The 105,776-nt window shown below is 62.2% G+C and carries 124 protein-coding genes, 1 tRNA gene and 1 riboswitch (1 of these 126 cut by a window edge); of the genes, 52 read left to right on the top strand and 73 right to left on the bottom strand.

Going from position 1 to position 105,776, the window contains the following annotated elements:
- The 3 genes from ABI546_RS23130 to ABI546_RS23120 all read left to right on the top strand — a co-directional run.
- Window positions 1-206, top strand: a 206-nt coding sequence (locus tag ABI546_RS23130; RefSeq protein ID WP_348050658.1) for a hypothetical protein, incomplete at its 5' end; no start/stop codon positions are given.
- Window positions 207-255: 49 nt separating this feature from the next.
- A complete protein-coding gene (locus tag ABI546_RS23125; RefSeq protein ID WP_348050656.1) occupies window positions 256-432 on the top strand; it encodes a hypothetical protein in 177 nt (58 codons plus the stop codon).
- 14 nt (window positions 433-446) lie between these two features.
- Entirely contained in the window at window positions 447-734 is a 288-nt protein-coding gene (locus tag ABI546_RS23120) for a hypothetical protein (protein ID WP_348050654.1), read from the top strand.
- A gap of 297 nt (window positions 735-1,031) precedes the next feature.
- Here the strand turns inward: ABI546_RS23120 and ABI546_RS23115 are convergent, their stop codons facing one another.
- The 3 genes from ABI546_RS23115 to ABI546_RS23105 form a co-directional block, all read right to left on the bottom strand.
- Window positions 1,032-2,195, bottom strand: coding sequence for a DSD1 family PLP-dependent enzyme (locus ABI546_RS23115; RefSeq protein WP_348050651.1), 1,164 nt, complete (start codon window positions 2,193-2,195; stop codon window positions 1,032-1,034).
- 61 nt (window positions 2,196-2,256) lie between these two features.
- Window positions 2,257-3,240, bottom strand: coding sequence for an ornithine cyclodeaminase family protein (locus ABI546_RS23110; RefSeq protein WP_348050649.1), 984 nt, complete (start codon window positions 3,238-3,240; stop codon window positions 2,257-2,259).
- Window positions 3,241-3,290: 50 nt separating this feature from the next.
- The gene (locus tag ABI546_RS23105) at window positions 3,291-4,004 is read right to left on the bottom strand and encodes a PAS domain-containing protein (RefSeq protein WP_348050647.1); all 714 of its coding nucleotides are present in this window, start codon (window positions 4,002-4,004) and stop codon (window positions 3,291-3,293) included.
- A 142-nt stretch (window positions 4,005-4,146) separates the two neighbouring features.
- Between ABI546_RS23105 and ABI546_RS23100 the strand changes: the two genes are divergently transcribed.
- Window positions 4,147-5,637 (top strand): MFS transporter, encoded by a 1,491-nt coding sequence (locus ABI546_RS23100; protein WP_348050645.1) that lies wholly within the window; start codon window positions 4,147-4,149, stop codon window positions 5,635-5,637.
- Window positions 5,638-5,895: 258 nt separating this feature from the next.
- Window positions 5,896-7,251: a DEAD/DEAH box helicase gene (locus ABI546_RS23095; RefSeq protein WP_348050643.1), complete on the top strand. Its 1,356-nt coding sequence runs from the start codon at window positions 5,896-5,898 to the stop codon at window positions 7,249-7,251.
- A gap of 202 nt (window positions 7,252-7,453) precedes the next feature.
- Here the strand turns inward: ABI546_RS23095 and ABI546_RS23090 are convergent, their stop codons facing one another.
- From ABI546_RS23090 to ABI546_RS23040, 11 genes are all read right to left on the bottom strand, one after another.
- Window positions 7,454-9,166 carry a hypothetical protein gene (locus tag ABI546_RS23090; protein WP_348050641.1) on the bottom strand — a complete coding sequence of 571 codons (1,713 nt, stop codon included), beginning with the start codon at window positions 9,164-9,166 and terminating at the stop codon, window positions 7,454-7,456.
- Between the two features lie 80 nt (window positions 9,167-9,246).
- Entirely contained in the window at window positions 9,247-9,588 is a 342-nt protein-coding gene (locus ABI546_RS23085) for a DUF1801 domain-containing protein (RefSeq protein ID WP_348050686.1), read from the bottom strand.
- Window positions 9,589-9,703: 115 nt separating this feature from the next.
- Window positions 9,704-10,189, bottom strand: a complete 486-nt coding sequence (locus ABI546_RS23080) for a DUF1801 domain-containing protein (protein ID WP_348050639.1) — start codon at window positions 10,187-10,189, stop codon at window positions 9,704-9,706.
- A gap of 33 nt (window positions 10,190-10,222) precedes the next feature.
- Window positions 10,223-10,651 (bottom strand): SRPBCC domain-containing protein, encoded by a 429-nt coding sequence (locus ABI546_RS23075; protein ID WP_348050637.1) that lies wholly within the window; start codon window positions 10,649-10,651, stop codon window positions 10,223-10,225.
- Window positions 10,648-10,983 carry a metalloregulator ArsR/SmtB family transcription factor gene (locus ABI546_RS23070; RefSeq protein ID WP_348050635.1) on the bottom strand — a complete coding sequence of 112 codons (336 nt, stop codon included), beginning with the start codon at window positions 10,981-10,983 and terminating at the stop codon, window positions 10,648-10,650. Before ABI546_RS23070 ends, ABI546_RS23075 begins: the two co-directional genes overlap by 4 nt.
- A gap of 134 nt (window positions 10,984-11,117) precedes the next feature.
- A complete protein-coding gene (locus tag ABI546_RS23065; protein ID WP_348050633.1) occupies window positions 11,118-11,771 on the bottom strand; it encodes a hypothetical protein in 654 nt (217 codons plus the stop codon).
- Window positions 11,772-11,794: 23 nt separating this feature from the next.
- The gene (locus ABI546_RS23060; RefSeq protein ID WP_348050631.1) at window positions 11,795-12,145 is read right to left on the bottom strand and encodes a hypothetical protein; all 351 of its coding nucleotides are present in this window, start codon (window positions 12,143-12,145) and stop codon (window positions 11,795-11,797) included.
- A gap of 34 nt (window positions 12,146-12,179) precedes the next feature.
- Entirely contained in the window at window positions 12,180-12,740 is a 561-nt protein-coding gene (locus ABI546_RS23055) for a hypothetical protein (RefSeq protein ID WP_348050629.1), read from the bottom strand.
- Window positions 12,741-12,794: 54 nt separating this feature from the next.
- Entirely contained in the window at window positions 12,795-13,190 is a 396-nt protein-coding gene (locus tag ABI546_RS23050; RefSeq protein WP_348050627.1) for a type II toxin-antitoxin system PemK/MazF family toxin, read from the bottom strand.
- 4 nt (window positions 13,191-13,194) lie between these two features.
- Window positions 13,195-13,671 (bottom strand): DUF4262 domain-containing protein, encoded by a 477-nt coding sequence (locus ABI546_RS23045; RefSeq protein ID WP_348050625.1) that lies wholly within the window; start codon window positions 13,669-13,671, stop codon window positions 13,195-13,197.
- A 57-nt stretch (window positions 13,672-13,728) separates the two neighbouring features.
- On the bottom strand, window positions 13,729-14,052 hold the full coding sequence (locus ABI546_RS23040) for a DUF6172 family protein (RefSeq protein ID WP_348050623.1): 324 nt from the start codon (window positions 14,050-14,052) through the stop codon (window positions 13,729-13,731).
- 201 nt (window positions 14,053-14,253) lie between these two features.
- On the opposite strand from ABI546_RS23040, the gene ABI546_RS23035 reads away from it, so the two are divergent.
- Window positions 14,254-14,775 carry an N-acetyltransferase family protein gene (locus ABI546_RS23035; RefSeq protein ID WP_348050621.1) on the top strand — a complete coding sequence of 174 codons (522 nt, stop codon included), beginning with the start codon at window positions 14,254-14,256 and terminating at the stop codon, window positions 14,773-14,775.
- Here the strand turns inward: ABI546_RS23035 and ABI546_RS23030 are convergent.
- The 4 genes from ABI546_RS23030 to ABI546_RS23015 form a co-directional block, all read right to left on the bottom strand.
- Complete coding sequence (locus ABI546_RS23030) at window positions 14,772-15,332, bottom strand: thioredoxin domain-containing protein (RefSeq protein ID WP_348050619.1); 561 nt, start codon at window positions 15,330-15,332, stop codon at window positions 14,772-14,774. The genes ABI546_RS23035 and ABI546_RS23030 overlap by 4 nt on opposite strands.
- Before the next feature lie 154 nt (window positions 15,333-15,486).
- Complete coding sequence (locus tag ABI546_RS23025; protein ID WP_348050617.1) at window positions 15,487-15,735, bottom strand: hypothetical protein; 249 nt, start codon at window positions 15,733-15,735, stop codon at window positions 15,487-15,489.
- Entirely contained in the window at window positions 15,722-16,087 is a 366-nt protein-coding gene (locus tag ABI546_RS23020; RefSeq protein WP_348050615.1) for a hypothetical protein, read from the bottom strand. Before ABI546_RS23020 ends, ABI546_RS23025 begins: the two co-directional genes overlap by 14 nt.
- A gap of 383 nt (window positions 16,088-16,470) precedes the next feature.
- Entirely contained in the window at window positions 16,471-17,376 is a 906-nt protein-coding gene (locus ABI546_RS23015; RefSeq protein WP_348050613.1) for a LysR family transcriptional regulator, read from the bottom strand.
- A gap of 203 nt (window positions 17,377-17,579) precedes the next feature.
- On the opposite strand from ABI546_RS23015, the gene ABI546_RS23010 reads away from it, so the two are divergent.
- The 3 genes from ABI546_RS23010 (at window position 17,580) to ABI546_RS23000 (ending at window position 20,871) form a co-directional block, all read left to right on the top strand.
- A complete protein-coding gene (locus tag ABI546_RS23010; RefSeq protein WP_348050684.1) occupies window positions 17,580-18,527 on the top strand; it encodes a hydroxymethylglutaryl-CoA lyase in 948 nt (315 codons plus the stop codon).
- A gap of 25 nt (window positions 18,528-18,552) precedes the next feature.
- A complete protein-coding gene (locus ABI546_RS23005) occupies window positions 18,553-19,767 on the top strand; it encodes a CaiB/BaiF CoA-transferase family protein (protein WP_348050611.1) in 1,215 nt (404 codons plus the stop codon).
- Window positions 19,768-19,842: 75 nt separating this feature from the next.
- Window positions 19,843-20,871 (top strand): tripartite tricarboxylate transporter substrate binding protein, encoded by a 1,029-nt coding sequence (locus tag ABI546_RS23000; protein WP_348050609.1) that lies wholly within the window; start codon window positions 19,843-19,845, stop codon window positions 20,869-20,871.
- Between the two features lie 175 nt (window positions 20,872-21,046).
- Here ABI546_RS23000 and ABI546_RS22995 read toward each other — a convergent pair whose 3' ends face one another.
- Both ABI546_RS22995 and ABI546_RS22990 read right to left on the bottom strand, forming a co-directional pair.
- The gene (locus tag ABI546_RS22995; protein WP_348050607.1) at window positions 21,047-21,262 is read right to left on the bottom strand and encodes a molybdopterin-binding protein; all 216 of its coding nucleotides are present in this window, start codon (window positions 21,260-21,262) and stop codon (window positions 21,047-21,049) included.
- Window positions 21,263-21,402: 140 nt separating this feature from the next.
- Window positions 21,403-22,443 (bottom strand): sulfate ABC transporter substrate-binding protein, encoded by a 1,041-nt coding sequence (locus tag ABI546_RS22990; RefSeq protein WP_348050605.1) that lies wholly within the window; start codon window positions 22,441-22,443, stop codon window positions 21,403-21,405.
- A 154-nt stretch (window positions 22,444-22,597) separates the two neighbouring features.
- On the opposite strand from ABI546_RS22990, the gene ABI546_RS22985 reads away from it, so the two are divergent.
- On the top strand, window positions 22,598-22,870 hold the full coding sequence (locus ABI546_RS22985; protein WP_348050603.1) for an oxidative damage protection protein: 273 nt from the start codon (window positions 22,598-22,600) through the stop codon (window positions 22,868-22,870).
- A 140-nt stretch (window positions 22,871-23,010) separates the two neighbouring features.
- On the top strand, window positions 23,011-24,945 hold the full coding sequence (mnmC, locus tag ABI546_RS22980) for an FAD-dependent 5-carboxymethylaminomethyl-2-thiouridine(34) oxidoreductase MnmC (RefSeq protein WP_348050601.1): 1,935 nt from the start codon (window positions 23,011-23,013) through the stop codon (window positions 24,943-24,945).
- Between the two features lie 98 nt (window positions 24,946-25,043).
- On the opposite strand, the gene ABI546_RS22975 is transcribed toward mnmC, so the two are convergent.
- Complete coding sequence (locus tag ABI546_RS22975) at window positions 25,044-25,748, bottom strand: response regulator (RefSeq protein ID WP_348050599.1); 705 nt, start codon at window positions 25,746-25,748, stop codon at window positions 25,044-25,046.
- A gap of 225 nt (window positions 25,749-25,973) precedes the next feature.
- Entirely contained in the window at window positions 25,974-27,185 is a 1,212-nt protein-coding gene (locus ABI546_RS22970; protein WP_348050682.1) for an ABC transporter substrate-binding protein, read from the bottom strand.
- A 264-nt stretch (window positions 27,186-27,449) separates the two neighbouring features.
- Here ABI546_RS22970 and ABI546_RS22965 point away from each other — a divergent pair, with 264 nt between their 5' ends.
- From ABI546_RS22965 to ABI546_RS22925, 9 genes are all read left to right on the top strand, one after another.
- Window positions 27,450-28,241 carry a sulfite exporter TauE/SafE family protein gene (locus ABI546_RS22965; RefSeq protein WP_348050597.1) on the top strand — a complete coding sequence of 264 codons (792 nt, stop codon included), beginning with the start codon at window positions 27,450-27,452 and terminating at the stop codon, window positions 28,239-28,241.
- Between the two features lie 46 nt (window positions 28,242-28,287).
- Window positions 28,288-30,099 carry a nitrite/sulfite reductase gene (locus tag ABI546_RS22960; RefSeq protein WP_348050595.1) on the top strand — a complete coding sequence of 604 codons (1,812 nt, stop codon included), beginning with the start codon at window positions 28,288-28,290 and terminating at the stop codon, window positions 30,097-30,099.
- Window positions 30,100-30,118: 19 nt separating this feature from the next.
- Window positions 30,119-30,508: a DUF934 domain-containing protein gene (locus ABI546_RS22955; RefSeq protein WP_348050593.1), complete on the top strand. Its 390-nt coding sequence runs from the start codon at window positions 30,119-30,121 to the stop codon at window positions 30,506-30,508.
- Between the two features lie 6 nt (window positions 30,509-30,514).
- Entirely contained in the window at window positions 30,515-31,345 is an 831-nt protein-coding gene (locus ABI546_RS22950; RefSeq protein ID WP_348050591.1) for a phosphoadenylyl-sulfate reductase, read from the top strand.
- A complete protein-coding gene (gene cysD, locus ABI546_RS22945) occupies window positions 31,342-32,274 on the top strand; it encodes a sulfate adenylyltransferase subunit CysD (RefSeq protein WP_348050589.1) in 933 nt (310 codons plus the stop codon). The genes ABI546_RS22950 and cysD overlap by 4 nt, the downstream gene beginning before the upstream one ends.
- A gap of 114 nt (window positions 32,275-32,388) precedes the next feature.
- Window positions 32,389-33,714 carry a GTP-binding protein gene (locus ABI546_RS22940; protein WP_348050587.1) on the top strand — a complete coding sequence of 442 codons (1,326 nt, stop codon included), beginning with the start codon at window positions 32,389-32,391 and terminating at the stop codon, window positions 33,712-33,714.
- A gap of 87 nt (window positions 33,715-33,801) precedes the next feature.
- The gene (fdxA, locus tag ABI546_RS22935; RefSeq protein ID WP_348050585.1) at window positions 33,802-34,131 is read left to right on the top strand and encodes a ferredoxin FdxA; all 330 of its coding nucleotides are present in this window, start codon (window positions 33,802-33,804) and stop codon (window positions 34,129-34,131) included.
- Window positions 34,132-34,193: 62 nt separating this feature from the next.
- A complete protein-coding gene (locus tag ABI546_RS22930) occupies window positions 34,194-35,231 on the top strand; it encodes an NAD(P)/FAD-dependent oxidoreductase (protein ID WP_348050583.1) in 1,038 nt (345 codons plus the stop codon).
- A 124-nt stretch (window positions 35,232-35,355) separates the two neighbouring features.
- Window positions 35,356-35,468, top strand: a riboswitch (TPP riboswitch).
- Between the two features lie 50 nt (window positions 35,469-35,518).
- Window positions 35,519-36,835: a cytosine permease gene (locus ABI546_RS22925; protein WP_348050581.1), complete on the top strand. Its 1,317-nt coding sequence runs from the start codon at window positions 35,519-35,521 to the stop codon at window positions 36,833-36,835.
- On the opposite strand, the gene thiD is transcribed toward ABI546_RS22925, so the two are convergent.
- From thiD to ABI546_RS22910, 3 genes are all read right to left on the bottom strand, one after another.
- On the bottom strand, window positions 36,819-37,664 hold the full coding sequence (gene thiD, locus ABI546_RS22920; protein WP_348050579.1) for a bifunctional hydroxymethylpyrimidine kinase/phosphomethylpyrimidine kinase: 846 nt from the start codon (window positions 37,662-37,664) through the stop codon (window positions 36,819-36,821). The two genes, ABI546_RS22925 and thiD, sit on opposite strands and share 17 nt — an antisense overlap.
- A gap of 63 nt (window positions 37,665-37,727) precedes the next feature.
- Window positions 37,728-38,249: a DUF4124 domain-containing protein gene (locus ABI546_RS22915; protein ID WP_348050680.1), complete on the bottom strand. Its 522-nt coding sequence runs from the start codon at window positions 38,247-38,249 to the stop codon at window positions 37,728-37,730.
- A 387-nt stretch (window positions 38,250-38,636) separates the two neighbouring features.
- Complete coding sequence (locus ABI546_RS22910; protein WP_348050577.1) at window positions 38,637-39,005, bottom strand: hypothetical protein; 369 nt, start codon at window positions 39,003-39,005, stop codon at window positions 38,637-38,639.
- A gap of 58 nt (window positions 39,006-39,063) precedes the next feature.
- On the opposite strand from ABI546_RS22910, the gene ABI546_RS22905 reads away from it, so the two are divergent.
- Window positions 39,064-39,795: an SOS response-associated peptidase family protein gene (locus tag ABI546_RS22905; protein ID WP_348050575.1), complete on the top strand. Its 732-nt coding sequence runs from the start codon at window positions 39,064-39,066 to the stop codon at window positions 39,793-39,795.
- 66 nt (window positions 39,796-39,861) lie between these two features.
- Complete coding sequence (locus tag ABI546_RS22900) at window positions 39,862-40,158, top strand: hypothetical protein (protein WP_348050573.1); 297 nt, start codon at window positions 39,862-39,864, stop codon at window positions 40,156-40,158.
- A 55-nt stretch (window positions 40,159-40,213) separates the two neighbouring features.
- Here the strand turns inward: ABI546_RS22900 and ABI546_RS22895 are convergent, their stop codons facing one another.
- From ABI546_RS22895 to ABI546_RS22685, 43 genes are all read right to left on the bottom strand, one after another.
- On the bottom strand, window positions 40,214-40,516 hold the full coding sequence (locus ABI546_RS22895) for a hypothetical protein (protein WP_348050571.1): 303 nt from the start codon (window positions 40,514-40,516) through the stop codon (window positions 40,214-40,216).
- Complete coding sequence (locus ABI546_RS22890; RefSeq protein WP_348050569.1) at window positions 40,513-40,860, bottom strand: hypothetical protein; 348 nt, start codon at window positions 40,858-40,860, stop codon at window positions 40,513-40,515. The genes ABI546_RS22895 and ABI546_RS22890 overlap by 4 nt, the downstream gene beginning before the upstream one ends.
- Window positions 40,857-41,432: a glycoside hydrolase family 19 protein gene (locus tag ABI546_RS22885; RefSeq protein ID WP_348050567.1), complete on the bottom strand. Its 576-nt coding sequence runs from the start codon at window positions 41,430-41,432 to the stop codon at window positions 40,857-40,859. The genes ABI546_RS22890 and ABI546_RS22885 overlap by 4 nt, the downstream gene beginning before the upstream one ends.
- Window positions 41,429-41,887 (bottom strand): hypothetical protein, encoded by a 459-nt coding sequence (locus tag ABI546_RS22880; RefSeq protein WP_348050565.1) that lies wholly within the window; start codon window positions 41,885-41,887, stop codon window positions 41,429-41,431. The genes ABI546_RS22885 and ABI546_RS22880 overlap by 4 nt, the downstream gene beginning before the upstream one ends.
- A complete protein-coding gene (locus tag ABI546_RS22875; RefSeq protein WP_348050564.1) occupies window positions 41,884-42,375 on the bottom strand; it encodes a hypothetical protein in 492 nt (163 codons plus the stop codon). Before ABI546_RS22875 ends, ABI546_RS22880 begins: the two co-directional genes overlap by 4 nt.
- A gap of 19 nt (window positions 42,376-42,394) precedes the next feature.
- Complete coding sequence (locus ABI546_RS22870; RefSeq protein ID WP_348050562.1) at window positions 42,395-42,988, bottom strand: hypothetical protein; 594 nt, start codon at window positions 42,986-42,988, stop codon at window positions 42,395-42,397.
- A 162-nt stretch (window positions 42,989-43,150) separates the two neighbouring features.
- Complete coding sequence (locus tag ABI546_RS22865; RefSeq protein ID WP_348050560.1) at window positions 43,151-52,381, bottom strand: PLxRFG domain-containing protein; 9,231 nt, start codon at window positions 52,379-52,381, stop codon at window positions 43,151-43,153.
- A 2-nt stretch (window positions 52,382-52,383) separates the two neighbouring features.
- Window positions 52,384-54,111 (bottom strand): hypothetical protein, encoded by a 1,728-nt coding sequence (locus tag ABI546_RS22860; RefSeq protein WP_348050558.1) that lies wholly within the window; start codon window positions 54,109-54,111, stop codon window positions 52,384-52,386.
- Between the two features lie 75 nt (window positions 54,112-54,186).
- Window positions 54,187-55,182: a hypothetical protein gene (locus tag ABI546_RS22855; RefSeq protein WP_348050556.1), complete on the bottom strand. Its 996-nt coding sequence runs from the start codon at window positions 55,180-55,182 to the stop codon at window positions 54,187-54,189.
- A 14-nt stretch (window positions 55,183-55,196) separates the two neighbouring features.
- Complete coding sequence (locus tag ABI546_RS22850) at window positions 55,197-56,942, bottom strand: hypothetical protein (RefSeq protein ID WP_348050554.1); 1,746 nt, start codon at window positions 56,940-56,942, stop codon at window positions 55,197-55,199.
- Window positions 56,929-57,552 (bottom strand): hypothetical protein, encoded by a 624-nt coding sequence (locus tag ABI546_RS22845; protein ID WP_348050552.1) that lies wholly within the window; start codon window positions 57,550-57,552, stop codon window positions 56,929-56,931. The genes ABI546_RS22850 and ABI546_RS22845 overlap by 14 nt, the downstream gene beginning before the upstream one ends.
- Complete coding sequence (locus ABI546_RS22840) at window positions 57,552-59,396, bottom strand: hypothetical protein (protein WP_348050550.1); 1,845 nt, start codon at window positions 59,394-59,396, stop codon at window positions 57,552-57,554. The genes ABI546_RS22845 and ABI546_RS22840 overlap by 1 nt, the downstream gene beginning before the upstream one ends.
- 64 nt (window positions 59,397-59,460) lie before the next feature.
- The gene (locus tag ABI546_RS22835) at window positions 59,461-59,904 is read right to left on the bottom strand and encodes a hypothetical protein (RefSeq protein ID WP_348050548.1); all 444 of its coding nucleotides are present in this window, start codon (window positions 59,902-59,904) and stop codon (window positions 59,461-59,463) included.
- Between the two features lie 9 nt (window positions 59,905-59,913).
- Window positions 59,914-60,414, bottom strand: a complete 501-nt coding sequence (locus tag ABI546_RS22830) for a hypothetical protein (protein ID WP_348050546.1) — start codon at window positions 60,412-60,414, stop codon at window positions 59,914-59,916.
- Window positions 60,411-61,676, bottom strand: coding sequence for a hypothetical protein (locus ABI546_RS22825; protein WP_348050544.1), 1,266 nt, complete (start codon window positions 61,674-61,676; stop codon window positions 60,411-60,413). The genes ABI546_RS22830 and ABI546_RS22825 overlap by 4 nt, the downstream gene beginning before the upstream one ends.
- The gene (locus ABI546_RS22820) at window positions 61,676-62,350 is read right to left on the bottom strand and encodes a hypothetical protein (RefSeq protein ID WP_348050542.1); all 675 of its coding nucleotides are present in this window, start codon (window positions 62,348-62,350) and stop codon (window positions 61,676-61,678) included. Before ABI546_RS22820 ends, ABI546_RS22825 begins: the two co-directional genes overlap by 1 nt.
- Window positions 62,347-63,150, bottom strand: coding sequence for a RyR domain-containing protein (locus ABI546_RS22815; protein WP_348050540.1), 804 nt, complete (start codon window positions 63,148-63,150; stop codon window positions 62,347-62,349). Before ABI546_RS22815 ends, ABI546_RS22820 begins: the two co-directional genes overlap by 4 nt.
- 63 nt (window positions 63,151-63,213) lie before the next feature.
- Window positions 63,214-63,696: a hypothetical protein gene (locus tag ABI546_RS22810; protein ID WP_348050538.1), complete on the bottom strand. Its 483-nt coding sequence runs from the start codon at window positions 63,694-63,696 to the stop codon at window positions 63,214-63,216.
- A gap of 68 nt (window positions 63,697-63,764) precedes the next feature.
- Window positions 63,765-65,042, bottom strand: a complete 1,278-nt coding sequence (locus ABI546_RS22805; RefSeq protein WP_348050536.1) for a N4-gp56 family major capsid protein — start codon at window positions 65,040-65,042, stop codon at window positions 63,765-63,767.
- Window positions 65,043-65,096: 54 nt separating this feature from the next.
- Window positions 65,097-66,191 (bottom strand): hypothetical protein, encoded by a 1,095-nt coding sequence (locus ABI546_RS22800; RefSeq protein ID WP_348050534.1) that lies wholly within the window; start codon window positions 66,189-66,191, stop codon window positions 65,097-65,099.
- Window positions 66,192-66,316: 125 nt separating this feature from the next.
- A complete protein-coding gene (locus ABI546_RS22795) occupies window positions 66,317-66,640 on the bottom strand; it encodes a hypothetical protein (protein ID WP_348050532.1) in 324 nt (107 codons plus the stop codon).
- A 13-nt stretch (window positions 66,641-66,653) separates the two neighbouring features.
- A complete protein-coding gene (locus ABI546_RS22790) occupies window positions 66,654-68,927 on the bottom strand; it encodes a hypothetical protein (RefSeq protein ID WP_348050530.1) in 2,274 nt (757 codons plus the stop codon).
- A 9-nt stretch (window positions 68,928-68,936) separates the two neighbouring features.
- Window positions 68,937-70,508 (bottom strand): terminase, encoded by a 1,572-nt coding sequence (locus ABI546_RS22785; protein ID WP_348050528.1) that lies wholly within the window; start codon window positions 70,506-70,508, stop codon window positions 68,937-68,939.
- Entirely contained in the window at window positions 70,505-71,203 is a 699-nt protein-coding gene (locus tag ABI546_RS22780; RefSeq protein ID WP_348050526.1) for a hypothetical protein, read from the bottom strand. The genes ABI546_RS22785 and ABI546_RS22780 overlap by 4 nt, the downstream gene beginning before the upstream one ends.
- Window positions 71,204-71,375: 172 nt before the next feature.
- A complete protein-coding gene (locus ABI546_RS22775) occupies window positions 71,376-71,654 on the bottom strand; it encodes a hypothetical protein (protein WP_348050524.1) in 279 nt (92 codons plus the stop codon).
- Window positions 71,655-71,758: 104 nt separating this feature from the next.
- Window positions 71,759-72,022 (bottom strand): hypothetical protein, encoded by a 264-nt coding sequence (locus ABI546_RS22770; protein WP_348050522.1) that lies wholly within the window; start codon window positions 72,020-72,022, stop codon window positions 71,759-71,761.
- A complete protein-coding gene (locus ABI546_RS22765) occupies window positions 72,019-72,432 on the bottom strand; it encodes a hypothetical protein (RefSeq protein ID WP_348050520.1) in 414 nt (137 codons plus the stop codon). The genes ABI546_RS22770 and ABI546_RS22765 overlap by 4 nt, the downstream gene beginning before the upstream one ends.
- On the bottom strand, window positions 72,425-72,718 hold the full coding sequence (locus ABI546_RS22760; RefSeq protein WP_348050518.1) for a hypothetical protein: 294 nt from the start codon (window positions 72,716-72,718) through the stop codon (window positions 72,425-72,427). Before ABI546_RS22760 ends, ABI546_RS22765 begins: the two co-directional genes overlap by 8 nt.
- Window positions 72,715-73,047: a hypothetical protein gene (locus ABI546_RS22755; RefSeq protein ID WP_348050516.1), complete on the bottom strand. Its 333-nt coding sequence runs from the start codon at window positions 73,045-73,047 to the stop codon at window positions 72,715-72,717. Before ABI546_RS22755 ends, ABI546_RS22760 begins: the two co-directional genes overlap by 4 nt.
- Before the next feature lie 195 nt (window positions 73,048-73,242).
- The gene (locus ABI546_RS22750; RefSeq protein WP_348050514.1) at window positions 73,243-73,809 is read right to left on the bottom strand and encodes a Gp49 family protein; all 567 of its coding nucleotides are present in this window, start codon (window positions 73,807-73,809) and stop codon (window positions 73,243-73,245) included.
- A 45-nt stretch (window positions 73,810-73,854) separates the two neighbouring features.
- Window positions 73,855-74,277: a hypothetical protein gene (locus ABI546_RS22745; protein WP_348050512.1), complete on the bottom strand. Its 423-nt coding sequence runs from the start codon at window positions 74,275-74,277 to the stop codon at window positions 73,855-73,857.
- A 148-nt stretch (window positions 74,278-74,425) separates the two neighbouring features.
- Window positions 74,426-74,686, bottom strand: coding sequence for a hypothetical protein (locus ABI546_RS22740; RefSeq protein ID WP_348050510.1), 261 nt, complete (start codon window positions 74,684-74,686; stop codon window positions 74,426-74,428).
- Window positions 74,683-75,510 (bottom strand): MmcB family DNA repair protein, encoded by an 828-nt coding sequence (locus ABI546_RS22735; RefSeq protein WP_348050508.1) that lies wholly within the window; start codon window positions 75,508-75,510, stop codon window positions 74,683-74,685. The genes ABI546_RS22740 and ABI546_RS22735 overlap by 4 nt, the downstream gene beginning before the upstream one ends.
- Entirely contained in the window at window positions 75,507-75,791 is a 285-nt protein-coding gene (locus ABI546_RS22730; RefSeq protein WP_348050506.1) for a hypothetical protein, read from the bottom strand. The genes ABI546_RS22735 and ABI546_RS22730 overlap by 4 nt, the downstream gene beginning before the upstream one ends.
- The gene (locus ABI546_RS22725; protein WP_348050504.1) at window positions 75,788-76,309 is read right to left on the bottom strand and encodes a RusA family crossover junction endodeoxyribonuclease; all 522 of its coding nucleotides are present in this window, start codon (window positions 76,307-76,309) and stop codon (window positions 75,788-75,790) included. Before ABI546_RS22725 ends, ABI546_RS22730 begins: the two co-directional genes overlap by 4 nt.
- A complete protein-coding gene (locus tag ABI546_RS22720) occupies window positions 76,306-76,515 on the bottom strand; it encodes a hypothetical protein (protein WP_348050503.1) in 210 nt (69 codons plus the stop codon). The genes ABI546_RS22725 and ABI546_RS22720 overlap by 4 nt, the downstream gene beginning before the upstream one ends.
- Window positions 76,512-77,015, bottom strand: a complete 504-nt coding sequence (locus ABI546_RS22715) for a hypothetical protein (RefSeq protein WP_348050502.1) — start codon at window positions 77,013-77,015, stop codon at window positions 76,512-76,514. Before ABI546_RS22715 ends, ABI546_RS22720 begins: the two co-directional genes overlap by 4 nt.
- Window positions 77,012-77,539: a hypothetical protein gene (locus tag ABI546_RS22710; RefSeq protein ID WP_348050501.1), complete on the bottom strand. Its 528-nt coding sequence runs from the start codon at window positions 77,537-77,539 to the stop codon at window positions 77,012-77,014. The genes ABI546_RS22715 and ABI546_RS22710 overlap by 4 nt, the downstream gene beginning before the upstream one ends.
- Before the next feature lie 3 nt (window positions 77,540-77,542).
- Window positions 77,543-78,520 (bottom strand): DUF1376 domain-containing protein, encoded by a 978-nt coding sequence (locus tag ABI546_RS22705; protein ID WP_348050499.1) that lies wholly within the window; start codon window positions 78,518-78,520, stop codon window positions 77,543-77,545.
- 133 nt (window positions 78,521-78,653) lie between these two features.
- The gene (locus ABI546_RS22700) at window positions 78,654-81,176 is read right to left on the bottom strand and encodes a DNA methyltransferase (protein WP_348050498.1); all 2,523 of its coding nucleotides are present in this window, start codon (window positions 81,174-81,176) and stop codon (window positions 78,654-78,656) included.
- A complete protein-coding gene (locus ABI546_RS22695; RefSeq protein ID WP_348050496.1) occupies window positions 81,173-81,688 on the bottom strand; it encodes a hypothetical protein in 516 nt (171 codons plus the stop codon). The genes ABI546_RS22700 and ABI546_RS22695 overlap by 4 nt, the downstream gene beginning before the upstream one ends.
- 138 nt (window positions 81,689-81,826) lie before the next feature.
- The gene (locus tag ABI546_RS22690; RefSeq protein ID WP_348050494.1) at window positions 81,827-82,012 is read right to left on the bottom strand and encodes a hypothetical protein; all 186 of its coding nucleotides are present in this window, start codon (window positions 82,010-82,012) and stop codon (window positions 81,827-81,829) included.
- Complete coding sequence (locus ABI546_RS22685) at window positions 82,013-82,327, bottom strand: hypothetical protein (protein ID WP_348050492.1); 315 nt, start codon at window positions 82,325-82,327, stop codon at window positions 82,013-82,015. It lies immediately after the preceding gene.
- Window positions 82,328-82,364: 37 nt separating this feature from the next.
- Between ABI546_RS22685 and ABI546_RS22680 the strand changes: the two genes are divergently transcribed.
- The 16 genes from ABI546_RS22680 (at window position 82,365) to ABI546_RS22605 (ending at window position 93,694) form a co-directional block, all read left to right on the top strand.
- Window positions 82,365-82,739, top strand: a complete 375-nt coding sequence (locus ABI546_RS22680) for a hypothetical protein (protein WP_348050490.1) — start codon at window positions 82,365-82,367, stop codon at window positions 82,737-82,739.
- A gap of 89 nt (window positions 82,740-82,828) precedes the next feature.
- A complete protein-coding gene (locus tag ABI546_RS22675) occupies window positions 82,829-83,335 on the top strand; it encodes a hypothetical protein (RefSeq protein WP_348050488.1) in 507 nt (168 codons plus the stop codon).
- A gap of 9 nt (window positions 83,336-83,344) precedes the next feature.
- Window positions 83,345-83,677 carry a hypothetical protein gene (locus ABI546_RS22670; RefSeq protein ID WP_348050487.1) on the top strand — a complete coding sequence of 111 codons (333 nt, stop codon included), beginning with the start codon at window positions 83,345-83,347 and terminating at the stop codon, window positions 83,675-83,677.
- 448 nt (window positions 83,678-84,125) lie between these two features.
- Window positions 84,126-84,560 carry a hypothetical protein gene (locus ABI546_RS22665; protein ID WP_348050486.1) on the top strand — a complete coding sequence of 145 codons (435 nt, stop codon included), beginning with the start codon at window positions 84,126-84,128 and terminating at the stop codon, window positions 84,558-84,560.
- Complete coding sequence (locus ABI546_RS22660) at window positions 84,557-84,868, top strand: hypothetical protein (protein ID WP_348050485.1); 312 nt, start codon at window positions 84,557-84,559, stop codon at window positions 84,866-84,868. The genes ABI546_RS22665 and ABI546_RS22660 overlap by 4 nt, the downstream gene beginning before the upstream one ends.
- Entirely contained in the window at window positions 84,865-85,257 is a 393-nt protein-coding gene (locus tag ABI546_RS22655; RefSeq protein WP_348050483.1) for a hypothetical protein, read from the top strand. The genes ABI546_RS22660 and ABI546_RS22655 overlap by 4 nt, the downstream gene beginning before the upstream one ends.
- The gene (locus ABI546_RS22650) at window positions 85,254-85,577 is read left to right on the top strand and encodes a hypothetical protein (RefSeq protein WP_348050481.1); all 324 of its coding nucleotides are present in this window, start codon (window positions 85,254-85,256) and stop codon (window positions 85,575-85,577) included. Before ABI546_RS22655 ends, ABI546_RS22650 begins: the two co-directional genes overlap by 4 nt.
- On the top strand, window positions 85,574-85,732 hold the full coding sequence (locus ABI546_RS22645; RefSeq protein WP_348050479.1) for a hypothetical protein: 159 nt from the start codon (window positions 85,574-85,576) through the stop codon (window positions 85,730-85,732). The genes ABI546_RS22650 and ABI546_RS22645 overlap by 4 nt, the downstream gene beginning before the upstream one ends.
- 112 nt (window positions 85,733-85,844) lie before the next feature.
- Window positions 85,845-86,087: a hypothetical protein gene (locus ABI546_RS22640; protein ID WP_348050477.1), complete on the top strand. Its 243-nt coding sequence runs from the start codon at window positions 85,845-85,847 to the stop codon at window positions 86,085-86,087.
- A complete protein-coding gene (locus ABI546_RS22635) occupies window positions 86,080-86,901 on the top strand; it encodes a PD-(D/E)XK nuclease family protein (protein WP_348050475.1) in 822 nt (273 codons plus the stop codon). Before ABI546_RS22640 ends, ABI546_RS22635 begins: the two co-directional genes overlap by 8 nt.
- A 16-nt stretch (window positions 86,902-86,917) precedes the next feature.
- Window positions 86,918-88,162, top strand: coding sequence for a hypothetical protein (locus ABI546_RS22630; RefSeq protein ID WP_348050473.1), 1,245 nt, complete (start codon window positions 86,918-86,920; stop codon window positions 88,160-88,162).
- Window positions 88,163-88,164: 2 nt separating this feature from the next.
- On the top strand, window positions 88,165-89,907 hold the full coding sequence (locus ABI546_RS22625) for an ATP-binding protein (protein ID WP_348050471.1): 1,743 nt from the start codon (window positions 88,165-88,167) through the stop codon (window positions 89,905-89,907).
- A 63-nt stretch (window positions 89,908-89,970) separates the two neighbouring features.
- On the top strand, window positions 89,971-90,654 hold the full coding sequence (locus ABI546_RS22620) for a 3'-5' exonuclease (protein WP_348050469.1): 684 nt from the start codon (window positions 89,971-89,973) through the stop codon (window positions 90,652-90,654).
- A gap of 34 nt (window positions 90,655-90,688) precedes the next feature.
- On the top strand, window positions 90,689-91,408 hold the full coding sequence (locus tag ABI546_RS22615) for a hypothetical protein (RefSeq protein ID WP_348050467.1): 720 nt from the start codon (window positions 90,689-90,691) through the stop codon (window positions 91,406-91,408).
- Window positions 91,409-91,415: 7 nt separating this feature from the next.
- Entirely contained in the window at window positions 91,416-91,700 is a 285-nt protein-coding gene (locus tag ABI546_RS22610; RefSeq protein ID WP_348050465.1) for a hypothetical protein, read from the top strand.
- Complete coding sequence (locus ABI546_RS22605) at window positions 91,697-93,694, top strand: DNA cytosine methyltransferase (protein ID WP_348050463.1); 1,998 nt, start codon at window positions 91,697-91,699, stop codon at window positions 93,692-93,694. The genes ABI546_RS22610 and ABI546_RS22605 overlap by 4 nt, the downstream gene beginning before the upstream one ends.
- Window positions 93,695-93,705: 11 nt before the next feature.
- Here the strand turns inward: ABI546_RS22605 and ABI546_RS22600 are convergent, their stop codons facing one another.
- On the bottom strand, window positions 93,706-94,248 hold the full coding sequence (locus ABI546_RS22600) for a hypothetical protein (RefSeq protein WP_348050461.1): 543 nt from the start codon (window positions 94,246-94,248) through the stop codon (window positions 93,706-93,708).
- A gap of 12 nt (window positions 94,249-94,260) precedes the next feature.
- Window positions 94,261-94,563 (bottom strand): hypothetical protein, encoded by a 303-nt coding sequence (locus tag ABI546_RS22595; protein ID WP_348050459.1) that lies wholly within the window; start codon window positions 94,561-94,563, stop codon window positions 94,261-94,263.
- A 29-nt stretch (window positions 94,564-94,592) separates the two neighbouring features.
- Here ABI546_RS22595 and ABI546_RS22590 point away from each other — a divergent pair, with 29 nt between their 5' ends.
- The 11 genes from ABI546_RS22590 to ABI546_RS22540 all read left to right on the top strand — a co-directional run bounded on the left by ABI546_RS22590 (window position 94,593) and on the right by ABI546_RS22540 (window position 101,327).
- On the top strand, window positions 94,593-95,621 hold the full coding sequence (locus ABI546_RS22590) for a phage Gp37/Gp68 family protein (protein ID WP_348050457.1): 1,029 nt from the start codon (window positions 94,593-94,595) through the stop codon (window positions 95,619-95,621).
- Window positions 95,618-96,733, top strand: coding sequence for an ATP-dependent RecD-like DNA helicase (locus tag ABI546_RS22585; protein WP_348050455.1), 1,116 nt, complete (start codon window positions 95,618-95,620; stop codon window positions 96,731-96,733). The genes ABI546_RS22590 and ABI546_RS22585 overlap by 4 nt, the downstream gene beginning before the upstream one ends.
- A 115-nt stretch (window positions 96,734-96,848) precedes the next feature.
- A complete protein-coding gene (locus ABI546_RS22580) occupies window positions 96,849-97,058 on the top strand; it encodes a hypothetical protein (RefSeq protein WP_348050453.1) in 210 nt (69 codons plus the stop codon).
- Complete coding sequence (locus ABI546_RS22575) at window positions 97,055-97,693, top strand: hypothetical protein (RefSeq protein ID WP_348050451.1); 639 nt, start codon at window positions 97,055-97,057, stop codon at window positions 97,691-97,693. Before ABI546_RS22580 ends, ABI546_RS22575 begins: the two co-directional genes overlap by 4 nt.
- The gene (locus ABI546_RS22570) at window positions 97,690-98,478 is read left to right on the top strand and encodes a hypothetical protein (RefSeq protein ID WP_348050449.1); all 789 of its coding nucleotides are present in this window, start codon (window positions 97,690-97,692) and stop codon (window positions 98,476-98,478) included. The genes ABI546_RS22575 and ABI546_RS22570 overlap by 4 nt, the downstream gene beginning before the upstream one ends.
- 2 nt (window positions 98,479-98,480) lie before the next feature.
- The gene (locus ABI546_RS22565; RefSeq protein WP_348050447.1) at window positions 98,481-98,762 is read left to right on the top strand and encodes an ASCH domain-containing protein; all 282 of its coding nucleotides are present in this window, start codon (window positions 98,481-98,483) and stop codon (window positions 98,760-98,762) included.
- Window positions 98,759-99,067: a hypothetical protein gene (locus ABI546_RS22560; RefSeq protein WP_348050445.1), complete on the top strand. Its 309-nt coding sequence runs from the start codon at window positions 98,759-98,761 to the stop codon at window positions 99,065-99,067. Before ABI546_RS22565 ends, ABI546_RS22560 begins: the two co-directional genes overlap by 4 nt.
- Complete coding sequence (locus ABI546_RS22555; RefSeq protein WP_348050443.1) at window positions 99,064-99,291, top strand: hypothetical protein; 228 nt, start codon at window positions 99,064-99,066, stop codon at window positions 99,289-99,291. Before ABI546_RS22560 ends, ABI546_RS22555 begins: the two co-directional genes overlap by 4 nt.
- Complete coding sequence (locus ABI546_RS22550; RefSeq protein ID WP_348050441.1) at window positions 99,291-99,560, top strand: hypothetical protein; 270 nt, start codon at window positions 99,291-99,293, stop codon at window positions 99,558-99,560. Before ABI546_RS22555 ends, ABI546_RS22550 begins: the two co-directional genes overlap by 1 nt.
- Window positions 99,561-99,570: 10 nt before the next feature.
- Window positions 99,571-100,734, top strand: coding sequence for a tyrosine-type recombinase/integrase (locus tag ABI546_RS22545; protein ID WP_348050439.1), 1,164 nt, complete (start codon window positions 99,571-99,573; stop codon window positions 100,732-100,734).
- Window positions 100,734-101,327, top strand: coding sequence for a hypothetical protein (locus ABI546_RS22540; protein WP_348050437.1), 594 nt, complete (start codon window positions 100,734-100,736; stop codon window positions 101,325-101,327). Before ABI546_RS22545 ends, ABI546_RS22540 begins: the two co-directional genes overlap by 1 nt.
- A 98-nt stretch (window positions 101,328-101,425) precedes the next feature.
- On the opposite strand, the gene ABI546_RS22535 is transcribed toward ABI546_RS22540, so the two are convergent.
- Window positions 101,426-101,501, bottom strand: a tRNA-Asn gene (locus ABI546_RS22535).
- A gap of 298 nt (window positions 101,502-101,799) precedes the next feature.
- Between ABI546_RS22535 and aat the strand changes: the two genes are divergently transcribed.
- From aat to ABI546_RS22520, 3 genes are read left to right on the top strand one after another with little or no spacing between them, the layout of a single operon-like run.
- Complete coding sequence (aat, locus tag ABI546_RS22530) at window positions 101,800-102,576, top strand: leucyl/phenylalanyl-tRNA--protein transferase (protein ID WP_348050435.1); 777 nt, start codon at window positions 101,800-101,802, stop codon at window positions 102,574-102,576.
- Window positions 102,573-103,343 carry an arginyltransferase gene (locus ABI546_RS22525; protein ID WP_348050433.1) on the top strand — a complete coding sequence of 257 codons (771 nt, stop codon included), beginning with the start codon at window positions 102,573-102,575 and terminating at the stop codon, window positions 103,341-103,343. Before aat ends, ABI546_RS22525 begins: the two co-directional genes overlap by 4 nt.
- 36 nt (window positions 103,344-103,379) lie before the next feature.
- Complete coding sequence (locus tag ABI546_RS22520) at window positions 103,380-104,159, top strand: IclR family transcriptional regulator (RefSeq protein WP_348050431.1); 780 nt, start codon at window positions 103,380-103,382, stop codon at window positions 104,157-104,159.
- Between the two features lie 74 nt (window positions 104,160-104,233).
- On the opposite strand, the gene pbpG is transcribed toward ABI546_RS22520, so the two are convergent.
- Together pbpG and ABI546_RS22510 are read right to left on the bottom strand one after the other, a co-directional pair.
- Window positions 104,234-105,298, bottom strand: coding sequence for a D-alanyl-D-alanine endopeptidase (gene pbpG, locus ABI546_RS22515; RefSeq protein WP_348050429.1), 1,065 nt, complete (start codon window positions 105,296-105,298; stop codon window positions 104,234-104,236).
- A gap of 204 nt (window positions 105,299-105,502) precedes the next feature.
- A protein-coding gene (locus ABI546_RS22510) for a 2-isopropylmalate synthase (protein WP_348050427.1) crosses the window boundary here: on the bottom strand, window positions 105,503-105,776 show its 3' end. It continues 1,265 nt past the right edge of the window; 274 of the gene's 1,539 nt are visible here — the last part of the coding sequence; the start codon falls outside the window, past its right edge; it ends in the stop codon at window positions 105,503-105,505.

Here is a 105,776-nt window from a genome sequence, read left to right as displayed (position 1 = left end):
AAAATGCCTGTGTGTACGGTGTGCGCGTGTCGGGGGCAACAATCTTTAGCTATGTTGGTGGGGATCCTCTTTCGTATTCCGATCCGATGGGGTTGCAGGTGGCGCCCACTCCGTGGGGGCCGGTGCCACTGCCTCCGCCCGTCACGCCGATTCCAAATACGCCTTTGCCAGATTTGTTAAAACCAAGTCCGCTTTTGCCTACGTGAAATTGGGACGGGATAACTTGGCCTGATTGGATGGGAAGGGAGAAACCCCGTGACGATGGCGATAGCAAGCCAAAATTTTGCAAGCTTATTTCGGGTTTCCGCCTTGGGGATGCACCGGATTGCCGACACAAACTGCAATGCACATACCAATGCTCTGATGGAGCAGTTATTACGAGGGTTATCAACCACAAAGTATCCAATTGCCCGGATTATTTTGCTGACCTGAGATAAGGTGCTGGAATGCCAATTTCAATAACTCCTGCTGCCATGGCTCACTTGGAGAAAATGATCGCCGATGTGGCGCTCAAAGATCCGGTCGTTCTGATCGGCAAGAGCGAATCCCTCGCAGGTGACTGTTTAGGTTGGTACGTCGGTCTCGATGAGCGTCAAAATTTCTCAAATTCAAGTCTTGAGACGGTAGGTGGATTGACTGTCTTTGTTGACCCGCTATGGAGTCGCGAGTTAAACGCAAGCTCGCTGGAAATGCAAGCAAATCAGTTTGTTATCGTACCGAAGACAAGCACCTGAATCCGTGACCTCAGCACCCCGGCTAGCAGTATTGGTGTGAATTTTCGCGCTTGTTTGATCCGTCTTTCTATCGAGCGCTGACCCGCGTAGGCGTCGCCAAGGCCTCGAAGATTGGGCGTATTCGGAGGTGGTCACCGGATCAACCGATGAGTGGAAAGACGGGTCAATCTCGCACGGAAATCCACAGATGTGGAGGATTGCCGTCAAAACTGGCCCGTATGACCATTTCTAGTCGGTATTGATCACGCCCTAGGCAGACTTCCTAAGCCCCTTTTTAATAGCAAATAAAAACGCGAATCACCAGCCGTGCAAGCGGCTCCAGGTTGCCAGCTCGCCGCTTTCGGCCAGCGCGTGGTAGTGCGGGTACTGCGCACCGGTCGCGCAGGCGTGGTTGGGCAAAATGCGCAACTGCATTCCAATGGGAAAGCGGGCGGCGATGTCTGTGTCGGGTGCGCCCTCTCGCGAGAGGATGCCGTGCTCCTGGTTGGCGCCGCTGATCACATAGCCTGGCAACACCTTGCCGTCGGTGCTGCACACCTGACCGTAACCGAAGTCATGCCGCTGCTTTTGTGTGCCGCGGTCACGGCTCATGGCCATCCAGCCGGCATCCACAATCGCCCAGCCTTTGTCGGCCTGGTGACCAATCACCGTGGTCAACACGCTGAGCGCGATGTCGTCGGTGGCGCACACGCCGATGTTGTGCATCACCAGATCAAAGAAAACGTAGACGCCGGCGCGAACTTCGGTGACACCCTGAAGCTGTGTGGCCGACAACGCCGTGGGCGTAGAGCCCACACTGACCACGGGGCACGGAAAACCCACCGCACGCACCCGCTCAGCAGCCTCCACGCAGGCAGCGCGCTCCTGCTCGGCCATGGCCGTCAGCGCTTCAGGCGTGTTCAGGTCGTAGCTGGAGCCCGCATGCGTCATCACGCCGCCCAGTTTCATGCCGCCCTCACGCAGCGTGCGCGCCACCTCCAGCAAGGCGGCTTCGCCGGGCTTGATGCCGGAACGGTGGCCGTCGCTGTCGATTTCGATCCAGACCTCGAAAGCTTCGCCGTGCTCACGGCCAAAAGCGGCGATGGCTGCGGCCGAAGCCACGCTGTCGGTGATGATTTTCAGGTCGCACCCCTGGCGGCGCAAAGCCAGCGCTTGCGGCAGCTTGGTGGCCACCATGCCAACCGCATAAAGAATGTCGCCAAACCCATCGGCGTAAAACTGCGCGGCTTCCTTGAGTGTTGACACCGTGATGCCTTGCGCGCCGGCAACCCGCTGCGCCTGGGCTACCGGGGTGCACTTGCTGGTTTTGACATGCGGGCGAAAGCGCACGCCGAGCGCATTCATGCGCGCCTGCATGCGGGCGATGTTGCGCGCCATGCGCGGCAGGTCAATCAGTGCGGCGGGGGTTTCGAGGGTGGCCAGGGAACTGAGCCCGGTAGCGGCCGATGGAGTGGCTAGCAAGGTGGTCTCCGCGTGGTGTGGGGGATGAAGGAACGAAGGAATGAAGGGTCAGGGAAAAGTGTCACCAGGGCCAGGCAATGCTCTGGCCCTTGCCCGCAAGGCGTGCGCGCTGCTCCAGCAGCCTGGCAACGGTCAGGTCTTGCAAGGCGATGCCGGTCATGTCGAACACGGTGATGTCACTGGCGCCGCGCGCAAAGGCCGCCTTGCCAGACAGCACATGGCCGATTTCGGTGCAGGCGGTGTCGGGCGCCCACTGCAGCTCGCCAATGCTGCGCGATTGCGCGGCATCGTCCACAAACACGCGCGCTTTGGCGAGCAGGCCTTCGGTCAGCTCGCGCTTGCCTTTGGTGTCGGTGCCCACGGCATTGACATGGGTGCCGGGCTGAACCGCAGCCAGGTCAAACAGCGGGCCCTTGCCGGTGGTGGCCGCAATCACCACATCGCTTTGCGCCACGGCGGCATTCACGTCTGCCGCATGCGAGATGGCGCACGGGCTACCGGCAAACAGGGCCTCAAACGCTGGTTTGGGCTGGCCGTTGGCCGTGGCGTAAAACACTTGGCGCAGGCCGGGCAACAAACGAATCGCATAACGCAGCTGGACCTGTGCCTGCACGCCGGTGCCAAAAACGCACGCCGTGCGGCTCTCAGGCCGCGCCAAATGCAGGCCCAGGCCGCCGGCAGCGCCGGTGCGCTCGGTGGTCACGGCGTTGCCGTCGATCACGCAGACAGGCCGGCCGGTAGCGGGGTCGAGCAGCATGATGGTGGCCTGGTGCGCATCAGCGCCGCGCGCGGGGTTGCCGGGCCAGAAACCCGCCGCCTTGAAGCCCAGCAGCGCCTGCGCGCCTACGTCACCTGACTTGATGCCGAAGACGCCGCCCGTGGCCAGCCTTTCACGCACCAGGGAAAACACACGGCCCTCGCCCTGGCTGTGCAGCACAAAAGCCTCTCGTGTGGCGGCCAGCACCTCGTCGGGTTGCAACAGCGCGGCGACGTCGTCCCGGCTCAGCAGCAACAGCGTGGCGTGTTCAGTGGGGTTTTCAGTCATGTGCTTGTTTGGTTGGATTGGGTCCGGCGTGACGTGATGGGGGCGTGGTGCTATTTGGCATAGCTGTACACCGCCGCGCGCGACACGCCCAGATGCAGCGCCGTGATTTCCATGGCGCGGCGAATGTCCATGCAGCCGGCGTCTTTGAGTTCCTTGAGTAGCGCGCGGCGCTCATCGGCCTTGAGCGAGCGCGGCGTGGTGGCCAGCCGGGCCGCGAACTGGTCAATGCGCGCGCGAATGACGTCGGCCCCCGCCGGGTCGAGCGACTCGGTCACGGCCGCGCCGGTGTCGATGGAGCTGAACTGCCCCAGCGCGTTCTGCAGGCTGCGAAACAGCGTGAGGTCCACGTTCATGCACAGCGCCGCAATGTAGCGGCCGCTGGAGTCGCGAATGCCCACCGAGGTGCTCTTGGCCTGGCGGCCGTCGGCAAACTGGTTGGCGTAGTTGGAGATCACCTGCTGGTAACTCGGATCGGCAATGCGGGCCAGGCCCAGCTCGGTGGTTGGGTCACCCACACGCCGGCCCGACAGGTTGTTATGAATGGCCAGGATGGAGTGCTTGGGGTCCAGCAAATCATGCAGCACCACTTCGCAAAACGGCGCAAAAGTTTCGCTCAGGCCCTGGGCAACGTACTGCAGCTGCTCCAGCAGGCCGGCCTGCTCGGGCGTACGTTTCACGGGCTTTTTGGCGGTGGAGCGGGCGCTTGAAGGAGACAACGCGGCGGATGACGGCTGCGTGGAGGGGCGGGAGTTAGGCTTGCTCATCTGGAAATATTATCCAGATATAGACAAATTGTCAATTCATCTACAAACCGCAACAGACACGCCTGGGGCTTAGCCGCTAAGCTCCGGCAAGGCCTACTTCCCAGGGCCGCTAAGCCCCTCAAGAACACCAAAAGGACACGCCATGCCCGGCAGCTCACACGCACCCTGCGATGACGGGGTCATTCATTCACAGCGCGGCGAACTGCCTGCCGCCGCCGGCGCCCACGGAAAACGCAAGGGCTTTGCCCTTGCCGCCACGGTGCTGGGCTCGTCCATGGCCTTCATTGACGGTTCGGTCGTCAACATTGCCCTGCCCGCCATCCAGCACGACCTGGCGGGCAATTCGCCGACGGGCCTGGCCGACATGCAGTGGGTGATCAACGCGTATTTGCTGATGCTCGGCTCACTGGTGCTGGTGGGCGGCTCATTGGGCGACAGGTTTGGCCGCCGCAAAATCTTCATCCTCGGCATTGCGATCTTTACTGCCGCGTCAGTGGCCTGCGGCTTTGCGCCAGGCCCGCTGGCGCTGATTGCCGCGCGCGCCGTTCAGGGCGTGGGCGCCGCGCTGCTCGTGCCAGCCAGCCTGGCCATCATCGGCAATGTGTTTGAGGGCGAAGCGCGCGGCAAGGCCATAGGCACCTGGGCCGCGTGGGCGGCCATTACCGGTGCGGCCGGCCCGGTGGTCGGGGGCTGGCTGGTCGATGCCGTGTCGTGGCGGGCGATCTTCTTTTTGAACCTGCCCATGGCCGCGGCCACGGTGTGGCTGGCGCTGTTTGCCGTGCCCGACAGCCGTGACCCCGACGCACCGCAGCAGCTTGACTGGCTGGGCGTGCTGCTGGTGGCCGGCGGCCTGGGCGCCCTCACCTACGGCCTCACGCTGGCGCCCGAGCGCGGCTGGCAGGCGGCCAGCGTGCTGGGGCCGGCGGTTCTGGGCGTGGCCTTGCTGGTGGCCTTTGTCTACAGCCAGGCGCGCACGCGCGCACCCATGATGCCGTTGGGCCTTTTTGCCTCGCGTGACTTTGTGGGCACCAATTTGCTGACGCTGCTGCTGTACTTCGCGCTCAGCGGCGCGCTGTTCTTTTTGCCCTTTGTGCTGATTGGCGCGTTTAAATACTCTGCCACCGCCGCCGGGGCTACGCTGCTCCCGCTGTCTTTGCTGCTCGGGTTTTTGTCGCCCGCCACGGCCAAGCTCACGGGCCGCTTCGGCGCACGGCGCATGCTGATCGCCGGCCCGGCCGTGGCAGCCGCGGGCTTCGCCCTGCTGGCGCTGCCCGGCGTGGGCTGGTCTTACTGGGCGGGGTTCTTTCCCGCCATGGTGGTGCTGGGCCTGGGCATGACGATTGCCGTGGCGCCGCTGACCACCACGGTGATGAACGCGGTGCCGTCCACGCATTCCGGCGTTGCCTCGGGCATCAACAACGCCGTTGCCCGCGTGGCCGGCCTGCTGGCCGTAGCGGTGCTGGGCGTGGTGTTTGCGGCCAGCCTGGGCGGCCCGGTGCAATCGGCCTCACCCGACGTACTGATTGCCGCGTTTCGCTGGGTGGTGCTGGGCTGCGTGCTATGCGCCCTGGGTGCATCAGCCTGCGCACTGCTGTTTCTGGAGGCGGCGCAGCAGCCAGCCCGAAAAACTTAAGAGAAAAGTGCCTGCAGCCCGCTCAGGACCAGCGCAAGCAGCTATATTTTTGATAGCGCAAGCGTAAAGTGGCCGTTGCAGAAAATCACATGGAAGCGGCCCCCTACGGCACTGCCACCGGCAGCACGGCGTAAAAAGAAGCCCGAGGCTTAAACTTGCGGCTTCGGGCGGCAGCGCACCGCACCCTACGCCGCGCACGACATTGCGTGCCCTTACTCGTTCCAGATTCCTCTTCCAGATTCTTCTTAGATCCTCCCCATGCCCTTTAGCTCTCTTGGTTTTACGCCCTCACTTTTGCCGCTGCTACTGCGCGCCCTCGAAGAAAAAGGCTACACCGCACCCACCCCCATCCAGTCCGCCGCCATTCCGGCCATTTTGGAAGGGCGTGATGTGCTGGGCTCAGCCCAAACGGGCTCAGGCAAGACCGCGGCTTTCTCGCTGCCGCTGCTGCATCAGCTGGCCAATGCACCCGCCGACACCGCCGGCCAGCACCGTCCCGTGCGCGCGCTCATCCTTGTGCCCACGCGCGAACTCGCTGCGCAGGTCGGTGAGGCCATCGTGGGTTTTGCCAAATACCTGCCGCAGCGCAGCGCCGGGCCGCCCCAAGCAAGCTCGGCCCCCTCGGGGGGCAGCGCAGTACACGCAGTGACAAGCGTGGGGGCCCACAAGCCTCTCAAAGTTGCCATCGTGTTCGGCGGTGTCTCTATCAACCCGCAGATGATGAATTTGCGCGGCGGCGCAGACATCGTGGTCGCCACGCCCGGCCGCCTGCTCGACCTGATCGATCACAACGCCCTGACGCTGACCAACACCAGCACGCTGGTCCTGGACGAAGCCGACCGCCTGCTCGACCTGGGTTTTGGCGAAGAGCTGAACCGCATCCTGGCCCTGCTGCCCGCCAAACGCCAAACGCTTTTCTTCTCAGCCACCTTCCCACCGGCCATTGAAGCGCTGGCGTCCAGCCTGCTGCGCAACCCGCTGCGCGTGGAAGTCGCGCCCGCAGAGCAAGCCATACCCGACATCACCCAACGCGCCATCGAAGTCGACGCACCCCGCCGCACCCAGCTGCTGCGCCACCTGGTGCAGACCGAAAAGTGGGACCGCGTCCTCGTCTTCGTCGCCACCAAACACGCCGCCGAAATCGTGGCCGACAAGCTGCGCAAAGTAGAGATTGAAGCAGAGCCCTTCCACGGCGAACTCAGCCAAGGCAAACGCACCCAAGTGCTGCAAGACTTCAAGATCAAGGCCGTACAAGTCGTGGTGGCCACCGACGTTGCCGCCCGCGGCATCGACATCGCGCAAATGCCGGTGGTGGTGAACTACGACCTGCCCCGCTCAGCGACTGACTACACCCACCGCATAGGCCGCACCGGCCGCGCGGGGGAATCAGGGTTGGCGGTGAGTTTTGTGAGTGCTGCCACTGAGGCGCATTTCAAGCTGATTGAAAAGCGCCAGGGTATCAAGGTGCCGCGTGAGCAGGTGGTGAGGTTTGAGCCTGTGGAGACAGTGCCGGTGAATGTGATGGACCCGGCGGGCACTGGTGGGGTCAAGGGGAAGCGGCCTAGCAAGAAGGATAAGTTGCGGGCGGCGGGTTCTAGAGCTATGTCGAAATAGGGCCTAAGCTATTGTTTTCATTGACGAATATTTCCGTCGTATCAACAGGGCCGTTTGCCATTTTGTGGGGTTGGCGCGCAAATCGTGAGTATTCACACGGCTGCAGGTGGGTCGAACCTGCATTGCCAAACGCATGGCGCCAGCCCAAAGGCTGAGCGTACCAGAGGCGAAGGCGCTGCTGCGCCGGCCCACAGCGCCGGTCTCAGATGTCGCCACGCGGGCTCCAGCCAACGCCTGTGCGCGCGTGCGCGGCGGCCTCGGGCGAGATCGACTCCAGGAAGGGCAGCATGGCCTCGAAGGTTTCCTTACAGACGGTCTTGCGGTAAATCTCATCGTCGGACTGGCTGTAGCCGCAGGACTTGATCACAGTTTTCAAGGCACGCCCCGCATCCTCGGGGAACAGAGGTGCCCGCTGGGTGAACTGCTCCCGAAACAGGGCGTGGTACTTGCGGAACAAGCCCTCGTGGTGAATGTAAGCGGCGATGCGCCCTAGCTGATGCAGGGCCACGGCAGGTTCTTGTGAAAGCAATCTCTGGACGAAGGGTTCCAGGCACATCTCGAAAGTGCGTACGAGCCGATGGTCCGGTGCTGCAGCAATGCGGCGGTTGCGCATGCTGCCTTGCTTGTCCTCCAGGACCTCTAGCGACCGGCTCATCTCCCAGACAGTATGGCCAACAGTGGAAAACAGATCGTCTCGGTCCCGTTCGCGGTCGCGTTCCATCAATTGCACGCGATCCAACTCCAGCGTGACCCATTCGTCGAAGAGTGTGTGCGCCTCTTTCGCCGCAGCGGGATCGGTCGTCTCCCCGTAGAACGCGACTTGCGCGACCACGCGCAGGCGGCGATCGAGTTCGCGTTCGGGCAGTCGGCGCACCAGTTCCAACGCTCGTGCGGGCAGGGTGGCCCAGTAGGCGTCCGCGGGGTTGCCGTACCAGAGCAACTGGTGGATGGATTGCAGCACCTCGTCGTCGGGGATGCCCACATCGGGCGCGATCCAATCCGCTAGCAGTCGGCAAGACGCGTCCATCACCCGCTCAAGCACTGCCGCCGGCTCGCCCGTGAGCTTGGAGCGCTGGAACGACGAATACTGGATCGATTCGCGCAGCAGCACCGCCGCGAACGAAGACCGGTGCAGCCGCAGGGCCCGGGCCAGCTGGTAGGCGAGTTCCGGTGCCTCGTGCAAGTCCAGCGTGCTGAAGCCACTCGCCTTGCCCTGGCGCGCCTTCTGTTCGTCGACGATGTGCAGGGCCGCCTGCATGTCCTCCTGCGCCAACTCCAGCAGCAGTGGCCAGCATTGCTTGCGCAGATGATTGGTGCCGTCAGGCAGTGCGTAGTTCTTGGGTTCGTAGTTTCGATCAATGCAGCGCATGGCGGCATCCATGCGATGGCGCGCCGAGACCCGTGGGCTCGCCATGCAGCTCGTCGTCAAGGCCGCCAGGCGATCCTGGAGTGACCTCTTGGCCCAGGACACCCCTACCTGAAGCGGCAACACGCGCAGGAAGTCCACGACCCCCACCAGTACATCTTCGTTCCCCGGCTGCACGGATGAGCGCAGGAACGCGATGCAACGCCACTGCGACCAGGCGCCAATGCGGTTCTCCACGGCGTTGATGGCACGCCCGACCATCGCCATAGTCTGAATCCACGCGACGAGCAGTGGGTGCGGTTTGGGGCCAGGCATCCACTGGTAGCGCAGCTCGAAGGAGGCTCCCACGCAGGTTGCGAAGATGTTGGGTTGGGCGATCAGCCGGTGCCAGTGCGACTCGTACCAGTCGGCGAGGGCGAGCAGGCAATACTGTTCCGGCTCCGTGCAGAGTGCGAACAGCCGGTCGCGTTTCTCAGCGAACTGGCGGCGCTCGTTCTCGTTGGCGATGGAACGGGGGATGAACGCCTGCTTTGGGAGAAGGGTGGGCATGCGTCGATTTTGCCGCATGCTCGCCGACCGAGACGATGCGAACCGGGAGCCGGCCATCACATCGGGCGTCTAGCCGAGAGTTATGACTTATTCAACACCGCAGCCGCATGCACCAGCGCCTTCAACGCCTTCTCATCAACCTTGTCCCCCTCATGAAAATCAATGGCACGCCGGACATTGCCTTCGAGGCTGGAGTTGAACAGGACTGAAGGGTCTTCCACCTTCGCGCCCTTGGGGAAGGTCATCTTCACGGCGCTATTGTAAGTCTCGCCGGTGCAGATGATGCCGTCGTGCGACCACACCGGAACGCTCCACTTCCATTCTTCGACCACTTCCGGCACCGCCTGCTTGATGAGCGCTCGAAGCCGGGCGAGCATCTCGCCGCGCCAGTCATTCAGGTTTGCGATTTTTTCATCGATCAGCTGAGAGGCAGGAACGCCGCTTTCTTTTGAATCGGTCTTGGCTTTGGTGGCCTTGACTGTTTTGGTCGCGGTTGTCTTGGTCACGGTTGTTGTCCCTTCTTCGTGTTGTTGCGGCTCACATCCGCTCACCGGGTAATTCGCTGGCCTGCTTCACCCAGGCGGTGAACTGGGCTTCGTCGATCTGCTCATCCTCACGAATGTGCAGGTAACGCGTGTCCTGGCTCTTGGATTCAACGGGCGGCACGGGGCGCAGCGAAGTGCCGCGAAAGAATGCCACTTTGACGTATTTGGCGAAGCAATGGAAGCTGAGGAACCAGCCCTGGCCCTGACCCTCACCTCCTCCATTGACGCCGTAGAACGGCGAGTTCCATTTGACGGCCTTGTGCACGCCGGGCACGGTGCGCACGATGAGCGCATCAAGGCGTCGCCCGACATCGTGCTTCCAGCCCGGCATGGCTGCGATATAGGCCTGAACGGAGGCGTCGCCCTCGCCCTTCGCGATCTGCGGGTTTTCGCCTGACAGGAGTGCCCGCTTGATGGCTTTCTCCGTCGTGCCGGGCGTCTTGGGTGTTGCGGGCGTCTTTTTTGCCATGGCGTTCATATCGGGACCTCGCTTTGAGGGCGCAGGCAGACGTCAGTCCGCCTGTACCAAAACTTCCTCCAGCTTGGCAAAGAACTGTTGCCAGCCGTGTTTGGCGCCTTGGTAGGCCTGTTCTTGGTCTGGCTTGAAGCCTGACTGCTCCATGCGCAGGTGCGTCCCTGTGCCCGCGGGGCTCAGCGTCCAGGTGACGGTGCTCTCAAGGCCGTAGGCTGCCCATGTGTAAGACAGCGTTGTGTTTGGCTCGACCACCAGCACCTGGCACTCTACGGAGCCCCAGTCTGCGCTCAGGTTGAAGCGGTGGTCAACGGTGGGCTTGAAGTCGTTCTTCATGAGCCACTCTTCAATCAGGTGCGGCTGCGTGAGTGCGCGCCAGATTTTTTCGGGTGCGTAAGGTATTTCGCGTTCGACAACGACAGAGCGCGTTTCGATTTCGGTTGCGGTATTGGCAGAAGTGTTTGTCATTGGTCCATCCTTTTTAAAAGTGATTCAAGATCGTCGATGCGGTCGTTCCAGAAAGCGCCGTAAAAGCTCACCCAATCGCGCAGGGCCGAAAGCGCCAGCGGCTGAGCGCTGTAATGCGTCTCGCGCCCCTCGGGCCTGTCGTTTACCAGCCCCGCTTGCTTGAGAACGCGCAGGTGCTTTGACACCGCCGGCTGCGACACACCCGCGCGGTCAGTCAAGGCACGTACGGTTTGCGCCCCGTCGCGAGCCAGGCGCTCAAAGATCGCCCGGCGTGTCGGGTCGGACAAAGCTTTGAAAACCTCGTTGGAAACTTCGTTTGCGGCTGCTTGCATGTCTAAATCATAACCCGATGGTTATTGATTCGTCAACCCAGGCAATAATTAGCTATTAAATCGATAGCTAATTACCCATGCGTTTATTGGACTGGAGGCCAATTTGACCGACAAATTCAGCTGACGCACGAGGGTCACTCTTCGCGCTGCTGCCTGTATTTCTTGGCCGCGTAAAACGCCGCCCCGACAAACACTGAGAGCGCCACAAACCACGCAGTGCCCCGCAAGGAGGTAAACCAGAGCGAAAAAGACACCAGCACAAGCGCAAGGGCGCAGCCGGCGGCGGCTGCCCACCACCTCCACGACCAGGAGCGCGCGCCGACATACACACACAGCGAGCTGAGGAGCAACACGGGGCCCGCGAACCTTGCCCACCCTGCAGCCCAGGGGACAGATTCCATCCGGACTTCTGTTCGGCCGAGGCTGATGACCATTACCTCCCCCGTAGAAAACGCGTAGAAGATTCCGCTGAACAAGGAGATCAGCACCGGGATGAACACGACAGCCGCCGCACCCAGGGCGGCTGAGGCCCCAAACCGCACTGAAGCGTCCGGCCCTCGTGCCACGAACTGCAGGGGGTCTTCCTGCAAATAAGCCTCCGACAGAAAAACCAGCCCGCGAGGATGTACGTCAAGGACAACACCCCGCCCTTGCGCTCCAAGGTCTTTCGTACGCCCGGCTTTTAGCGCCACCTCCAGGACTGTTGCAGCCAGGGTGCCGCCTTCGGTGAGCACCTTGTCTCCATCACGAACCGGTGATCCGTCGGAATAGGTCAGCGGGTGTGCCATTCAGGGTGTCCGGATAAAGCAGGTCAAAGCATGCGCTTGATGGACTGCGCCGCGCTCACAATCGTCGGCATGCCGAGCACCAGGCACAGCACCAGCGGGGCCGCAAGCCCCGCCAGCAGGCAAGCGCGCGTCCTCGGGCCGATCAGCAAGCCGACTCCGCTGGTAAACGCGGCCGCTGCGAGGACGGCCAGTGAAAGAAGCCATACGCGCACAAGGGCCTCGGCGCGGGGAGAAAAGAGGAAGAGCGCCCCATTGATCCACTCACGCGTGTCGGAGATGAAATTCCTCGCGTACCACTCACCTGCGCCCCACCCTGCCCCCGCCAGCACCAGCAACGAAAACCCTGCAATGACCCACCATGAACAATGTTTCATAAAGCTCCAGTGGAGAACTCACGCATCGAAGAGTTCAGGCATCTCGTTGCACCGCTTCGCGCTGCCTTTTGGCTCGCAGAACACGAAACCGCCAGCGTACAAGGCCGATGGCGTAGCTGATGTAGTAACCCGCCAGCAGCCCAAAGACAGCGAGCGTGAGCGGGCTACGTGCGAAGTCGCCCATTCCGTGCTGCACCGTCGGTTCTGCGGCATAGATTTCGAACAGGCGATAGGCGATGCGCGCGACGAACAGCAACGAAAGCGCGATGCCCAGGTGAGCGTTGGGCGTGTAGAACAGGCCTTGGGGTGTCGGTTCAAATTGCGTCTTGCCCAGCCCGAAGATACCAAGCAACACGCCAAGGCCGAGGCCGCCAGCCAGCCACCAGAGCCGCTCGGGATGTTCGTGTGCGGCGAAGCAAAGCAAAACCAGCAGAACAGGAAAGATGGCCAGCGTGATCCAGGGACGGACCTTGGACAGGCGCTGGCGCCCGACCATGCGGCGAAAGCGCGCGTAAACGCGCCACGTAATCAAGGGGAGAAGCACCAGCAATGTGATGGTGGAGGAACTCGGCGCTTGCATGATGTTGCCCTTCAAGTAGCGAACAATGAGCCCAGGCGGCAGAAACTACCTGACACCGCGCCTCTGGGACTATCGACGGAGAAACGATGCCTGCAAAAAGCGCATCCCCGCGAGTATCTGCTGAACCCGCTCATTCGACACGCTCCCGATGTGTTCGCCCAGCCGCGTCTTGTAGACAGACGAGACCTGCGACACCACAACCGCACTCTGCTTTTCCAGACCGCCCTCGCCGGGCTCCAGCAAGACATTGCCCGGCTCCGTGGCGCGGTTCAGGTTGGAGGTGAGCGCGCAAACAACCACGGTGCTGATGCGCGAGCGGTTGAACAGGTCGTCTTGCACAACGACATGGGGATGCGGGGAACCGGGGATGGCGCCGCGTGAGAGGTCGGCTTCAATCCAGAACACGTCGCCTTGCCGGATGGTGTCGGGGAAAGGGCCTCGCGGGGCTTTCGGGTCTCTGTCCATGGGGTCAGGAAGCTCTTTCGTACTGGCCAAGCACTGGTTGCTTGGCACGAAACTCCTGCGAAGCTTCCGGATGCCAAGGAAAAAGACCTGTGCGCGAAGGCCATACAACCTGCTCAACCGGAAAACTGTCTCCGTCGTAATACCAGCGAGCGAACCCGAAATGCTCCGGATACGCTGATAGCGGCACGGTCACAAAGACGCATGAATGGCCTTCAAGCAGCATGTCTGTTGCTTCGCCCAGGTTGATGGCCGTTCCATTCGCGGTGGCATTGGCCACGATGGTGAGGACCGCATGGGCGATCTCTTCAGGCAAACCGTAGATCAGCAGTTCGGGGTGCCCGTATGTTTGAAATAAACCAACGGTGTAGCTGAACGCTTCGTGTTCGTCGTCACCAAAGACCTGCATGCAGTGCCATCCGAACTCGCGAATGTTATCCAGCAGTTTTTGCTCACCGGCATCGGTGGCGGTTGTTTTGGGCATTTTCGTAAGAGACCAAGACAAAGGATGTCAAAACCGGTGCAGTCATTGCGCCAGTTTTTATTCCCCGTCGAACTCGTCGTCCATCGCGTCATTCTTCGGCCGCGCCACCTTCACGCCACCCTTGGCCAGCACTTCGACATAAAACTGCTCGCCGCCGTCTTTGACGATTTCGTCAATCGACTTGATGAGGTCGGCCACGGGCACTTCGCTGGCGGTGGCTTCGCTGGCGCCTGACTTGCAATCGAAGTCCCAGTAGTCGACTTCTTTGGGCAAGGCTTTGGCGCGTTCGCGTTTCATGTATTTGCGGATGTCGTGCTTGGCGGCTTCGAGCAGGCGCTCGCGGTTTTTGCCTTCGATCTTGAGCTGGAATGTTTTTTTCATGATGAGTTGGGTCTAGGAGTGAGTAGCGCGTTACTGCCGCGGTGTAATACCGATTATCGGGCCGTACCGACAAGGGCCTGCACAGCGGCGGGTGAAGCTGCCCACGCAGGCCACAATGACGCGGTACGGCGTTTGCTTGTGTTCGCTTGTCGTCACGCCAGCTTAATAGACAAATCACCTGCCCTCAAAGGATTCCGCCTCATGCATCCCGTTCTCTGCACCGAAGAGCGCCACGCCAGCCAGATCCTCGCCATCTTCAACGAGGCCATCGCCAACTCCACCGCGCTGTATGACTACAAGCCGCGCACGCCGGAAAGCATGGTGACCTGGTTTGCCACCAAGCGGGCTAACAACTTTCCGGTGATCGGGCTGGAAGATCACGAGGGCAGGCTGCTGGGCTTTGCGAGCTACGGCACGTTCCGCGCGTTCCCGGCGTACAAGTACACGGTCGAGCACTCGGTCTATATTGAAAAAAGCAGCCGCGGCCAGGGACTGGGACGCAAGCTGCTGGAGGCGATTGTGGCCAAGGCGGAAGCGCAAGGCATGCACGTATTGGTCGGTGCGATTGACCTGGACAACAGCGCGAGCATCGAACTGCACAAGCGCCTGGGGTTCGAGCACTGCGGCACAATCAAACAGGCGGCTTTCAAATTCGGCCGCTGGCTGGACCTGGCGTTTTTGCAGAAGACGCTGGCGACGCCGCTGCAGCCGGTGGATGGCTAAGAACTCTGCAGCGCCTTGTCGACAGCTTCATGCAAATGCTGCAGGCCAAACGACACATCACAAAACACACCGTTGACGTAAAACGCTGGCGTTGAGCGCACACCCAGGTGGCGGCCGCTTTGCATGTGCTCCTGCACGCGCTGCAGGTAGACGTGGTCGCTCATTTCGTTCTGGTAGCGGGCCATGTCCAGGCCGACCTGCGTGGCGTAGTCCAGCAGGTGCTTGTCTTTCAGGTGCTGCTGGTGGGTAAACAGCAGCTCGTACATGGGCCAGAACTTTCCTTGTGCACCGGCGGCTTCTGCGGCCTCGGCGGCGAGCTCGGCATGGGGGTGCACCTCGCGCAGCGGAAAGTGCCTGAAGACAAAACGCAGCTGGCGCCCGAAGTGCGGCAGCATCACCTTCAGGGCGGTGTAGGCCTGAAAGCAGGACGGGCATTCGAAGTCGCCGTATTCCACGACCGTGACCGGGGCCGACGCCGGGCCATGAATATGGTCGATGGCGTCGTCGGGTTCAAGGAATGGATCGGACTGGGGAGACGAAACGGACGGGGCGGCCATGAAATCACCTTTCAGCTGTGCATTCAGACGTTGAGAAAGTCGTCAGCACAGTATGCGCCCGGGTGTGCGCCGTGATCAAGGAGCCGTATGGCCCCATCGGGGCCGTGGGTAGCGGGTAGAGAGAGTGGAGGCCAGCGGCTGCCGGCCTCGCACTTCAGCCCTGGCTGGCGGCGTTTTCGAGGGCTTCGTCGAGTGCCTTGCAGGAAGGCGAACACACGGCCTGGGACTTGCCAAGGACCTTGCGGGTGCCCATCAGGGAGCGGGCACGGTGCTTGCCGCACATGAAACACGACATCGTGGCAGCGCCAAATGAGGTGGTGGCAGCAAACGGTGAGCCCGACACCTTGGACTTGTAGCGCAGGCCGTCAGCGAGTACGGCGGTTTTGGCGTCAGCTCTTGCCATGGTTGGGGTCTTCCTTCAGTTGGGGGTTGATGGGTTTCATGGCCTTTTCAATGGCCTCTTTGGCCTTCAGCTCAGCAGCGAGCGAGGCGTCCAGTGCAGACCGGCACAGGCCGGCGTACTGGTAATTGACGTTTTCATACAGTTCAGCGGCTGCCGGATGGGTGTCCAGCAAGGCGCCGAGTGCGATCCCCGGCTCGACGTCGCCCAGCTCATCCAGCAAATGCAGTACCACGGAGCGGTATTGCTCGGGCCCGACCGGCACAGCACTGTGCTCCAACCGTTCCAGCAGCTCTGCCAGTACGTGCGTGACCGTGAGGTCGGTTTTATGAGGATGGGGTTGGGTAGCGTTCATGCAGTGAATTTGGGGCTTCCTTCCCCTAAATCAAGCACTTTGCGGACCAGGGGACCGCCTTTTGGCGGGTGCCGGCCCCGTTTGGGGCCAGCCTGGATCAGCCCTGGGCGCTATATTTTTTATAGCTGTCGGCGCTTGTCTGCTATGGGTTGGAGGCCTATTTTACCTCTAAACCAGAGGGTTGTAAGCTTTCCCCCGGCTTCCTGAGGCCATTTGGCATGCCGCCAAGTGTTACAAAACGTCCTCACAGGCCATTCTTATAAATCAAATCGGGCGGCAGCCCAATCACACCGTGCGCGAGCAGCTCCTTATTTGATAGCAGCCGCCCTGCTACCTGGAGCTGCCTGGGTAATAAGCCCGCAGAAAAGTCCCGCAGGAGCGCCTCAGTCTGGTTGCCCCTCGGCGGCCAAATGGCTCACCAGCAGCTTGGCTGCGGCCGACAAAGCCGCCTCGTCCCGAAAGCAGATGGCAAAGCGGCGCTGGGCCCACGGCTCCGCCAGCGCAAGCACGCGCAGGCCGAAGGTGGCGGCATAGGGCTCGGCCACCTCGCGCGGCACCACGCTGATGGCGAGGTTGGCCCGCACCACCCGCAGCGCGGCTTCAAAATTGGAAACGATGACGCGGTGCAGGATGGCCTTGCCCTGCAGCGCGGCGGCCCGCTGCAGCATGACCTGCACGGCGCTGGTGACCGGCAGGCTGACGTGTTCGTAGTCCAGCGTTTGTTCGAGCCGCAAGGTCTCATGCACGGCGAGCGGGTGCGAAGGGTGGGTGACGATGGCGAGGTGGTCGGTGCGGTAGCTGCGCGACTGCAGGCCGCTTAAATCGGCGGCGTCCCAGCAGATGCCGACCGAGGCGACGCCGTCCTTGATGCCGCGGATCACGTCGGGGCTGATGCGCTCTTCCATGTCGACCTGGATATCGTGGTGAGCCGGCACCTGCAGGAAAGCCGCCACGTCGTCGGCCAGGGACTCAGCCATGACGGACGCGGTGGCCAATATGCGGACCTGGCCACGCACGCCCTGGGCATAGGCTGCCATGTCGCGTTCGATGCGCTCGGCGCTGGCGAGCATGGCGCGCGCGTGCTCCAGCAGGCTTGCGCCGGCGGCTGTGGGCTCCACGCCGCGGCGGCGCCGCACCAGCAGCGGCGTGCCCACGGTGTCTTCGAGCTGGGCCAGGCGCTTGCTGATGGCCGAGCCGACGATATTGGCCTGCTCGGCCGCACGGGCAATGCTGCGGGCATCACAGACAGCCGCGAACAGCCTCAGCGTGGTCAGGTCGAGGTCTCTCATGGCAGCCAGTTCCTGATTGAATAGAAAGGAGGAAAAAGAGAAAAGGCAGCCAGAGAACCGCTGCCAACATCTGCACTTCTGCCATTCCCAACCGGAACGCCAGTGCTTCCAAAATTTACCAACAAGACCTTTTGGGAAATTCTAAACTGCAGCGGCGTCCTGACAATAGACACCATAGACATACAGCGGAGACCCCAGTGAACATGCCTTCAAGGCCCGCCCTTCCCCGGCGGGCAATGATTCGTGAAGTCGGCCTGCGCGACGGACTGCAGAGCATTTCCGCCGTGATGCCGACCGCCCAAAAACTGCAATGGATTCAGGCAGCCTACGAGGCCGGCCAGCGCGAAATCGAGGTCGGCTCTTTCGTGCCGGCCCGTCTGCTGCCGCAACTGGCCGACACCGCCGAGCTGGTGGCCCATGCCAAAACCTTGCCCGGCCTGGTCACCTCGGTGCTGGTGCCCAACCTCAAGGGCGCCGAGCGCGCCATCGAGTCCGGCGCCGACCTGATGCTGCTGCCGATTTCTGCGAGCCATGCGCACAGCCTGGCCAACCTGCGCAAGACACCCGACGAAGTGGTGGAAGAAATCGTCCGCATACGCGCATTGCGCGACGCCTCCGGCTCAGCCATTTGCATTGAGGTCGGCATGAGCACCGCCTTTGGCTGCACGCTGCAGGGCCGCGTCGAGCCCGGCGAAGTGCTGCGCTTGCTGCGCGCCGTGCTGGACGCCGGCGCCGACCGCGTGGGCCTGGCCGACACAGTCGGTTATGCCGACCCGGAAATGGTGCGGCTGCTGTTTGAGCAAGCTTTTTTGGTGGCCGGCGACCGGCTCAACTGCGGCCACTTTCATGACACCCGCGGCCTGGGCATGGCCAATGTGTATGCCGCGCTGCAAACCGGTGTGACGCGCTTTGACGCCTGCCTGGCCGGTATAGGCGGCTGTCCGCACGCCCCCGGCGCCAGCGGCAACGTGGCCACCGAAGACCTGGCCTATATGCTGGCCAGCATGGGCATTGAAACCGGCATTGACTTTGACAAACTCATGGCGCTGCGCACCCGGGTGGCGGGCTGGCTCGAAGGCGAAACCCTGCATGGCACGCTATGGCGCGCCGGCCTGCCCAAGACCATGCGCCCTGCCCCCACCCTGACTTGATACTTTGAATTTTCCGGGACCCCGCATGCAAAACACCCCTGACGCCACCCCGCGCCCACCCCAGCCGCTGGCCGGCCTTCGCGTGGTGGAGTTCACCCACATGGTCATGGGCCCCACCTGCGGCATGGTGCTGGCCGACATGGGCGCCGAGGTCATCAAGGTCGAGCCCGCCGATGGAGACCGCACGCGCCACCTGCTAGGCGCGGGCTCGGGCTTTTTTCCGCTCTTTAACCGCAACAAAAAAAGCATAGGCATCAACCTGCGCGACGAAGCCGGCGCTGCGGTGGCGCGCAAGCTCTGCGCCAGCGCCGACGTGGTGATCGAAAACTTCAAGCCCGACACCATGGCCAAGTACGGCCTGGACTACGCCGCGCTGAGCGCCACCAATCCGCGGCTCATCTACGCCAGCCACAAGGGCTTTTTGCCCGGCCCGTATGACCACCGCACCGCGCTGGACGAAGTGGTGCAAATGATGGGCGGCCTGGCCTACATGACGGGCCGCCCCGGTGACCCGCTGCGCGCCGGCACCAGCGTGAACGACATCATGGGCGGCATGTTCGGCGCCATCGCGGTGATGGGCGCGCTGATCCAGCGCGGCATCACCGGCAGGGGCATGGAGGTGCAGTCGGCCCTGTTTGAAAACAATGTCTTCCTGGTCGGCCAGCACATGCTGCAGTACGCCATCACCGGCCAGCCGGCCGCGCCCATGCCCGACCGCATCTCGGCCTGGGCGGTGTACGACGTGTTCACGGTCAAGGGCGGCGAGCAGATCTTCCTGGCGGCTGTGAGCGATGCGCAATGGGCCACCTTCTGCCGCGTGCTGGGCTTTGCCGACCTGCAGGCCGACGCGCGCTACGCCACCAACAACGCACGTGTGCACGAGCGCCCCACCCTGCTGCCGCTGCTGCGCGAACGCCTGTCGCTGCGAAATGCGGATGAGCTGGCGGCATTGTTTGAAAAAGCCGGGCTGCCGTTTGCGCCCATTCGCAAGCCCGAAGAGCTTTACGACGACGAGCACCTGCTCGCCACCGGCGGCCTGGCCGACATCACGCTGCCCGACGGCGCACGCGCCGGCGAAACCGCCCGCACAACGCTGTGCCCCTTTACCATGGACGGCCAGCGCCTGGGTGTGCGGCTGAACCCGCCCACGCTGGGCGAACACACCGGGGAGTTGCTGTCGGAGCTCGGTTACGGCGCCGGCGAGATCGAGCGGCTGCACCAGCAAACCGCCATCAGTTAAGTTAAACCGCGGGGCATTGAACCGCGGCCAGGATTTCAGCGACTCATTGAAGACTTTATAAAACTGGAGACAACCATGACACGCGAAACACATACCAGCAAGACAGCGCACATCCAATCCACCCACCGCCGCCACACCCTGCGCGGCCTGGGCGCCTTGCTGCTGGGCAGCGGCCTCATCAGCTCGCCGCTTTCACTGCTGGCGCAAACCACCGACCGCGCCGTGCGTTTCATCCTGCCGGTCGGCGCCGGCTCGGGCGTTGACACCATTGTTCGCGCCGCCGGCGCGGCCATGGGCAAGACGCTGGGCCACCCGGTGGTGATTGAAAACCAGCCCGGCGCGGGCGGCATCGTCGGCACGTCGGCGCTGGTCAAGTCGGCGCCCGACGGCATGACGCTGAGCGTGGTGTCCAACAACCACGTGGTCTACCCCAGCGTCTACAAGTCGCTGCCCTTTGACCCGATCAACGACATCACCCCCATCACCATACTGGGCAGCACGCCCTTTGTGCTGGTGGTCAACCCCACCAAGGTGCCGGCAACCAACGTGAAAGAGCTGGTCGCGCTGCTCAAGGCAAAACCCGACGGCTACAACTACGCCTCCTCAGGCAACGGCACCATCCTGCACCTGGCCGCCGAGATGTTCATGGAAGAAGCCCAGGTGAAGGTCAAGCACATCCCCTACAAAGGCGTGGGGCCCATGGTGACCGACCTGATCGGCGGCCAGGTCGACCTGGGTGTGCTGTCGCTTCCGTCGGTGCAGGCGCATTTGAAGAGCGGCGCCCTGCGCGCCATCGGCGTGGGCGGCAGCGCGCGCACGCCAGCCGCGCCCGATATCCCGACCATCGCCGAGCAAGGCCTGCCCAACTACAACATGGAAGGCTGGTTTGCCGTGGTGGGCCCGGCCAGGCTGCCTGCGGCCGAGGCCCAGCGCATTCAGGCGGCAGTGGCGGCCGCCTACGCCACACCTGAAGTAAAAGAAGCCATGGCCAAACAAGGCAACATCATCAACCCCAGCTCGCCCGAGTTCGCGGCGCAGTTCTTTCGCACCGAGATGGTGAAGTACGCCAGGCTGGTGAAAAAGGCGGGCGTCGAACTGCAATGACAGCGGCGCGCAAGCGTGCCGCGCCGTCGTGAAACACGACAGCACGGCTCACAGCCGCTATCTTTTTAATAGCTGCTTGCGCACGGAGGTAAAGGGCTAGCTGCCGATTTGGCAACAAACCAGCGCCTGACCAGCCAGCAGGCCACCTGCGCAACGCAGGGCCCGCCCGGCCTGTCTACAGCTTGGCGATGGACACTTCGGTCGACTTGACCAGCGCCACCACTTCGCTGCCAACGGCCAGCTCGAGTTGGTCGATCGAACGTGTGGTGATCACCGAGGTGACGATGCCCCAAGGGGTTTCGACGTCGAGTTCGGACACCACGTCGCCGCGAATGATTTCTTTCACCCGGCCGCGAAACTGGTTACGGACGTTGATGGCTTGAATGGTCATAAAGGGTCTCCTGGAACTGATAAAAAAGCGGATCCAACCCGGTGTACCGACTCTCCCACGCAGTGCCGGCGCGGAACCGGCTTGGCCGGGCCGCAGCGGGCGCCCCTGGGGGGAGGCGGCCGCAGGCCGCTCCGGGGGGATTACTTTCTTGTATAGATCTGGTCGAAGGAGCCGCCATCGGCAAAGTGCTCTTTGTCGGCCTTGGTCCAGCCGCCAAAGGCCTGGTCGATGGTGAACAGGTTCAGCTTGGGGAACTGCCTGGCGTATTTGGCGATGGCTTTTTGCGAGACGGCCGGGCGGTAGAAGTTTTTGCCGGCGATGTCCTGGCCCTCTTCCGAGTAGAGATACTTCAGGTATTCCTCTGCAACGGCGCGGGTGCCCTTCTTGTCGACGTTCTTGTCGACCACGGCCACGGCCGGTTCGGCCAGAATGCTCAGCGATGGCGCCACGACATCAAACTTGGCGCCGAATTCTTTTTCCAGCAGGTAGGCCTCGTTTTCCCAGGCAATCAGCACATCACCCTGGGCGCGCTGGGCAAACGTGATGGTGGAGCCGCGGGCGCCGGTGTCCAGCACCGAGACATTGCCGTACAGCTTGGCGACAAACTCTTTGGCCTTGGCGTCGCTGCCATATTTGCGCTTGGCGAATTCCCAGGCGGCCAGGTAGTTCCAGCGGGCGCCGCCCGAAGTCTTGGGGTTGGGCGTGATCACCGTGATGCCGGGCTTGATCAGGTCATCCCAGTCCTTGATGCCTTTGGGGTTGCCCTGGCGCACGGCCAGCACGATGGTCGAGGTATAGGGAGACGCGTTGTGCGGGAGCTTCTTTTGCCAGTCGGCCGACAGCCAGCCGCCGTTTTTGACCAGTGCGTCGGTGTCGCCGGCCAAAGCCAGCGTAGCGACATCGGCATCCAGGCCGTCAATGATGGAACGCGCCTGCTTGCCAGAGCCGCCATGCGACTGCTTGATGGTGACGTCCTGGCCGGTTTTGGCTTTCCAGTATTTGCTGAAGGCCGCGTTGTATTCGACGTACAGCTCACGGGTCGGGTCATAAGAGACATTGAGCAGCGTGACGGGCGCCCGCTGGGCCTGGGCCGTCAGCAGTGACCCTGCCAGCGTGAAACCCAAACCAGCCACGACGGCGGCGCGGGCGGAAACATTGATAAAGTTGCGGCGTGAAGTCATGGTTGCTCTCTTTTTCCAAAAAATTGCGTGTAAATGCGAACAAAATGGATTCTGGAAGCAGACCTTAGAAACTGGAACGAATAAAAAATCAGTTCTTTATTCCACAAACGTCCTTAGACAACTCAGCAACTTAGCCCTACGAAAGAACTACCCCATGGCACGCCTCGTCAAATGCATCAAACTCGGCAAGGAAGCCGAAGGCCTGGACTTTCCGCCCTACCCCGGCCCGCTGGGCAAACGCCTTTGGGAAGAAGTCAGCAAGGAAGCCTGGGCGGAGTGGATGAAGCAGCAAACCATGCTGGTCAATGAAAACCGCCTGAACCTGGCCGACGCCCGCGCCCGCCAGTACCTGGCGCGCCAGATGGAAAAGCACTTCTTCGGTGATGGCGCCGACGCGGTGCAGGGCTACGTCCCCCCGAATCAATAAGGCCCCCACGCTTGTCGCTTCGCGTACTGCGCTGCCCCCCGAGGGGGCCGCTGCGCCTGCGGCCCGGCAAAGCCGGTTCCGCGGCCCTGGCTGGCCTGGGACCGGGGCCAATGCGCTTGTGAACCACGCACGGGTCAATCATGGCTGAAGTGATCGAGTGGCTGGAGGACGGCACCGCCGGCGGCAGTCCCTTCAGCCCGCGCTTTGGCGACCGTTATCGCAGTGAACTGGGTGGGCTGGACCAGGCGCGCGAGGTTTTCCTGAAGGGCTGCGGCCTGCCCGAAGCCTGGCAAGGCCAGCCGCAATGGACCATTCTTGAAACCGGCTTCGGCCTGAGCCTGAATTTCCTTGTCACATGGGCCGCGTGGAAAGCCGATCCAGAGCGCCCGCACCTGCTGCATTTCGTCTCGACTGAAGCCTTCCCGGCTAGCGCCGAAGACGTGCTGCGCAGCGCCCAGACCCATCCTGAACTGATCCCTTTCGCCGAGCAGTTGCAGCGCCAGCTGTGGGGCCTGCTGCCGGGCTTTCATCGCCTGGTGTTTGAAGACGGCCGGCTTTTGTTGACGCTGTGCATCGGCGACGCCAAGGCCATGCTGCGCGAGCAGTCGTTTCAGGCTGACTCGGTATACCTGGACGGCTTCAGCCCCCAGCGCAACCCGGACATCTGGGATGTCCACACCTTCAAGGCGGTGGCTCGCTGCTGCCGGCGTGGCACGCGCATTGCCACCTGGACGATTGCGCGCAGCGTGCGCGACGCGCTGGCGCAATGCGGTTTTGTCGTCAAGAAAGTCCCGGGCATTCCGCCCAAGCGCGACAACCTGCAGGGTGAGTTCAACCCGGCATGGGAGCCCAAAAAAACGCACCCATCACCTGCGCGCCGCGCGCCTTCGACCTGCGTGGTGATCGGCGCGGGCCTGGCCGGCGCGGCCGCGGCCGCGAGCCTGGCGCGGCGCGGCTGGCAGGTCCTGGTGCTGGATGCAGCCGATGCACCGGCTGCCGGTGCCTCCGGTTTGCCTGCGGGTTTGCTGGCGCCGCATGTTTCGCCCGACGACAGCCTGCTTTCGCGCCTGTCGCGCTGCGGCATCCGGGCCACGCTGCAACAGGCGAACACCTTGCTGCAACCGGGCGAAGACTGGCAACACACAGGGGTGCTGGAGCATTGCGTGGAACATGCGCGCAAGCTGCCGTCCGCCTGGCAACAAGCATGGGCTGGCGCCGCCGATGACTGGACGCGCCAGGCCAGTCCCGAACAGCTGGCGCAGTGCGGTCTGCCGCCTGAAACAGCGGCTCTTTGGCAAGCGCAGGCAGGCTGGATCAGGCCGGCGAGCCTCGTCAACGCCTGGCTGGCCACACCCGGCGTGCAGTGGCGCGGCCAGGCGGCGGTGAGCCGGATCAGCAAGGTACCGGGCGGCTGGCAGGTGCTGGACGCCGATGGCGCCGAACTGGCCCGCGCCGACCTGGTGGTGCTGGCCGCAGGCCCTGCCAGCCGTGCGTTGGCCGCCAGCGCTGCGAGCGCCGAGACCGACCTGGCGCTGCAGGCCATCCGTGGCCAGGTGAGTTATGGCCTGCACGAGCCAGGTACGGCCGGTGCGCTGCCGCCGTTTCCGGTCAACGGCCATGGCAGCCTGGTGCCTGCCGTGCCACTCACCATGCAGGGTGAGGCCAGCAGGCAGGCGTGGATCATGGGGTCCAGCTTTGACAGGGACAACGCAGACACCGCGGCCAGGCCCGAAGATGATCAACACAACCTGGGCAGGCTGCAAACCCTGCTGCCGCCAACCGCCAGTGCGCTGGCCGCACAGTTTGTGACGGGCAAGGTCCGTTCGTGGGTGGGCGTGCGCTGCGCAACGCCTAGCCGCTTGCCCGCGTTGGGCCCGCTGGAAGACCCGGAAGAGCCGGAAAACGCGGGCCTGTGGGTGTGCAGCGGCATGGGTTCCCGCGGCCTGACATTTGCCGCACTGTGCGGGGAGCTGCTTGCGGCGAAGTTACATGCGGAGCCGTTGCCGCTTGAAAAGCGGCTGGCTGATGCCCTGATGCCGCAGCGAACGGCGGCTGTGGCCGCCTTCAATGGCTGATTTTTTAGAGAAATAGGGCCTGGGGCCAGATCTAACGGGCGCAAGCAGCTATCAAATAAATAGCACATTCCCAGCCGGGGGAGCCGGGCGGCCCCCGCTCACTCCACGCTGCGCAGCAGTCTTTTGAGCTTTCCGGGGTGCAAAGGCTTGCACAGACTGCCGCGTGCACCGGAAAACCAGCCTCGCACGGCGTCGGCTGACGACAGGCGGCTTCCGGTGAGGATCAGATTGGCGATGGCGGGGCGCGATGCCTCCACGCGCTTGACCATTTCCCAGCCGTCCATGTCCGGAATATCCAGGTCGAGCACCACCAGCTTGTAAAGATGCGTATCAATCAGCTTGAGCGCTTCGGCGCCGCTTGCCGCTTCGTCGATCTTCATAAAACCGGCCATCGCCAGCCTGGCGCGCAGATAAAGCCGCGCGTCGCGGTCGGCGTCCACCACCAGCACCTGGGCACGTTCCGGCTCAGCAGCGGGGACGTCCATTGGCGCCGGTGCGGTGACCGCCTCGGAATCAAAATCAAGGTCCAGGTCCAGCAGGCCTGTGCCTTCGGACAGCAGATCGAGGTTCAGTTCGCTCTCGGTTGCTTTGCCCGGCCGTGCTTGCGCGGCGGCCAACCGTGACTCGGCGGCCAGCAGCTCGTCCATGCCGTCAATCACAGCGGTCCACTGCAGGGGCCGGGGAACCACCAGGCGGGCTCTTGCCGGTGCGTTGTCGCCAATCCAGATCAGCTGGAGCTCGTCATGCACCGGGTTGGTCAGTTCAATGGCGGCTTCCCAGCTGTCGCCGTCTACCAGAGCCATTGAGGCCTCGTCGGGCGCATCGCTGGTCCAGGGGGCATACGCGGTCGGCCGCGTTTGGGAAATTCGAAAAACAGCGTTCAGGGCGTGACGATCTATGTCATCAAACCCAAACACTTTTACAAAAACCTGCTTGACAGTCGCACCACCCGTATTCGTCATTGCGCCCGATTATGGAGGGATCGCTGTGCCAGACCCAGGGAATTCAATGGCCGCGTTGTCAAAACGTCACTTCATCGCCGCAGCGGGGCGGCGGGCCTTGACATAGGCATCACCGGGCAGATAGGCCTTGCCGTCGGCATAGCGCCACTGAACCATCGTGCCCTTGTGGCCACGCAAGTCCAGTTTTCCCACATAGGCTCTCATGGTGGACTGGTGGTCGATGGCGCGAAACTCGGCGGGGCCGAAAGGCGTGGAAAACTTCAGGCCGCGCAGCGCCAGCACCAGCTTTTCGTTGTCGATGGAGTTGGCTTTGCGGATGGCGGCAAAAATGGCCTGCATGGTGGCGTAACCTACCGCCGAGCCGACCTTGGGATATTCGTTGAAGCGGCGGTAATAGTTGGCGGCAAAGCTGGCGTGCTCGCGGGAGTCGATCTGGTCCCAGGGATAGCCCGTCACGATCCAGCCCCTGGGTGTGTCGTCTTTCAGTGTTTCCAGGTATTCAGGCTCACCTGACAGCATGGACACCACGGGGGTGCGCGGAAAAATGCCGCGCTGGCTGCCCTCGCGGACCAGCCGGGTCAGGTCGGCGCCGAACGTCGCGTTGAAAATCGCCTCGGGTCTGGCCTGCATCGTGGCCTGCAGCGTGGGGCCGGCTTCTATCTTGCCGAGCGCCGGCCACTGGTAGCTGACAAACTCCACATCCGGCCGCCTGGCCTTCAGCAGCTCCTTGAACACGGCGACGGCGCTCAGGCCGTATTCGTAATTGGGCGCAATCGTGGCCCAGCGCCTGGCGGGCAGCTTGGCCGCTTCTTCCACCAGCATGGCCGCCTGCATATAGGTACTGGGGCGCAAGCGAAAGGTGTAGCGGTTGCCTTTTTCCCAGACGATGGCGTCGGCCAGCGACTCGCTGGCGATAAACACCCGCCTGGACGCTTCAGCGTGCCCAGCCAGCGCCAGCCCGACGCTTGAGAAAAACCCGCCGGCCAGCACATCGACCTTTTCTTTCGAGGTCAGATCGGCGGCCTGCCGCAAGGCTTCTTCGGGTTTTCCGGCGTCATCGCGCGAGATGACCTCAATCCTGCGTCCCAGCAGGCCACCGGTCACGTTGATTTCCTCGACCGCCAGCTGCCAGCCTTGGCGGTAAGGCTGGGCAAACTGGGGGACGCTGGAATAGCTGTTGATTTCGCCGATCTTGATGGGGGGTTTCGAGTTGGTTTTGGCAAACGCCACCGAAGCGGCGCACGCCAAAACCAACCCGCCCACCAGGGCAGACTTCATCCATTTCACAGGTTTCCTCCAAAAATGAGCGATCCGGTTATTTGAGGGCCCTAAAAGGGGGCGGCCCCACCGAAAGAGCACGGACTGTACCAGCGCTTTATGACGGGTCACTTAACCAGCCTGAAGCGCCCGGCCTGCTTTATGGGATGAATGCCAAAAAACCGCTCGAAACCCGCATGAATACTGGAAAATATGCTTATCCGCATAACGGCAGAACAAATGTGTAGTTTGTTTTTATAAGTCGCGCACTTACATTTTCCCGCTATGCATGAATTTGCCTTTGTATTTGCCGGTTTTGCCGTGGGCCTGGTAGTGGGGCTGACGGGGGTCGGCGGCGGCTCGCTGATGACGCCTTTGCTGATCTTCTTTTTCGGCGTCAAACCGCACCTGGCCATCGGCACCGACCTGCTGTTCGCCGCCTTCACCAAAATGGGCGGCACAGTCAGCCTGGCGCGTGCCCGGGTGGTGGACTGGAAAATTGTCGGCCAGACCGCCGCGGGCAGCATCCCGGCCTCATTGATCACCCTGTACTTTTTGCAGCGCCTGGGCCCCGCCAACCCGGCCACACAAACCATCATGACCACCACGCTGGGCCTGGCGCTGTTGCTGACGGCGGGCGCCACGTTCTACAAGGTTCTGCGCGGCAAAGCCGCCCCGACCACCATTGCACCCGAGCTGATCGGCGAAGCGACACGCGCACGCCACTGGGCACTGCCCCTGCTGTTCGGCGCGGTGATCGGCACGCTGGTCACGCTGACCTCTGTGGGCGCCGGCGCCATCGGTGTGATTGTGTTGATGCTGTTGTACCCGGCCCTGCCCTTGCCGCGCATTGTGGCGGCGGACATCGCCCACGCGGTGCCCCTGACGCTGGTGGCCGGCCTGGGCCATGCTTCTATCGGCTCGGTGGACTGGCCCCTGCTGATGAAACTGCTGGCCGGCTCGCTGCCTGGCATCTGGCTCGGCTCGCATCTGGTGCACAAAACGCCCGATCGCGTGATCCGCTCGCTGTTGTCCGTGCTGCTGGCTTACGCCGGCGTGAAATTGATTTCGATCTGACCTGCGCCATTTATAAAAACCCCACGAAGCTTGAACCCCGACAGCCATGTACCAATACACAGAATTTGACCGAGAGTTTGTCAAAGCCCGCGCCAATCAATACCGCGACCAGCTGACCCGCTGGCAAGCAGGCCAGTTGCCGGAGGATGAATTCCGCCCGCTTCGCCTGCAAAACGGCTGGTATGTGCAGCGTTATGCGCCCATGCTGCGCGTGGCCGTACCTTATGGCGAGCTGTCGAGCGCACAGGTGCGCGTGCTGGCCAAAATCGCCCGCGAATACGACCAGCCCAACGCTGCGCTGTTCAATGAAGCACAGGCCAAGCAGGACAAACTCGGCCCCGTCAACCTGAAAAGCGGCCTGTCTGTGAGCTCCAAGCTGACCACCGGTTACGCCCACTTCACGACGCGCCAGAACGTGCAGTACAACTGGATTCCGCTCGATAAATCGGCTGAGGTGATGGACCTGCTGGCCAGTGTCAGCATGCACGGCATCCAGACCAGCGGCAATTGCATCCGCAACATCACCAGCGATGAGCGCGCCGGCATCGCCGTCGACGAGATTGCCGACCCGCGGCCCTTCGGCGAGATCCTGCGCCAGTGGAGCACGCTGCACCCCGAGTTCGCCTTCCTGCCACGCAAATTCAAGATCGCCATCAGCGGCGCCCGCGAAGACCGCGCCGCCACGGCCTGGCACGATGTGGGCCTGCACCTGATCCGCAATGCCGAAGGCGAGCTGGGATTCAAGGTGCTGGTGGGCGGCGGCATGGGCCGCACCCCCGTCATTGGCACCGTGATCCGCGAGTTCCTGCCCTGGAACCAGATCATGAATTACCTGGAAGCCGTGGTGCGCGTGTACAACCGCTATGGCCGCCGTGACAACATCTACAAGGCCCGCATCAAGATCCTGGTGAAGGCCGAGGGCCAGCGCTACATCGACGATGTCGAGGCCGAATACAAGCAGATTCTGGAGCACGACGGTGCACCGCACACCATCACGCAGGAAGAGCTCGACCGCGTGACGGCGTCTTTCGTGCCGCCATCGCTCAATTGCGACCGAAAAAGTGCGGACATCAAGATTGCCAACATCCTGCGCGCCGCCGCTGAAGACGACGTGGAGTTCGGCCGCTGGCTGCAGCGCAACGTAGCCCCGCACCAGAACCCCGACCTGCGCGCCGTCACGCTGTCATTCAAGCGCCTGGGCCAGGCGCCCGGCGACGCTACCGCCGACCAGCTCGACATTGCCGCCGACCTGGCCGACCAGTTCAGCGCCGGTGAAGTACGCGTGACGCACGACCAGAACCTGCTGCTGCCCTGGGTGCGCTGCGACGAGCTGCCTGAACTCTGGCGCGCCGCCCGCAAAGCCGGCTTTGCCAAGCCCAACATTCACCTGCTGACCGACATGATCGCCTGCCCCGGCGGCGATTTCTGCTCGCTGGCCAATGCACGTTCCATCCCCATCGCGGAGGCCATCACCGAGCGCTACCAGGACATGGACGAACTGCATGACCTGGGCGAGATCGACCTGCACATCAGCGGCTGCATCAACTCCTGCGGACATCACCACAGCGGCCACATCGGCATCCTGGGTGTCGACAAGGACGGCCTCGAGTGGTACCAGGTCTCACTGGGCGGCTCGGATGGCTCTGCACTGAGCGGCGCTTCGGTGGCCGGCAAGGTCGTGGGCCCTTCGTTCACGGGTGCCGAAGTGCCCGAAGTCATTGAAGCCGTGCTCGACACCTACCGCCAGCTGCGGGAGGACGGTGAAACCTTCATTGCGACCTTTCGCCGCGTCGGCATTGAGCCCTACAAGGCCGCCGCCAAGAGCGCGCGCTTTGCCCCCAACACCGTCGCGCACTGAACCACTGAAAGGAATCACGATGAAATTATTGCCTTTCAGCGAACACGCCGGCACCGAACAATCCGGCGTTCTGACGATCGCGAACGATACCGATCCATTCCAGGTCACGCTGGACGGCGTCTCGCGTATCGACCTGCACTTTCCGAAGTTCACCGACGGCCGCGCCTACAGCCAGGCCTTCCTGCTGCGCCGCCGCCGTGAATTCAAGGGCGAAATCCGAGCCACCGGCGACGTGCTGGTCGACCAGCTGGCCCAGATGGAACGCAGCGGCTTTGACACCGCCGTGCTGCGCGCCGACCAGGACATGGCCGTGGCCCAGCGCGTGCTGGCCAGCTACCCCGGTTATGCAGCGGGCAAATATCAGGGCGATGCGGTGCACGTCGCGCCCCATTTCGCGGAAGCGGGCTGAGCCACCATGGGCGCCATTGCACTTTATGCCAAGCCGTCGGCCGATTTCGCGCAAAAGCTCGAAGCCAGTCGTGCGTTGCTCAAATCTGCCGCCGCGCAGTACACGCCGCTGACCCAGGCCTCCAGCCTGGGCGCGGAAGACATGGTGGTGACCCACCTGATTCACGACACCGGCATCGCCAGCAGCGTCTTTGTGCTGGACACGCACATGCTGCACCCGCAAACCCTTGAACTGGTCGGCCGGCTGGAAACACGTTATGGGCTGAAAGTCGATCTCTACAAGCCCGATCCAGTCGTTGCCGCAAAATTTGTGCTCGAAAACGGCAAGGATGCGATGTACCGCAGCCTGGCGCTGCGCAAAGCCTGCTGCGACTTCCGCAAGATGGTGCCGCTGGAACGTGCTCTCGCCGGAAAAAAAGCCTGGATCACCGGGTTGCGCCGCGAGCAGTCCCAGGCACGCGCAGAAGTGCATGACATCGAACAGCAAAACCTGGTCGTGGACGGCCAGCCGGTCTCGCGCGCCAAGATCAATCCGCTGGCGGACTGGACCTGGGGCGACGTCTGGCATTTCATCTCCATCAACAACATCCCCCACAACCCACTGCACGACGAGTTTTTCCCCAGCATCGGCTGCGCCCCCTGCACGCGCGCCGTGACGCTGGGCGAAGACTTCCGTTCAGGCCGCTGGTGGTGGGAACAAGAGAGCGCCAAGGAGTGCGGCCTGCATGTTGCGGCCGACGGCACGCACGAAGCTGAAGAGCCCGCGGCCTTTGAGTCCCTCGAGAACCGGCGTAAACAGAACGCTTCCGTCATTCCCATCAAGGAAATTCCCGCATGAACGCCCGCGCCGAACCCCAACTGCTCTCCAAGCTGAGCAACTCGCACCTGGATGCGCTGGAAGAAGAAACCATCTTCATTCTGCGCGAGGTGGCCGCCGCTTTTGAGCGCCCTGCCCTGCTGTTTTCGGGCGGCAAGGACTCGCTGGTCATGCTCAAGTGCGCGGAAAAAGCTTTCGGCGTGGGACGCATTCCTTATCCGCTCCTGATGATCGACACCGGCCACAACTTCCACGAAGTGACGGATTTTCGCGACCTGCGCGCGAAAGAACTCGGCGCCGAGCTGATTGTGCGCAACGTCGAAGACTCGATGAAGCGCGGCACCGTGCGCCTGGCCCACCCGGGCGAGTCGCGCAATGTGCACCAGTCAGTCACGCTGCTGGAGGCGATTGATGAATTTCGTTTTGACGCACTGATAGGCGGTGCGCGCCGCGACGAAGAAAAAGCCCGCGCCAAGGAGCGCATTTTTTCGCACCGCGACAGCTTCGGCCAGTGGCAGCCCAAGGCCCAGCGGCCCGAACTCTGGACGCTGTTCAACACGCGGCTGCAGCAGGGCGAACATTTCCGTGTCTTTCCGATTTCCAACTGGACCGAGCTGGACGTCTGGCAGTACATCGAACGCGAACAAATCGCCCTGCCGTCTCTCTACTACGCGCACCAGCGCAAGGTGGTGGAGCGCAAGGGCCTGCTGGTGCCGGTCACGGACCTGACCCCCGCGCGCGATGGGGAACAGGTCGTGGACAAAACGGTTCGTTTCCGTACCGTTGGCGATATCACCTGCACCTGCCCGGTAGACAGCCCGGCAGCCACTGCCGCGGAAATCGTGATTGAAACGCTGGCCGCCGACGTGAGCGAGCGCGGCGCCACGCGCATGGACGACAAGACCTCTGACGCTTCGATGGAAAAGCGCAAGAAAGACGGGTATTTTTAGTTCTCCCCCGGGCAGGCTTCGCCTGCTCCCCACAGGGGGCGGCGCCTGCGGGCCGGCTGAGCCGGACCCGCGGCCCCCATTGATAAAGACCTTGCCACCATTTTCGAGACTTTGATGAACACAAGCACCCACACTCCTGATTTGATAGCTGGTGGCGCACAGCCAGCGCCGGTTTCAATCACAATTGACCTGAAACCCGCACTGAAGTTCATCACCTGCGGGTCGGTCGACGATGGCAAAAGCACCTTGATCGGCCGCCTGCTGGTGGACAGCAAGGCCGTGCTGCAGGATCACCTGGCCGGCGTTCAGCGCCAGGGCGAAACCGACCTGGCGCTGCTGACAGACGGCTTGTCGGCCGAACGCGAACAAGGCATCACCATCGACGTGGCCTATCGCTATTTCGCCACCGAAAGCCGCAAGTTCATCATCGGAGACGCCCCTGGGCATGAGCAGTACACACGCAACATGGTGACCGCCGCCTCCAGCGCCGACGCCGCCGTAGTGCTGGTCGATGCCACCAAGCTGGACTGGAAGAACCCGTCCATGGAACTGCTACAGCAAACCCGCCGCCATTCGCTGCTGGTCAACCTGCTGCGCGTACCGTCCATTGTGTTTGCCGTGAACAAGCTAGACGCCGTGGAAGACCCCGCGCTGGCTTTCAGGAACATTGAGGCGGCGTTGGCGGCATTCGCCCGGGCCGCAAAAATCCCCGTGAAAGCAACCGTGCCCGTGTCGGCCCTCAAGGGGTTTAACGTGGTGGATGCCAAGCCGGGATGGTGCGGCTACAACGGCCTTTCACTGCTGAAATTGCTGGAACACCTGCCCGTCACCCCGGCCGAAACCACCGAGGCTTTTGCCTTTCCGGTGCAATGGGTCGAAAAGTTTTCCTCATCGTCCGACACGTCTCAGGGCCGGCGCGTTTTTTGGGGGCGTGTAGCCGCCGGCGGTGTGCAGCCTGGCCAAAGTGTCACTGTCTTGCCCGGTGGCAGCACCGCGGTGGTGGCGCAGGTGCTGGACCACACCCGCCAGCCCAAGTCCATCCTGGCAGGCCACAGCGCGGGCATTGTGCTTGACCGTGAAGTCGATGTGTCGCGCGGCGACTGGCTGCTGGCCACCGCCGCCTACGAGCCCTCGCGCGAAATTTCTGCCACCGTCGCGTGGATGGACGACGAACCGCTGGTGGCCGGCCGCGTCTACTGGACCCTGCACGGCCATCGATGGGTCAAGGCAAAAGTCCGGCGCATCGTTCACAAGCTTGACGTCAATACCCTGGCCGAAGAAGACGCCACCGAGTTGCCGCCCAATGCCATTGGCCACATCGAACTGAGTCTGCAGGAGCCTCTGGCGACCCTGCCCTATGCCCGTTCGCGCGTGCTGGGCTCGCTGGTGCTGGTGGATACCGCCTCCAACAAAACCTCGGGTGCTGCGCTGATCCTTTGACCGGAATCAGCCTGGCGATCCTTCCGACTTAACCCTGCTCACGGAATCCTCCTAAAATGGAGGGCTCCATCGATTAGCTCCCAAAAAATGACTCACATCGTCTCCGAATCGTGCATCCGCTGCAAATACACCGACTGTGTGGACGTGTGCCCCGTGGATTGCTTCCGTGAAGGCCCCAACATGCTGGTGATCGATCCGGACGAATGCATTGATTGCGCCGTCTGCATCCCCGAATGCCCGGTCAACGCCATCTACGCGGAAGAAGACGTGCCGGCCGACCAAATGGCATTTATCCAGCTCAATGCTGACTTGTCCCGTGCCGCCGGATGGAAAAGCATTACCAAGCGCAAAGAAGCCCTGCCTGACGCTGAAGAGTGGAAAGACAAAACGGGCAAGCTGGGCGAGCTGGTCAAGTAAGCCTCTTCGGATGCTCCCTCGTGTCGCACCTGCCCGGTGCATGCCGGTAAAGAAGGAACGGCATGATTGAGACCGACGCGCTGATCGTCGGCGCCGGGCCTGTCGGGCTGTTTCAGGTGTTCCAGCTCGGTCTGCTCGAAATCAGCGCCCATGTGGTCGATTCCCTGCCCCACCCCGGTGGCCAGTGCATGGAACTCTACCCCGACAAACCGATTTACGACATTCCCGGCACACCCCGCACCACCGGCCGCGCCCTGGTGACCAGCCTGCTCGAGCAGATCAAGCCGTTCAAGCCGTCTTTTCACCTCGGCCAGGAGGTCAGCACGCTGGCGCAGCAGGCGGACGGGCGGTTCCTGGTTGAAACCTCACGCGGCACGGCGTTCATCACCAAAACAATTTTCATTGCCGCAGGCGTCGGTGCCTTCCAGCCACGCCGCCTGAAGATTGACGGCCTTGATGTGTTTGAGCACCGCCAGCTCTTTCACCATGCCGGGGATCCCGCAGATTTCGCCGGTAAACAGGTGCTGGTCGTCGGCGGTGACGCACCCGCCATCGAATGGGCCATGCGCGTGGCCGGCACGGCCCGCAGCGTTACGCTGCTGCATCGGCGTGACGTGCTGCAGGCGCCGCCCGATGTGCTGGCCCGGTTCAAATCCCTGTGCGATGCCAAAGCCCTCAGCTTCCAGGTCGGCCAGGTCACCGGCATCCAGGCCAATGGAGAAAAGCTTCAGGCCGCCCGCATCACTGATGTGAACGGCGAAACCGCGCCTTTGCCGCTCGACACCCTGTTTGTGCTGCAGGGCCTGTCGCCCAAGCTCGGCCCGGTTGCCCACTGGGGCCTGGACATGGAGCGCAAGCAATTGCAGGTCGACACCGAAAAGTTTTCGACCAGCACCCCCGGCATTTTTGCGGTCGGCGATATCAATACCTATTCCGGCAAGCGCAAGCTCATCCTCAGCGGCTTTCATGAAGCCACGCTGGCAGCCTTTGGCGCGAGCGAGATCGTGTACCCCGGGCAAAAAACGCTGCTGCAATACACCACAACAAGCCCCAAACTGCACAAACTGCTGGGTGTGGACTCGCCGCTATCTGACGATTGAGCTGCCCCGGGATTGTGCACAAACCCGGCCCACAGCCCACACACACGAGTCACGCCACTCGGGCCGGTCGACGTCGCAGAGTCCCTCACGAAATCCGTCCTACAATTTGCTCGCACCCAGCAGGGTGCTTCGCTGGGGGTGCTGCTGCGGTTCGCTATGCGAATCGTGGCGGCTGAGAAAGTCCCTTTGAACCTGATTTGAGGTAATCCTCGCGCAGGGAAGCATGTCCAGATGCCGGGCGTCCGGCATCCAGCAGGCCGACCTGCCATTGACGACTGGAACTGCCAATGAGCACTGCCGCCCCCTCGACTGCCTCTTCTGCAACGCCCGCGGGCGTCAATACCGCGCTGTCGCCCTTGCCCGCCGGTGACCGCCTGTTTGGCTGGAGCGACCATGCCGCGCTGTGGCTCAGCCTCGGCGTCGGGCTGCTGGTCATGCAGATTGGCGCTTACCTGGTACCGGCCGTCGGCACCCAAACCGCATTGATGGTCATCGTCTGCGGCTCGGTGATCGGCGCCGGTTTGCTGGCCTGGACGGCCAAGATCGGCTGCGACAGTGGGCTCTCCAGCGCCGGGCTGATGCATGCCACTTACGGCAGCAGCTTTGCGCGTCTGCCGGTGCTGCTGAACATCGTGCAGCTGATCGGCTGGACCACTTTCGAGCTGGTGGTGATGCGTGACGGCACCGTCGCCATTGCGCGCCAGTCCGGCAGCTTTGCGGGCGCTGTCTGGCCTGTTTTGGCCACCCTGCTGTGGGGCGCTGTGCTGCTGGCCCTGCTCTCGGGTTCCATGGTGCGGCTGGTGCGCAAATTCATAGGCCGTTATGGTTTACCGCTGGTGATTGCATCGCTGCTGTGGCTCAGCTGGCAATTCCTGGCGAAGGCCAATGCCCAGGGGCTGGCAGCACTGTGGATGCGGCCCGGCGAAGGCGGCATGAGCACGCTGTCTGCACTCGACCTCGTGATTGCCATGCCGGTTTCGTGGTTGCCGCTGGTGGCTGATTTTGCACGCCACGGCCGTGACGGCAACAGCGCCCTGCGCGGCACCTGGCTAGGTTATGCCATCGCCAACATCTGGTGCTATGCACTGGGTGTGCTGGTGGCCATCACTGCGCCCAGCACCGACCTGGTTGCTGCCCTGCTGCTGGCGCAAGGCGGCCTGATCGCACTCGGGCTGATTTTGATCGACGAGGTCGACAACGCGTATGGAGACCTCTATTCGGGCTCGGTGGCCGGCCACAGCCTGAAGCCGGGCTGGAGTGTTCGGCGCTGGGGCGTCCTGCTGGCCCTGCTGTGCACCGCTCTGGCGCTGGTGCTGCCCATGCACAGCCTGGAGCCCTTTTTGCTGATGCTCAGTTCGGTGTTTGTGCCCTTGTACGGCGTCATCCTGGCGCGGTTGGCCGGCACGGTCGATATCGCATCGCTGGTAACGCAGCGCAAGGTGAATACGAGCGCCGTTGCCATCTGGCTGCTGGGCATTGCGTGCTACCACCTGTGCGCCAAGCTCGCGCCGGATTGGGGCTCCGCCCTGCCGACATTGGTGCTGACCTTTGTGCTGGCACGCCTCACGCGCGCCGGTCAGTCCAGAACTACCGCAGCGGCTTAAGCCGCATCGCGATGGGCGCGTGGCCGTGGTTCAGCGGCCCGCCGCCAGCGCCGGTACGCACCCGGGCGCCGGCCTCGAGCGCCGCACGCACATAGTTACGGGCAAGCTGCACGGCCTCCAGCAATGGGCTTCCGAGCGCCAGATGCGCGGCAATCGCAGACGACAACGTGCACCCCGTGCCGTGCGTGTTCCGGCTGGGAATGCGCGGTCCGCGCATCCAGTGCAACTCACCTCTTTGCGTCGCCAATAAATCACTGACCACATCGCCGGGCAAATGCCCGCCCTTGAGCAGCACGGCGCGTGCGCCTTTGGCCAGCAGCTCTTGAGCCGCCAGTTGCATATCCTGCTCGCTGCCCAGCGGCCGGCCAACGAGCAGCGAGGCTTCGTCGAGGTTCGGGGTGACCAACAGGGCACGCGGGAAAAGCTCACGAACCAACACTGCAATCGCCGGGTTGTCGATCAATACCGCTCCGCTGGTGGCAACCATGACCGGGTCCAGCACCACGTTCTGCAGCGCATGACGGTCAATCGCCTCCGCCACAGTCTGCACGATGTCGGGGGCGTGCAGCATGCCTATCTTTACCGCATCGGCACCGATGTCTTCTATCACCGCATCGATTTGGTCGCGCAGCATTTGCGGCGGCACGCCGTGGATGGCGCGAACGCCTGTGGTGTTTTGGGCCGTCAACGCCGTGATGGCCGTCATGCCGTAGCACCCCAGCGCAGCGAAGGTTTTCAGGTCAGCCTGGATGCCGGCACCGCCGCCGCTGTCTGAACCTGCAATGCTCAACACGCGCGGGTATTCGTGGTCGAAAGCGGTTTCTGTCATGGGTGCAGTCATTCGTTTTTTCGTAGCCCTCAGGCGCAACCGCCGAAGAAGACAGCGACGTTTCTAGCGGCAAAATGCCCGGACATCATTTTGAGCAACGTCGAGATCATATTTGTCTGTGGGCTTCCCATTACCGTGCCTTACGGCGCCGCTAAGAACGTCGCGAGCCAGGGCACATCGTGACGCGTCGGTGCCATCGTCTTTTCCTCCAGAGAGCGATTTGGGCGGTTTTGGCGTAGCTGGGCTCTCGGCCTCTTTCTGCGGTGCCAGACGCGGTTGCGCTTGCTTGTTTTGTTCGCGCAAGTGGTCAGCCGAGGCTTTGGTTGCAGGAGACGGCGCCGGCTGGCGCGGCAACTTCACTTCGTCTGCCCTGGCCGCTCCGGCATCGTCCTTTCGAGAGGAATAGTGCGTTTGTCCTTTTGCATCCACCCATTTAAATACTTGCGCATGGCCGGTTGACACGAATAGCAAAGACACCAGGAAGGCACCAAATACTCGGTGTTTATTGGTTGAACTCTTGCGCAGCTCCTCCGGAACGACGTGGTTCGGCATCACTCGCTGACTGGCGTACCCGAAGATTTTCATAATCACGATGGTACTAGGTGCCAGACCTGACGACAGATCGCGAGGATTGAAACTTCCTCCACAGCGTTCTGCATTGAACGGGGGGGGCAATGAACGGAATATTGCGGCGTTCACGCATTCATCGCGCCTGAAATACAAAAGGCCTGCACTTACGTGCAAGCCCTTGAACCTAGTGGCTCCTCAACCTGGGCTCGAACCAGGGACCTACGGATTAACAGTCCACTCACCATATCGGCCGCTAGCCCGCATGGATACTATGTTTCACGTGGAGTGCTGTCTAATATTTCCCACGTAAAAAGACCCTTTAAAGGGCGTTTTAAGGGATTTTTGGCCATTCAAAACACTGGATATTGGACACTCTCGACAGGCGAAATCTGCCCTGTAGACTCATAAAGCGCCCCACTTCTGCGCGTACCCTGGCGCCGTGAAGTGTTCGTCGTAAACGCCCAGACTCAGGATTGACCGGTACGCCTCGGGCTGCCCACGCTGCACCACGTCGATTGACTCGCTGCCGTCAGGCAAAACTACCACCTGGAGCGGTATGGTGCCCATGCCGTTGTTTTGGCCGTCGGCGGTCTGGAGGTTGATCCAGCTGCCAACAACCTCCTGGCCCGTCTTGATTAGCGCCACAACTTCAGCCACAGGCGCCGTGCGGGTTCGCCGGGCCATGTCCTGCAGCTCTTCAAGATCTGTCATTGAAACCTCGTCGACCAGGCCGTCTTTGAGGTGCACGCTGTCAATGTGATATCTCGCCATACAAATTCTCCAAAACCCAATGTTGCGGCCATGCCGCCGGCCGCGATAAAGTAGCCCGATGTGCAACCTTTATACCCCGGTCACCAGCCACCAGCTGCAGGCCCAGTTCGGCAAGGAACTCAAGCAAACGTGGCTCGCGTACGTCGCACCGCTGAAGCTGGGCCCTTACGTGAAGCAGCGCGGCGACGCTCAGGTGGGCCAATGGGGCATGATCGCGCCGGGCAGCAAGAGCAGCAAGCCCATGGGCCAGACCAATAATGCCCGCCGCGAGGGCCTTGCCGAAAAGCGGACCTTTGCGCCCTCGTGGCTCGCCGGCAGGCGCTGCCTGATTCCGGCCGCGAGCTTTGTAGAGCCCTACTACCCTGGCCACGACCCCAAGGCGAAAAGCATCAGTTGGCGCTTTGAGCGGGCAGACGGTGACGCCTGGGCGTTGGCCGGGATCTGGTCGGAGTGGGTTGACCCGGTGACCGGCGAGCTGGTGCCGAACTATTCGATGATCACCCAGAACTGCGACGGCCAACCGCTGCTGGCGCTGATGCACAAGCCCGAGCTGGACAAAGCTGGCCTGGTGCTGCCGGCCACTGAGCAGGACAAACGGGCCGTGGTGCCTTTGGAACGCGACAGGTGGGACGAGTGGCTGCATGGAACGGTTGAGCAGGCGGAGGCCTTGATTCAGCTGCCGGCGCCGGAGATTTTCCGCCACGGCGCCAGTGACCCAGCCAAGAATATCCCCCTGCCAGGTGCAGCCAGAAATACCCAAGTTGTTACCTCGAGCGACGGCTTATTTTAGCTCAGTTCACTGTATGCTTTTACAGTGCTTTACGAGGTCTATCAACTTTGCGCAAACAGCCAGCGGATGCCCAACGATCAGGTGGTGGCCGGCGGCAAATTGCTTGGCAAACTGCTGTGGGAGCGCTCTGCGGGTAACGGCCCCCACTTCGCCGCGCTGACAGGACCTGATGGCGCCTACCTTGCGGAATGCCTCGACAACGCCAAACGCTATGACCATCCCGATGGCCGCGTCAAGATCGTGGGGATTCAGCGGCACGGCAGGCCAAAGCAGCGATACAGCCACTCCGATTACCAGGAATGGCTTTGCAAACCACGTCCCGATTTAAAGCACCCGTCAATGAAAAAATCCCCCCAGCCGTGAGGCCAGGGGGATGAACTTCCGGCTTTCGGCCGGGAGGAGACAACTGCGATGTTGGCTATGGCGTGATCGGCCGCTTGCAATTGCGCAGCGCCGTGACAAGTTGGACCTCGTATCCCTCTCGGCGCTGGTTTTCTGCCAGACTGGACTGCAGGAGTTCGTCAACGCACCCGCCGGACGGGCAGCCACGGGTTTTCAGAGCGTCGGTGGGCATCACCGGACGGTCGGGCTCCGGTTCCTTGCATTCCACGGGAATGGCGACGTTGACCGGCGTGACCAGGGGTACGGTCTTGCAGGCGCTAAGGCAGGCGATGGCCAGCAGGATGACAAGGGCCAAGGCAATGTTGACAACGTGTTTCATGGGGAATCCTTAAACCAGTCGTTGGACCGCGCGGTGGCTGATTTGCAGTCATCCCCGGGCACGGCGGCCGGTGTGGTCAGAATCTTGTCGGCCTTGACGTTCTTGTGGCCAGCAGTTGCGGCGGCTTTAGCCCGCGCCGGCGCTGCGGCTGCAGCGTTCTTGGCGCCTTGGGTGGCCATGGTGTCCACGCTGTCGCTGCAGGCTACAGCGGCGCCGGTTGCGTGCGCCAGATTGGCGGTGGCCTCGACGCCGGTGTCGCGCTGACTGAGGTATGCCCGGCCAAGGCCGATGTTGCCAAGCATGCTGATGGCCAGGGCGATGCCAAGGATAGTGGTGATGTTCATGAAAGTGCCTCCTGTGCAGCCAGATACAACGCCAGCCTGTCATCCCAGCCGTTGCTATCACCCTCGGCCGCCGTTTTCTTGCCGCGGTTGATGGTGTCGCAATATCCGTCGAAGTCGCCGGCGTCAGCGAAGCGCTGGCAATCCTTCATGGCGATGTAGTCGGCGGCGGCCAGGGCTGCCCACTGGGGCTCGGCCAGTTTCTCGGGCTCGGCTTCGAAATCCGGCACCTCCATTTCTGGGAAGCGCTTGCGCAGGCGGTCACGCACGGCCGCATGGTTGAACCTGCCAGTGGTTTGGAGCATGCCATGGCCTTTAAAGCGCCGGCCGTCGCCGGGCTGAGTGTTGCCCAGGTCGGCCCTGCCCTCGTAACGGATCTGGGCAGGCGTCGGCCCCCATATCTCGCTGAGCCACTTCAGGCCCCCGGTCTCGTGCCCGATGTTGGCCAGGAACATGGCTTGGCGGGCCGGAGTGTTGATGTCGTACAGCTCCATGGCTGCAGTCAGGCCGGGTGCGCACTGGGTGGCGCGGTCGATGCGGGCGCCCGTTGCGCGGGCGACGATGTCTGGCGTCATGGCGCATCCTTCTGGTTGGTGTCTACGAGTGGTTTGGCCACGATCTGTGCTTTGCGGGCATCGCCATAAGCCTTCAAACCGTCCAGAATCCACTTGACGGTGTCTTTCCTGCCAATGCCTGCGATCACCATGGCGGCAAAGCGCACCTCGCTGGAAATCGCAAATGACATCGAGCGCAACGACTCGATAATCACGAACGCAAGCAAGCCGGCGAGCAGCGCAAAGAACGCATCCCACGCGGCTTCCTTGGCCCACACCTTCACGATGCGGTCTTCAGATTGAAGTGATGCGATGGTGCGCAGCACGCCGCCCAGCAAGGCCAGGCCTGCCGCCCATTGCAAGGACTGCCAGTCATAGCCGCCCATGAATTCGGCCAGCGTTGCGGCCTGCACGGTCTTCATAAAGGCGACGGTCCAGAGCACAAGCGCCCAGAGGGTCAGTTTCGTGTGTTTCATGTGCTGGCTCCGTCAGAAGCCCGCTTCTGTTCGTTGTTAATGCTGTTGGCCAGCACCGCGGCAAGCGCGATGTTCCAGGCACCGTTGCGTATAAAAATGCCGGTGACGGTGGCGTAGTCAAGGTTGCGCGACAGGTAGGCGAGGAAAACCCATAGCAAACCGCCGCAACAGAGTGCCAAGCATCCGAGCCGGATCACACGTCGCCGGTGCCTGGTCTTGGGGGCGAAGGTCTGCATCACCATGAAGGGCGCAGCGAGCGCCGCCATCAGAAGGAACGTCGCCGCGATGGCTACGGGACTATGTGTTATGCGGGCGATATGTGATACCAGCGAGGCCGGCTCTTTGAGAATCAACAGCGCCGGGTCGACCATGTTGAAGATCAAACTGCACGACAGGAGAACCGACAACAACCGACCATCCAACAATGCGTCACGCAGTGCATGCCTCGGGTGCTCAAGGTCCACCTGGGTGAGATCAGTTTGATTCATTTGACAGCGAGCCAGCGGATTAGGTTGGAGCAAATGCGGCGTCAAACGTGCAGAGGACTTTGACGCCGGCGTCTACGATCACCACGCATCGGAGCTTGTCGAACACGCCCGGATCGGTTGATAGCGTCGGTGCCACGCCACCGGGGAACAGGAAGTCGGGGGAAAACGTCAGCGAGTTAGTTCCGTCGCCGGAGTTGATGCCCAACTCGAATACATAGCCGCTGCGGCCACCGGAAATTTGAAGTTCCGCTGGCGCTGCCCGGGAGTACCGGTATACCGGTGCCACCGTGGCTAGGTCGATGCTGACCGCGTCATGCTCCACGAAAATCGAATAGATCTCCCGGCCAACTCCGTCGTCGATCAGTTCATGGACTTGATAAGCCCAGCTGGTGATACTGAGGTCTGGGTCGTTGGTGCTTGGCAGCTTGAAGCCAGCGGGGATCTTGCCATCGGCATCGAGCGTGGTGCTGATGGTCTTCGGTATCACAATCACGTCGTCGATGACCACCACCTGCTTGGATGAGAACATCACGCGCCCGCTGGCTGGCGTGCCATGGCGGTTGACGAATTCACCAGTGACGGGAACGAGGGACCATGAGGCAGGGAGTGTCATGCCGGCGATTGTGCGAATCGCACGGGGCCGCGACAAACCCTACTGGGGGGAACGCTTAACGGTAGAGGAGGATCACCACCGGTACCACGGCGAGCGCAGACCATGGCACGGCAATGACCAGGGCGAGGAGCCCAAGGGCAATGCTCAGCCCTGCCCAGCTCATTACAGACCCGCTCTCAGGTCGGCCACGTCGCGGCGCATTTGGTCGCGCATAGCCTTTGGCGCCGTGGCGGCGATGCGTTCATCCTTCGACTTGCCCATGTCGCGGGCTTTCTTCAGGATGGCGGGCAGGTTGGCGGTCATGCGCTGGTCGGGGTTGTCGGTGTTCCAAGTTTCGAGCATTTTCCGGGCTTCCGCAACCTGTGCCGGATCCTTCTCGAAGATACCCTTGGCCCAGCGCGCGCGAATATCCTGCGCCGTGATGTTGTAGAAGTCCTTGGCGCGTTGGTTCAGGTAGTTCGCCTCCTGTACCTTGGACACCGTTTGGGGTTGGAAGCCGATGGCCTTCAACGCTGCCTCCATCATGGTCGTGTCGAGCACCTTATAGCCCTTCGCATCACGATACGCTCCGGTGTCGGCCATGTCAGCGCCTTTGGCCAGGTTGCGCACGGCCGTTGGCGCCACGGACAGCGCGGCCTTGCCGATGTCACCGCTCAGCAGCTGGCTGCCGCCTTCGCTGATACGCTTGATGAAGTCGCCCATGGGCCCAGCCAGCTCCGCGAGATCGTTGCCATGGCTCGCCTTCTGCTGCAGCAATCCTGTGCCGGGAATGAGGTTGCCCATGCCCAGCCGGCCGGAGACGTCCAGCGGCACGCCGGGCAACCCGGTGATACCGCGGTCGACGAAGTCAGCGCCGGCCTTGCCGAACAGGCCCTCAAGGAACTCCTGCTTGGCTTTCTTGCTGCTGATGTTGTAGCCCAGTCGCTGCAGGGCACCGTCGACCAGGTCCATGATGTCGTCGGCGAACGGCAGACCACCGGCGCCGCTCAGCAGGAACAGCACGCCAATCCCCAGCAGTGCCGCTTTCTTGCCCTCCGGGCCGCCCTGCGTAGCCATGCGGTGCATCAGCTCGAGGTATGCAATGCTGTAGGTTTTGAAGGTCATCAGCGTGCCGCCAATTGCGCCGCGGGCGAAGCGCATCTTGTTGGCCTTGTTGTAGATGAACTGGGTTTCGTTCACAGCATCCTCGGCGAACCCGGCGGGGTTGGCCATGTTCTGCGCCTCGGCGATGCGGAAAGCCGCAATGAAGGTCGAACGGCGATTGAGCTGTTCGGCCACACCGAAGACCTTGCCCCATGCGAGCGCCAGGCGGGACAGCGCATTGCTGCCGGCGGCCAGGGCGTCACCGGTGCGCGTGCCGTCGCCCGACTTCAGCGAGCCGGCACCGCGGGCCTGCGCCATCAGTTGGTGCACTTCCTGCGGGCTCACGATGCCGGTTTCCTCGGCGTGCTTCAGGGCCTTGGCCAGTTTCGGTTCATAGACCGTTTTGCTGTTGGCCAGATCCCGGTATGCGCGCGTGAGTTCGCGACCAGACTGCCGCACGCCGCCGAACTGGCTCAGGTAGGGGAAGGACACGGCCAGCGGCTGCGTCATGTTGACGGCCGCCGACGCGATGGAGCCGCCCAGGTACTGGGCAAACAACAGGCCGCGCACCGCCTGCGCCTCCTCCTGCGGGTTTTTCACGTAGTCGGCCAGGGTGACGGCCACGTCGACGAGCTCGCCCTGCTCTTTCGGGATCTCCGTCACGGCTTTTCCGAGATCGCCGATGTGGAGCGCGGCGGACGTTTGGCGGGCATTCGAATAGATGAAGGACGCCAGCACGCGGCCAGCGTCTTCGCTGTAGCCGGCAATGCCCTTGCGGTGAATCAGGCGCTTCATGGCGCTGCGGTTGTTCTTGGTGAGCTTCAGGTAGTCCTGAAACACCTTGTCGCGCGCCTGGTCGCCCGTCGAGTCCAGGCCCAGCATGTTGCCGAACAGCTCCAGCGACTCCGGGGTGATGCCTGCGAAGAGCTTGAAAGCCTCGTTTGACAGAGTGCCTTGCGTCACCGCCTCTTTGCTGTAGAGCATGCGCATTTTGTTGGCGACCTTGGCAGCCTCGCCGGCGGACTCAAAGAGACTGAAGTACTCGCGCTGGCCATCCACCACGTCGACTGTGAACTTGCCGAAGCGCGTCAACGGCGCATAGCCTTCGCTTTTGAGTGCCGCCACTTTGTCGGCCTTGTCGATCATGCCGGTGGCGGTGGCCACCAGCACATCGTTGCGGCCCACATCGGACTTGGCCAGGCTCAGCAGGTAGTCACGCAGCAGCACCGCGGCCTCGCCCGCGTCACCGGCCTGCATTACCTGGTCGCGCAGGGCCTCCACGTCCTCGCCTCCGTAGCGCAGCATATCCGCCCGGGCGAGGCTGTCCAAACTGTTGTCGGTGGCGGCGCGGAACTCGCGATACAGGCTGATTTGGTCATCGTTGAGCCCAAACATGCCCTTCAGCTCGGCATCCGTGAACACCACGCCCGGGCGCAGCATCTCGCTGTCAAACCGGGTTTTCACCATCGCCTCGTACTGGTCGACCGGCTGGCCCTGCCACATCTTGAGCACGCCCTCGCTGATCTTGCCGGCGCGCAGCATGCGCTGTGCCTTGTCCTGGGGCGAGAGCTTATCGGCGGCAGCCTGCAGGTCGTCGACCTTGGCCAACTTGCCGTTTTCATCGCGACCCCACACCAGCGTGCCTTCGAAAATCGGGGTGCTGATGGCCTTGTTGTCCGCCGCTTTGATGGGCGATTTACGAATGTCGGACCACGACTCGAGCTTTGGCAGGATCCTGGGTGCCATGTCGGCAGCTTCAGTGGCATAGAACGACACGTCGTTGATGAAGTGCTGCGCCGCGTCAAACACCGGCTTGAAGGCATCGGAGCGCTTGGCCAGGTTGTACATGGTGCCGAAGCTCTTATGCCACCAGTTGACCCGGCCAGGCACGTTCAGAAAGCTGTCGAGCTTCTCGGTCGCCATGGTGGTGACGCGAGCCATGCCGGCGGGGGTATCGAGCGCCATCAGGCCACTTTCATCGAAGCCATCGACCCCTTTCAGCAGCGGCACCCACTTGCGGCCCTGCTTGATTGCCAGCGCACCGGGCGGAATGGTTTTTCCGGTGACATAGGCGCCCTCGCCCCCACTCAGCAGATCCGGCTCAAGCGCACCGACGTCGTAGTTCTTTGCGACTCGCAGCAGCACGTCACCGCTGCCGCCATAGTACTTAGCCACTGCCTCATTGGCGGCCAGCGAGATGCGCCCGTCGGAAACGCCTGCGAAACGCTGCGCAGAGTTGGGCACCAGCCCTGTCTTTGCGATGCTGTCCAGATTGGCAGCCGGTGTGGTGTGGAAAAGGTACTTGCTCGAGGGGTGCTGCATCGCTTCCCATTGCTCGTAAACCTGCATGGCTTCGGGCGAATATGGCGATGTCTCGGGTGTCATGGTCGCCGGCATACCCGCCGGGGTGCCGTTCGCGCGCGTAGCGTTGCGGACTTCAATGCCTCCCAGCTGCACGCCCACGACTTGCACATTCTTACCGGTCAGCTGGGTGAAACGCTCAGCCAGATTGTCTGCGGCGCTGACCCTCGTGTCGGCCATGTTCTCCGGTGCGTCTAGGGCAAGTTGTCCAGGCCCAGCAGCCTCTGGATCTCCGCGTCCGTCCTTTTCCCGTCGTTCCGCAAGGATTCGATCTCGGACGGCGTCAGCCGGTTGGAAATTGGCAAGGTAGCGGGCTTCTGACTGGGTGAGCGCGTCGAACCCGTAGCCGGTAACGGCGCGGAAGTCGGATTCGAGGTCACCATGTTTTTCACGAAGGGCTGTAAGGGTTTCAGGGGTGGGCTGCAGCGTGGCGCTGTACTCTTTGCCGGTCAGCGCGACGGCGCCGGCGACAAGGCCCCCATTATCCTCAATATGGCTGGCCAGGGAAGCGAAAGTCGCGCCCTGGGTGAGGGTATCGTCGACCAGCAGGTAGCTGCGGCCGGGCTCCACCTTGCCCTCGAACTCGGGGCCCGCGAAGATGCGATCAAGGCCGCCTAGTGCGGTGCGCTGCGCGCGATTGCTCTGCACGATGTCGGTGGCCTGCTTCAGGCCCAACTTGTTGGCCAGAATGATGGCTGCTGCGCGCGGGATCTGATTGCGACCGCTCGCCTCTTCCGATACCACGGGCACCACGAGCGGGCTGGTGTCGCCGATTCGTTCCCGGACGCGTGCCACCAGGTCATCGGTCACCAGCGACTTGGCCACGCGGACGGCCGCCATGGTGTTGCCCGCCTTGGCGGCTTCGTAGTCCGGGTGCGCGGTGGCGCTGCCCAGTGGGTTGCCGATCGTGACGGGCGGCACCTGGACGGGGGTATCGCCACGTGCAGCGGCCACCATGTCGCCACCGCCCAGGGTGCGCTTGCCAGCCTCAAGGTTCATCATGGCGGCGCGCAGCATGCCCTGCAGCTCGGCGTTGCTGAAATTAATGTCGAACCCGCGAGAACGCAACCATTCGCGAATCTGGGCATACACCTGCTTGACGAAACCGAAGGCCGGCCTGAATTCCCCGGTAACTGGATCAACGGCGTCTTCGACCACACGGGCAGCGATCTCGTCGGCGATCAGGTTGGGCGAAAGGTTTTGGTTCTTGTAGGCCTGCTCCACGTAGTCCCGGTGGGCGATGAGGGACACGTCGCCGTTTTGGATGCCCTTCTGAATGTTTTTCATCAGCGCAATCCAGCGCATCGGCCCGAGGAGCTGGCGCAGGCCATGGTGCGCAATGGATTCATGCGCCACGGTGCGGGCCACGGCATTGGCGTCGACGTTGTTCTCGGCGAACACATACACCGTGTTTTGGTGATAGAGGCCCCGCGCACGGGCATCGACTTCCACAGGGGACCGACTGGCGTCCTTCAGCACAACAACGCGCGGCGCATTCTTCCAGCCGGCTGTCAGGCGGTCTGTGATGGCCTTTGCCTCCGTGACCGTCATACCGGCTGGCTCCGCTCCAACGAACCGGCGCAGAGCTGCGCGGTCGAAGTCGCGGGCCTGCATCGCCACGTTGCCGAACTCGTCTTCCTTGATCTGCACGGTGTCAAAGAAGTGATCAAACGCCGCCCGGATCTGCGGCTGCTCGCCGGCCGTCGGGTAGGGGTAGCCGTTTTCGACCTTGAACTGCTCCTCCGACACGATGTTGGCTAGGTAGTCGTTGCTGGCACTCTGGTCCTGCAGCTTGGCAATCACGTAGCTCTCGAACGACCGCGCCGCCATTTCCAGACCCGTCGACCAGTAGGCCTTTGTGCGAGTCTTGTCGAGGGTCTTAGAACGCTCTGCCAGGCTGGTCAGGTTGATCGTCTTCATCAGCTGGGTGAAGGCGTCCTTCATCTCGCGGCGCACGCCTTCATCGCGCACGATCCGCTCGGTCATGAACCCGGCTTGCTGACCTTGTCGACGGGCAAAGTAGTTGTCAACGGCATGGAACCACTCGTGCGCCAGGCTGCCGGCGCCGTTCTTGCGCGTGAGGTTGATCACCACACGGTTGGGGGTCACCACGCCGGTCGCATCCGGTTCGTAGTGAGCTGCTGCAGGGCGCTTGCCACCGCGGCCGCGTGAGCCAAAGGCCAGGCCCAGCTCGCCGTTGAGCGACAGGGCCCGGGGCGGCACGCCGATGACACCGGCAAGGTCCATCAGGGAGTCATACGCCTGGTTGAGGTTGGATTGGCGCTCGCCCTGCGGCATGGACGCGCCGAACTGTTCGCCTCGAAAGCCAAAAGTCTCACGGAACTGCTCATTGGTGACGTCGGCGCCGTTGCGATGGTCAACGCCTACGCGCGGCGAATTCGTGGCGCGCCGCTCTGGCGGCACAAACTTCGCGGCCTCGAGCAGCTTTTCCAGCTCGGCTTGATTTGCAGCCTTGTAGGCGCGCGCCTGCTCTACGGTGTCGAATGACTTCAGGTCAATGCTCTGCGTGGAGCTCAGTCGCTTTCCGACGGTGACACCGGGCTTGCCGCGGATCGAGTAGACGTCGAAAGTCATGGCCTTTGTTTCGGCCGCGGTCTTGTCACCCTGGACGGCCAGCCACGACTTGAACTTCTCGATTGCCTCTTCCTTCGTGGGCGCCACCGCGAGCTCACTGCTCCAGCGGCCGGCGTTCCAGGTGGCCGATGCACTGGTCGATGGCTGCGTGACGGTCCACATGACTTTCGGCGGGTCGAATTTCTCGCCGGCGTAGAGACTGAATGTGCCCCGCGAAAATGTCATGCCCTTGAGCGATCGCTCATGGCCAACGGCTTCATAGAGGTCGATCTTGTTGAACCAGTCGGTGAGGTGATAGCCTTTGCCGGTCTCGATCACCAGCTCTTTGACGCGCGACCCGTCCAACACTTTCGCGGTGGCGTTGCGCAGCAGTTGGACGTTCTCAGTCCAGCGCTTGAGCTTCCAGCTCTGCGATGGCTTGTTGGGTATCTCGTCACGCGCTGCCCGGGCGAAAGCCACGGCCCACGGCTCCATGCCGTCGTCGATCATGCGCTGGTAGTCCGGCTCTGGCCAGGTCTTGGAAAGCGGCTGCGAGGCGAGGTCCATGCCCATCGCCTCGTCGAGCTTTGCCCGGTAGACTTTCTCGTACAGCTTGCGGGCGCCCTCGAGCACAGCACCGGCGTCGTCGATCTTTGCGACAGGCTTTGACGTTGCTACCGTTTTTGTAGCTGCTGGCGCTGGTGCCTGTTGGGCTGCAGCCGGTTTTACCGCCTCTGTGCTGCGCGCCCAGTCCTTGAATTCAGCCACCGACATCTGCGTCATGGCCGCGCGCCGCTTCGGACCGCTGCCATCTGAAAAGTGGGCGTCATAGACGGCTTCGGCTTCTACCTGCGTGGCCACGCCAAGCACCGCCTTGTGCTCGTCGAATTTGCCATCAAGGCCCTGCTGATCGAACACGAACACCGGGGCGCCGGCCACGGGGTTGGCAGAAAGGTAGACGTCGACCTGCTCGCCGTCGGCGCCGGTGGTGCGCTTCACGTAGCCATAGTGGGCGGTCATGTCGACCGTCCAAGGCTTGCCGTCCGGATCCGTGCCGGTTCGGCTGCTGCCCTCCGGGTTCTCGATGGTCAGGTCCAGGCCATCAAAGTTAAGGTGGCCCTTTTTGTAGTTCCCGGCTTCCTTCTGGGCATCGGTGGGCTCAGGCAGGTCGTTTTGCGGCGAAGTCGCGGCGGCATGTGCTGCCTCGGCAATTGCAGCTGGCTGCGTCGCAGCTACCCGAGCGGCTTCCACCGCATCGGCTCCGGCCGGGGTTCCGGCTGCGGGTTGTCCGACAGTTGCAGCTTCTGGAGCTGCTGGCGTTTGAGCTGGCTCGGCTTGGGCTTGCTCGATGGCTTTGGGGGGTGCGTTTTCTTGAACACGTGCCGGCTCCGGTGGGCTGGTGCGGGGTTTTTGCTTCGCTATCGATTTAGTAGCTGCTTGCGCTTTCCCTGATTGGGCTACAGGCGCTTTTCGCTGTGATTTCGTGGCTTTCTCGAACGCCTTCTTCGCCTTGGCCTTGGCAGCATCGCGGCGTAGCACGTTGGGGTGGGCCTCGTAGTCATCCTGGATCTTGGCCAGCGCCTGCTGGTAGACCTGCTCGGGCTCCAGTGCCGCGGGCTTAGGCGCTGCTGGCGCTACAGTTTTGATAGCTGCTTGCGCACGTGCTCCCTGCTCAGCAGCCGGTTTTTGTGCTGGTGCTGGTGTGGGTGCTGCCGCTGGCTTTGCATTGGTCGCTTCGACAGATGCGGCGCGGATCACAAAGCCGCCCTGCACGGGCACCACCTGGAAGCCGGGCCCGGCTTTCTTGAGGGGCCCGGCGGTGGCGATGCGGCTCTTGAAGATATCGCCTGACTTGTTCAGGATGTCCCCATCCAGCATGCCGGCAGCGCGCAGGCCCGCTTGCTTCTGATGGAACTCGGCAATGGTGTAGTCGGGCGAGCCCTTGACGGCGATGCCGAACGTGCCGTCCTTCTTCGGAAGTGGCAGCGCCTGGAAGCTCACGCCACCCGCGCGCTTCTGCGCTGAAATATAGGACTGGGCTTGTTCGGAGGTGGCGAAGTCCGCCTCGCCTGCCTTTGGCGCCTTGGCGGCTGGCTCTTTCGCCTGCGCAGCGGCCTGCTGCTCTGCGGCCTGTTGGGCTTGCAGCGCGGCAGACGTGCCGGTGTCAACCGCCAGCGCTGCACTGGCAGACAACGGGCCAGCCGCTGGGTCAATGCCCATCAGTTGGGACGCCGTGGGCTCGGGCGCGAAGTCCAGCCCACCTTGCTCCGTGTCCTGCAGTCGCAGGGGCCGCGGTGCACCGGGGTTGGCAGGATCGAACCCGGCCAGGGGGCGACCGACGTAGCCCTCGGCTTTGATCTGCTCGGCATCGCTTGGTGATTTCGTGGTGCCCGCAGGCGCTGGGGCCAACTCAAGCCCACTGGCCAGATTGGCGGCGCGTTCCATCGGCGAGACAGGCGGTGTAGTTGCAGCTGCTTGGGCCGAACCACCCATCGGCCCGGCCAGGCCCCCAGTAAGACCCCCGACCAGCAGGCCCTGAGCACCTGCGGCACCAACACCCTCGCCCAATGGCTTGTCCTGCGCCAGATTCTGAGCAGCCTGCTCCTGCATCGACTGCGGCAGTTCCTGCAGCAGGCCCTCAACGGCCGCGCCTTCGCCAGCGCGCCGGAAAATCCCTTTGCGTACCCCAGCGGCAGCAGCCTGCTCGCCCACGGGGCCCAGCTTCCCTGCGGTGAGCATGGTGCTGACGTCGCCCAGCCCCAGGCGGTTGGCCACTTTGCCGGCACCGAGGCCGATGGCACCCGTGGCAAGTCCTGAAGCGGCCAGGATCGCGGCTTGCCGTGCCGTCAAGGTACCGTTAAGGTCTTCCTGTCGCACCTGCTCGGCGTTCTGGCCAGCGGCAACAGCTCCCTCACCCACGGCTCCGGCACCGATAGCGCCAAGGCGCGGCGCCACTGCCAGAGCTCCACGGCCGGCGGCGCCGCCCAGCACCATGGAGGGTGCTGACTCGACAGCTGCGTTCACGATGGTCGACGGGTTTTGCACCATGGCGCCAACGGTCGGAAAAAAGCCATCGGCCTGCTGCACGGCGGCATCCGCTGCATGCTGCTCGGGCGACTGGAAGTCCGTCAGTACCTGCTTGGCGTCTTTGAAGCGAACTCCGGCCGCCTCGGCTGCCTTGCCGGCACGCCCTCCCGTCACCAGGTCGGCAATGCCAACCGCGGCTTCGGGCACGCCGACAACGCCCTTTGCCAGCGCCAGGCCGGTGTCAGCGGCCCGACGGAATGCTCCCGCCGGCTTTGGCGGTTCCTCGACAAGGGCCCCACCGAACTGGTCGGTGGTAACTTCGGTTCCGCCAAATTGATCGGTTGCCATGCTTATTTCTTGTAGGTTTTGCCGTCGGTGCCGATGTAGGTCGTGCCCGGCGCAAGTCGGTCGAATTCGGCTTTGGTGGTCACCTTGGAAGGTGCGCCAGCTGTCTTGCGGGAGGCACCCAGCTCAATGAGCTGACCGGTTGTGTTGTCCAGTACCTGAGCAGGCTCGCGCACGATCTGGCCGGTGGCATCAACGGTTTGGCCGCCAGGCACCACAGTGAACTTGCCAGCGGGCTCGTACCGGCCTTGAAGCGCGCGAAGCGTCTCCTCTGCGGCGGCGCGCTCTGTAGGCGTCTTGGCGCTGATGACGGCCGTCTGTGCCGCCTGCAGCTGGGCCTTACCCTGGTTGTCGATACTCGAGCTGTTGCGTTCGATGCCCAGGCGTGCCGCATTGTTTTCGGCGACGGCATCCTGACCCCTGCGCACCGTCGAATCAGCCTGATTGGCAAGCAACTGTTTGCGCGCAAAGCTGCGGCCGACAGTGCCCGCCGGGCTCATCGCAAGCGCTTGGAGCTCGGCATTCGACATGCCGGCCCCTTGTCCCGCGAACGTGGCGCCTTGAGCCGCATAGCTCTCGCGAATGGCGCCAAAGTCACCCCGCGCGGCAGCTGCATTGCGCGCTTCAGCCAGAGCCATGTCGGTGCTTGGATTGGATCCGGCGAGACTGGGCACGGCGGTGACGCCGGCACCAGCATTGCGGGGGTTGTCAATCGTCGCCCCGGCGCCGATGTTTGTGCCGCTGTAGGAATTGCCGTCGCGGCGGATCACGCCCAGGGCAGGCTGCTCGGCCAAGCCTGTAGCCGGCACTGAATTACCCATAGGTTGACGCCCAGAGAGGTCAGTGGTTCGCGCTGCGGCAGGCGCGGGCACCGTGGCCACGGCCGGCGCCGGTGCGGTGGACGCGGGTGCTGCAGCTGCCGCCAGCGCGGCGCCACCAACAACAGGCGGCACGAATGGTGCCGCAAGGGCAGCCGTTGGACTGGCGGCAGCCGCACCCCCTGTCCGGGCCAGCATCGAAGCCGCGCGCGCCGCACCTCCTGCTGCTACTGGCGAAACGGCGCTGAGTGTGTTGGAAACGTTGCGACCCAGCTCCGTATCGGTCAGCACGCTGCTGGGCTGTGCAGGAGGAGCCTGCACGTTGCTACCGACAGGAATTTGGCTCAACATTTTGCGGCGACGGTCATCGTCAACCAGGCCGCCGTCGGCGAAGGAAGGTGTGGCTTCAACTGGTTCAACGCCCTGCTGCTGGGCAACCGGTGTGTGCGTGACGTCCTTGATGGCCGTCAGAACGGCGGCGCCCACGGCCTGGATCTGTTCAGGTGGCAAGGAAAACTCGCCATTGCTCACTTTGACCGGTACCTTGGCGCCCCTGCGCACCGCACCCAACCCAAGCGCATTGGACGAATCGGTGGGCATGATGAACGTTCCCTCGCGCATCTCGGCGCTGATGGAGTCCGAGGTGCCAGTGCCGCGCCCTTTGATCAGGCCACCGTCTGCGAGGCCCGCCTCCTTCTCACGCCGCTGCATCGCCGTCATCCCGGTATAACCAGAAATGGCGCCTGCAGGTGCGGCCGCGGGAGCCGGTGCGGGTGCTGGTTTGGCGGGCGGCGTCTCTACCTCCACCTTGGGTGTCGGCTTAAAGATCGCGCGCCCTAGATTGGCGATAAAGCCGCCGTCAGCGTAATGTCGAACCGCGCCGCGCGCGCCCGTTTTTGGATAGTGGCCGTTCATGGGTTCCCCTTGTGGTGTGCTCGGGGCATTTTTTCACCGGCAGGGCAACCATCAAACCCTTACCGGGGGCATCCGTCAGGTCGACTCGTTGCCGCTGTACCCCGTGTTGGCGTTCAAGGCGTTCAATGCTGCGGAGGCCTGCGTGGCGACCGCACGCGCTGCCGCCTCCATGGTCGCAACCCTGGCGCTGATGAGCCGGACCTGAGAATCCAGATTCGCCTTGCGTACCTCCACTGCGGCATTGGCATCGGCGATCGCGACCCGGGCCGGCAGCTCCAGGGCTGTGACCTTGGCCTGGTAGAAGCTGGTCAGCACGTTGGCGAGCTTGGCCTTGGCGTCCAACATGGCCGTTGCGAGCTGCGCGCCAAGCTGGGGGCCCAGTGCAAGCGTGCGGATATAGTCGCCGGCCGCCTGAATCGCTGCCGTGCGCAGCTGCAGGGCCTTGTCGACCGCAAAGCGGATGTTCTCGATCTCCAAGTCAGCCTGTTTGATGGCCACATCACGTGAGGCCTGGGCAATCTTGTTGCGCAGGTCCTGGTCGATATCTGACACTGCACCGACCAGTGCGCCCGGTGGCAACGGATACCCTTTCGCGGCCCAGAACGACACGGATTCCCCAGTGGCACGCGCCGCATCCGTCAAGAGCCGCGACCGGTCCCGCTCCCAGATTTGAGCCTCCACCGCGGGCTTGATGCCCGTGCCGCCGTTGGTTATGGCGTTCTCCACCCACGCGCGAGCCGCTGCCAGCTCGTTGCCCAAGGGGAAGTAGGTCGTGAGGAAGTTGCTCAGGCCATCGGCCAGCATGGCCTTGATTTCGTCGGTGGTGGACTGGTAAAGCGCCGTGAGTTCGGCCGGGCTGAAGCCGTCAATTTGCGGGGCATCTGGCAGATCCAGCGAAGCCGCGATGTCGACCTCGGCGATCTGGGGGGCGTTGACAATGTAGTTCAGCGCGTCGGTGGACAACTGGTCCGACTTGTCGAGGCGCTCCTGCGCAATGCCGAACTGTGTTTCGAAGACGGCAGAGACAAATTGCGCAGCGACCGAATCGCCACCGGGTGGAAAGGTTGCCATGGATGTTCTCCTGGTTAGGCTTCGGGCTCAAATTCTTTTCTGTAGCCGGGGTTGATCAGCGGGGGATAGTCGGAACCAATAGCACCGACGTAGACGGGATGAATCCGAATTCCCGAAATGGGGGCACGCTCAAGGTCTTTCACTTTCGTCTTCGATGCCAGCTTGAAGGTCTCGAAGTAGTCCGTTGTGCGATATGTGGTGATGACACCATCACGAACCGCCATGAGCAGGATCTCTCCCTTGCTTGTTTCACTGACGGCCCGTGCAACGGCAAACGTGACGATGGCCAGGTTGTCGTTGATCATTGACGTCTGGAACCTGTCATTGATCATGTCAACGTCCAGCGGGTCTGACAGCACCCAGGTGGCGCCGTAGTCCTTTGTGCTGAGCACCCGAAGCACTTGGCCGCTGGCAGCACCGGCGTCAAATTCGTAAGTCGAGAAAAACAGGCTGCCCGGACCAGCGGACACCGGTGAATTCCCCAGCAGCGTTGAAGACGTGGCGACACTGACCTGTGGGGTTGGCGTACGGCCACCGAGAAAGGCAGGCTTCTTGCTCGTGGGCCCGATCCACGCGTCGGGTGGCCACGGAACGTTTTGGAAATTTTCACCGTTCTCATCGGAAATGAACAGCCGAAAAGCGGCGTCGGTGATGTCGGCGCCGCCGGTCACCGGGGTATTGACGGCTCCCGCGGTACACAGTGCCACGCAGGCGATGCGGCCCTCCCCCACTGGGCTGGCTACGGCGCATTGCGGCATGAAGATACAGCCGTGCGTCTGGGGCGTGCCGTCACTCAGGACCCGTGCATATCTCTCCACCGTCTCGCCGGCAACCACCTCGGACGTGTACAGCAAATAAGGCTGAAGCCAAGTGGCGTCCGTCACCGTCCAGGTCTGGCCGTGGTCTGCGCTTCGCAGCATGACTGGTGGCTCCGGGTACTGCATGCCGCGTGTGATCAAGGGATCGCTCTCGAGGGGCTTGCGCGGCGCCGCCAGCATGAACAGCTTGCCGCGGCCGACACAATTAACCATGGACGAAAACGAATATTGGGAGTCATCGGCGGACGGGATTGGCACGGCCGTCATCCTGCGCGTCTTGGTGTCGCCGACATAGCACACCAAGTTGGTTTTAAGGCCAAGGTTGTCGGAGTAGGCCAGATACTCCCCAAACGGAGTGCCAAACACCACGAACCGATAGGCTTCAAGGTCTTCGTCCCAGCCGGTCGCGCACATACTGGCCCTGAAGCCGTAGCCCAGGCCATCGTGTACACCCAGTTGCACGACATCGGAAAACGACACGTTGGCGCCCTTCTTGTTGTCCGCCGACAGGCTTAGCACCTCGGCCTTTTTGCTGCCGATGCACACCAGCGAGGGCCACCACACGGTGCCGCCACCCACACTGGTGACATTCCAGCGCAGGACGTAGTTCCCGCCTACAAAGCACTGAGTTGATGCCTCGGAACTCGCCTCGCCGTTGACCTCAATGTGCTCGTATTTGGACGACGACACCAGCTGATCGGCCTTGCTGGGCACGCGCATGTTGAGCGGGTTGTCCCGGAACTGCTCGCCCTCCTTGAGGGTGACCAGAGCCCAAAGGTAAGGAACAGAGCCGCTAGTGATGACCTCGAGGAATCCGTCTTTCTTGCGCGCCACGGCACCAGGGGTTCGACTTCGCAAGTACGGAACGTCGACGTCGTCGAGCTGCCGCGCTTTTTTCTCGCTGCTGTGGTCGTAGCCAACGCGGAACCTAGGGAACTTCATGCGTTCCCACCATTTCAGTCCAGAAAGGCGGCGTTTTTGCGCCGCCGACACGCATGTAACTGAGTTGGGCCTCGCCACAGAACCCGACAGCCACTTGTTCGATGCGATTACTGGAAGGCGGCTGATAGTCCAGTTCAAAAGTCTGGCCAAACATCTCCAGTGACTGGGCGCCGGACGCATAGGTCAAAACCGCCGGGTACTCGGTATCCAGCACCAGCGGTACTGAATCCGTTGTCGACATGCCGTCGTACTCCATCCTCATGACAAGGATGAACTGCACGTCGTCGGGGGTCGTGATCGAAATAATCAAGTTGTCGACTTCACCGCCGAACCGGAACTCTGCGACCTTGCCCCCGAAGAAGATGCCGCCGGGAGGCGGTGATTTCCATGACCACGCCGCAACATATTCATGCGGCGCGTGCGAATCGGGGGGCGACGGCGTGTAGGTAATTTCATCCGGTGAGAATGGGCTTGCCACAGCGGCGCCGCCAAACACAAAGGTGTTGTTGAAGCCCGATGACCAGGCGGTGGAACCCACCGCCTTCGTGTCGGGGATGCGGCCAAGAACCGCGCCAGAGCCCGTGAATTCATCATCTAACCAGTTGGCCATCAGATTCTCCTGCCAAGGTTGGCGACCTCGAATTCGACTGTGCTCAGTTCGAAATCATCGCCTTCTTCGTTGTAGAGCTCAAAGGTCAAATGCGTGCTGCGCACTCCCCTGCCGATCTTCACGCGCTGCGTGCGCAGGTAGTCATCGTTCCTGACCGTCTTATAGGTGTGCGTCTGGCCATCTGCAATCACACGCAGGAACACATTGCCGGATGACGACAACCCGAGGTAGCAGTTCGGCACCGTCTTCTTGTTGCTGGTACCGAAGTCCTGCTTCCCAAAGGAGATGGATGCCCTGATCGGATCACCGCTGTCGTTGGCGCCCTCCAGCAGGTAGACGCCGTCGGCCTTCACGCCGAAGTACCGGCCCTTGTAAGTCCCAAAGCTGTTGAAGGAATATCCCTCGTAGGTCGTTGAGGCCCCGGATTCGTCGTTAACCACCCAGGTTTCACCGTCGTCAGCCAGCACGGGCACGCCAGCGCGCACCTGCATCAAGGTGGCCATGATCGCTTGCATCAGGGCGCTATAGGTCATGGTCCCGGCCACGTTCACGGCTTCCGCCATTGCGGCGTCCTTGATCACCAGCGAGAGCATGGTGGTTTCCACGCCCGCGTGGCTCAAAATCAATGCGTCGACCGTACCCGAGAACACCATGGTGGAGCGGGCATTTAAGACCACACCGGCAGTCGCATTCAGGCGCCCCTCCATGGCGTGGGAAAAGCCTGAAAACGCTTCAAACGACATCACGGCTTCACCATAAGAGCCTTCGCTGCCTTTGCCGCCCAGTGGTGAGAACGCGACTTCTGCACCGCCGATCGTGCCGGCCAGCCCAGTGGCAGCCAGCGCCATTTGACTGAAGGACATCGCGCATAGCGCATAGCGTGGCGGAAACTCATAGGTTCCCGAGTTCATCGACATCGGCTTGAAGGCGAGAACGGCGCCGGCATATCGTCCGCTGCTGGCCAGGCATGTCAACGGTTCAAAAGCCATGATGGCCTCGCCGGACATGCGAATCGTCAACTCCAACACCTCAAACCGCATGGTGTAACTGCTTTGTGCCACGGTGCCGTTGCTTGCCATGCACAGCAGTGGCTCGAGATGCAGTTCCGCCACGCCCGACTTGTTGGCTTCCACGATTGCCGGGTCGTAGACGGTATCGCCACCCGAGAATAGCGATGCGTCAAGAAACACTTCGCCCAGGCTCAGCTCGTCACTGACATGCTGTAGCACGTCGTCAATGAAGTAGGCAACCTGGTCAAACCGTCGAGCGATGCGAAAGACTGAGCCATTGCTATATGGGCCCAGATTGAGAACGATCCCCCCGGCCTCCTTGATCTTGGCGACTCCGTAGGCCAGGTAAAACGCGTGCTGAATTGCTGCGGGGTCGACATCCGCATCTGCGCTGTTGAAGCCTGCCACCACGCCAGCGGCTGAAACCGGGACCTTGAAAGTGACGTACCCGTGTCCAATGATGGATGCGATCGAGCGGCCGCCGGCATTCCAGCCAAAGTTGAAGTCGTACGCGATACGGCCGGGGATGGCCGGCCTCCCAATGATCGGCGGAACTGCAGCAACCGCCGGATAGCTCACAGCGATCAGTGTTGGCCTGGAGAAGTAGCTATAGGCAAAATCACCGCCCGGAGCCGGCGGCACGAAGTCGTAGTAACTGCTTTCCGGATTGAACTGCCACGTGCCCGGTGGGGGGTTAATCGTCTGGTAGGCAAGGACAGAGCGGATCACATAGCCCACATAGGCAGGCACAGCAGGCGAGCCCGGGGAACTGGGAACGCCCGGGGAGCCGGGCGTGTAGGTCGTCTTAACCGTTTTGATCAGGGCACTGGTCATATCGTTCTCAGGTCAGATAGACGACAGCAACGCGGTGTTGCTGAAGTCCCCGATTAGCCGGGCCTCACAGGGTCGGCAGTGCGACCGTGTAGTAGTCGATGTCCTGCCCGGCGCCGGATGTAAGGACGGTATTGGGCAGCAGGTTGAGGTCACCGCCACCTACCGCCACGGTGCCCTGAAGGCGTGGCTGCACAACGGAGCTGGTGCCGTCGTCGCCGACAGCAACATGCCGGAAGAATGTTGCGGTACCTGAATCGACGTTGGTGCCAGACCAGACCTCGCCGGTGTTCTTCTGGGCGACGCCAGGGGCAACAACGTTATCGTCGAACGTGATTCCCGTTCCCGTGTCGCTCTCACTGATGGTGCAAAGCAGCGTTGCTGAGCCCAGAGCGTCATCGGCGGTCGCCGGTACCGTACCGGCATAGATGTGGATAAAGCCCAGCGCCATCACCGTCTTCAGGGAGTCGGAGACGAGGAGCGCGTTGCGAAGACCTTTGGATGCTTTCATGATGTTTCCTTAGTTGGAGGTGAGCGCGAAGGCCGCAATCACGCGGAGGGTTTCGCCGGATTCGAGTGCCTTTGGAGATGTGAAGCGAACTGCGGACAACAGCACACCGGCGGTGGACCCCTTTGCGGCAGCTGAGGCAACGAAACCGCCGTAGAGCGTTCTGTTGGCGCTCATCACGAATTCGGCTCGCGACGCCCCGTTGTCCACGCTTCCGGCGGCCACTGCGCCCAGCGTCAGCGCCGGTCGCGTGCCAGCCGTGTAGTTCGTGCACTCGGTGGCAGAAGCCGGGAACGTGGCCGCGGTGTCGGCGCCGACCGGGGTGTAATTGCCCTGGTAGATGCCGACGTACCACGACGTGAGCTGCGCGGAGCCCTTGAGCGTGACACCCACCATGTGGTCAAGGCCCTGCACGGGCATCAGGTTGTGAACAACCTCGGTGTCGCGCACGTTGCCGGCTTTGTCGAGGATTTGCACCAGGTACTTAAACCCGGGCTGCACTTTGGTTTTCATAGCTGTGTAGCCTTTCTGACGATCTCGCCATCCATGAAGCTGTGCGCCGCTGCCCCGTTGGCACCGGAGCCGAAAAGCGAGGTGACGACATGTTTCATGCCGTCTTGCTCGCGGAAAAAAGAAGCGCCGGCGGCCGCGCTGTTCATGGCGATGCTGCCTTCCTGGACGTTCTTCACATCCGCGCCGTTCGCCTGGACCTGCCCGCGCACGGACATCCACCAGCACATCAAGTTGTCAGGCGCGGTATTGCCGGTGCCCTCGATGGCGCCGTAAGGAAGCACCTCGACCGCATCGGCCTTGGCCAGGTCGCCCGCGAAAAAATAGCTCTTGTTTTCGGTACACACGTAGGTGCCGGTCCTGATCGGCTGGACCACCGTGATCCGCGTAGTGAACGGGATGAAGTTCTTGGCCGGCAAATGGAGGCTCGGCGCAAAGGGCTCGGAGTAATGCAGGATCCTGTCGCGGGCCACCAGCAGGCGGCCGTTGTTGCTGCGAACAATTGAGCCCGCCGGCATGGGCTTCAGCATCAGCGTCTGGCACCGACTTGTGAGCTGCTGTGGCGCGGTGATCGTGAAACTGGTCTGGGCAGCGGCAAGCACCGTAGCGAGCATCAGCTGGTCACCGTTTACCGGGCTCATGTACACACCGATGGCGACGACGCCCGCCGGAAACGTGGCTGGAAGCCCGGTTACTTCGATGGCCTGCCCTTCAGTGACCTCTACTTGCACGGGCTCCGTACTGCCCGACTGCTGCAGGTCGTCGGCAATGTAGGTAAAGCAGACCTGGTACAGGCCGGGAGCCAGGTTCCCGGCACCGGCGGCTGCGACTCCCGGCGCGGGGTCCATCATGGCAACACCAAAGGGCTTGTCCTGGCCAGAAGACAGCCGACGCAAGACGACGCCATCCGTGTACACCACGTCACCGTTGACCTCGGTGTAAGAGATGCGGCCTCCGGGGACCAGGCCAGACCTGAGCGCGGCCTTGGTGAGCGCTGCGGGCTTGCCCGTCAACGAATACAAGGTCGTGCCGTCGACCATGTAGGCGCTGTCACCGTCGACGTGGAGGGAATGGCAATCCAGGCCCGCCAGGGCCAGCGTGACGCCCTGTCGCCGCTTCAGCGTTCCCGTGGTGCGCAGGTCCACATTGACCGCCGACCGCAAGAATGCGCCGCCATCGCCGCCCTGCAGCTCGTTGTCAGGCAGGCGGTTGTTGACGCCCTGATTGAACGGGCCCAGTTTGACCGGGGTGTCGGTGGTGGCCATCACCAGACCGCTTTGTTGAAGAGTGGCCGGTTGGCCTGGAAACTACGCCTCATGTCGGCGTCAACGCTCAAACCAAAATGCGCCACAAAAAGAGCCTCGGCCCTTTCAGCGGCGCTTTCGTTCAGGAGCTCGGCGTCAGGGCGACGATAGCAGCGCTGGAGCGCCCAGTACACCAGGTGACGGTGATGGATCGCTCCTATTTCGGGATACGTGTCATCCGATTCCGCCAGCACCATAGGCTGCAGCGGCAGGCGGTAGCACTCAATGCGTAGCAGCCCATCGGTATTCGGGAGGCACGTGAGCTGGATAGTGGTGTCGTTCTGTATCGCACCGCATGGCACGTTGGTGAGCCGACGCCACCCGGGACGCACACGGTCCTGCTCAATCCGGTCAGTGAGATCGAGCGGTATCTCGTTGGTGCTGCCTGCGGGCGTGAACCAAGCATTAGTGACGTAAATAACGGCGGCGTGAAGCGGATAGACGCTGGTACCAGCCGTGACGTCGATCTCGCAGATATCGGCATTGCTGGCTTCGTGGATCAGGCTCGCCCGAATTGCGGCCTCATCCTCGGCCTCGTTAAGCCAAAGTGTCACGTCCTCGTCCTCGGACAGATACGGCGCTTCCTTGTCGTCCGCATCTGTCCTGAACTGGGCGATCAACTCCGCGAGAGTCATACAACGCCGAACTGATCAACAAGCCGCGTGGCCTGCTCCCGCAGGTCAACAAGCTTTTGGTTGGTATCGAGGTCTTGGTGGAAGTGGATCTTGACGAACTCAGCCACAGACTTCTTGTCGCGCATGTTGCTGATGGCGTCGCGCAGATCCTGAATGCGGTCTTCTTCACTGTCCTGTTTCGGGCCCTTTGGCGCGACGGCTGGGCCGACTGCCAGCCCGGCCAGCGTGTCACCAGGCACGTACACATCGGTGTGTTTGAGCATGAGCCGGGCTTTGTCGGTCGGCACGGGCTTGCTCTCGCCGCGTTGCCACTGAATGCGAGTGCTGTACGTGCCATCCGTGTAGGTTTCGCGCTTGCCGATGTATTTCACCGACAGGAGATTGGGGTCTGCAGCCTGTGTGGCGGCACCGGGCAATGCGGGAGCCGCAGGTGCCGCAACTGTGACAACGGCGTCAGGTACATCCTTCAGGGTGTGCACCACAGCGCGGAACAGATAGTCCTTGGCTTTCTGCTCGGCTGGCAGCTGGTCGTATGGCAGGAAGCACGGGTGTTCCTTCAACTCCATGTCCTTGACCTCACCATACCCCCAACCGTCGGCTTCCTTCTGAGCCATCCAGCTGGCGTGTGAGTCTTCAGGCGTTGCATCCGGATTGGCCAAATGCATGTCGACGCCGGCCAGGGCACTTGCCCGTTGCGACTCAGGAGCGTCTTCCCATGCCACTTGCGAGTCGTCGCCCAGGGATGCGCAGTAGGCGCGGTTGATTTCATGCGCGGCGCGCGCGAGTTGTTCACGGTTCATGTTCGCTCCAAAAAGTTGATGGAAAAAAAGAGCCCGAAGGCCCTTTTTCTATTCGCCCTTCAATCAGGGAGGGCCGTTCAAGATGCCCTCGACAAAGATGTCGAGCACGCCGGCTTCGGCGTTACTTGCCACATCCCAGTCAATGACCAGGTAGGCATCCTTGGGCAGCGTGACGGGTGCAACCGCCGTGTTGTTGGCACGGGTGCGGCCCAGAGCGTTCACGGCCAGGGCCGCGGCGAAGTAGTCCGCATCCTGCGGCACCGCGGTGTCATCGACGCCGTCGACGTATTCGAAGCCCACCTTGGCCGTCGCGGTCGCCGTGAAGGCGTTTGAGACGATCATGAGAGCGTCGATCAGCTTCATGCCGGCGGGCAGGACGCCCACGCGGATCTTGTCCGCTGCGGTGACGGCCGCCGTCGAGTCCGAGTCGGCAATGGCGCCGGTCGAGGTGGAGGTGACATTGAACGGCAGAGTGGTGAGATTGCCGTAGGGAGTGCCGCCGAACTGCGGCTGCGTCAGGATCTTTTTCTTGGTAATGGTGGCCATGATGGGCTCCTAATGTTGCGAGATTGAGGTGGGTAAGCAGACCGGTGGGTGCCGGCCTGCTATGTCGCTTACTGACCGGCGATCTTCACGACGGTGTCGATGGCCATCACACCGTAGTCGGTGATCTGCTTGCTGTCGCCGTGGTCGATTTCGAAGCGGATCTTGCTGCGGCCGTTGATGGCGCCTACCAGCAGTTCCAGCTTGTCGCCGTGGTCCAGCTCCTTCTCGCTCCAGAAGAACGGGTTACCGGTCTTCACGTGCTTGCCCCAAGCCTCGGCAAGTGCCTGGCCGCCCAGCAGGATGGCGCGGTCGACAGCGTAGGTGGTGCCGAACGAAGCCGGCACCAGGTCGGTGGTGGTTTCCGTTTCGGTCGTGTACGAGGCGCACCAGTTGATGGCGTTTCCGGAATAGAACCGGATCGGCTTGGGCATCTTCACGATCAGGATGCCGTTCCACAGACCGGCCTCGCCCATGAACAGCGGGTTCTGGCCAGCTTGCTGGGCACGAGCCATCGCGTTGGCCTGCAACGAGCGGAAGCCCGTCGACTGCACAAACGAGGTGTACTGCTCAGACGACACCAGCAGGACGCGCAGCGGGGCATCGCTGGCCATCTTGTCGCCCTCGAACACCACGGGTGGCGGTGGCAGCGGCATCGAGTCCAGGTAGGTGCGCAGGCCGTCGACCACGTCGGCATTCATGACGTCGGTTGTGGACAGCGTGATTTCATTGGCCGACGCGGCGATGGGCTCAATGCCGCTACCGGTGGACATGAAATGACGGTTCTTCGACGGGGCCTTGACCGGGTTGATCATGATCTCGGCGAAGTCGACATCGGAGGCCTTCGGCACAGCCCATTCGATGTTGTCGTGGAAGCCGCGCGCGCCTGCCATGTGAACCAGGATTTGCTGATCGCTCAGGCGTGCCATGTAGCTCTCACCCAGGGCCCGGCCCAGCTTGCGCAATTCGTGCGGGGTGCGCTGCTGGGTCATGGTGTCGCCGGCTGAAATCGGGTAGCGAGCCTGGTTGATGCGCAGGCGGTCCTGCGAGAAGCTCATCTTGCGACCCAGGCCCTCAGCGACGTGACTGCCCATGATCGGCTTGCCGCCCATCGGGTTGATCAGGTCAAAGGTGATTTCGTCGCCGGCCATCTTGCGAAGGTCCATACAGCGAACGATGGGCAGTTCGTTGGACGACTGCTTGCGGATGGTCGACTCGGCTTCGTCCTGTTGGGGGAACTTGCCGGTCAGGCGGTTCATCGTGGTGTTCCGCTGCATGTTGGCGGCAAACAAGCCAACCGACTGCAACGTAATAGCCTGCGGCGAGCCGTAGGGGATATTGGTGGGCATGACAAAACTCCTTCAGAGGGACCAGCGCTGCCATCCCGGCAGTGCTATTGATGGTTAGAGAACCTTGTTCATCAGGGCCATGATCTGTTCGGGGCTTTTGCCTTCGAACTTCGTCATTAGCCCTGCACTCGACATGTCCAACATCGCGGCGGCTTCATCGTGGTGCGCTGCACTGCCTGCCGGGATCTCCGACAGACTGGTGGGCGCAGCCGAACCGGCTTTCGCAATGACCGCTTTCGCGGCAGCCGCAGGGTCCACTTTCGCGGGCACTACAGCCGGAGTCGTTCCCGTGGCCCCTTTGTAGGCAGTCAGCAACTCCACGACTTCCTCAGCAGTCCCTTTTTTCAACACGTCCGCATAGGCGGTACGCACAAAAGCAGGCTGCTTCGCTATCCATTGCTGCATCTCGGCACTCTCAGCAACGGCCTCAAAGTCGGGATGCGCCGCGGCGATGGTCGAAAAGTGCTGATCTGTAGCGGCGTCAACATGCTGCTTCTGGATGGGTGCCAGAGCAGACGCAAAACGCGCCTCCAGGTCCGCTGTGATGGCCGCTGTTTTGGCTGCCACAACCTTCTCGATGCCATTCGCAATGGCCTCCTCGGAGTAGTCGCCGTACAGCTCGGTGTTCGTCGCCGGCGTTGCCGCTGGCGTTGGTTCCGCTGGGGCCGGTGCTGGGGCAGGAGCTGCAGGAACCGTTTTAAGGCGCTGCACTTCTTGCTCCAGCTCGGCGGCCCGTGCTGTGGCTTCTCTTGCCTGATCTCGCGCTTCGGTCAGCTTTTCATACGGGATGGTGTGAAGACCATCCTTGGCCAGGATCACCTTGGGCTCGTGGCCTTCGGGTGGATCCGTGACGACTGGCGCCGGTGCGGGATCAACTACTTTCGCGGGGTCCACATCGGGTGCTGGTGCTGATGCGGGAGCAGGTGCAGCGGCGGGCTCGCTGCTTTCCGGGGTTTTCCCGGTATCGCCCTCGGGCAGATCTAACATCTGCGCCATTTGCTCGTCGGTCAACAGACCATCAACCTGATGCTGCAGGTAAAACTCTTCTTGATTCATTTCGTTCCCTTGCCACATATCGCCGTGGCCGGCTGAAGGGTTACTGTTACGAGTCGGGGGTCGAAACCCCCTTCTCTCCGTCTTGTGGGACATGCGCCCCTTCACAGGGGTGCGGAACGAACTGTGCCGATGGGTGTTTAGGCTGTAAAACCTTAGTGGGGGTATCGACAAAGAAAAAGCCCGCGCGCGGCGGGCTTTCTGTGGCGGCCAGGGCACGATCAAAGACTGAGATTGGCGGAAACCTTGGCACCGGTGCCGGTCAGCGCGGACGACACCGCGCGGATGTACGCCCATGGATAGTCGACCGCCTGGGTCTTCGTGTCGGCGTCGTTTCCGGTAAGCGACAAGGCGGCGCCGATGGTGCTCCAGTTCACGCCATCATTGGAGCCCTGCACCGTGACGGTCGCGGTCACAGCGCCCGAGCCTGTAATGACCGCCTGGACCATGCCGCGGCGGGCTTCATTCCATGGGCCTTCGTAGGGAGTGCCGGTGGTCGCGGTGCCAGGCTTCAGCAGGGTTACGGATTTCACTGTGGTCGACATATCAGCTCCTTGGTTAAACGGTGTTGTCAGCGGGGGTTGCGGTTTCGATACCCGACATGCCGTCGCCGGCGGTAGCCGGGACGGGTGGCAGCTGCGGGCTCGTGTTCTGCTGCACGGCCGGGCCCTGCCCTTGGATATACGGGTTCTTCATCTGCACGGCGGCGGTCTCGCCAGCAATCGGGAAGTTCGGGTCATCACCGCCTGGTGTCGGCGCCTGGTAGCCAGCTGCCTGCATGACGGCATCGGCGATGGGCGCGATCTGCGGCATGGTGGCCACCTGCACGCCGGCCTGCATGGCCGCATACGACGACTGGACGCCGTTCTTGACAGCCTCCGACACGAGCTTTTGAATCTCGGCCATCAGCTTGTCCGGGTTGTATTTCAGCTCCAACTCCCGTTCCCGTAGACCGTGGTCGCTGCGTTCGAGGGCCAGCTTGACCGCCTCGTCGATGCGCGTCTGGACCTGCTCCGGCGTGGCCTGCTGCTGGGCGTTTTTGATGTCCTCGATCAGCTCGTCCCGGTTTGGCACATCCATCAAGCTCATGAGGTGCGGCAGCGCCACCACCTGGAACTCCTGCGGCATCGATTTGAAGGCCTCCGACATGGCCGCCAGCTGTTGGGTGCGAAAGCTCGGCGTGCTGGGCACGTCGTTCATGGCGACCTTGAGGCGCACGCGCTGGACATCGTTGGACAGGTACTTGATGCCGGTGTCAGGGTCAACCTGGGGCACATTCAGCTCCACCGTGCGATCCGGGCGCAGCGCCGTTCCCTTGATCACCACCTTTTCCTGCTTGCCGATCATGTCCTGGATGATCAGCGACAGCAGCAACTCGCCCACTTTGGCCCGCCCGAACTTGAAGTTGTCCATGAGGGTTGCCAGCGACTGGGTGGTCTGCTCGACCTGGGTGGATTCCTGAACGCCGGACGTCGCGGTCCCCGTGGCGCCCTTGAAGCTCGGCGTGATGCCGCTGCAGCGGTCAATGCCGCTGCGAGAGTCGTTGAGCAACTGGAACTGCTGTTGGTTCAGCTCGAAATCACGCTCGACCTTGAACACAGCGCCAGGTTTGGCCATGGCGACACCATTGAGCTTGATGTCCGCATCCACGCGTGAGACTTGCTGCCGGAACTGCTCATCGGTGTAGTCCACAACACCAGTGGTCCGCGTTGTGCGCGTGGCCGACATCCCCCAGCGCAGCTTGCTGATCAGGCTGTTGACGTTGTCCTGCAGGTAGATCATGCCGCGCACCACACCGAACGGTACGCCGGTGCGGTCCTCGGTCTTCCCGATGAACTGAACATAGGGGAAATCGTTGTGTGCGTAGGGCGTGGGGCCGTCGTAGAGCCTGTGCGGGCCCATCCAGAAGCTCACATACATGCGCGCGACCACCGCTTTGGTGGGCTTGGCAAACCCCTGGGCCACGGCAATGACGTGAGACGCGAGCTTGTCGTTGTATTCGATGACGCGGCCGTCTGGCAGCTTGATGACAACCACTTCGATCCAGCGGCGATACCAGACCTCGAACAGGCAAACACGGCCGCGCTCGGCGTCGCGCCACTCCTGCTCCTCGATGCTCCAGCCGCGTTCATCTTCCCAGGACATGGCCAGTGCCGTGGACGTACCGCCGTCGATGGTCGGTTCATAACTGCCGGACCAGCGCCCACTGCAGCGGTCTATCAGGTCGGAAAAGATGGGAAATTTCAGTTTGACCTGTTCGGTGTCGGTCCAGCGGCGGCGCACCAGGTAACGCGCCTTGGGCAGGCCGGGCTCACGGTCCAGCATGTCCCAGAAGATTTCATTGCGGTGGATGGCTTTGCAGCGGTAGGGGAACAGGAAAGGGTCGGACTCGCGCGCCACTTCCACCCAGCCGATGCCTACGCACAGCTGCGGCTTGAACGCATCGGTGCAAGCCTTGTCGGCACCGCTTTGCCGCTCGGCCTGGTTGACCTTGAAGTTAAGGGCGGCGGCCACGTCGTCATCGGCTTTGTCGCCATCGGCGGTGATACGCCAGTCGGTGCGCGTCTTGGCTTCCAGGCCGGTCACAGCGTCGACGGCAGGGCCGATCAACGGCTCGATCGCAGGTGGCATGCCGATCTCGCGCTGCTTCTGCAGGATCTCGCTGTCCAGCTGGTTGCCGTCCACGTAATCCATTTCCTTGTCGGCCTTGGCGCGCCAGGCCGGCTGATTCTGGATCTCATGCAACCACGTGGTGTATTTGCTCAGCGATAGACCGCTTTGCCCAGGCTGATCCTCATGGGTCATCGTTTCGGGGCTCATTGAATTGATCATGGGTCGGTCCTACATGCGCCAGTCAGGCGGTGGCGGTGGTGAAAACTTGGCATTGCGGTGGCCCAGGGTGATGAGGCCGCCCTCTTTGGCTTGAGCCCACTGGCGAAGCGCATCGGCACCCTCACTGCAGCCGTTGCGCTTGTCGGGCTCGTCGATGAATTTCTGATCAGCCTGGCTCCATTTCTTCTTGTAGCCATCGATACGCGCGATGCCGTCGGCGGTGCCGTTCTTGTCAAAGAACACGCCTTTCAGGTGTTTGCGGACCTGCTCGATGCCGTTGATCAGCTGCGTGATAACGGGGACGATCACGGTGTTTTCGACGTTGAGCGCGTTGAGCATCTCCTCGGTCGACTGGTTGGTGTCGGACAGGCGTTTGTGGGCGGCGTCGTGTGGCAGGAAATGCTTGTTGTAGATGTACGTCCGCTCCCTGAGCGCGCGAACGTAAAAACCCAAGCTCTCGTTGTGGGCCTCGAAGTAGTCGATGAACCGGTCTTCGCCGTTGACTTCCTGGTGAAACCAGATGGCACACCCGTCGCTGCGGCCGATGTCCCAAAAGGTGTTGACCGGCACATCCAGGACCGGCACATCGCGGATCCCGCCGCGCTTGCGCAGCGCCAGCATGTCCTTGGCGTAGTAGTGGCCAATACCGGACACCTGAAAGGCTTCTTCCGGGGTGCTGGGGTACTCCTGCCACATCTTCGGGTCGGAGCCCAGCAGCGTGCTGTCTCGCGTCTTGACGTACCACGCACGCTGACCAAGGTCGAGCTTGCAGCTGCAGGTCTGCTCGATCTGATCGAAGTAAAGGGCGTCCTTGTCGGAGACGTGCACGCCGGCCGGGTCCATCCGGTATTCGTCGTGTTGCCACCAGGCTGTGAAGTGCAGGCGGTAATCCTTGACGGTCAGCGGCAGCTTTTCGGCAACGAGCTTCTGCGCCTTCTCGACCATGTCAAAGAACGGCCCCTCGCGCCCTTCCGCCGTGGACTCGACCACGATAATGCCGTCGTCTGGCACGGACGGCAAAGACCCGTTGATGACCTCGCTGGCCTTGATCGGGTACATCGCGGAAATCTTGCCCATCTCCGACACGTGGAGGCGGTCGATGGTGCCGGATCGCATGCTCGTGGCCACGCGCACGCTGCTGTTGTTGTGTTTGAACAGCAGTTCGTCGGCGGCGTCTTTGAGCAGCGGAAAGCGCTTGCGCACCTGGTCGGGCAGCTGGTCGTAGGCGTACTTGACCTTGTCGCGGAAGATGGCTTTGGCGGCGCCCTCATCTTGCGCCACGATGCCGCAGCGCTGGTCGGGCACAAACAGCGCGTGGTCAAGCCAGAGGATACAAATCAGGGTGGTGATGCCGACTTGGCGCGCTTTGAGCACCACGTTGCGATTCCACATGCGGTCGATGAACCTGCGCTGGGCCCGGTTCATCTTGAAAAGCATTTTCTTGCCGGGCACCAGCGCCGGATCCTCGCCGGGCTTGGGCTTTCGGGTTTTCACCAGTATGTGATACAGGTTGGCCAGCCGCCATTCGGGGTCGGCCAGGCACAGGGCCAGTTGCTCCTCGTTTGACGGAATGGCGCTCATGTCGCGTGGTCCACGTCATCAGCCACAGGCTGGAACGTCCGTGCCTTGAGGTTTCGCAGCAGCGACGAGAGCGGGTCATCCGGATCGGTATCGGCGTTTATGCCGTAAGCCTCGCGCTCCAGCGATACGAGGCGGGTGAGCGACTCGACCAGCGCCTTGTAGGTCACCGTGCGGCTGCCAAGCGCCAAGGCCTTGTTCAACGATTCGCCCAGCTTTGCGCGGAGGGCCTTTTGCTCGGCGTCTGGCAGGTCAGTCAGCGCGGTGCCTTTGGGAACGCCTGCAAGCAGCCTTTCAACCTCCTGCAGCAGCTGCGGAGCCGTGGTCTGGGCTTCGACCTCGGCGAACAGCTGCATACCCAGTACACGGGCCCGGGCGATGTCCGTGCGGTGACTGATCTGAACCTTGGCGACGTCGGTGGCGGCGCGGTCAATGATGGCCGCCGAGGTTGCAGTGGTGGCAGTTGACACCATGCCTGTCACCATGGACTGTGCAACCATGGCTTCGGCCTTGGCCTGGATCTTGGCTTTCAGGTCGCGGGGCACGCCAAGCTTGTCGAAGTGCTTGATGATTGCTGAGCGGCTGCAGGGTATTCCCGTCGCTGCGGTGTACTGGGTGGCGAGTTGGCCGGGGCTCAAGATCCCAGCGCGCCAGCCGGGCTCGATGCGCTCGTAATCCACCTTTTTCGGCGCGGCCATTACAAAGCCCTCCCGGAGGGTTTGCCGTGGCCGAAGGTTTCATTGGGGGTAGTGCAGGCTGTCATAGGCGCCGATGATGCTGAGAGGCGGCCTATAGGTCTAACCCTACTGGGGGGAACAGGGGGCGTGAAAAAGCCCGCGCGTGGCGGGCTTGGTGCGGAGTGTCAACCGGTCAGGTAGACGGGCAATGGCGCCATGAGGCTGAAATCACGGGGCGCTCCCGTTTGACCAGGCGCAGGATGAAGGCCTTGGCGCGGATGATCATCACGGCCGGTCGGCCCAGGCCTTCGCCTTGGCTACCGGCCAGCTTGAAAGCATCGAGCACCAGATTCTTGAACGCTCGCCCGGTGGCAATGACTAAGTCAAAGACCGGGGCGGCGACAAAGGCTACGGCTGCGACGCACAAAAGTGCAGCGGACAGCAGGAACGAGGCGAAGCGGGAGCTTTTCATGGGATTCCTTTAGGTTTGCCGTGGCCAGTGGCGAAAGGGCCAATCGAGAGGTGCCCATCTTGCCGGGCGGGTGCTTTTTCTCAATCCAAAGTGGGGGTAATGGGCTACCAGTGCCTGCGGTGGCGGTTGTACTCTTGCTTCCACTGAGCGCCGCGCGGTGCCGGGGCCTCGGGTTGGCTGGGCACGGCCTCCCCCACCATGCCGATGGCTGCCTGGACCACATACCCAACCGGAAGGCGCCCCCAGCGCGCTATGGCCAAGTCGGCGGCGCACTGGGGGATGATCCACGGGCCCGCGCGGCCGTAAGCGTCCAGGTCGGCCAGTTCCTGGTCGAGCTTGTCCTGACTGGGGTTGGGGGCGGCGGTCATCGCATCATCCCGAAGGCCATGAGGACACCCGCCAGCTGTTTGGCCAGCGCCAGCTGCTCGCGGGGCGTCAGGTTCGTGCAGATGTCATCGCCTATCTCGATCTTGAGCCGGCCGCGGCTGAGCGATGTGGAGCTGACGTTGCGGTCTGGCGTTTGGTCGACTGGCTCAAAAACGCCGTTGTACAGCGCCCGGATCATGCCGTCGTTCTTGAGGCGGTCGACGTGGTCATCCACGATGCTCATCTTCAGACCCGTCAACTCGGCTATCCGGGACCGGCTGGCCATCTTGTTGTGGTCGCTGAGGTCCGTGATGGTCTGCAGGATGGCCTCGCGGTTGCTACGCGCCTGTCTGTTGGCCTGCACCTCCTCCTGGTCGGCGATGGGCCTGGCTGGCATCAGGGTTTTAGACACGGTGTGCTCCTTTCAAAAGGTCGTAGAAATCGTCGTGCGGGTGCATAAAGATGGGGTATTTCTGCATGACGACAGGCGGAATCTGAATACTCGGCGGCGCGGTCAGGATGATGCGGATGCCATGCCACTCCCCCACCTCACCCACAAACAGTGCGCCGACATCCGGGCCGCTCGCCATGTCGAGGCCAACGAAGGACGCAGCTGCCAGGTCGGAGATTGCCGTGGCCACGGCCGCGGGCGCCAGACGGGCCGCCAACATACTGGCCAGAAAGCTGCGGCGGTTCATGAGGTCGCTCCTGAATTGATAGCTGCTTGCGCCCTCGCCGCATGGGTTAGAGCCTGTTTTTCAGCAAGAATCGCCAGATCGTCATCCAACCAGTACGGCAACGTCGCCGGCCACCAGCCGCGCCTGCGCACTTCTGCGCGCGCGTGGGCAGCCGCGCGGTCCTCAAATGCCCGGCGCTCTTCCCTGGGCAGCGTGCCGCTGGTCCCGATGAACCAGTGGCAGCCGGGAATGCCCGCGCGCGGTCCGCAGCCTGGCCAGCCGCGGCGCACGTCCGTTTTGATCCGCTCACCCTTCCCCTCGTCGCTGTGGCAGAACTGGGTGAAGTCCACGACGCCGCAGCGGAAGCACGGCTGCCTCATAGGTCGAGCTGCGCAGGACGTTTTCTTTGGGCTGGGCCAGCACCAGGTCGGTGATCATGGCCCGCACGCCCCCACTGACCCGCGTAAGGGCGCGTGGCTGCCTCGGCTGCAACTCGCGGAGTTTGAACCCGTTGCCACGGGCCAGTGGGGTGCGGCGCAGCATGGTCAGCTCCCCGCCTGCAGCTTCTGCTCGGCCAGCATGTACACCTCGAATGGCCACGCCTTACCGAACGCATCTTCGTAGGCCCAGCGCTCGCCGGCTTCCTTGTTGAACTCGGTGGTCGGCTGGCACACGCTGCTGCCGGTGATCGTGAAACCGTTCTTCATGATCAGCATGCAGATAGTCGTGCGACCGTCGGGCATGATGGCGTAGAAGGCTTCCTTGATCTTGGAGTCCACGTACTGGGCATTCACTGCCGCCGGCAGGTCGGTGATGAGGGTGTTGCCTTCTTCAAAGGCCTTGGCCGGGCTGAATGACTCGTAGCCGTCGGCGTACATCACGAAATAGCCGTCGACGGAGGGCTTGTGTTTTGCGTACCACTCAGCAGTCACCAATGCCGGGACCAAGCCAGGGTCCCGGGGGATGATTGCCCAGTGGCTTTCGGGAACAGTGGCGTCGACGGTGGTCGGCGAGATCGAGCCGATCTGAAAGGCATGCACCTTCTTGTGCGAACGATAGGCGGGAACCTGCCGTGGCTTGGCCAGGTCCTGTGTTTGTAACGTCGTGTCCATGATTTCCGCTCCTTGATGGTTTGCGCCCAGGGTGCTGCGGGTGCTTCAGCTTTGTTGCTCGGTGAAGGTGATGCCGCAGTCCATGACTCCATACGCTTGGCATGCCGTCAGGAAGTCGCGGTACTGGGCATCGCTCAGGCGTTCGGTGGATTTGCCCCAGGCGCCCGTCTTTGGGTCTTGGGTCAGCGGGCAAAACAGGTCTTTCAGATGCAGCTTCCAGACGGCCGGCGCGTAGCGCACGTGGCGGTCGCTGGTCGGATCCATCAGCCACACCTGTGTGGCGAAGTCGGTCAGGATGGGCCCGTGGAACAGGCCGCGCATGGCCAGGCGGCTTTCAGGGTCCAGTTCCTCCCAGCTCAGGCGCCCTCGCCCGCCGGCGGCCGTGCAGGGTTTGATGTAGTGCTGCCAGAGGTTCAGGGCAGCCAGGTGGCCACCGCGCTGGTCTGCGACGTCGTAGGCTTGCCTCATGACTGATCTACCCCGACAAACACCAGATTGCCGAAGTCGTCGACAACACAGCGCACTTCTGGGCCAATCTGCCGCCACCCATAGTGCTTTCGCACCACGGCCCAATAGCGGTATCCGAAGGGATACAACCTGACAACGCGCATTTCAATCACGGCTTCACCCCACGAATCCGCCCAAGCTCAGCCTGGAACGATGCCCGCATTGCCATGGACGCCTCGGCAGCCATCGAGTCAATGAGCACCTGCACGCGGTACCGGGCAGCGTGCGCGGCCTTGTCGATGTCATAGCCAAACAGGTCGCGCTCATGTGCGGGCACGGGCTGGATGCGTGAGGCGCGCGCACAGACGGGCCCCATCCCCGTCTCGGTCGGCTGCTTCAACTGGCGGTGGCAGCGGGTGCAGACTGTCATGGCGCCGGCTCCTTCACGGCCAACTCCAGACCCTGCAGCAACTCGATGGCACTCTTGAGTCCTCTGCCTTGAAGCCTGTTCGCAAGAGATCGCACGGCACCAGCAAGGGCTGCGGCCGTGACCTTCTCACGGCCCAGTCCAAGCGCGTCACCCAAATCTAGAATTGCCCCATCTAGGTACTGCTGCTCGCGCTCTTGGCTCTGACGCACCCGCTCACGCACGGCGGCTATGTCGGCCTCAACCTTTACCGTCTGCTTGTTCAGTTCGTCAGTGCGGTATTGGTAGTGACTTTCAGCCAACCGGCGATCATGGAAAATGTCGGCAATTTCCTTGCCCCATTTCTCGCGCATCTTGGATTCAATCACCCACTCGCTCGAACTGCGCGGCTTGCTTGGGGCGCCCTTCGAACCAGCTGTGCTGCCGTCCATCAGGAGCTTGAGCCACGTATCCCGCGGCAGGCTGTCCAACACCTGAGCTACAGGCTTGCGCGCCGCGCGCCAGCACGACTCGCTGCGGAGAATGATTCCGCACTCTGCCGGCACCAACTCGAGCGGCACCAGGCCTTTGGGAAAGGCGAACCAGACGGCGTGTCCGAATTTGCGATAGCTCTGCCATTTGCCGCTGGTGACGTCGTGGCGCAAATCGGAAACCGATACCTTGATTTCGTAGCAGTCGGTGCGGAACCGGGAATAGCTCTTGTTGACGGTGAAGACATCCGGCCGCGGGCTGCCCGACGGGCCCAACTGCATGTTGGTCCAGACCATACGGTCGGTGCCGCCCCGAAGGTGTGCGGCAAGATCTTCCTGGAGTTCATCGTGTTTCACGACCGACCCCCCTTGCGCTCGCTCTTCCACTGAGCGACGCAGTCGTCTTCCTTCCACACCACACGTTCTGCTGGCGCCCTCACCCGATGCAAGATTTCGTATGGCGCACTGACAAGCGGCTCGATCAGCTCTTGGCGCTCGACCTGGTCCAGGCGCACCTCGTCTTCGGTCAAAGTCGTGACGCTGAGCCCAAGGCCTGCAATGTGCGCCTCGAGATGGGCGACGAGTACCTGGTGGTGGACGTTGGGCGTGTCCACGATGAGGATGACGCGGCTGGTCATGACGTCACAGCCAGAAGGTCGCCCTGCGGGTTGTTGGCGCGCACATATGGCCGGATCGTGACGACGAGGCACGCCTCGCGGCCGTCGGGCTCCATCACCTCGCCGCCGTCCTTGAAAATATAGAAATCGTCCTGAATGGCGATCTCTTTCAAGCTGTCGTTGAGCACCTTGCGTGCGTTGTCCAGATCCAGGCGCTGCACCGTGTCATCCCAGTACAGGGGGTTGTCGCGCATCCGCTTCTTGTAGTCCTGCGGGCGGCGCGGATACATCAGGATTTGCACCTCCACGCGGCCGGGCAATTTGCTGCGAACGCCCTGCTCAAACAGCAGTGTTTTTACTTGGCTTTTATAGGCCTCGGCTTCTGACGTGACGTAGGTAAGCGACCTGGGGTTGTTGGGGTTGTGCGCGATGCCGCATTGGGGGCATTTCTTGGGCGGCACATCCGTCTTCGGCGTGTACACGCGAGTGGCCCAGTAGCGGTTTGCGCTGATCGGGTATGGCAGAGTCAGGGTGATCATGGTTTTGCCCTCGTGATGGAAGCCGGACGGAGTTGGACGGTCACGGTGTCGCCCACCACCTCGGGCGGCCCGCTGATTTCTTGCACGCGGACGTCGAACACACCGCGGCGATACAGGAAGCTGTCGACCAGCGAGCGTGTGGCTTCTACAAGCCCATGCTGCGGACCGCGGTCATGGTCGATCTCGATGAGGATGAGCGTTTTCACAGCACCCCCACCATCTGCGCGAAAGAGCCCAAGTAATCTCGCCGCGCCTCGCCGTTGCGGATGCGGCCGGCGTGTGACAGGCTGATGTCGTAGGCAGCGCTGATATGTTTGAGCTTTCCGGTGCAGGCCTTGATTTCCGCTACGACTTCCTGAGGAATCACGCTGTTTTTTCGCATGCTCAGAGCCATGTGATGCCGTTGAACCGTTGACCGTTTCAAACCGATCTGGTCTTCGTTGCGGCGCCTCAACACCAGGTGGTCGGGATGAAGGCAATGTGGGTTGCCGCACCGGGGCACGGCGTAGTAGCCAGGATGCACATCGCATTCCGTGGCCAGGGTCCAGACCACACGACGCATTTGCCACTGCACGCGCTCGATGGTGGCCACGGGCCTGTCCATGTGCACGCGCAGGTTCCAGACCAGGCAGCCTTTGACCTTGACGCAGCGCTGCAAGAGGTAACCGAGGCTGATGTCGGGAACGGGCGCGTAACGGCAGCTCATACGCTCAGGCCCCCTTCGTTGATGAAGTCCGCGGCCTGGCCGGGTATCTGGGCCGCGCGCACGCGATCGCGGTATGCCGGGTGGTTCACGTCGGCCGGCGTGCGGCGCGTCTTCATGACCATTTGCACGGCAGCCGTTACCAGCACCTCAAGCCGATAGACCCATGTTTCATAGGTCTTCGCAGGTTTCACAGTCATGTAGGCCAACTGGTCGGCGCTCAGGTACTGCTCGATCCGCGCTTGGCCCTGGACATGGCCAGACACCGCCTCGCGCTGGTTCGATGCCTCGCTGCACAGCGTGGCCCGGGCCCGGTTGATTTCGGCGATCAGTGGCGCCATGTCGTTCAGTACCTGGGTGATGCGCGGCCAGTCGTACGTCGCGCCCACCCAGTGGTGATTGCATACGCCTCGGATCGTGCCCGGCAGGCGGCATTGCTGGGCGCTGCAGAAATAGGTTGTCTTCCGGCTCGGCTCAGGGACGGCGTCGTCGTGATCCTGGCTTGCATCAAATCCGCGTTTGGCCATGGCCTATTTCTCCTTTGGCTTGTGATAGAAACCGTCGCGGATCTTTGCCCAGTTGGTGGCGTTAACCACCCATGCCAGCGACAGTTCGAATTGCTTGTGACCATCCCGGGGCGGCACCCTGCCCATGAGAAAGTCGCTCAAGCGGAAGTACTTGAAAAAGCGGGTCAGCCACACGAGCCCGGCCTCTTCGTTGGGCCACTTGTGTTCGTTTGCCAAAGCCTTCCACCGCGCGCGGAGCATCACGACACGGTTGCCCTCCCACGTGGTGTGCTCGGTGGCCTCCGGCAGGATCTGTGAGAACAAGTCCCGGATTTTTTGATGCGGGCAGTCCGGCGCGGTGTATTTCAGCCCGCTCGGTATTCCGTCGATTACCTTCTGCAGCTCGGCCACCTTCGGGGATTTCCCCGAAGTGGACAAAGAACCGTCAGGTTCTTCAGGTATTGAAGATGGGGATTGGTTACTGGTTACTGGCTTCTGGGAAGCCGTGTTGTCACGCGTGACAGGTGGTGTGACAACTTTCGACGCATCCGGCGGTGTCACGCGTGACAACATCGTTTCAAGGTCGGCGTTTTTAGTGTCGTAAGGTGGCACAACGCCATGCGCCCGCAAGAGTGAAAATAGCTCTTTTCGACGGGCCCTCGCGCGTGCTTGGCGTTCTTTGTCGTTGGTCTTCTTTTCCTCATCTTTGACGGAAGCCTCAGCTTGCGCGGCGTGAAACTTTTCTATGACGGCGTCGCAGGTTTTGTGAGAAAAACCTTCGGGCGTCAGCGTGAAAAACTCGGCCAAAACGCCATCGACGGCGGCGCGCTCAGCTTTGCTCGATGCCTTGGCGGCCTTGTAGACCTTGTCCAGGGCAGCAGGCAGCGCGTGCTCTTTCGTGTAGTAGAAATCGAGCAGCAAGCGGTAGACGCCGTGCTCAAGGGCGCTCAGCGTGGTGGTATCCCGCGCGTAATCGCCAATGTGGTGCTCGTAGTAGTTCACGCGCCGGCGCTCCCCTCGTCGTCGGACAGGTCTGACGTCAGGAACGGGGTTACACCTTCACACAGCAGTGCACAACCTGCATATGGTCGCGTTGGGGAACTGTTTGCCGCGCTCGGCTGCGATGAAACAGGACTCACGCGGCCTCCAGGTCTTCGAAGGCAAACAGCGTCGGCATGCTGGCCTTGCGCTCGGCTGCTTGTAGGTAGTGCACCTGGTCGGCGAAGTAGGCGGCGCTCAGTTCAGACCCGCCAGCGCGACGGCCCAGCAAGATTGCGCGCACACCCACCGTGCCCAGCCCGTGGAACGGGTCGTAAACCAGATCGCCCTTGTTGCTGTAGCGACGGATCAGGCGGTCGACGATGTCGAACTGCAGCGGGCAGACGTGCTTTTCGACGGCTCGTGTGGCCTGCTCCCCGTTGAGGGTGGCCATGCGCAGCACGTCATGCCAGACGTTGGGGTCATGGCTACCTGGCGCAAGGCAGGAAAAGACTTTGGGCAGCGCGTCGCGCTCACCCAGCGCCTCACCGATGGCTACATGGCGCTCGTAGTCGTAGACGTGCCGGAGGCTGTCATCGGTGAAGAACTTGGCCAGCTTGCCGGGGCCCATGCGCGCCATTTCCTCGGCGGCTAGCAAGCGGTCGCCGCTGGAACGCCAGAAGGCGTGTGCATCGACCTGCCAGCGCGCGAGGCTGTACTCGTCCTGATCCTTCACCACCGGCTCGTCGGCATAGCCGCGTGTCAGGTCGGTCTGGGGCTTGCGGAAGATCAGCACGTATTCAGAGCAACCGGTGCCCATCTTCGTGCCGTCTTTGCACATTTCGGTGTACCCCAGCCGGTAGGTTTGATTGTTTTCGCGCACCACGTCGGTGGTGACGGTCACCATGGCCATCTTCACAAAGCCGTGTTTACGCAGGTGGGCTGAAGCCTCCTCGTGGAAGTAGTCCATGCTGGGCACGCCTAGACCGGTGACGCTTTGGAACAAGACGCGGTCTTTGACGTGGAAACAGATCTGCCGGCCGGGCTTGAGCGCCCTGAACAACTGGGGCGTCAGGAAATCCATCTGCTGCCAGAAGTGATCGTTGCCCTCGGTGTGGCCGAAGTCGTTGTAGCTGGGCGTGTATTCGTAGTGGTTGGCGAACGGGATGGACGTCACGATCAGGTCCAGCGAGTTGTCGGCCTGCTCCGTGGCCTCCAGCACGGCATCGTTGTTGGCCACCGTGAACAATTCGCCTTTGACCACATGGCGCTTCACGCCCACGGTCCTGGCCAGTGTTTCGTGCATGGCGAGCTGGTCCAGCCCATAGGTGCGCACCAGCTCCACCATGCGGGCCTGCTGCTCGTCGTGGCGCTTCCACTTCGCTTTCAGGTTGGCCACCCTCTCCCGCTCGGCTTCCGTATGCACGATGTCGACCCGCACGTCATACTGCTGGCCAAAGCGTTGGACGCGGTGCAAAGCTTGGATAAAGTCGTTGAATTTGTCGGTGATGCCGGCGAACACCTCGCGGTGGCAATGCCGCTGAAAATTGCAGCCGCTGCCGGCGATGATTGGCTTGGTCGACAGGATCCGGTGCTGGCCGTCGCTGAATTCGATAATGTGCTGCTCGCGCTTCTCGAGGTCGGCCGCGGTGCCGCCGCCGGTGACGGTCACAGCATCGGGCAAAACCTTGGCCAGCGCATCGCGCTCGGCATCGAGGTCGTGCCAGACGATGAAATGATCCTCCGGTGCCTCGTCGACCAGCTCCTGCACCTTGGCTACACGCGCCGCCAGGCTGTTGCGCTTTTCTGCTGCTGCAGCCGGCAGGCTCATGGCGGTGTTCTGGATCAGCAGCGACTGGCCCTGTTTGTCGGCGCCGGCCTTGGCGTAGTCGCTCGGGATCTCGTGCCAGCGCACATCGATAGCGGGCATCACGTAGCCGTCATCGCTGTGGCCCAGGTCACTGGGCTTGGTGATGAAGACTGCCCAGCTGGCCACCCAAAGCCAGAACTCGGCTTCCTTGTGGGGGTACAGCGTGAGGTTGCCCGCCTTTTCGCTGTCACGCTGGAAGAAGCGGGTCAGGGCCTGCCCGGTGTCCATGACGCCCAGGTATCCGGCGTAATGGATCAGCTCCTTGTAGCGGTTCGGATCCGGGCAGGCGGTGGAGGCAAACTTGAACTCGACGGGCGCGAACGCCGGCAAGAATTCCTGATAGGTCTTGCTGCCATAGCTGCGCAGCACGCTGGCCTCGTCCAGGTTGGCCAGCCTGAACAGGCCGGGAGTGATCTTCCCCTCGCGCACGCTCTCGTAGTTCGTGAGGTAGATGGTGCGTTCGTCGCCAATCTCGCTGTCGCTGCGTATGAAGCGCAGGTCCAGGGCATAGTCACCCGTGAACCGCTCCCGCGCCTCGCGGAAGAACTCCTGCCGCACACCCAACGGCAGCACCTGCAGGCGCAGGCCCGGCCGGTGCACGCCAGCAAGGCGCGCCAGCTCCAGTTGTGTCGCGGTCTTGTGCAGTCCGAAGCTGGCAAAGCATGCCCTGTTGCCGCCTTTAGCCATCCATTTCACGATGTCCCGGGTGTGCGGCTTTAGGGCCGGGTTGATCTCTTCGGCGGACACATCGAAACCAGTAAAGGCGGCCAGCTTGATTTTCTGGCGCAAGAAACTCTCGTAATCGCTCACAGCGCCCTCGCCTTCTGCTTTGGACGCTGGGCCCGGTCTTGTTTCTCGGTATTGATGGAGTGCGCCAGCGGCGTGGGCACTGCCATGCCGCGCTTCATGGAGTTGATGCGTGCGGCGTTTGCGGAGTGCGTGAAACGCCCGTCCTTGGCGAACGCCGTGGGCTCGTCTTTGCGCAGCTGCCAGTTAAAGGGGCAAAGCGGGTCGCTCATCCTTGCTGCTCCGGCCGCACTCCGGTGGACTCCGGTGGACTCCGTGTAGCGTGGATTGCCGCGCAGCATGCGCGCTCGCATGATCGTCTTATGAATCTCAACCTCGACATGCGCTTCCAGAACTTTCGTCACATAGGCGTGGCGCTCTTTGTCGTCGGCGAAGGCCAGCGCGTCGAGCGCTTGAGCCAGGCTCGCCGGCACCAGGCCCCGCAGTTCAGTTTTGTCGGTGTGGGCATCAGCTCGCGCCTCCATGGCGGGGGCATTGAAGTCCGAGAGTCCTTGGGGGTCTGGATTTGTGGGCATGAGGTGTGCGCCTTGCTGGTTGTCACGGAAGAGAAAGCCCGGGCCCTGACTGATCAAGGCCCGGGGAAAACCCAGCACTCATGCCCGGGGAGGATCGGGTGCACGGTTGCCCGCGCGAAGTGCTGGGGGAAACCTGGTCTAGTAGTCGACCGTCGCGAGCTCGAGGTCGTAGGCGTGGTAGTCGTGCTCGAAGTGAGCGTGGTTGACGCTCCCCTTCTCGAAGGGGTTGGCCTCGCTCAAGGGGATGCCGTTCGCCACCGCGGCTTTCGCCATGTCGCGGACTGTCTCCCGGTCCACACGCGCCAGAGGGATTACGTTGTTCACTTACGACTCCTTCGCTATGAGTTTTCGTGGGGACTGGGGGGAAAGCAGCTTGATCGGTGCGGCCGCTGCGGCCGTGCTGGCCGGTTGCTCTGCTGGTGTGGCCTGCTCGTAGCCCGCGAACACGTTCGGGCGGACCAGCTTGAGGAACATCAGCCGGGAGTTCGGGATGTGGCGCGGTTCTTTAGTTTTCGGGTGAAGGCCGTACCACTGCGAGACGGCTTGAGGGCTGGTTTCGCACAGCCGGGCGACCTCGCTGGGGCCGCCAAGGTCGTTAATGATCTGCTCGTCGTCTATTGGTGTGATTTCGGTAGGCATGCATAAATTAAAGCATGCTTTCATTGTTTCCGCAAGCATGCTTTCATTCCCAATCTGTAAGCTGTCTTACATGACCTATGGAGAACGACTTGATGCAGCCATTCGGCTGGCGGGTTCATCCCGAAAGCTGGTTGCCAAAGCGGCCGGCGTGACAGAGCAAGCCGTCGGACAGTGCATCCGCGGCGAGACGGAATTTCTTAAGGTGGAGAGCAGCGCACGCGCAGCGGCGTTTCTAGATGTGGACCATTTCTGGCTGGCAACCGGCGAGGGCAAGGCTCGCCCAGATCGTGCTTGGCCCTTTGAACTCTTCTCGCGCCCTGACTACATGATGCTGAGTCAAAAGGACCGGGAAGACGCGGAAAACGCACTGGCCGGAGCAATACAGCGGCTCAAGCAAAGCAAAGCCGCCTGATTCCGGCCCCCTTCAAACTCTACCTTGTGCAGACGAAGTTGTTTCAAAACGATACCGCAATCTGAGAATTTCCGAGGGGATTGTTAATAATGCCAAAACTACTGAACTACGCTCTGGCTATCACTTCTTTCATTTGCATCGCTACGGCCGGCAGTCAGGTTCTCGCCCAAGTAAAGAAGTGCGTAGGGCCGGACGGCAAGGTCACCTATAGCGACTCGCTCTGCATCAGCAGCACGGCAAGCCAGGGAGACGTCAAGGTGAACGCCAACACCATTGATGCGTCAGGCCTGCGCCAAGAAGCCCAGAAGACGCGCGCAGATGCGGCCGTGGCTGACGCAATGAAACAGGATTCGCCGCAGTGTAAGTTTGCGGCTTCCGTTGCCGATGCCAAAGGAAAGGCGCTCGCAGCGAGTGCCAAAGAAGAGTGTCTGCGCAACATCGAAGCAAAGGCGATGGGTCGGCCGGCGACACTCGAAGCCTATGGATTCTGGAAAGATCACCAGGAGCTTAAGTCCGCCCAACGAGCGGCGGTCAACAACTCAAGAGCGTCCATGAATTGCCAGCCGAACGGTTTTGGCGGCTTGCGTTGTAACTGATCGGCTCCCATGGGATGGGTCCTTCTCATCTGGCTGGCGGCAATTTTTGCCTTCTTACTCGTTAGCTGGAACCCGCCCATCACGCCGTCCCAACAGCCAGCGGATGAAATTGACGCTTGTATCCCCGCTGCAGCTCCCACTGCAATTGCGACTGCGGCGGTAAGAAAAGGGGCGAGAAACCTTCGTATCTTGGGTGCCTCTATCTTGCTGCTTAACCTTTGGCTAATTGGCCGCTACAACCTCACCGGTATCACGGTGCTGCTGCTCACGTTCGGCTTTGCCATTGCTTTTGAGTTTTTCGTTGCGCGTCCGGCCGCGAAGCGGGATCGCTCTGGAAAATGATTCGCACCGCTATCGTTTTGGTAGCTGCTTGCGCCCTGTCCATGGGCGCAGAAGCCAAGTCCGAACGGTCCGCCGCCGAGGTTCTGGCCTTCAAACGGCAGAATCCATGCCCTTCCACCCAGCTCCGGCGTGGCGCCTGCCCCGGCTACCAGGTAGACCACGTCCAGCCGCTGTGCTCAGGCGGACCTGACACAGTGGCAAACATGCAGTGGCTTACGGTAGAAGCCCACCGCGCCAAGACCCGGCAGGATTTGAGGGTGTGTCGGTACCTCAGAAAAATACCCCAGTAGCCCAAAAGCTTCACCGCAAACCGCCCTCTGAGGCGGTTTTTTATTGCCCGATGGAAATATTTCCAGACTGGAAATGAAAGAATGCTTGCATGACATTTGAAAGCATGCTTTAATAATTCCCAGAGAGCCACTCCAAGGCTTTTATCGGGAGTAGACAAATGGCAAATGAAATGAGGGCGGTCACGGCCCCTCTCCTCACCCAGCTGCAGCTTCGCTCAGTTGTCCGCGCTTTTTCACCGACAAGCCGCCCCTTCGGGCCCTTAACCGATGACCCGTGCCATCTGGCCAGCAGGCACCAAGCCATCGACGATGACCTGGTCGCATTGGGCTACGAGCCCTTAACGGCAGACCAATGCGAATGCCTGAGCGACCCGCAGCGCGCCGAAGAGGCAGCCGACATGCTCGACGACCTTCAGGCCCGACTCGGTGTCGGCGCTGCGGCCTGCGAGGCTGCAGGCTTGAACTCGACCGAGGCTCAGGCCATCCAGGCAGACCTCGCCTACAACGTCGACAAGGCAGGACGCGGCTACAAGCAGCACGAAGACACCGCCCTGCGTCTGCAGATGCACAACCCCATGTTTGGGCGGCAATGATCGCGCCCGTCATGAAGCGCGGCGAGCTCGTTACCTCCGCAGATTTCGCCAAAAGCCTTGGCGATGGCCAGTGGATTGAGCTGGACATGGACGGCCACGGCGGCTTTGCGGTGTTCCGCATGGAAGACGACGAACGCAGCCCTGAATGCGAGGCCAAGGTCGCCTTCATCGTCAAGGCCTGCAATAGCCACGACGAACTGATGTCGGCACTGGAATTGCTGATCGCCTTGAACGTCGACCAGGACGAAACCACGCTTGAGGCCATTGCCAAGGCACAGGCCGTACTCGACAAGGCAGGTGCAGCATGAAACACCTCACCCAAGCGGAGTACGACGAACTCACCGCCGCCAAAGCTGAGCTGGACCGCCTCGACGCGCTGATCAACACGCCTGAAATCGACAGCTTCCTGCGCGCTGTGCACCTCGAAGCAGTGCACCAAGTCGAACGCTGGGGGGAGGCTAGTGATCGTGCAAAAAGGCCTGCCGACTGGTTCTGGCTCGTCGGCTATCTGGCTGGCAAAGCCCTGCATGCTGTCACATCCGGCGACAAAGGCAAGGCGCAGCACCACTGCATTTCAACTGCAGCTGCGCTCTACAACTGGCACTGCGCAATCACTGGCGCCGACGTTCGCATGTCGCCCGGCAGGTCAGACGTCGCCGAAATCGTTGATCAGCTATTTCCTGGGGAGGCCGCATGAACCCTGTCTCCACCCCGGCGCGCCGCAACGCCACCGCGCAGGACGTCCAGCACCTCACTGACATCCTGGGGCGCCTGAATCTGGAGGCCGACGGCGCCGCGCTGATCTTGGAGGCCATGGATGCGGCATTGGCGACCAGCTTCTATGCCGCCCTCACGCATTCGCCGCTGTCGTCACTGGCCAAGGACATGCGCGAGCGGGTCGCCGCCTTCTTCCACCCGCGCACCGTCCTCTCCCCTGCTCTTCAGGCGGAAGCCGAACGCTTCCGGGCTGACTTCGGCAATGAGTTTTCGCTGGAGCAACCGGAGCCACGGCTGTGACCCGCTACCAGATCCGCCTGCAGTTCGGCCCCAAGTTGCCCACCGTCAAGGTCACCGGCACCTTCGAAGACGGCTGCGCGGCCGTGATCCAGCTGCACCGCATGTTCCCCTCCGCCGTGCGTATTTCGGCAATCAACCTGGACCGCAAGCCATGACGCGCAAACCGCCTCACCTGTCCCTCTCGGACTACCTGCTGCGCATGGCCGCCATCGGCTTTGTGCTGGGCACCCTCTACGGCCTCTTTTTCCGCTGACCTGAAAGCAAGCAATGCAAACCCAAATGACCACCCGCGCCATTTACGCGCGGCACACCAACACCAAGGGCGAGAGCTACGTCGCGTCGCACGTCGTCTGGAGCACTGACGAAACAGATGGCGCGGTCCTCTTCATTGCTGCCCGCCAGCGCGAGGCCCAGAAGCTCAACGACGACTCCGTCGTACCCACCGAGCGCAAGGCCAAGGTTGAGCAGATCACGCACGACACCTACTTGAAGGACCGCGCCCGTGTCTGAGCACCCTGTCATCGTCGTGCGCGCCAGTGCCTGGCCAACGCTGTTCGATTGCCCCCACAGGTTCTATTGGCAAAACGTCTACGGCCTGCGCAGCCCGTCGGCCGGCCGCGCCGCCCTGGGCACAGCCATTCACGGCGGCACCGCGGCGTACGACCAGGCAGCACTCGAAGGCAACCCCATCAGCGTGCTCGACGCGGTCGATGCGAGCCGCGAACTGATCGCGCACCCCGAGGATGAAGTCGTTTGGGACGCTGACCTGACCATGTCCGACGCGGACCAGCTGGCCACCACGTTGACGACGAAGTACTGCCATGACATCGCGCCGGACCACCAGTTCACAGCCGTCGAATTGCAGTGCGAAGCGCTCGACGTTGAAACGGCACAGGGCATCGTACGCCTGACGGGCAAGACCGACCGGATCCGTGTCCTGGAAGACGGCCGCAAGGGCATCGTCGACTTGAAAAGCGGCGCCACCGCCACCGTGGAATTGGACAACGGCGAGCGCCGCGCCAACACCAAGGGCCATCACATGCAGCAAGGCGTCTACACGCTTATGGCCGAGCAATCCACGCAGGAGCGGATGGATGCGCCCGCAATGATCATCGGCCTCCAGACAACCAAGAAAACACCGGTTGCAGTCGGCGAAATGCCCGACGTGAAGACCGCTCTGCTGGGCATGGACGGCATGCCCGGCCTGATCGAAATGGCCGCCGCGATGGGTAAGTCCGGCAGCTTCCCGCCCAACCCGAAATCCATGCTGTGCAGCGCCAAGTACTGCCCGGCTCACGCCCATCACTGCAAGTACCACGACTAACCCCAGAAGGACCACCATGAGCGCCACACCCGAAGCCGCAGCAGCGGCACCCACACCACCCAACCAGGCAAACATCGACAGCCTGCGCAAGAACCAGCTGACCACCGCTGAGGCAAACCAGCGGGTTGATCTTTTCTCAGCCGGCGGCTTTGCGCTGGCCAACCGCATCGGCAAAGCACTGTCGATGTCGAGCAGCGTGCCGGCCATCTACCGCCAGACCGTCGAGAAGAAGGGCAAGGGCGGGGTAATTGAGTACATAGACAACCCGGCAGCTCTGAGCAACTGCATCGTCGCAATCGACATTGCCCAGGCGCTCGGCGTGAGCCTCATGTCGGTGATGCAGAACGGCAACATCATCGAAGGCCGCTTCACCTGGTCCGCCCAGTACAAGATCGCCGCCATCAACGCCAGCAAGCGGTTCACGCCCCTGCGCTTCGAGAAGATCAACAAGGGCAAGATCAACGCGAGCTACAAGGAAAAGCAGGGCTGGAACAAGGACAAGGGCGGCTTCGACTTCAAAGACGTGGTGGTCGAAGGCTTGGACAACTGGGAGTGCGTTGCCTGGGCTCTGCCCCACGGCTTCGCTCTTCCCGTCGGCGTCTACACACTGGCCCAGGCTAAAGAGGCCGGGCTGCCCGTGATCGAGGGCGCACCCGTCAGCATGCTGCTTGCCGTTGAGGAAGGCTGGTACGGGAAGTCCGGCAGCAAATGGCAGACGGAAATGAAGCACCTGATGCTCCAGTACCGCGCCGGCAGCTTCTTCGGAAACATCCACGCGCCTGATCTGCTGATCGGTTTCAACATGACCAGCGAAGAGGCCGAGGACATCACGACCCTCGACGTCGACAGCGGTGGCAACGTCACCAAGATTTCCACCGACAACATTGTGCGACCCGCCGCGGCCCCTGCAGATGTTGTGGTGGCCGTCGCCCAGCGCAACGGCGAAGGCGCCCAACCCGAGGACCCGATCCACGACAAGGCGGCACCTGCCGCTGCAGCGGTCGCCCAGGACCCTGCCGCCAGCGCGGAAAAACCTGCCGCCGCCGAACCACTGACCTACGCCGTGGTGATGGACGTCATCGTCAAGGCCACCACTGAGCTGGAGGTCGAAGCCGCACGCGCCCTGATTCCGCGCGTCGTGGACGCCGTGCAGCAGGCCGAGCTCAACGCCAAGGCCACGGCCCGCAGCGCCGAGATCGCCAAACCCGCAATGCCGGCCGCCAGCGGTCGCCGCAGCACCCCATCCCAACCCCTGGAGTAATCATGAAAATCACCGAAATCCACGTCGAGAATTTCCTGGGCATCCGCTCCGCTCAGGTACTGCTGGGCAAGCCCGTCACTCTTTTTGCTGGGCGCAATCACTCCGGCAAGTCCAGCCTCAAGGAAGCCGTGCGCATGGCTCTGACGGGCGAGAGCGTGCGCGTCAGCCTTAAGAAGGATTACCCGGCGCTGGTCAATGACCTGGCCAAGGCCGGCTACGCTCAGGTGGTGATGGAAGGCGCAAGCGCCACCATCGGCCTACCCAAGGGCAACACCAGCACCGAGGGCGAGTACCAGCCGTCCCCCTACCTGCCCTACCTGTTGGACGCCCAACGGTTTGCAGGCCTGGACGAAAAGCTGCGCCGCACCTTTCTGTTTGGCCTCATGGGCCTGAAGCTGGACCTTGAGAGCGTCGCCAAGCGCATGCTGGAAAAAGGTCTGGACAAAGAAAAGGTGGGCCGCACGATCCCGCTGTTGCGCACGGGCTTCGAAGGCGCGTGCGCTGACGCCAAGGAAAAAGCCACGACCGCCAAGGGCGCGTGGAAGGCCATCACAACCGAGGCCTACGGTTCGGTCAAGGCCAAGACGTGGAAGGCCGCCAAGCCCGATGTGGACGCCGCAGCACTGCAGCTGGCCCAGCAGAAGGTTGCTTCCGTTGACACCCAGCTCGCCGACGCCAATCAGAACTTGGGCGCCCTGCAGGCCGACAGCCGGAACTACCAGGCGAAGCAAACGCGCATCGAATCGCTGCAGGAACTCGCTGGGCTGGTTGAGCGCCGCCAAGCCAAGGTGACGGTCGACGAGGCAGACCTTGCCACGTGGGAAACCAAAGTAGCCGAAACCGAGGCCAAGGCCAGCGGCGCCGCGCCCACCAAACCACTCACCTGCCCGCACTGCTCTGGACTGCTCGAGCTGCGCCGCGGCGACAACAGCGAAGTTGCACTGTTCGGGTACGAGGCCCCCACCGCTGTCCGCGATACAGAGGCTGCGGCCGCGTTGCCCGAATACAAGCGCTCGCGTGACCTCATGCTCACGTCGCTGACCAACGCCAAGCGCGACCTTCAGGCCGCCACCGGTGCCGCCGCAGAACTCCAGTCACTGACCGAGGGCGAGCAAGCCGTCGCCCCCGCTGCTGCAGCCCTTGAAGAGGCGGTGGCACTGGTGGCCGACCTCAACACCCGCCGCACGGCCGCAGCCGCGGCATTGCAGGCCGCTCAGGCTGCCCAAACGGCAGCAGCAGCAGCCGACAAGAAAACCGCTGATGCCGCAGGCCACCACGCCGACGTCGAGCAATGGGACGCGATCGCCAACGCCCTGGCGCCGGACGGCATCCCCTCCGAGCTGCTGGCCGAAGCGCTGGCCCCGATCAATGACCGCCTGGCGCAGTCTGCACGGGATGCGGAGTGGCCGCCGGTGGTGATCGAGAAGGACATGCGCACCACCTTCGGCGGGCGCGACTACGGCCTGCTGAGCGAATCCGAGCAATGGCAGGTAGACGCCATGGTCGCCGAGGCCATCAGCCACAAGTCCGGCTTGAAGTTGCTGGTGCTGGACCGCTTCGACGTCCTTGACGTTCAGGGCCGCGCCGACCTCCTCGCCTGGTTCGAAGTGCTGGCCACCAGCGGCGAACTCGAAACCGCGCTGCTGTTCGGCACCTTGAAGGCGCTGCCCAGCGCCCTGCCCGCCGGCATGGCCGCCGAATGGATTCACGCCGGCAGCGTAGGCGAAATCAAGCAAGCCGCATAGATCACCCACCCACGCGGCCCCGGCCGCATTTTCTCGCTTCCCCTCAACAACCCCAAGGAAATCATGGAAGACACCAACGCAACTGCAACCGCTGACGCACCAGCTCAAACCCTCAACACCACGCCCGTCGCGGCCGCAGTGCTGGGCATGTTCTATGACACGGAAACCACCGGTCTTCCGCTGTGGAAAGAGCCCAGCGAGCACCCCGACCAGCCGCACCTCGTCGAGCTGTATGCCGAGCTGGTCGATCTGGAAACCCGCGAGGTCGTGGCCACCATGCACAAGATCGTCAAGCCCGAGGGCTGGGAGATCCCGCAGGAGTGCGTGAACATCCACGGCATCACCACGGAGCGGGCTCTTGCCGAAGGCGAACCAGAGACGGAAGTAATCGGCGCGCTGATGGCCATGGCAGCCCAAGCCGAAGTGGTGATCGCTCATAACGAACAGTTTGACCGCCGCATGGTTCGCATCGGCATCAAGCGCAATCTGGATCCGTTGGCCCCGCAGGTCGAAGGCAGCATGCCCTCCGACGCGTGGAAGGCAAAGGCCGGCTTCTGCACCTGCTGGAAGGCCAAGCCCTTCACCAAGCTGCCCGGCAACAAGTTGCCCAAGCTCACCGAGGCGTATCACCACTTCACCGGTCAGACGATGGAAGGCGCACACAGCGCCAGTGGCGACGTCCAGGGCTGCAAGACCGTGTATTTCGCCATCAAGGACGCCCTGGCGCCGCAGAAGCTCGCGGCCTGAGCCCAGTCCCTCTCTCAACTACCAAGGAATCACCATGCGCTTCGAAATCGCTGGCAAGGCAAAAGCCAAGCTCTGCAACGTCAAGATCCAATCCCACAAGATGGGCCAGAAACACACCGTGCCCGCCGTTGCCCTGCGCATCATGGCGACCATGTCGAACACGGTGCTCACGCAGTTCGACAAGCTCCTCAAGGGGTTTCTCTACGAAAAGAACGGCGCCGCCGCCGCCAAGCAGCAGGTACTCGATGGCGTCGAGGTCGTTTCCGACATGCCCCAGCTGCGCGAAGCCGGTTCTAAATTGGGCGAGCTGCATTGGAAGGACGAGCAGACGGGCAGCACGTTGCACATCTACCAGGGCGTCACTGGCGACGGAAACATCAAACTCCGGGACGGCAAGGTGCACGGCTTCAAGTTGGTGCCCAAGGAAGGCGGCACAACACAGGTGTTCTTCACTTTCTTCACCACCGATGTCGACGCCGAGATCCTGGGCGAACTGGCTGTGCTCCACCAGCACGACATCGACATTGAGCTGTCTGCACCGGAGATCGTCAAGGATAAGCCGTTGCTGCCCGACGAGCCGCAAGAACCCACGGGAGCGCCCGGCAACGTCACCAAGCTGCAGAAGCCGGCCGCCAAGGATCAGCTCAAGAACCCCCTGCCCGTGAATGCTGATGGCAGCAAGAACGAAGGCGGCGGCGGCGATGAGGTGTTGACCCCCGAGCAAGCCCTGGCAGCCAGCCACGCCACGAGCTGAGCACGAAATGCCCAAGGCTCTGGTCAGCGTCAAGCAGCTCAAGTTCCCCCAGCACGGGGTGATCGTGGGCGGCCTGCTCGATGGCTGGAGCTACGGGTTCATTCGCATCGTGTACTTGGCACCTCGCATCTGCTTTGACCTGCGAGCCACAAGGCCCAAACACGTGTTTCCGGTGACGGTGCGGCTCAGCACAGCCGACTTTCTCGAATTGGCCAACTTAGACAAGGCCCTGCCGCGCATCGACGCGCAACCACTTATTGACGCGGCCATGGCTGCAGGAAAGAAGAAATGATCGACCAACGCGAGATCCGCCACGGCCACCTGTTCTGTGGCATTGGCTCCGGCGCTGCAGGCTTTAACGACGCCATACCGCAGGTCGGGCCCATGGTTGGCAAGTTTCGCTGCATCGGCGGCATCGACAACGACGCCCTGGCCATTGACGACTTTGGGCGCCTGACGTGCACGGCCGGCACAGTGGTGGACCTGTTCGACTATGAGCAATACCTCGCATTTCATGGCCACATGCCGCCCCCAGGGTGGCGTGAAGCCGGCACCATGGCGATCCACAAGGCCTTTGGTTTCGAGCGCCCGCACATCGTCTTTCTGTCGGCGCCCTGCAAGGGCTTCAGCGGTCTGCTTTCTGAAACGAAATCCCTCACCGACAAATATCAGGCCCTAAATCGCCTGACGCTGCGCGGCATCTGGCTCACGTTGGAGGCCTACAAAGACGATCCGATCGAGCTGCTGCTGTTCGAGAACGTGCCGCGCATCGCAACGCGCGGCCGGCACCTGCTGGACCAGATCACCAGCATGCTGCGAGCCTACGGGTACGCGGTTGCAGAAACAAAGCACGACTGCGGCGAGATTGGCGGTTTGGCCCAAAGCCGCAATCGATTCCTGCTCGTGGCCCGCCACATGGAGAAGGTGCCAGCATTCCTCTATCAGCCCGACAAAAAGCCGCTACGTGCTGTGGGTGACGTGCTGGGCCGCATGCCACTGCCGGGCGATCCCGCTGGCGGCCCGATGCACCGCATCCCTGCCCTGCAGTGGAAAACCTGGGTTCGCCTGGCCTTTGTCGAGGCCGGCAGCGACTGGCGTAGTTTGTCCAAGCTCGCGGTCGAGGATGGCCAGCTGCGTGACTACCTGATCGTGCCCAACATGCAGAACGGTGGTCTGGGGGTCAACCGCATGGAAGACTCCACCGGCGCCATCACCAGCAGGGGCTTGCCGACCAACGGAAAGTTCTCAGTGGCCGACCCCAACAAAAAGCTCTACTCCAACGGGTATGGCGTCATGGGCTGGGAGGAAACCCCCGGCGCTGTCGCCGGCGAATCGCTGCCCAGCAACGGCAAGTTCTCGGTCGCTGATCCGCAGTTTGTTCAGTCCACAAAGTGGAAAGACGGTCAGGCCTTGGGCGTTCACAGGTGGGCTGATCACACCGGCACGATCGGCGGCCAACAAAACCCCGGTCAGGGCGCCTACAGCGTGGCGGACCCCCAGCACACCGGCGCGCCGAAGCACTCCAACGAGTTCCGCATCGTCGGGTGGGACAGGACCGCCCAGACCGTCTCCAGCGCCCACGGATCCGGGCAGGCCGTCTCCGACCCACGCGGCGGAGTCGACGCCAAGAAATTGCACGGCAAGCACCACGTCACGCCCTACAACGGCACCGCGCGCGCCGTGATCGCAGGCAGCACCAGCGGGGAAGGCGCGTTCGCAGTGGCAGACCCGAAGCCGAACATGGCCCGTGGCAAAGGTGACCATTACCTGACGGGCGGGCACTATGGCGTGGTGCGCTGGGATCAGACCAGCTATGCCGTGGCATCAGCTGCCGGCCACGATAACGGCCACTGGTCGCTGGCTGACCCGCGCGATCAAGGCGGGCCCGAGCAGATCATCATGCCCAAGCCCACTGACAAGCTGGTGTGCCGCATTCAGGCGCTGGATGGCACTTGGCACCGCCCTTTCACCACGCTGGACCTGGCCGGCCTTCAGTCGCTTTTTGATCCCGACGAACTCTGGCCAGCCGACGCACAGATGGCGGCCGAGGTCAGCGAGTATCACCGCGCGCACATGTTCAGCATGGCTGGCAACAGTGATCAGCGCTGGCGCGAAGGCATCGGCAACGCCGTGCCGCGGGCAGCTGCAAAGGCAATCGCCGAGGTGATGGGCGAAACACTGCTGGGGGTCTGGGCCGGCGAGACGTTCCAGTTGTCGGCCAAGCCCATTTGGGTGCGGCCACTGGCCATCGCCATCAGCGTCGACCAGCCGGGCTATTCGGTATGAAAACTTTTCAGTCAATGCGGCAGCAATTTCTCCCACGCTGTCCGCATCAAGTCGAACGTGGAAGTGACAACTGGTCGCAGATTGAAAAGGACGCTTTGATGGGGCAAGGCCTCTATCCCTCTTTGATCAACCATGCTTTCGAGAATTTCTTTGATCGACGCCAAAAGCACGCCGGCCTGCGCCAGCGCCACTGCGGCATCCGGGTTGACCCTGCCGACTATCAGGAGTTGCTCCTGGCTGGGCCACTGAATCTCACGAAGCTGGCCAACGTGTACGGGCAACGGGAAATAGGCTTGATCGTTGAGGCGCAGCACAACGTCAGTGCCCAGTTCGTCAACTTTGGTCATCGAGCGCGCCAGCACGAGCTTCACGGCCGCAATAACAATTTTCCCCGCCGCCAGATCGCTTTTACGGATCCGTCTCTGCTCCCGGGTTGCAAGCACGAGGGTGACCACGACGGCCACAAAAGTACCCCATGCCTGGGCCCAGCTCGCGCAGCTCGACTGGCTAAAGCCGGGAACAAAGAAACAGGTTTCCCACACGTTGTAGACCATCTCGAAGGCGCCTTAGTAACGCGGCAGTTCGTGCAGCCGCGTGGACGACCTGCCAATGATGGCCACCGAAAGGAGGTCGTCGCTACCCTCCGCACACGTCACTTCGTCAGCCTTGACGTACTCACCAGGCGCACCCGGAACGGCGACAAATACGCGATCAGCGCCCTTGATCATGCTGGCGACCTCCGAGGCCGGCGTGTCGGTGCCCTCATCAAGGCCGAACTCATTGGTGCCCAACAGCTCCACCTGGTGCAGCTTGACCCGATCAATGCGCTCTCCGTTCAGGTGAATTTGGGTAATGGCGAAGTAGGACATGTCTCTCTCCCTTGTTTGAAAGTCACAGTATGAGCGAAAACACAAAAATCGAGTGGGCAGACCACACCTTCAACCCATGGACTGGCTGCACGAAGGTCAGCACGGCCGCAACGGGTGGAGGTGGCTGCGACCACTGCTACGCCGAATCATGGTCCAAGCGAGCTGGCGACAAAGTGGGCAAATGGGGCCCGGGCGCACCGCGCGTGCGCACCACGGCCGGTAACTGGAGGCAACCGCTGAAGTGGAACGACGCGCATGCCGAGTTCTTCGCCCAGCACGGCCGCCGCCAGCGGGTCTTCTGCGCCAGCTTGGCCGACGTGTTCGACAACGAGGTCGATCCTCAGTGGCGCAGGGACCTTTTCCGTCTGATCTCCGACACCCCGAATCTCGACTGGCTAGTGTTGACAAAGCGCATTGGCAACGTGATTCCCATGATGCGGGCGATCATCGACATCCGCGACCCGCTTCCCTCCAATGTCTGGCTGGGCGCCACCATCGTCAATCAGGCCGAGGCCGACCGAGACATTCCCAAGCTGCTGGCCACGCCGGCGGCAAAGCGATTCCTGAGCATGGAGCCACTGTTGGGGCCGGTGGACCTGGTGCTGCGCCAGAAGAATGGCGACCTGCAGGACGCTTTGAGTGGGCAATGGCTGCGCAATGTGACCCCAGCGGATCTGGCGCGCGGAGCCTCGATACATATGGGCGACGGTCCACGCCTGGACTGGGTCATCGCCGGCGGCGAAAGCGGCCCGGGCGCGCGGCCATCGCATCCTGACTGGTACCGAGCTCTGCGCGACCAGTGTGCAGCGGCTGCGGTGCCCTTTCTATTTAAACAATGGGGCGAGTGGGGGCCCACGTGGCTCGAATCGCACAGCCACCTCCCAACGCTCGCACCACTAGATCCGGCCGGCGAGAAAGCCATCGCAGGAACCACCGTCATCAGTGGCTACTACGAAGACGGCCGCGCACATCAAGAGTTGCTTCCCGTGGTCAAGCTAGGTAAGAAAGCCGCCGGCCGCCTGCTGGACGGCACCGAACACAACGGATTCCCATCATGAGCACAGTACTCGACTGGTCGCCCCAGCAGGATGCAGCCTTGCACGCGGTCAAGGCCTGGATAGCCATGCCGAAGAAGACACGCCCGCAGGTCTTCCACCTTTTCGGTTATGCCGGTACCGGCAAAACCACCCTGGCCAAAGAAATCGCGGCCATGGTCAAGGGCGACGTGCTATTCATGTGCTTCACCGGAAAGGCCGCGCTGGTGCTCAAGAAAAAGGGCTGTGATGGCGCGAGCACGATCCACAGCGCTATCTACAAAACCAAGCAGGACGAGCGCACCGGAACGCACAAATTCAGGCTGAACAAAGACAGTCCGGTTCGTGGTGCCGCCCTGGTGATCGTCGACGAGGTTTCAATGGTCGACGGCACCGTGGGCAAAGACCTGCTGTCGTTCAACACGCCCATTCTGGTGCTGGGCGATCCGTTCCAGCTGCCGCCCATCCGGGGTGAAGGTTTCTTCGACACGCCGAAGCCCGAGGTACTGCTGACCGAGATCCACCGCCAGGCGAAGGACAACCCCATCATCCGGCTGTCGATGGACGTGCGCAACGGCATGCGCCTGAAGCCCGGGCAGTACGGCACCAGTCGCATCATCCAGCGTGCGGACGTGGACGGCGAAGAAGTGTTGAAAGCTGACCAGGTGCTGGTGGGAATGAACAAGACCCGTCAGGGCTACAACCGTCGCATTCGCCAGCTCAAGGAGTTCGAGGACCGTTTCCCGGTGATGGGTGACCGTCTGGTGTGCCTGCGCAACAACCACGAGAAGGGCCTGCTCAATGGCTCCCTCTGGAAACCGACCAAGTTGGGCGACTCGGGTGACTTCATCGACCTGCGCGTGGAGTCGCTAGACGATGACGCCTGCCCGGAGGTTGACGTCAACATCCCGCGCCAATTCTTTCTCGGAACCGAGCAGGATCTCGACTGGCGCATCAAGCGCGAGAACGATGAGTTCACCTTTGGCTGGGCGCTGACTGGCCACAAGGCACAGGGCAGCCAGTGGGACAACGTCTTCGTCGTCGACGAGAGCGCGGTGTTCAAGGAAAACGCCGCACGCTGGCAGTACACCGCGATCACTCGCGCGGCGGAGCGCGTCACCGTGCTGATCGACTGACCATCATGACCAACTACGGACCGCAGCTAGACCCACGCATGGCTATCTTTAATTCAACTTGCGATGGGGCCGGGGTAGTAGCCGGGCGGTTCACCTTTTCAGAACTGAGGACCACATGACGCTCTGGGCCATCAAAGTTACCCCGATCCATGGTCGGGGCAGGCAATGGATTGACTACACCACAGTCAGCCAGCTCCAGAAAGACGCCTGGAAGAAATTCTCCGGCGAACACGTTGCCGAGGCGTGGCTTGCAGAGATTGCACAGCGCCGGCGCAGGGGCCTGCTGCGCGCGGTCAAGGTGACCGTGCAGGAGGTTCAGGCATGAACCCGACGAACTACCCTTTAACCTGGCCGGTGGGCTGGAAACGCACTCCCGGCCACCGCCGGGAAGCCGGCCGGTTTTCAACCAAGGACTATGGTCGCGCTTCGGAGGCCATCACAGTCGCAGGCGCGGTTGATCGCCTGTTGGCAGAGCTGCTGCGCATGGCTGTCGGCCAAGACGACGTGATCATCAGCTCGAACGTGCAGCCAACACTGACCGGGCGTCCGCGCAGCGGCGAGCGCAAGCCCACCGACCCGGGCGTGGCCGTCTACTGGCGCGACATGGGTAAAGACAGGTGCATGGCAATTGACCGCTACAGCGACGTTGCCCAGAACATCGCTGCGCTGGCGGCCACCATCGAAGCCATGCGCGCCATTGAGCGACACGGCGGTGCCGCCATTCTGGACAGGGCCTTTACCGGATTCACCGCCCTGCCTGCGCCCATCGTGGCCGGCATGAAGCGCCCTTGGCGGGAAGTCTTCGACTATGGGTTTGGCAAGGTCGAGCGCGCTCTGATCGACAAGCGCTACCGCCAGTTGGCCAGCCAGTACCACACGGACCGCCCAGACGGTGACCACGACAAGATGGCCGAGCTGAACGTGGCGCGGGATGAAGCGCTGCAGGAGGTATCCCCATGATTCCGAGCCTTTCAAGCGATGCTGGCTCTGTCGGCATCCTCAACGTCGGCGACGGTGACACCAAGCTGTCGTTCGACCCTAAAAACCCGGCTGAACGGATCCGGGCAGCGCGCATCGTGCGCGACATGATCCGCCGCCTCCGGAAGTTGTCGCGGGAGCGCGGTGACTGGGCGGGTATCCCCATGCCGCTGGCCGGCGAGCAGCTCGTGGTGGAGCCGAACTATCCGAAGGCGCTTGAGCTGATGGCAATGGGCAAGCCCGAGCGCGACGAAGACGACGGCTGTGTGGAGGTGAACACCTGGTACAGCAGCAGTCGCCGTTGTGACGTCGTGGTGTTCCGCGACGCGTCAGGCGCCCTGACGTGGGGCGCCAAGCCCGCGTTTCATTCGCTGGCCTTTGCCATGTCCACCCTCAACTGCGCCGACGCCTGGGGCATCGAGCAGGAAAGCAATGCCGTACACATGCTGGGCACGCTGGTGAGCCACCGGCAGTTCAAGCAGTACATGCTGACCGGCACGTTCATCGAGTCCAGCAAGCGCTCCGGGGTGTACTACCTGTTCCGGCGCCTGAAGCCCACTGTGGCGATTCGCGCCGAGGGAGCCAAGAGCACGATCCTGTGCGCGCTGTGCATGCACCCCATCGCCTACTACGCCCGTTCATGGGCCGGCGCGATGACGCCAACCGATGACGTTGTGGCCCATCTCATGATGATGCGCGGAGACGAAGCCATGTTTTGGCGCCGGTCGACGCAGCATCCTGCCTGGCGCCCGGAAGCGGGACTGTGATCATGGGAAGTACCCTGTACCTGCCCGTGAAGGCCGTCTACTTCCATGCCATCGCTGCGGGCACCAAGACAGAGGAATACCGGCTGGTGACACCCTACTGGCGCAAGCGGCTGGTGCATCGCCTGTACGACACCTTGGTGCTCACGCTGGGCTACCCCCAGCGACTGGACGCGAAGAAGCGCATAGAGCTGCCCTACTGCGGCTACGTCATCAAGACGATCACGCATCCCCACTTCGGCCCAGCGGCGGTAACCGTTTTCGCCATCAACGTGAGCAAACCATGAGCGCGCCGATCCGAGTTTGCTGGATCGCCAACGCGTACTGCACGCACAGCTGCGCGAGTGGCCCATGCCAGCGAGCTGAAGGCTTCACCACGACAGCCGGAACCTCTGGGGCTGTGATGCCGAACCTCGACGAGCTGACAAAGGCGCTGGAGCGCCTGCGCGGTCTTAAGCCGACCAAATGGGTGCTGATGTCGCCCGAGGGTCGGGTCTGGGCCGACGCCGACCCGATGCTGCTGGCTGCTGTCCTGGGCGTGGAAAGCGGAAAGTTCGGCCTGCGCTCAGATGCCGAAAGGGAAGCCGGATGACCACCGCCGCCTTCAACCGCACCGCAGGGCCCATCGCGCGCGCCCTCAATGCCGTCAAGTCTGTGCACTGCGCGCCGCCGACCTACAAGCCGGTGCACGACGTCACCAGCACAACGCCCTGCCCCCTTTGCAAGGGAACCATCCACTACACCGTGCGGGCCAGCGATGGGCTCAGTACCGGCCGCTGCCGTACCAGCCGTGGCTGCTTGTCCTGGAGCGAATGATGGCAGCACCGTGGGTCGATGAATCGGTGCTCAGTGAGCTGTGCCCCAAGCTGAAGCAAAAAGCCGCCAAAGTGCGTCGATTGCGCGACATGGGCCTGACCGTCATCGAGGCCACTGACGGTACGCCAAAGGTGCTGCAGGCGAACCTGGACCGGATTTTCGGCGGCGTCGAGCAGGCGGTCCAGTTTGCCCATGCGGTCGAAGCTGGTCCAGCGCCGAAAGCCAACCGTGCCGGCCTGCGCGCCATCATGGGCGGAAAGCGGGCGTAATATGGCGACCATGGGCAGGAGACGAAAAGATCAGGACAGCGGGCTCGAAAAGCGCGTTTACCCGAAAAACGGGGCGTTTCACTACGTCCACCGCGATGGCCGCTGGGAGCGCCTTAGCGCTGACAAGGAAGAGGCCAACCGCAAGGCCAAGGTTTACAACGACCCCGACAGCCTGCACGGCACCCTGGTGTACTGGCTGGACCAGTTCCTTATTGATTGCGAGCGCCGCGTCGCCCTGAAGTCCACCGTCAAGGGCATCAAGCTGGCCCAGCGCACTTATGAGGACTACAAGGCCGCCATCGTCGGCACACCCCCCAGGCCCGGCAGGAACGGCAAACCAGACACCCCGGCGAAGCCGGGCCCTCTGCGGGTTTACTTCGCGCCGCCGATCACCCCGCTGGACGTGGGCCCGGACATGGTGCAGGACTTCCTCGACGACTGCGCCGAGTTGGGCAACGCCGTACAGGGAAACCGGTTCAAGGCCTGCCTGTCGGCCGCCTTCAGCTGGATCCTGCGCAATAAGCACTGCCCCGGCCTGCAAATCAATCCTTGCATGCAGCGCAGTGGCGTCAAGCCCAACCCAGAGTCGAAGCGCCAGCGCTACGTCACCCACGAGGAATATAACCAGGTCTACGTGGTGGCGACACGCGCCGAGCGCTTGCTGATGGAACTGACCTACCGGACCCTGCAGCGGCCGGAAAGCGACATCGTCCTTTGGGACGACACCGTGATAGCGACCGAGGGTGGAAAGCGCTTTCTGGTGTTCGAGCAGCACAAGACGCAAACCCGGATGAAGATTGCCTTCAGCGCGGAACTGGATCTGCTGCTGCCCAAGCCTGACGGCAAGGTGCGCCGGCTGCGGGCGCCGCTGGTGGCCACCTTGAAGGGCGAAAAGTACACGTACGACGGGATTTCATCCATGCTGCGCCGGTCAATCGAGACGGCCAACGTGCGCCGGAAGGCCCGCGGCCAAGCTCCCATGGAGTCGTTCGGTTTCCGGGACCTGAAGGGAAAGGGCGCCACGGACATGTATTACCTGGCCAAGATCCCGCTGGCCGAGATTCAGCAGCTGCTGGGCCACGCCAACCAGACGATGACAGAAACCTATATCAAACAGCGCTGGCGTGAGACCGCCGCGCCCAACATGGTGGTCATGGGAATACGGGAGGGCTGATGAAAACTGAAAATACTTTAGAGGCGGGGATCCGCACACCTGAAATGGTGAATTTCGAGGTCGAGGTGTGGAAGGCGCAACTTTCGTACAGCGCCTCACAGAACGCCGAGATGCTGAAGGCTGTGCTGGAAACAGGCCAAACGGCACTTAAAAGCGCTCTGCTGATAAACGGCGGGGCCGCGGCTGCATTGCTGGCCTTGTTCGCAGACTGGCTGAAGACGGCGCCATCTGCACAATCGATCCATTTGCTAACGCCATTAGGCGAGGCTTGGCTGATGTTCATGTGGGGACTGGGGGCGGCCGGCGTCGCCACCGCAACAAGATACCTCTCGCAGGGTTTCTACAAGCTTGAAGCTGATAGCACCGTCGCGCGTACAACAAAAATTTGGCATCGTTGCGCTGTGGCATTCGTCGTGCTGGCCGTCCTGTGCGGAGCAAGCTCCTATGCGCTATTTTTTGTGGCTACGCACAAGGTGTATTCCGCGCTTGGCACCACAGTCAAACGATCAGAGCCGATCGCGGATGGGGGCCCGATCGGACAACCAATAACCGCAGCTTCAGCGGCAATTCGACCTGTCTCGGCCCCGAAGTAAATCACTGGATATTGGACAGCTGTCTAATAAAACGTCTAAAAGTAGAAAAGCCCACTATCAAAACGATAGCGGGCTCTTCAATGCCAGTACGGCTTATATGGCTCCTCAACCTGGGCTCGAACCAGGGACCTACGGATTAACAGTCCGGCGCTCTACCAACTGAGCTATTGAGGAATACAGCCTAAGATTATAGCGTCAATTTTCCAGCTTTTAAGGCTGCGGTAGTCGCCTCGCCCCACCGTCTTTGTGTCGTAACGGAGAGCGGTAGTCGAGCCACCAGAGCTTCAATGACCTATTCACCCTGTAGCCCTTTCCCATCGAGCGCAAGCAGCTATTAAATTCATAGCAATCGATGTACCCTTCGTGGTTGCGGTGTGTCTCGGCCTGCTCACCACAATCTGCTCGGCTACCATGTGCGCATGCCCTTCATGGTCGATTGTTTGAATGGCTTCATGCCGAGGCGCTTTTAGGCATGGAAGCACTGCCGCGCCCGGTGCCCTGGCTTGCCGCCGGGGAGCGCTTCCCGCCGCTTGGTGAGGCATGGGGACCCCATGACCCGGCGCCGGGCCTGCTGGCGGCCGGCGCCGCTCTGGATGTTCCTACCTTGGTCGAAGCGTACTCACAAGGTATTTTCCCCTGGTACAGCCTGGGCCAGCCGGCACTTTGGTGGAGCCCCAACCCCCGCATGGTGCTTCAGACGCGCAACTTCAAACTGCACCGGTCGCTACGGAAAACCCTGGCTCACTTTCAGGATCAGCCCCGCTGCGAAATCAGGTTTGACAGCGCGTTTGAACGCGTCATCGGCGCTTGTGCGGCCCAACCGCGCGCAGGTCAGCCCGGCACCTGGATTGTTCCTGACATGGTGCAGGCTTACATCGGCCTTCATCGTGCGGGCCATGCGCACAGCGTGGAAACCTGGATCGACGGAGAACTTGCGGGCGGGCTGTATTGCGTCAACCTGGGGCTCATGGTGTTCGGCGAGTCCATGTTTGCGCACCAGACCGATGCGTCCAAGATCGCGCTGTCGGCGCTGGTGGCGTTTTGCCGTGCGCACGATATCTCCATGATCGACTGCCAGCAAAATACCCGGCATCTGGCGTCCCTGGGCGCGGCAGAAATCGGCCGGCCAGAATTTGCCGCCCACCTTGAAAAAAGCGTGCATAAAACGGGGCCCGGCTGGCGCTTTGAGCCCGTATACTGGAATCAGATACTGACGACGGGAACGAAGGGAACCCTGGACCTACCGTGACACATCTCAAAGACCTGCCCCTGCACACCTTGCAGTTCTACGCAACGGCGCCCTACCCATGCAGCTATCTGCCGGGCAAACAGGCCCGCTCGCAGGTTGCCACACCCAGTCACCTCATTCACAACGACGCCTATTCGGACCTGGTGACCAACGGATTCCGGCGCAGCGGCATGTTCACGTACCGCCCTTACTGCGACGGATGCCAGGCTTGTGTCCCGCTGCGGGTGCCCGTGGGCAGCTTCAGCCCCAACAACAGCCAGCGCCGCGCCTGGAAGCGCCACCAGACGCTGCAGGCCCGCATTCTTAAACTTTGCTTCATGCCGGAGCATTACCAGCTTTATCTGCGCTACCAGAACGGTCGCCATGCGGGTGGTGGTATGGACCATGACAGCATCGACCAGTACACGCAGTTCCTGTTGCAAAGCCGCGTGAACTCGCGCCTTGTGGAGTTTCGCGAGAGCCTGCCTAACGGCGAGCCTGGTGCGCTGAAGATGGTGTCCATTCTGGATGTGCTGGAAGACGGCATTTCCGCGGTCTACACCTTTTATGAGCCGGATGGCCGCGCAAGCTACGGCAACTACAGCGTGCTTTGGCAGATCGAGCAGGCCAGGCGTCTGGATCTGCCCTATGTCTACCTCGGTTATTGGATCGCCGAGAGCCCCAAAATGAACTACAAGGCGGGGTTCAGGCCCCACGAGGTGCTGATCGATGGGCAGTGGACGGTTTCACAGGGGCCAGCGCCTGACAACTTGCCTGACACCACTTGAATTTCACAGGGTAAAATTTGCAGAGAAAGCCTGCACATGAAAAAGCCCGACTCTGCCCTCCCCGCCACGCCGACCGTTCAGGTCATCGAAAGGATGTTCACGCTGCTGGAAATCCTGGCGAATCGCGAAGAAGCGCTGTCGCTCAAGGAAATCAGCGAGAAATCGGGACTTCACCCCTCCACGGCACACCGCATTTTGAATGATCTGGCCACCGGCCGTTTTGTGGATCGTCCGGCGGCGGGCAGCTACCGGCTGGGCATGCGCCTGCTGGAGCTGGGCAACCTGGTCAAGGCACGCCTCGACGTCCGCGATGCAGCGCTATTGCCGATGCGGGAGCTGCACAAGCTCACCCAGCAACCGGTCAACCTGAGCATGCGCCAGGGCGACGAAATCGTGTACGTGGAACGCGCCTACAGCGAGCGCTCCGGCATGCAGGTGGTGCGCGCCATCGGTGGCCGCGCGCCGCTGCATTTGACGTCAGTGGGCAAACTGTTCCTGGCGTTTGACGACCCGCAACGCCTGCGCACCTATGCAACGCGTACCGGGCTTCCCGGACAAACGCGCAACAGCATCACCCAATTGCCGATTCTGGAGCGCGAGCTTTCCAAAGCGCGCCAATACGGCATTGCGCGCGATAACGAGGAACTGGAACTGGGAGTGCGCTGCATGGCCGCAGGCATTTACGATGACCAGAACAAGCTGATAGCGGGCTTGTCGATTTCGGCCCCGGCTGACCGGTTGGACGAACACTGGTTGCCCAAGCTGCAGGCGACTGCGAATGAGATTTCAGCCGCGCTGGGCTATAAACCCAAGTAAAAAGAGGCTGCAGCCCAATCAGGACGTGCGCAAGCAGCTATAAATACGATAGCAGGCGGCGCCGCGGGGAAGAGTCAGCCGTTCACCTGCTTGATAGAAGTGCTGACGTTCACTTTGGGTTCGGCGACAGGGTTCGACTCTACCCAGCGGCGTACACGCTCGGCATCACCCAGACGGCTCAGCTTGCCGGCGGAATCCAGGAACACCATGATCAGCTTGCGGCCTGCAATTTTGGTCTGCATGACCAGGCACTGGCCAGCTTCAGAGATATAACCGGTTTTTTGCAGGCCGATATCCCACTCCGGGTTCTTCACCAAACGATTCGTGTTGTTGTATTGCAGCGTACGGCGACCGACAGCAACCTGGTAACCCGTGGACGTGGAGAGTTCCCGCAGCATAGGGTCGCCGTGTGCGGCGTTGACCAGCGTGGCAAGGTCTTGCGCGCTGGACTGGTTGCGGCTGGACAGGCCTGTGGGCTCCACATAACTGGTATCGGTCATGCCCAGCATTTTTGCCTTGGCGTTCATCAGGCTCACAAAGGTGCCCATACCGCCGGGATAGGTACGGCCCAGCGCGTGCGCTGCACGGTTCTCGCTGGACATCAACGCCAGGTGCAGCAGCTCACCGCGCGTGAGCGTGGTGCCAACCTTGAGGCGCGAGCTGCTTCCCTTTTCGGTGTCCACGTCGTCCTGGGTGACGGTGATCAGTTCATCCATCGGCAATTTGGCGCCACTGACGATCACACCGGTCATCAGCTTGGTCAGCGACGCTATTGGCAACACGGCGTGATCGTTTTTGCTGAAGAGCACTTCACGTGTGTCCTGGTCGATCACCAATGCGACGCTGGATTTAAGTTCCAGAGGATCTTGCGAGCCGTGCAAACCGGCAATCTGGCCGAAGGATGGTTTAGCCGGAATGGAAGCTCGAATGATGCTTCTGCGTTTTGTACTTGCAACAAAACGTACGCTCTTGCGCGTGGAAATAACTTTTTTGGAAGCCGCCGTCCTGGAAGAGGCGTGCTGCTTTTTGACAATGGTGTTTTTGGCGGTTGCCGCATTCGCGGCTGGCACTGCAAAGGCGGCGATCAGGGCCATGAATCCAACGATTTTTAATGCGCGATTGAAAATCAGATGAGACATGGTGGTATTGCCCGCGGTGGAATGCAATGAATGGGATGGCTGGAGTGTATACAAATAGAAAAAGTCACGCAATATCAAAAACTTGCGTGACTTTCCTAAAAATGCGCTGACCTGTGATCGATTTAACGATTTAAATTGCTATTTGCAGCAAGAGACAACCTTAAGTCATTGAATATAAAGGATATTTTCCTTTGACTTGTTACATTATCCTTGCGCGGCCACCCGGTCAGCTTTACTCTGGAGTTTGTTCAACGCACTGAGGTAGGCCTTCGCTGACGCCACCACGATGTCGGGGTCAGCGCCGGTGCCGTTGACGACGCGCCCACTGTTTTGCAAGCGCACTGTGACCTCGCCCTGGCTTTCGGTGGAACCGCTGATGGCGTTGACTGAGTAAAGGACCATTTCCGCACCGCTCTTCACGAGTGATTCAATCGCCTTGAGGGAAGCATCGACCGGGCCGTTGCCGTCTGATTCGCCT

It is taken from the genome of Polaromonas sp. (genome assembly GCF_039932935.1).
In the GTDB taxonomy this organism is placed as follows: Bacteria; Pseudomonadota; Gammaproteobacteria; order Burkholderiales; family Burkholderiaceae_C; genus Polaromonas.
Note: the sequence above shows the minus strand (reverse complement) of the source record. Positions and strands in the feature narration are given on the sequence as shown.

Coding starts and splice junctions, on each gene's coding strand:
- ABI546_RS22940 (WP_348050587.1), top strand. CDS start 32,389: ATGAACACAAGCACCCACACTCCTGATTTGATAGCTGGTGGCGCACAG.
- ABI546_RS22640 (WP_348050477.1), top strand. CDS start 85,845: ATGCAAACCCAAATGACCACCCGCGCCATTTACGCGCGGCACACCAAC.
- ABI546_RS22650 (WP_348050481.1), top strand. CDS start 85,254: ATGAACCCTGTCTCCACCCCGGCGCGCCGCAACGCCACCGCGCAGGAC.
- ABI546_RS22870 (WP_348050562.1), bottom strand. CDS start 42,988: ATGACACTCCCTGCCTCATGGTCCCTCGTTCCCGTCACTGGTGAATTC.
- ABI546_RS22885 (WP_348050567.1), bottom strand. CDS start 41,432: ATGACGCCAGACATCGTCGCCCGCGCAACGGGCGCCCGCATCGACCGC.
- ABI546_RS22905 (WP_348050575.1), top strand. CDS start 39,064: ATGTGCAACCTTTATACCCCGGTCACCAGCCACCAGCTGCAGGCCCAG.
- ABI546_RS22675 (WP_348050488.1), top strand. CDS start 82,829: ATGCCAAAACTACTGAACTACGCTCTGGCTATCACTTCTTTCATTTGC.
- ABI546_RS23080 (WP_348050639.1), bottom strand. CDS start 10,189: ATGAACGCCATGGCAAAAAAGACGCCCGCAACACCCAAGACGCCCGGC.
- thiD (WP_348050579.1), bottom strand. CDS start 37,664: ATGACAGAAACCGCTTTCGACCACGAATACCCGCGCGTGTTGAGCATT.
- ABI546_RS23010 (WP_348050684.1), top strand. CDS start 17,580: ATGCCTTCAAGGCCCGCCCTTCCCCGGCGGGCAATGATTCGTGAAGTC.
- ABI546_RS22725 (WP_348050504.1), bottom strand. CDS start 76,309: ATGATCACCCTGACTCTGCCATACCCGATCAGCGCAAACCGCTACTGG.
- ABI546_RS22585 (WP_348050455.1), top strand. CDS start 95,618: ATGAGCACAGTACTCGACTGGTCGCCCCAGCAGGATGCAGCCTTGCAC.
- ABI546_RS22615 (WP_348050467.1), top strand. CDS start 90,689: ATGCGCTTCGAAATCGCTGGCAAGGCAAAAGCCAAGCTCTGCAACGTC.
- ABI546_RS23070 (WP_348050635.1), bottom strand. CDS start 10,983: ATGCAAGCAGCCGCAAACGAAGTTTCCAACGAGGTTTTCAAAGCTTTG.
- ABI546_RS22965 (WP_348050597.1), top strand. CDS start 27,450: ATGCATGAATTTGCCTTTGTATTTGCCGGTTTTGCCGTGGGCCTGGTA.
- aat (WP_348050435.1), top strand. CDS start 101,800: ATGGAAGCACTGCCGCGCCCGGTGCCCTGGCTTGCCGCCGGGGAGCGC.
- ABI546_RS22580 (WP_348050453.1), top strand. CDS start 96,849: ATGACGCTCTGGGCCATCAAAGTTACCCCGATCCATGGTCGGGGCAGG.
- ABI546_RS22610 (WP_348050465.1), top strand. CDS start 91,416: ATGCCCAAGGCTCTGGTCAGCGTCAAGCAGCTCAAGTTCCCCCAGCAC.
- ABI546_RS23120 (WP_348050654.1), top strand. CDS start 447: ATGCCAATTTCAATAACTCCTGCTGCCATGGCTCACTTGGAGAAAATG.
- ABI546_RS22860 (WP_348050558.1), bottom strand. CDS start 54,111: ATGAACGGCCACTATCCAAAAACGGGCGCGCGCGGCGCGGTTCGACAT.
- ABI546_RS22595 (WP_348050459.1), bottom strand. CDS start 94,563: ATGTCCTACTTCGCCATTACCCAAATTCACCTGAACGGAGAGCGCATT.
- ABI546_RS22785 (WP_348050528.1), bottom strand. CDS start 70,508: ATGAGCGCCATTCCGTCAAACGAGGAGCAACTGGCCCTGTGCCTGGCC.
- ABI546_RS22875 (WP_348050564.1), bottom strand. CDS start 42,375: ATGAATCAAACTGATCTCACCCAGGTGGACCTTGAGCACCCGAGGCAT.
- ABI546_RS22760 (WP_348050518.1), bottom strand. CDS start 72,718: ATGAACCGCCGCAGCTTTCTGGCCAGTATGTTGGCGGCCCGTCTGGCG.
- ABI546_RS22570 (WP_348050449.1), top strand. CDS start 97,690: ATGATTCCGAGCCTTTCAAGCGATGCTGGCTCTGTCGGCATCCTCAAC.
- ABI546_RS23030 (WP_348050619.1), bottom strand. CDS start 15,332: ATGGCCGCCCCGTCCGTTTCGTCTCCCCAGTCCGATCCATTCCTTGAA.
- ABI546_RS22555 (WP_348050443.1), top strand. CDS start 99,064: ATGACCACCGCCGCCTTCAACCGCACCGCAGGGCCCATCGCGCGCGCC.
- ABI546_RS22540 (WP_348050437.1), top strand. CDS start 100,734: ATGAAAACTGAAAATACTTTAGAGGCGGGGATCCGCACACCTGAAATG.
- ABI546_RS22620 (WP_348050469.1), top strand. CDS start 89,971: ATGGAAGACACCAACGCAACTGCAACCGCTGACGCACCAGCTCAAACC.
- ABI546_RS22680 (WP_348050490.1), top strand. CDS start 82,365: ATGCTTTCATTCCCAATCTGTAAGCTGTCTTACATGACCTATGGAGAA.
- ABI546_RS22600 (WP_348050461.1), bottom strand. CDS start 94,248: ATGGTCTACAACGTGTGGGAAACCTGTTTCTTTGTTCCCGGCTTTAGC.
- ABI546_RS22715 (WP_348050502.1), bottom strand. CDS start 77,015: ATGAGCTGCCGTTACGCGCCCGTTCCCGACATCAGCCTCGGTTACCTC.
- ABI546_RS22670 (WP_348050487.1), top strand. CDS start 83,345: ATGGGATGGGTCCTTCTCATCTGGCTGGCGGCAATTTTTGCCTTCTTA.
- ABI546_RS23075 (WP_348050637.1), bottom strand. CDS start 10,651: ATGACAAACACTTCTGCCAATACCGCAACCGAAATCGAAACGCGCTCT.
- cysD (WP_348050589.1), top strand. CDS start 31,342: ATGAACGCCCGCGCCGAACCCCAACTGCTCTCCAAGCTGAGCAACTCG.
- ABI546_RS22855 (WP_348050556.1), bottom strand. CDS start 55,182: ATGGCAACCTTTCCACCCGGTGGCGATTCGGTCGCTGCGCAATTTGTC.
- mnmC (WP_348050601.1), top strand. CDS start 23,011: ATGGCTGAAGTGATCGAGTGGCTGGAGGACGGCACCGCCGGCGGCAGT.
- ABI546_RS22575 (WP_348050451.1), top strand. CDS start 97,055: ATGAACCCGACGAACTACCCTTTAACCTGGCCGGTGGGCTGGAAACGC.
- ABI546_RS22630 (WP_348050473.1), top strand. CDS start 86,918: ATGAGCGCCACACCCGAAGCCGCAGCAGCGGCACCCACACCACCCAAC.
- ABI546_RS22770 (WP_348050522.1), bottom strand. CDS start 72,022: ATGACCGCCGCCCCCAACCCCAGTCAGGACAAGCTCGACCAGGAACTG.
- ABI546_RS22795 (WP_348050532.1), bottom strand. CDS start 66,640: ATGTCGACCACAGTGAAATCCGTAACCCTGCTGAAGCCTGGCACCGCG.
- ABI546_RS23060 (WP_348050631.1), bottom strand. CDS start 12,145: ATGAAACATTGTTCATGGTGGGTCATTGCAGGGTTTTCGTTGCTGGTG.
- ABI546_RS22880 (WP_348050565.1), bottom strand. CDS start 41,887: ATGAAACACACGAAACTGACCCTCTGGGCGCTTGTGCTCTGGACCGTC.
- ABI546_RS22990 (WP_348050605.1), bottom strand. CDS start 22,443: ATGACTTCACGCCGCAACTTTATCAATGTTTCCGCCCGCGCCGCCGTC.
- ABI546_RS23100 (WP_348050645.1), top strand. CDS start 4,147: ATGCCCGGCAGCTCACACGCACCCTGCGATGACGGGGTCATTCATTCA.
- ABI546_RS23005 (WP_348050611.1), top strand. CDS start 18,553: ATGCAAAACACCCCTGACGCCACCCCGCGCCCACCCCAGCCGCTGGCC.
- ABI546_RS22975 (WP_348050599.1), bottom strand. CDS start 25,748: ATGGCTCTGGTAGACGGCGACAGCTGGGAAGCCGCCATTGAACTGACC.
- ABI546_RS22740 (WP_348050510.1), bottom strand. CDS start 74,686: ATGACAGTCTGCACCCGCTGCCACCGCCAGTTGAAGCAGCCGACCGAG.
- ABI546_RS22590 (WP_348050457.1), top strand. CDS start 94,593: ATGAGCGAAAACACAAAAATCGAGTGGGCAGACCACACCTTCAACCCA.
- ABI546_RS22550 (WP_348050441.1), top strand. CDS start 99,291: ATGGCAGCACCGTGGGTCGATGAATCGGTGCTCAGTGAGCTGTGCCCC.
- ABI546_RS22950 (WP_348050591.1), top strand. CDS start 30,515: ATGGGCGCCATTGCACTTTATGCCAAGCCGTCGGCCGATTTCGCGCAA.
- ABI546_RS22900 (WP_348050573.1), top strand. CDS start 39,862: ATGCCCAACGATCAGGTGGTGGCCGGCGGCAAATTGCTTGGCAAACTG.
- ABI546_RS22660 (WP_348050485.1), top strand. CDS start 84,557: ATGATCGCGCCCGTCATGAAGCGCGGCGAGCTCGTTACCTCCGCAGAT.
- ABI546_RS23090 (WP_348050641.1), bottom strand. CDS start 9,166: ATGCCCACCCTTCTCCCAAAGCAGGCGTTCATCCCCCGTTCCATCGCC.
- ABI546_RS22835 (WP_348050548.1), bottom strand. CDS start 59,904: ATGAAAGCATCCAAAGGTCTTCGCAACGCGCTCCTCGTCTCCGACTCC.
- pbpG (WP_348050429.1), bottom strand. CDS start 105,298: ATGTCTCATCTGATTTTCAATCGCGCATTAAAAATCGTTGGATTCATG.
- ABI546_RS22605 (WP_348050463.1), top strand. CDS start 91,697: ATGATCGACCAACGCGAGATCCGCCACGGCCACCTGTTCTGTGGCATT.
- ABI546_RS23020 (WP_348050615.1), bottom strand. CDS start 16,087: ATGAACGCTACCCAACCCCATCCTCATAAAACCGACCTCACGGTCACG.
- ABI546_RS22695 (WP_348050496.1), bottom strand. CDS start 81,688: ATGCCCACAAATCCAGACCCCCAAGGACTCTCGGACTTCAATGCCCCC.
- ABI546_RS23105 (WP_348050647.1), bottom strand. CDS start 4,004: ATGAGCAAGCCTAACTCCCGCCCCTCCACGCAGCCGTCATCCGCCGCG.
- ABI546_RS23045 (WP_348050625.1), bottom strand. CDS start 13,671: ATGCCCAAAACAACCGCCACCGATGCCGGTGAGCAAAAACTGCTGGAT.
- ABI546_RS22665 (WP_348050486.1), top strand. CDS start 84,126: ATGGCAAATGAAATGAGGGCGGTCACGGCCCCTCTCCTCACCCAGCTG.
- ABI546_RS22790 (WP_348050530.1), bottom strand. CDS start 68,927: ATGATCAATTCAATGAGCCCCGAAACGATGACCCATGAGGATCAGCCT.
- ABI546_RS22520 (WP_348050431.1), top strand. CDS start 103,380: ATGAAAAAGCCCGACTCTGCCCTCCCCGCCACGCCGACCGTTCAGGTC.
- ABI546_RS22710 (WP_348050501.1), bottom strand. CDS start 77,539: ATGGCCAAACGCGGATTTGATGCAAGCCAGGATCACGACGACGCCGTC.
- ABI546_RS22925 (WP_348050581.1), top strand. CDS start 35,519: ATGAGCACTGCCGCCCCCTCGACTGCCTCTTCTGCAACGCCCGCGGGC.
- ABI546_RS22730 (WP_348050506.1), bottom strand. CDS start 75,791: ATGACCAGCCGCGTCATCCTCATCGTGGACACGCCCAACGTCCACCAC.
- ABI546_RS22930 (WP_348050583.1), top strand. CDS start 34,194: ATGATTGAGACCGACGCGCTGATCGTCGGCGCCGGGCCTGTCGGGCTG.
- ABI546_RS22750 (WP_348050514.1), bottom strand. CDS start 73,809: ATGGACACGACGTTACAAACACAGGACCTGGCCAAGCCACGGCAGGTT.
- ABI546_RS23040 (WP_348050623.1), bottom strand. CDS start 14,052: ATGAAAAAAACATTCCAGCTCAAGATCGAAGGCAAAAACCGCGAGCGC.
- ABI546_RS23050 (WP_348050627.1), bottom strand. CDS start 13,190: ATGGACAGAGACCCGAAAGCCCCGCGAGGCCCTTTCCCCGACACCATC.
- ABI546_RS22960 (WP_348050595.1), top strand. CDS start 28,288: ATGTACCAATACACAGAATTTGACCGAGAGTTTGTCAAAGCCCGCGCC.
- ABI546_RS22800 (WP_348050534.1), bottom strand. CDS start 66,191: ATGTCCCACAAGACGGAGAGAAGGGGGTTTCGACCCCCGACTCGTAAC.
- fdxA (WP_348050585.1), top strand. CDS start 33,802: ATGACTCACATCGTCTCCGAATCGTGCATCCGCTGCAAATACACCGAC.
- ABI546_RS22845 (WP_348050552.1), bottom strand. CDS start 57,552: ATGGCCAACTGGTTAGATGATGAATTCACGGGCTCTGGCGCGGTTCTT.
- ABI546_RS22915 (WP_348050680.1), bottom strand. CDS start 38,249: ATGAAAATCTTCGGGTACGCCAGTCAGCGAGTGATGCCGAACCACGTC.
- ABI546_RS22895 (WP_348050571.1), bottom strand. CDS start 40,516: ATGAAACACGTTGTCAACATTGCCTTGGCCCTTGTCATCCTGCTGGCC.
- ABI546_RS22970 (WP_348050682.1), bottom strand. CDS start 27,185: ATGAAGTCTGCCCTGGTGGGCGGGTTGGTTTTGGCGTGCGCCGCTTCG.
- ABI546_RS22865 (WP_348050560.1), bottom strand. CDS start 52,381: ATGGCAACCGATCAATTTGGCGGAACCGAAGTTACCACCGACCAGTTC.
- ABI546_RS22985 (WP_348050603.1), top strand. CDS start 22,598: ATGGCACGCCTCGTCAAATGCATCAAACTCGGCAAGGAAGCCGAAGGC.
- ABI546_RS23095 (WP_348050643.1), top strand. CDS start 5,896: ATGCCCTTTAGCTCTCTTGGTTTTACGCCCTCACTTTTGCCGCTGCTA.
- ABI546_RS22850 (WP_348050554.1), bottom strand. CDS start 56,942: ATGAAGTTCCCTAGGTTCCGCGTTGGCTACGACCACAGCAGCGAGAAA.
- ABI546_RS22890 (WP_348050569.1), bottom strand. CDS start 40,860: ATGAACATCACCACTATCCTTGGCATCGCCCTGGCCATCAGCATGCTT.
- ABI546_RS22815 (WP_348050540.1), bottom strand. CDS start 63,150: ATGAACCGTGAACAACTCGCGCGCGCCGCGCATGAAATCAACCGCGCC.
- ABI546_RS23015 (WP_348050613.1), bottom strand. CDS start 17,376: ATGAGAGACCTCGACCTGACCACGCTGAGGCTGTTCGCGGCTGTCTGT.
- ABI546_RS22830 (WP_348050546.1), bottom strand. CDS start 60,414: ATGAAAACCAAAGTGCAGCCCGGGTTTAAGTACCTGGTGCAAATCCTC.
- ABI546_RS22805 (WP_348050536.1), bottom strand. CDS start 65,042: ATGCCCACCAATATCCCCTACGGCTCGCCGCAGGCTATTACGTTGCAG.
- ABI546_RS23035 (WP_348050621.1), top strand. CDS start 14,254: ATGCATCCCGTTCTCTGCACCGAAGAGCGCCACGCCAGCCAGATCCTC.
- ABI546_RS22810 (WP_348050538.1), bottom strand. CDS start 63,696: ATGGCCACCATTACCAAGAAAAAGATCCTGACGCAGCCGCAGTTCGGC.
- ABI546_RS22685 (WP_348050492.1), bottom strand. CDS start 82,327: ATGCCTACCGAAATCACACCAATAGACGACGAGCAGATCATTAACGAC.
- ABI546_RS22955 (WP_348050593.1), top strand. CDS start 30,119: ATGAAATTATTGCCTTTCAGCGAACACGCCGGCACCGAACAATCCGGC.
- ABI546_RS22545 (WP_348050439.1), top strand. CDS start 99,571: ATGGGCAGGAGACGAAAAGATCAGGACAGCGGGCTCGAAAAGCGCGTT.
- ABI546_RS22775 (WP_348050524.1), bottom strand. CDS start 71,654: ATGAAAAGCTCCCGCTTCGCCTCGTTCCTGCTGTCCGCTGCACTTTTG.
- ABI546_RS22565 (WP_348050447.1), top strand. CDS start 98,481: ATGGGAAGTACCCTGTACCTGCCCGTGAAGGCCGTCTACTTCCATGCC.
- ABI546_RS23025 (WP_348050617.1), bottom strand. CDS start 15,735: ATGGCAAGAGCTGACGCCAAAACCGCCGTACTCGCTGACGGCCTGCGC.
- ABI546_RS22625 (WP_348050471.1), top strand. CDS start 88,165: ATGAAAATCACCGAAATCCACGTCGAGAATTTCCTGGGCATCCGCTCC.
- ABI546_RS22825 (WP_348050544.1), bottom strand. CDS start 61,676: ATGGCCACCACCGACACCCCGGTCAAACTGGGCCCGTTCAATCAGGGC.
- ABI546_RS22560 (WP_348050445.1), top strand. CDS start 98,759: ATGAGCGCGCCGATCCGAGTTTGCTGGATCGCCAACGCGTACTGCACG.
- ABI546_RS22840 (WP_348050550.1), bottom strand. CDS start 59,396: ATGACCAGTGCCCTGATCAAAACGGTTAAGACGACCTACACGCCCGGC.
- ABI546_RS23110 (WP_348050649.1), bottom strand. CDS start 3,240: ATGACTGAAAACCCCACTGAACACGCCACGCTGTTGCTGCTGAGCCGG.
- ABI546_RS22910 (WP_348050577.1), bottom strand. CDS start 39,005: ATGGCGAGATATCACATTGACAGCGTGCACCTCAAAGACGGCCTGGTC.
- ABI546_RS22745 (WP_348050512.1), bottom strand. CDS start 74,277: ATGAGGCAAGCCTACGACGTCGCAGACCAGCGCGGTGGCCACCTGGCT.
- ABI546_RS22780 (WP_348050526.1), bottom strand. CDS start 71,203: ATGGCCGCGCCGAAAAAGGTGGATTACGAGCGCATCGAGCCCGGCTGG.
- ABI546_RS23000 (WP_348050609.1), top strand. CDS start 19,843: ATGACACGCGAAACACATACCAGCAAGACAGCGCACATCCAATCCACC.
- ABI546_RS22820 (WP_348050542.1), bottom strand. CDS start 62,350: ATGACTCTCGCGGAGTTGATCGCCCAGTTCAGGACAGATGCGGACGAC.
- ABI546_RS22655 (WP_348050483.1), top strand. CDS start 84,865: ATGAAACACCTCACCCAAGCGGAGTACGACGAACTCACCGCCGCCAAA.
- ABI546_RS23065 (WP_348050633.1), bottom strand. CDS start 11,771: ATGGCACACCCGCTGACCTATTCCGACGGATCACCGGTTCGTGATGGA.
- ABI546_RS22995 (WP_348050607.1), bottom strand. CDS start 21,262: ATGACCATTCAAGCCATCAACGTCCGTAACCAGTTTCGCGGCCGGGTG.